The sequence below is a fragment of the Actinospica sp. genome (genome assembly GCF_035552695.1).
Taxonomy (GTDB): domain Bacteria; phylum Actinomycetota; class Actinomycetes; order Streptomycetales; family Catenulisporaceae; genus Actinospica.
In genome coordinates this window covers 1-88,005 of the sequence record NZ_DASZKT010000032.1, presented here as the reverse complement: position 1 = coordinate 88,005, position 88,005 = coordinate 1, and the positions used below count along the sequence as shown (strand labels likewise).

The window sequence follows — 88,005 nt, the reverse complement described above, 5'->3', positions numbered from 1 at the left end:
GGATGTCCAACCTCGGTAGGGCGGGTGGGACTCGAACCCACGACCCAAGGATTATGAGTCCTCTGCTCTAACCGGCTGAGCTACCGCCCCTGGCGCTCCGGCGGAGGGGTTGTGCCCGGTTCTGTCCGGTATCAACCAATTCGCCCGCCGGATGCAAAACGTCTCCGGGGCGCGGGGCCACGGAGACGTTCTCGCGCTCCTGCAATAGGACTCGAACCTATAACCTGCCGGTTAACAGCCGGCTGCTCTGCCAATTGAGCTATGCAGGATTGGTGCACTTCAGCTTGGCCGATTGGCTTGCCACTCGACCTCGCGGGGACAACCTTAGCGCATTCAGGGGGGCGCGGGCCAACCGGGTTATCGGGGTGCGGCGAGGGGGTTTCTGGGAGGTGGCGGGGGCGACGGGGAGGGCGGCCGGTTTGAGGGGCGGCGGGCGGGGTATCCGGGGCGATGGTTCCTAACAGGATAAATCGTACTTTTGTGCTCTGATCTGAGGAGGCGCAGGTGAGCGCGAAGTTGGGGTTCGCGGCGGGGCTGGCCGCGGGGTTGTTGGCGGGTAGTCGTGCCGGACGGGGGCTTTACGACCGGTCCGCCGCGGCGGCATCCGCGGTGGTGCATGACACGCGGGTACGCCGCGGGGCCTCGACCGCGCTGCAGAAGGTCGGGAACGCGGGGTCTTCGGTGGCGGGGGCCGCGGCGCGGAAGGTGAAGAACCGCGGGAAGTCGGACGGCGAGGGCGAGTCGGCGGAGGGCAAGGACGGGGAGCCGGCGGCTCTGCGGCGTAGGACGAAGCGGCTGATGGGGGGAGTGCGCAAGCACGGCGTGCGGGTGAACGGGCACAGTGTGCGGATCGGGCGGCCGAACCTGCACGTCCATCGGTCGAACCACGCGAATCACTCGAACAACTCGCAGCACGAGGCGTACCACGGGGGGATGTCGGCGCCGTACGTGCAGCCGAAGCCGAAGAACGAGGGGGAGGGTGAGGCGACGACGAAGGAGTAGGGGGAGGGGAGAAACGAAGGAGCAGGGCTGGGGAAAGACGAAGGAGCAGGGCAGGGGAGGGACGAAAGAGTGGGAGAGGGGAGGCGGCGGAGGCTGGAAGGGGTGGGGCGGGAGCGCCCGCACTGGGGCGTCGTCGGCCGCGGTGCGGTGGATTCGCCGTCAGTTTGACGAGGTCGTCTGGTTGGCGCGGAGCGCCGTGGTCAGTGTCGCGGAGCGTGTTGCGGCCGTGGGGGTGGGTGAACGCGGGCGGGGCGGACGGGGCGGGGACGAGGAAGAGACGTCGTGGGTGCGCCGGGTGGGGGAGCTGGCGTAAGCCAGGTGGTGGGGATATGGGGATATCAGGTGGTGGGGGAGCACGCGTAAAAGGTGGTGGGGAGCACACGTAAACGGTGGCGGGGATATCAGGTGGTGGGGGAGCACGCGTAAACAGGTGGTGGGGTGTCGGGTAGTGGGATATCAGGCGTAAGCAGGTCGTGGGGAATCCAGGTCGTGGGGATATCAAGATCAAGCCGTGGGGGATGTACGGCCAAGGCCGGCGGCGCGGGTGGGGGCGCCGCCGGGGTTAGCGGAGGTAGTCCTTCAGCTGGTCGGCGTAACAGTGGCCGCGGAGCTTGGCGAGGGTCTTGGCCTCGATCTGGCGGATGCGCTCGCGGGTGACGCCGAAGGTGCGGCCGATCTCTTCGAGGGTGTGCGGCTCGCCGTCGGTTAGGCCGTAGCGCAGCTGTACTACGCGCTTCTCGCGCTCGCCGAGGGTGGAGAGCAGGGTGTCCAGGTGTTCCCTGAGCATCATTACGGCGACGGAGTCGGCGGGGGACTCGGCGTCGGCGTCCTCTATGAGGTCGCCTAGGGCCACGTCGTCCTCTTCGCCGACGGGGGCGTGGAGTGAGACCGGTTCCTGGGCGAGGCGGAGGACCTCGATGACGCGCTCGGTGGGGACGCCTAGGACTTCGGCGATCTGCTCCGGCGTGGGCTCGATGGAGTTGGCCTGGAGCAGGGCACGCTGCAGCCGCACGACGCGGTTCATCAGCTCGACGACGTGCACCGGTACGCGGATCGTGCGGGCCTGGTCGGCCAGTGCGCGGCTCATCGCCTGCCGGATCCACCACGTGGCGTACGTCGAGAACTTGTAGCCGCGCGCGTAGTCGAACTTCTCCACCGCGCGGATCAGGCCCAGGTTGCCCTCCTGGACGAGGTCCAGGATCGACATTCCGCGGCCGATGTAGCGCTTGGCGATGGAGACGACGAGGCGCAGGTTGGCCTCGATCAGCTTGCGCTTGGCGCTTTGGCCTTGGAGCACGAGCACGTGCAGGTCGCGGCGGTCCTCGGCGTGCAGGTCGAAGGTCGTCAGCAGCCTCTCGTCGGCGAACAGGCCGGCCTCGACGGCGCGGGCGAGCTCGACCTCCTGCACGGCGGTGAGCAGCGGGATGCGGCCGATCTCGCGCAGATACTGCCGGAACAGGTCGCCCGCGGGTCCCGCCGAGTCGGCCCACGCGGTCACGTGCGCCTCGGCGGCGGCCTCCTCCTTCTCGGTGGGCTGGGTCTCCTGCTCCTCCTGCTCCATCTCGGAGGGGTCGGGCTCACGCAGGCTCCGCGACTGCGCCTCGGTCCTCGCCAGCGGCAGTTGCACGACCTCCGCGAGCAGACCGCCGTTGAGGTCGGCCTGCTCGGCGTCGGGCGCCGCCTGCGCCTCGCCTGCCTGCTGCGCTACCTGTCCCTGTGCCATCAGCGGCTCCGGCTGAGTCTGCTCCGGAGGGTCGGCCGGCGGCTCCACGAGTCTGAGGATGCGCCCGTTCCGCGCCCCGGCTGGTGTGGCCCCCGGGGCGGGGGTGGTTGTATCAGGATCCGTCAACACTCGGGCGAGCGCGCCGTCCATCCGAACTCCGTTCGCATCAACGGCCAGCAGGCAGCGTGCGCGGGTGCTGCACCCGCTTGGGCCGCCGCACGCTCTGCCCCACTGGCGATCCTTGGCTCGCGCCGCCGGGCAGCTAGCTGGGACCGACGGCACTGTGGGTTCCTTGCGATAACACCCCTACCCCGGCGCGCGGAGGTTTGCGCCTCCGAAGCCGAGGAACTTTGCGTTATTTACCGGTGCAGGTGCGCGGATTCCGGGTCAATCCGGGTCACCGGGCGCGCCGGTTGTGCACCAGTGCGCGGTGATTGATCCCTTGCGGAGGCCCGGGTTCTACAGTCCGTAGCGGGATTTGAGTTGCGCGGCGTACTGTTGGTACTGCTGGAGCTGTCCGAACAGGGCCGCCTGCGCGTCCGGGTCCCCGGCGGCCCCGGCACGCAGCATCTGCGCGCGCAGCAAGGAGATCCGCCGCTCCACCGCGCTCAGCCGCACCGAGCTCATGCAGGTCTCGACGTATTGCTGTTCGACCTGGTCACGGTTCTTTGCCGAGCGCCGTACCTGCAGGGGTTCCACGAGCAGCTCGTTGATCATGCCGCGTACGCGGTCGTCCGGCGCGGACGTCATCACCTTTTCCCGGAACTCGTCCGCGGATCGGGCCGCCGCGCAGCCTCCGGCGGCCGCGATCGCCTGCGAGACGAGGGCGTGGCCGGGCAGGGTGAACTCCGCCAACTCGAGGTCGTCGAACAGCGCCCCGGCCGCGATCGGGTACTGCAGCGCGATCTTCAGCGCCTCGCGCTGCCGGTGCCGGTCCCGCGCGGGGACCTCGACGACGGGCGACGCCGCGGGCCCCGGGGCCGCGGCACGTTGCTGCGGTCCCGAAGAAACCGCGGCGCGGTCCCGGCGGGGCGCCGCGCGGCGGATCTCGGCGCGGACCACCTGTTCGTCGAGCCCGAGCCAGCCGGACAGCCGGAGCGCGTAGCCCTGTCGCAGCGCGTCGTCCCGAATGCCGGCGACGACCGGGGACGCGGCGCGCAGCGCCTGCACCTGGCCCTCGGGGGTGTTGAGGTCGTGCGCGGCGAGCTGGGTCTTGATCACGAACTCGAAGAGCTGCACGGGCGATTCGACGAGCGCGCGCACCGCCGCGTCGCCCTGGGCCATCCGCAGATCGCACGGGTCGAGGCCCTCCGGCTGCACGGCCACGTACGTCTGCGTCACAAACCTCTGGTCCTCGGTGAAGACGCGCAGCGCCGCCTTCTGCCCGGCCGAGTCGCCGTCGAAGGTGAACACGATCTTGGCGCTGAGGAACTGGTTCCGGTCCCCGGTCAGCCTTCGCAGTATCTTGATGTGCTCCTCGCCGAAGGAGGTGCCGCAGGTGGCGATCGCGGTGCCCTCGCCGGCCAGATGGCACGCCATCACGTCGGTGTAGCCCTCGACGACGACGGCCTTCTGCTGGCTGACGATGTCCCGCCGCGCGAGGTCCAGGCCGTAGAGCACGGATGACTTCTTGTAGAGCGGCGTCTCGGGCGTGTTCAGGTACTTGGGGCTGTTCTTGTCCTCGGACAGCCGACGACCGCCGAAGCCGATGATCTCCCCGCCGACGTCCGCGATGGGCCACATCAGCCGATTCCGGAAGCGGTCGATCAGGCCGCGCTGTCCCTGCGAGGCCAGGCCCCCCGTCGTCAGCTCCCGCTCGGTGAAGCCGCGCGTGAGCAGGTGCCGGATCAGGTTGTCCCAGCCGTCCGGCGCGTAGCCGATGCGGAACTTCTCCGCCGCGGACTGGTCGAAGCCGCGGCCGGCCAACAGTTCCCGGCCCACGCGCGCACCCGGCGCGGCCAACTGCTCACGGTAATACTGTGCGGCGACCTGGTTCGCCTCCAGCAGCCGCGCGCGTTCGCTGCTCACCGCACGCTTCGTATAGCCGCCCTCGGCATAGCGCAGCTCGATCCGGGCCCGCTTCGCCAGGCGTTCGACCGCCTCGTTGAAGGCGAGGCCCTCCACCTTCGTGATGAAGGTGATGACGTCGCCGCCCTCGCCGCATCCGAAGCAGTAATACATGCCGCGGGAGGGGGTCACGTTGAACGACGGCGACTTCTCGTCGTGGAAGGGGCACAGGCCCTTCAGGTTGCCGCCGCCCGCCGAACGCAGCTGCAGGTACTCGCCGATGACGTCAGCGATCGCCGACGCGTCGCGCACTGCGCGCACGTCCTCGTCCCTGATCCGCCCGGCCATGGGTCAGAAGCTTACTTCCCAGTACTGACAAGAAGCGTCCGGTACGTCGCGTATGCTCTCGCGTCCGTGTAGGTGGACACCTGGTCGATGAACACGCGCAGCCGTGCGCCGTCGTCCGGTGCGCTCGCGTACGTCTCGGCGAACGGCGGGTCGAGCAGGTCGGGGCGATTGCTCAGCCGGGCCACGAGGTCCTTGATCAGATCGCTCTGCGTCCGGCGCAGCGTCAGAGCCCGATCCGTCTCCATCACGTACCGCGCCGCGACCGCTTTGAGTAGCTCGCACTCCAAGCGCACCTGGCGGGGCACGATCAGCCGCGCCGCGTAGCGCTGGTGCGGGCCGGGGCCATGTTCATCCTTCGTCGCCTGCACCACCGGTCGGCAGAAGCGGCCGATCAGCTCGCTCGATGTGCGCTTGAGGCGGGCCTGCGCGGTGAATGAGCCGTCGAAATCGGTCGGCCACCACTCCACGGACTGCAGGCGGTCGAGGGTTTCGGCGAGTTCCTCGGTGGAGGCGTCGGGGGCGTAGCCGAGAGTCCGCTGGAACAGTCCGTCGCGCTCCGCGTCCGCCTTCAGGACCCGAAGATCCAACTGCCCGGACACGATCGCGTCCTCGAGATCGTGCACCGAGTACGCCACGTCGTCCGACCAGTCCATGATCTGCGCCTCGAAGCACTTGGCCTCGGCGTATTCCGTCGGCGTCGCGGCGCGCACCCAGCGGAAGACGGGCAGGTCGTCGCGGTACGTGCCGAACTTGCGCAGGCCCTCGCGGCGCCGCCACGGGTACTTCGTCGTCGCGTCGAGCAGCGCGCGGGTCGCGTTGATGCCGACGGACCGGCCGTCCGGCGTGATGATCTTCGCCTCGAGGCGGCTCATGATCCGCAGGTTCTGCGCGTTGCCCTCGAAGCCGCCGATGTGGCCGCACACGTCGTCGAGCGCGGCCTCGCCGGTGTGTCCGAACGGCGGGTGGCCCAAGTCGTGCGCCAGGCAGGCCGCCTCGGCGAGGTCCGGGTCGGCGCCGAGCGCCCCGGCGATCTCCCGGCCGATCTGCGCGACTTCGAGGGAGTGGGTCAGCCGGGTGCGCGGGAAGTCGGACTCGCCGGGGGCGACCACCTGGGTCTTCCCGGCGAGCCTGCGCAGCGCGGCGCTGTGCAGGATCCGCGCGCGGTCCCGCTGGAACGGGGTGCGGTCGGTCGCGCCCCGCTTCTCGCCGCTGACCGGTTCGACGGCGTACCGCTCGATGTCCGAGGGCTCATAGTTCACGGTCTAAAGCTATCGCCCCTGGCTAGACCTGCCGCCGAACGCGACGAGGACGAGCGCCAGCGCCGCGCCGACGAGCAGGGTCACGGCCGCGCCGCGCAGATTGGTCGTGCCGACCGCGCTGACGACGGCCACGCCGAGCGCCGAGCCGGCCTGCCGGGCGGCGTACAGCGCGCCCTGGCCGGTCGCCGCGTAGCGTTCGGGCGCCGCGATCGAGATCTCGGAGGTGACGGCGGGCACGACCTGGACCGCGGCGAGCGAGAACAGCAGCGCGCCGACGACGTACACCCACAGCGGCGCACTCGAACCTACGGCCACGAACACGGCCGCGGCCAGGGCGTACAGCGCGAATCCGGTGACCTGCACCCGCCTTGCTCCAAAGCGGGCCACGGCGCGCGCGGTGAACGGCGGCACCATCGAGCAGGGCAGCGCGGCCGGGACGAAGAAGAGGCCTGTCTCGAGCGGGCTGAGGTGGCGGACGGTCTGCAGCCAGATCGCGAGTAGGAACCAGAGCCCGTACCACAGGAAGTTCGTCACCAGCGCGGAGCCGAGCGCGGTGCGCACCCGGGCGAGCGCGAACAGCACCGGCGGCAGCGCGGGCGCCGCGGCACGCCGTTCCACCAACGCCAGGGCGACGAATGCGAGCACTGATACTGAGAGCGCGGCGAGCACGGCCGGGTTCGTCCAGCCCGCGGAGCCCGACTCGATCAGGCCGAAGGTCGCGGCGCCGAGGCCCACGATGGAGAGTGTCAAACCCGCCGCGTCCACGGCCTGCCGCGGGCCGCGCTCCGGCTCGCCGATACCGCGGATGAGCCGGAAGCCGAGCAGCGCGAACGGCGGGTTCACCAGGAAGATCAGCCGCCAGGCGTCCGGCGAGTCGAGGCCGAGCAGCAGGCCGCCGAAGCCGGGTCCGGCGGACAGCCCCAGCGTGGTCACGGCCGCCCAGCTGCCGACCGCGCGAACCCGGCGGGCGGGATCCGGGTAGAGCACGCGCAGCAATGCCAGGCTCGCGGGCATCAGCCCGGCCGCGCTCACGCCCAGCAGCGCGCGTCCGGCGATCAGCGTCCCGGCGTTCGGAGCCACCGCGCAGAGCACTGAGAACACGGCGAAGGTGAGCAGCGCGCCGCGGAACACGCGGCGTGACCCGAGCCGGTCGGCGAGGGCGCCGGCCGCGAGCAGCAGACCGCTGACGACGACCGTGTACGCGTCGGCGGTCCAGGGCAGCGCGGCGGGCGAGGAGTGCAGGTCGGCACCGATCCGGGGGAGGGCGACGTTGAGGACGGTGGCGTCGAAGTTGACCAGCAGCAGGCCGATGGTGATTCCGAAGAACCGGCGTCGGGCCTTCGGATCCGTGGTTTCCGCCGTGGCAGCGTGCGGCAGCGAGATCGTCGTCATGCTTCGAGGATCGGGATCTCGGCAGCGCGCCGACAGGCCGGGATTCCGATGGGGCTATCGGAGGTTCCGATGGCCGTGTGATAATGCCCCGTATGCAGGCTCGGCACTTACGCGCATTCCTGGCGGTGCTCGATTGCGGCGGGATCGCCGCGGCCGCCCAACGGCTCGGATTCGCCCAGTCCAGCGTCAGCGATCAGCTTCGCGGCCTGGAGCAGGAGCTCGGCGTGGCCGTGCTGCACCGTACCAGCACCGGCACCGCGCCGACGCCCGCCGGGGAACTGCTCGCACCGCTGGCCCGCGCGTGGCTGGACCTCGACGAGCGGCTGCGCCGGGAGGTCGCCGGGGCCAGGCCGCGGCTGCGCATCGGCGTCGTCGAGTCGCTGTCCACGGAGTGGCTGCCCGACCTGCTGACAGCCCTCGAACTCGGTGCCGCCGGTCCCGGGTTCAGCGTCGAGTCGGTGCTGACCGTAGGCATGCGCCACCAGATCGCGGACGACCTCGCGGCCGGGCGCATCGACGTCGGGTTCATCTTCGACAACGGCAACCCGACCGCGCTGCCGCACACCACGATCGGCCAGGACCAGGTCGTGCTCGTCGCTGCCCCCGATCATCCCCTTGCCCGCACCGGGAGTCCGCTGACCCGGGACGTGCTGATGGATGCCGAGTTCATGGTCGCGGACCACGGCTGCACCTCGCAGTACCTGCTGGACCAGTACGGCCGCGACGTCGGCCCGTTCACCCGGGTCGGGATGCTCACCGGCTCGACCGCGACGCTGCGCCGGATCGTGGCCAACGGCCGGGGAATCACCATGGTGCCGCGCTTGGTCGTGGCCCGCGAACTCGCCGACGGCGACCTGGTGGAGCTCGAACTCGCCCCGGAGTGCTCGCTGCGGTTGGCCCGGGTCGGCATCGAGGCGCGCTGGCAGGCGCGTCTCGGCTCGCTCTCCGAGCCCCTGCATGCCCTCGTGCGCCTGGCCCGCCGGCACACGCCGTTCCCCGCGCCGGAAGCGTCGGCCGCCGTCGAACCGTCCGTTGCAGCAGCTTGAAAAGGCACAGCAATCAGCACGGCAATTTGAGCGGCATCAAGGTTTAATCATGTGACGTCAGTGATCTGACGTCTGCTTGCTGTGCAATTCCAGGTTAGTTTGCCCGATTCCATCACGTTATAGACGCGCTTGACCGTGCCTTGACTCGATCATGAGCCCGACAGGCGCAATTGTGACTCCGGGGTGGCGCGGGGTAGCTCAGTGGGAGCACTTCTTCACCCTGCGAGATGAAAACATGTTTTGATTTTACCGATTCTTCACAGCTCGAGGATAGACTCCTGACTCGTTTGACGAGCACACCCGAATTTGATCACACACTCGCGTCGCATGGTGGTGCCGACGCGGGCGATGAGCTGTCTCAAGAGCCCTGTGGGGGGCTTCAGGCTGCGCGAAAGGGTGGGGAAGCAGGCATATGACCGTTCTCGAAGACAGGCCGCGTCCGAAACCGTTGCTGGCCGGGCATCAGGACGCGGACACCGGCATGCTGCCGATCATCGCGCCGGACGACCCGATCGCCGCGCCGGCGACGGAGGTGGCGCAGTGGGCGCTCTGGTTCAGCCGCATCGGGCTGTTCGCGGTCGCCGTGGTCATCGCGGTCGAACGCCCGGGGCCCTGGCTGCCCGCGGCGGCGTTCGCCTTCGCGCTCGGCCTCGCGTGGGTGGCGGGTTGGCGCGGCCGGCAGCTGCGCAACATCGCCTTCGCGCTGGCCGTGTTCACCAGCGGCGTGAACTATCTGTCGTGGCGGTTCACCGTGATAGCGATCGGCGGGCATCCGCTGCCCGGCTGGATCATCGGCATCCCGCTGTACCTCGCGGAGATGCACGCCGCGATCCACACCATGGGCCTGCACATCGGCCTGTGGCCGCGTAATCCGCCCGCCGAGCCCGAGGCGTACTACGGGCGCCGGTTCGTGCCGGAGGAACTCCGCGTCGACCCGTTCCGCTACCCGGTCTACGTCTTCGTGCCGACCGTGGACGAGGGCGAGGAGGTGCTGCGCCCCACCCTCACCGGGATCCGGGCCGCGCGGGACGCCTACCTGGCTCAGCACCCGTACACCGATATCGTCGTCGTGGTCTGCGACGACGGCTACGTGGCCAAGAGGGACACCGTCCCCGAGATCTCCGCGCTGTGCGAGGAATTCGGCGTGCTGCACGTGGTGCGCACGATCGGCGGCGGCGCGAAGGCGGGCAACATCAACAACGCCCGCACAGCGGTCGGCGCGGAGGGCGACGTGCTGCTGTGCATCTTCGACTGCGACCAGATCCCGCGCGAGGACTTCTTCCTCAAGCTGATCCCGGGCTTCGACGACCCGGACGTCGGCTGGGTGCAGTCCGGCCAGTTCTACGGCAACCGGAAGAACCCCGTCGCGCGCTGGGCGGACGACCAGCAGTCGCTGTTCTACCGGCTGCTGTGTCCCGGCAAGGCGGCGCACAACGCGGCGTTCATCTGCGGCACCAACTTCCTGATGCGCGCCACGGCGATCGACTCCATCGGCGGCATCCCGACGGGTTCGATCACCGAGGACTTCGCCGCGTCGATCCGGATGGCCGCGAACTGGCGGTCGGTCTACTTCACCGGCATCCTCGCCGTAGGCCTGGGACCGCTGGACCTCGCCTCGTTCTTCAAGCAGCAGGACCGCTGGGCGCGCGGCACGCTCAACATCTTGTGGGACCACTGGCGCGATCTGCTGCTGCCCGCGCCGAAGGGCAAGAAGGGCCTGACGGCCCAGCAGCGCGCGCACTACCTGCTGGCGACCACGCACTACTGGTGCGGAGTCCGGGACCTGATCTTCTGCATCGCGCCGATCCTATTCGTGCTCACCGGGATCAGCGGCGTACGCGGCGCCACGGCCACCGACTTCCTGCTGTACTTCGTGCCCTACTTCGCGCTGTCCATCGCGGGCTTCTGGCATGCCGCCTGGGACATCACGAGCTGGCGCTGCATCATCATCAACTACGGCTCGTTCCCGGTGCTGCTGCAGGCCGCGTTCCGGGTCGTGATCGGCCGCAAGGGCGACTTCACGCTCACCCCGAAGAAGCGCGGCACCATGTCGCCCTGGCGCACCGCGCAGCTGCACCTGATCGTCGTCGCGGGCTGCCTCGTCGCGATGGTGAAGCTGGCGCTGCGGCCGGGCGGATCGGCGTACTGGCTGGCCGGATTCTGGCTGCTGTACCTGTGCGTGATGTCCGGGATGCACATGATCCTCGTGGTCCTGGACACGCGCCAGGCCCGCCAGGAGCGCCGTGAGGCGGAGTTGCACGGCGGCGAGGTGCCGCTGGAGGCGCTGATCCCGCGGCCGGACCAGCACCAGCGTCGGCACCGCACTCCGCGCCCCGCGCGTCGGCTGCCGAAGCCGCGGACGGCCTTCGCGGGGGTCGTGGTCGGCGGCGCGATGCTGTTCGTGCTCGACACCAGCGCCGTCAGCGCCTCCTCGGCGCCGCTGCACCTCACGGCCGCCGCGCTGCCCGCGCACCCGTATATCGGTGTCGGCGCGCTGGCCACGCCGTACGGCGGCACCGGGGTCGAGGCGATCGAGAAGCAGTTGGGCGTCACGTTCGAAACCACCGCCCGGACACAGGAGATAGGTGACTCCTTCGACTACGGCTGGGCGGACTCGATCGCGGCGAACGGCGGAGTGCCGTGGCTCACGATCGTGTTCTCGAACAACGGAAAGGCGAGCCTGACCTCGGCGCTGACCGCGATCGCGAACGGCAGCGACGACAACCAGATCAACACGTGGGCGCGGGAGATCGCGGCCTACGGCAGGCCGCTGTATCTCACGGTGCTGCCGCAGACCGACCGCAACTACTCGGCCAGTTCGGGTGTCGCCAACGGCGGCATCCCGCAGGACGTGCCGCGTGCCTGGGCACGTATCAGAAACCTGTTCACGCAGGCCGGAGCGACGAACGTCTCGTGGGTCTGGACGCCCGCCGACCCCGGCGACGACCAGCTGTACACCCCGCCCGCGAGCCAGGTCGACGCGGTCGCGCTGACCCTGGCCGAGTTCCCGAAGACGACCTGGGTCGACCCGGCGAAGGAGCTGGCCGCGGCGGCTGCGCGGCACCCCGGCAAGCAGTTGATGCTCCAGGTCTCGCTGGACGGAACCCCTGCCCAGCGCGTCGCCTGGCTGAAGAAGCTGCAGGTGGCGGTGGCCGCGCGGGACGACGTGGCCGCGGTGGTGTACCAGGAGGCCGGTCCGGTGAGCGACCTGACCGGCAAGGACGCCAAACCCTGGGCGCTGACCGCGGACAAGCAGACTGTGGCCCAGTTCCAGAACCTGGCCGCGGCGATGACGAAGGTGGGCAACCGATGACCGTCACGCCGACTGAGGGCGTGGCTCGTGTCGCCACGCCCGTCCCCACCGTCATCCACACCGTCGACCCCGCGTCCTACGTCGGCCCGAGCCCGTGGCAGCGCTTCACCGCGAATCGCTTCGGGCACTGGCTGATCGGGCGACTGCCGCTGATCGCGGTACTCGCGCTGCAGGTCGCGCTGGCGACCCGGCTGCACAACACGGCGTTCGAGGACGAAGCGCTGTACCTCTACGCCGGTCACCACGAGATCGCGTGGCTGCTGCACCATCAGACCACGTACGACAACTACTCGACGTACTTCTCGGGCGCGCCGTTCCTGTACCCGGTCCTCGGCGCGGCGGCGGACGGCTTGTTCGGGCTCGAAGGTGCCCGCGCGCTGAGCCTGATCTTCATGCTCGGCGCGACGTGCTGCGTGTGGGGCGTGACGAGGCGGCTGTACGGACGGCCGGCGGCTGCGTGCGCGGCGGCACTGTTCGCGGTCGCCGCGCCGACGCTGTTCCTGAGCAGGCTCGCCACGTACGACCCGATGTCCTTGTTCCTACTCGCGTTCGCGTTGTGGATCGTCGTCGCGACCGCACGCGGCATGGCCCCGCTCGTGCTGCTCGCCGTTCCGCCGGCCGTGCTCGCGGTCGGCACGAAGTACGCGGGCCTGATGTTCGTCCCGACCATCGCCCTCGTCGCGGTGTTCGCGGGCAGGTACGGCGGCCGCGTGAAGGTCACCGGCGAGGCGCGGCGGCGGGGCTGGATCGCGTCGATCGGCAGAGGCCTGCTGTTCACGCTGTCCTTCGCGGGCCTCGTGTACGGCTGGCTCAAGATGCTCGGCCCCTCGTACGTCGCGGGCATCACCTCGACGACCACGAACCGGGCCAGCGGCGGCGACTCGATCGGCTACATACTGAAGATGGCCGCGGAACTGGGCGCGGGTGTCACGATCCTCGCATTCGCCGGCGTCTGGGTCGACGCGCGGCTGGCGCGAAGAAACGGCGAGACCCGCGCCGCCATCCTCGTCCGCGTGCTGCTGAGCCTGGCGCTGGCGTTCACGGCGCTGCTCGCGCCCGTGTACCAGGTGCACCTGCACACGGCCACCTCCCTGCAGAAGCACGTCGGCTTCGGCCTGCTCTTCGCCTCCCCCGTGGCCGGCGTCGCGCTCGCCGGCCTGCTCCGCATCGGCGCCCGCGATCCGCGCCGCCTCTTCGCGGGCATCATGGTCTGCCTGGCCCTGACCTGGGCCGCCATCGTCCAGTCCACGCAGCTGTACGGCGGCTGGCCCGACTCCAGCCAGATGGTCTCCGACCTCAAGACGCAGGTCCGCCCGGTGACCGACCGCATCCTCGCCGAGGAGGACGAGGTCCCGAGGTACTATCTCAGCGACCTGACGCAGCCGTACCAGTGGTACAGCACCTTCTCGTTCACGTACACCACCAAGAAGGGCCAGGTCCTCAGCGGCATCCCCGCGTACCAGCAGGCCATCGCCGACCAGTACTTCGGCCTCGTAGTCCTCCGCTTCGGCCCGACGGCCGGCCTCGACAACACGATCGACGGCCCGCTCATGGCACAGAAGGGCTACACGCTGATCGCGAAGGTCAAGGACAGCGACCAGTACGGGACGGGGTACTACTGGATCTGGCGGTCGGACACTTCGTGAGCTCTTTGGTTTCGTGCGCCCTCTGATTCAGTGTGCTCATTCGAACCTCGCGTTGTCGGATCGGGTGAGCCGGCTGAGGAACGGCAGGGTGCCGCTGATCAGGACGAGCGCGGCGAGCAGGCCGAGGGCCATGGTCAGGTAGTAGGAGCTGCCGGGGCCGGGGATCGGCGTGCCCGCCGGGGCCACCTTCGTGGCGGCGACGACGGCGAGGCCGTAGCCGGCGGCGATGGCGAGGACGGTGGCCGCGGCGAGCGGGAGCAGCGCCTCGAGCAGCACGACCTTGTACAGCGTGCGGACCGGGGTTCCGGTCAGCCGGAGCAGGGTGAAGGGGCGCTTGCGCTCGACGAGGCTGCCGCCCGCCGCGACGGCGAGGCTGCATCCCGCGACCAGCAGGGTGAGCACGACGGCGATGTTCATCATGCGCTGCACGATGTTGCTGACCTGCGCCCGAGCCTGCACGGACTCGCCGAACGTGCGCGGGGCCATGCCGGACTGGGAGAGCGGCGTGTGCGTCACCAGGAACGTACGCACGAGCTCCAGCGTGGTCGGGTCGTCCACCCTGACGAGCACGCCGCGCAGATACAGGGTGCTGAGATCTTGGGTGGCCGCGGGAAGTGCGGGTACTGCGATCGGCTGTGCGCTGTCCTTCGGGTTGTCACTGGTCAGGTTGCTGGTATCGGCCTCGATCGTCGTCCGGCCGGGCGCGCACGTGCCGAATGCGGGCAGTTGGGCGAGGGCCGCGCAGCTGAGGGCGGAGTCGTATGAGTCCTGCGGGGGCGGCACGCTGGCACCGGGCTTCAAGGCCGAGCCCCCGGAATGCGGCGGGCCGACCGGAATCTGCGCGTCGCTCGGCAGCGAGTAGTAGGGCACGACCGCGACGCCGTGGAAGGCCTGCAGTTGCTGGACGATCGCGGCTCCGGTGGCCGGTGTCAGACCGAGCAGACCGGAAGGGGTGTTCGCGTTCTTGTTCGGCGAGCCGCCGGTGCAGTTGACGTCGTTGCCGCACACGGGGGAGTAGTAGAAGGTGTCGAGCAGCACGTTCGAGAGCGCGGTGGCGGTCGGGGTGGCCGTCGTCTCGTTGACCGTCGGCATCAGACCGGCGAGCATCGAGCCCAGGAACACCGCGAGGATCAGACCGCTGACGGCACGGAACGCGGCCTTCGGAGTGTCCGCGAGCCGTCGGGCCGCGAGCAACGAGGGCGCCGAGCCGGTCCGTCGCGCCAGCAGCCGGGCCGCCGTCGCGGTCAGCCATGGCCCGGCGACGACGAGCCCGATCAGTGTGAGCAGCAGCCCCGGGTACACGCCGACGCCAAGCTGTTGCCGGGTCGTCGCGGCCACGCCGTAGACGAACAGCGCGACTCCGAGCAGGAGCGGGATCACGCGCACGACGCTGGGCCGCGGAGGCGTCTGCCTGCGCGTGACACCGAGCGGGGAGATCCGTACCCGTCGCAGCGAGATCAGCGAGGCGACCGCCGAGGCGAGCGGCACACACACCAGCAGCGCGAGATATCCGAGCGCGGTCGGCGTGACGGCGTACGAGAAGTACTTCGTGCCGAACAACACCATGTCGGCCAGCAGCGGTCGCAGCAGGACGAAGAGCAGCATTCCGAGCAGCGTCCCTGCCAGAGCGCTGACACTCGCGTCGACCGACGAGATGACGGCGATCTGCCGGTTGGTCGCGCCGACCAGACGCAGCGCCGCGTAGCGCTCCTCGCGTCGCGTGGCCGCGAGCCGCGTCGCCATGCCGATCAGAATGAGGATCGGGAGCACGAACGCGACCGCGCCGACCGCGAAGGCGTAGCGGAAGTAGTTCGTCCACACGCTGGTCTGCGCGCCGCTCGAGATCGTCGAGACCTGAATCGTCGCGGGCCGCACGGCCAGCTGCGAGGGGCTGTAACCGACGTAGACGACCAGGGCGTCCGGGCCGGTCAGAGCCTTGTCGCCGATGGTGCCCTCTCGAACCCCGGGGAACCGGTCGCCCAGCTGGTCACCCGGAGTGGAGGCGATGAGCGCGGCCAGCGCGGGCGACGCGTAGTACTGTCCGGCGCCTGGCAGGGAGCTGATGCCCGGCGGCAGCGGTGCGTTCGGCCCGAGGGCGGCGACGTCGAGTTGATCGATCGTCTGCCCCCGGAAAATCGTCTCGCTGTAGTTCCACAGCTCGCTCCGCGCCTCGGGGCCGGTGGTCTTGTACGTGTACGAAGATCCGGTGGTGACGGCGGCGCCCAGCGTGCTCTGCCAGCGCGGCTGGTTGTTCGTGTACTGAAACGCATGGAAGTCGGCCAGCACGGCCAACAGGATGGTGACGCCGGCCGCGACGGCCGCCATGGTCACCAGGAGGCGGGTGAGCGCCTCCTTGCCGCTGCGCAGCGTCAGGCGTAGACCGAGCCGGTACATCAGTGTGCCACCTCGAACTCGGTCAGCGCGGAGACCTTGCCGTCGCGCACCATGACGGTCCGCTCGGCGCACGCGGCCACCCGGGCGTCGTGCGTGACCAGCAGCACGGTCGTGCCCTCGGCGCGGGCCGTGGCCACCAGCAGATCCATCACGGTCTCGCTGGTCAGCGAGTCGAGCGAGCCGGTGGGTTCGTCCGCGAACAGCACCTTGGGGCGCGGCGCGAGCGCCCGGGCTATGGCCACCCGCTGCGCCTGGCCGCCGGACAGTTCTCCGGTGCGCCGCGTGCCGAGACCGCCGAGGCCCAGCCGCTCGAGCCAGGAATCAGCCCGCTGGTACGCCTCCTTGCGTCGGACCTTTCCGAGGAGCAGCGGCATGGCGATGTTGTCGGCGACCGTCAGTTCCGGGATCAGCTGCCCGAACTGGAAGACGAAGCCGAACGCGGTGCGCCGCAGTTCGGTGCGCCGCCCGTCGCTGAGTGTGTCGATGCGCTGCCCGTCGAAGCGCACCTCGCCCTGGTCGGGCGTGTAGATGCCGGCGAGGCAGTGCAGCAGGGTCGACTTGCCCGAGCCGCTCGGGCCCATCACCGCCAGGATCTCGCCGGTGCCCACGGCGAGGTCGGCGCCGCGCAGCGCCGGGGTCTGGCCGAAGGCGCGGTGCAGGTCGTGCGCTTCGAGGATGGCGCGGCGCGTGGCGCTCGGGCCGCCCGCGGGATCCGCCGCGGTCAGGTCTGTGCTCATGGCTTGCGTACCATTTCTCTCAGAGCGCCGAGCCGCGCCTCGGTGGCGTCGATCCAGCGCAGATCCGCTTCGAGGTGGAACAGGCCGTAGTCGGCGAGCAGTACGTCCATCGTCGCGCCGCCACGCCGCATTTCGGTCAATTCGCGCATGCGCCGCAGATGCGCGCCGCGTTGCGCGTCGAGATATCGGGCCGCGTCCCGGCCGAGCATGAGGGCGAGCACGACCTTCGCGAAGAACACCGACTGCAGGTGCGGTTCCGGCGCGGCCGGCTCGGCGAGCCAGGTCGCCACCTCGGCCCGTCCCGCTTCGGTGATGGTGTACCGCTTCCGGTCCGGGCCGTCGCCCGGCTCGCTCGCCCCGACGGTGACCTTCCCGTCCCGGGCCAGTCGGCCGAGCGTCGAGTACACCTGCCCGAACGGCAGCGGCTTGTCCTTGCCGAAGAACTCGTCGTAGTCCCGCTTCAGGTCGTACCCGTGGCTGGGCTCGCGGTCGAGCAGCCCGAGCAGGGTCAGAGGAACGCTCACGTGGCCAGTATGCACTCGGTGTATACGCCGGGTCAATAGAGTTCTGACCTGGGGATATGCCAGGAAGGGCAGGTCTGGCTAGGTGATCTTCGGAAACTACGCGACGGCGGTCGTCCGGGCCCGGCGGTGCTGGATGAGGAGCTCTCCGAGGGCGGTGCACTGATGCAGGACGGTGCGGCCGGTGCGGGTGGAGGCGATGAGCCCGGCGGCGCGAAGGGAGGTGGCGTGGGCGGAGGCGGTGGCGTTGCTGATCTTGAGGCTGCGCGCGAGATCGCCGGTCGTGTGGGCCTCGGTGAGCAACAGCAGGGCGCGGTGGCGGGTGTGGCCGATGACGTCGGCGAGGGCTTGGTCGGTCTGCTGCGCGGCCTCGCCGAGCAGTGCGGCGCCCGGGCCCGCGGGGTACGCGATGACCAGCGGGCGTTCGGCGGCCCGGGTGACGTACGTGTGCGCGGCGCCGTGGAAGTGCGGCAGCAGCACGATGTCGCGGTCACGGACGCGGTCTTGGTCGCGGGCCTTGTGCTCGTGTCGCCGTTCGTCGGCCCGGAAGCAGTCGATCTCCAGGGTGTCGCCGTCGAGGTGCGCGTGCGGGAGGGCGGCGAGAGCGTGGGCGATACCGTACTCGGCGACCGCGAGCGCGTGCCGGGTGAATTCGCCGCGATGCAGGTCCTCGACGACCTGCCAGCGCGGGGCGAGTACGGCGTCGAAGGCCCGGCGTTGTGCCACGCTCGGCCGGTCCCACGCCTCGGCACCGCCTCGCCGCACCTCCTCGATCAGGTCACGCAGCGGCAGGGCGGACGGCAGCGCGTGCAGCAGTGCGTGCGACTGGAGACGGCGCCAGCGGACGGTGAGCGGATCGCCGTCGACGCGTGCGAGATTCAGTAGTGCGAGATTGAGTTCGAAGAGCGGCGCGGGCCGCGTCGCGAAACGGATGTGGCCGAAATCCTGCGTGCTGAAGCGGATGCGCATTGGAGCATTCCCCGTGATTCACGGCGCCCGGATCCCCATCCGGGCGCCCCCCGTGCTTTCACCAGGAGCGTAGCCAAGATCCGGTGCGTTGTCACGGGTGCTGCCACGAGGGCTACCGCAGCGACAGCAGGAAATTCGAATTCCCGTCGACGCGCTTGCGGAATTCCTGCGCGCCCACGGGATGGTCCTTGAGCGTGTAGTCCTTGCCGTTCGTATCGAAATCGAAGTAAACCAGGGCCTTGACCGTCTTCGGGTTCGCGGCGGCGAAGTCGAAGACGAGGTCCATGGCGGCCGCGGTGTCCGGCTGGGGCAGGGCGGGGGCCCACTCGGCGACCATCAGTGGCTTGTCGTGCTGCACGGCGAACTTCGCGGTGTCGGTGAGCCCGCCGGGGCCGCTCATGATGAACGAGGTGACCGCGCTCTGCGGGTACGCGTCGATGCCGAGCCAGTCGACGTACGCGTCGCCGGGGTACCACGCGTCCGGGCTGCGGCCGCCGGGGCCGTTCCACAGCGTGGGGCACCAGACGAAGGCGGCGTTCGTCGCACCCTCCGACTGGAAGACCTGGTACACGTGCCGCCACCCGGCTATGAACTGGGCCGTGGTCACCGCGGGCAGATTCCAGTCCGGGTACCAGCTCGCGTTCATCTCCCAGTCGAGGCGTACGAACACCGCGCCGCCGAAGTTCTTCACCGCGAGCGCCTGGGCCTTGAGGTACGCGTCCTTGCTGCCGTCGGTGATCTGGCCGCCGGTCATCGGCAGGTTCCAGGAGATCATCGGCGCCATGTCCGAGCGCGACTTGGCGTTGGTGAGGATCGGCTGGACGGCGCCGTCGGGGGTCGTCCACTGGTCGTAGATCGCCGGATGCGCACCGCCGGTCAGGCCCGCCGCCGTGTCGAACGCGTCGAGTCGGCCGATGTCGGTGGAAACGCCGAGGTACACGCTCCCGTCGGCCGGCTCGTACTTCGCCCCGGCGTCTCCGCTGTTACGCGGCCCCCACGCCGACCAGGCGCCGACGCCAAGACATGCGACCACCGCGATTGTGATCAGGATCCTTAGGCGTCGGCTCACCCGGTCATTGTGCCGCAAACTCAGCCGCGCGGGTTACGCACAGCCGCCCTGGCCGCCTCGAGCCGCGCCACCGGCACGCGGAACGGCGAGCACGACACGTAGTCCAGGCCGACATCGTGGAAGAAGTGGACGGATTCGGGGTCGCCGCCGTGCTCCCCGCACACGCCGAGCTTGAGCGCCGGACGGGTCTTGCGGCCCTCCTCCGAGGCGAGCTGCACGAGGCGGCCGACGCCGTCGCGGTCCAGCGTCTCGAACGGGCTGACGCCGAAGATGCCCCGGTCCAGGTACGCGGAGAAGAACGCCGCCTCGACGTCGTCCCGGGAGAAGCCCCACGTCGTCTGCGTCAGGTCGTTGGTGCCGAAGGAGAAGAACTCGGCGGCCTCGGCGATCTGACCGGCGGTCAGCGCGGCGCGCGGCAGTTCGATCATCGTGCCGATCAGGGCACGGATGTCGGCGCCGGTGGTCTCGGTGACCTCGTCGAGCACGGCGTGCGCCTCGTCGCGGATGATCTCGAGCTCCTGCACGGCGCCGACGAGCGGCACCATGATCTCCACGCGGGCCACGCCGCCGGCCTTGGCGACCTGCGCCGCCGCCTCGGCGATCGCGCGGACCTGCATGATGAACAGCCCAGGGACCACGAGGCCGAGCCGCACGCCGCGCAGGCCGAGCATCGGGTTCTGCTCGTGCAGCTTGTGCACGGCCTGCAGCAGACGCAGGTCCGCCTCGTTGTCCTCGCCGCGCGCCTCGGCCACGGCGACGCGCACGGACAGCTCGGTGAGGTCCGGCAGGAACTCGTGCAGCGGCGGGTCGAGCAGCCGGACGGTGACCGGAAGGCCGCCCATCGCCGTCAGAATCCCGACGAAGTCCTCCCGCTGCATCGGCAGCAGTTCGGCGAGGACCTTCTGCCGCTCGGAGTCGTCCTCCGCGAGGATCAGCCGCTCGACCAGAGCGCGCCGTTCGCCGAGGAACATGTGCTCGGTGCGGCACAGGCCGATGCCCTGCGCGCCGAAGCGCCGGGCGCGCGCGGCGTCGTCCGGGTTGTCGGCGTTCGCACGGACGTACAGTGCGCGCTTCTCGTCGGCCCAGGTCATGATCCGGTGCACGGCCTTGACCAGCTCACCGGCGCGCGCCGAATCGGCGCCGAGCCGTCCTTCGAAGTACTCGACGACGGGGGAGGGGGCGACCGGGACCTCGCCGAGGTAGATCGCGCCGGTCGACCCGTCGATGGACACGACGTCGCCCTCTTCGACCACGACCCCGTTGGGCGCGGTGAACCGGCGCGCCTTCGTGTCGACGTCGAGCTCCTCGGCGCCGCATACGCAGGTCTTGCCCATGCCGCGTGCCACGACCGCCGCGTGCGAGGTCTTGCCGCCGCGCGAGGTGAGGATTCCCTGCGCCGCGATCATGCCGCCGAGGTCGTCCGGGTTCGTCTCCCGGCGGATCAGGATCACCCGCTCGCCGGAGCGCGACCACTTCACCGCCGTGTACGAGTCGAACACCGCCTTGCCGACGGCCGCGCCGGGCGAGGCGTTCATGCCCGTGGCGATGCGCTTGGGCGAGCTCGTGAGGTTGAACTGGGGGAACATCAGCTGCGCCAGCTGAGCCCCCGTCACCCGGTCAAGCGCCTCGTCGGCCGTGATGACCTGCTCGTCGACGAGGTTGTTCGCGATCAGGAACGCCGCCGCGGCCGTTCGCTTGCCGACGCGGGTCTGCAGCATCCACAGCTTGCCGCGCTCGATGGTGAACTCGATGTCGCACAGGTCCCGGTACTGGCCCTCGAGCACCTTCATGATGCGCATCAGCTCGTCGTACGAGGCCTTGTCCAGGTCCTCGAGCTCCTGGAGCGACAGGGTGTTGCGGATGCCCGCGACCACGTCCTCGCCCTGGGCGTTCGCCAGGTAGTCGCCGTACACGCCGGAGTGCCCGGTCGCCGGGTCACGGGTGAACGCCACGCCGGTGCCCGAGTCGGGACCGAGGTTGCCGAAGACCATCGAGCAGATGTTGACGGCGGTCCCGAGGTCGTGCGGGATCCGCTCCTGACGCCGGTAGAGCTTCGCGCGCTCGGTGTTCCACGAGCCGAAGACCGCGTTGATCGCCAGGTCCATCTGCTCGCGCGGGTCCTGCGGGAAATCCCGGCCGGCCTGCTCGTGCACGATCGCCTTGTACGCGTCGACCAGCAGCGCCAGGTCGGCCGCGTCCAGGTCGATGTCGCTGGTGACGTTCTTGGCGCGCTTCGCGGTGTCCAGCGCCTCCTCGAAGTGCTCCCCGTCGATGTCGAGCACGGTCTTGCCGAACATCTGGATCAGCCGCCGGTAGGAGTCCCAGGCGAACCGCTCGTCGCCCGCCACCCGCGCCAGGCCCGAGACCGAGAGGTCGGACAGGCCGATGTTCAGCACCGTCTCCATCATGCCCGGCATCGAGAACTTCGCGCCGGACCGCACCGAAACCAGCAGCGGATCGGACGGATCGCCCAGCTTGCGGCCCATCTGGGCCTCGAGCGCGGTCAGGTAGACCGAGACCTGCTCGTCCAGCCCCTGCGGCGCGGCCCCGGCCGCCAGATACGCACGGCAGGCGTCCGTACTGATCGTGAATCCGGGCGGCACCGGCAGACCGAGGTTCGTCATCTCGGCGAGGTTCGCACCCTTCCCGCCGAGCAGATCCTTCATGTCCTTGTGGCCCTCGGTGAAATCAAACACGTATTTCGGTGCCTGAGGGGACGGCTGATCGAGCGTCGGCACGTGGGGCTCCCTGAAGTCCTCGCGTACGGAAAAAGGTTGCTGACCCGCACGACCAGCAACCCTGTTGACGTCTATAGACACTACTCGCGGGTAGAAAGACTGTCGACGTGAGAGGCCACACGTCGAGCCGTGAGACCCTGGAAGAGTGACGTCCTCTCTCAGCTTCGGCCGCTATGCCGTCGACCCGCCGGTGGTCCTAGCGCCCATGGCCGGGATCACCAACGTCGCCTTCCGGCAGCTGTGCCGCGAACAGGGCGCGGGCATCTACGTCTGCGAGATGATCACGACGCAGGCGCTGGTCGCCCGCAACCCGAAGACGTACCGCATGATCGAGTTCGGCGAGCAGGAGAAGCCCCGCTCGCTCCAGCTCTACGGCGTCGACCCGGCCACCGTGCGCAAGGCCGCCGAGATGGTCGTCGCGGAGAACCTCGCAGACCACATCGACGCCAACTTCGGCTGCTCCGTCAAGAAGGTCACCCGACGCGGCGGCGGCTCGGCGCTGCCCTGGAAGCGGCAGCTGTTCCGGCAGATCGTCCGGGCGATGGTCGAACCCGCCCGCGACGCCGGCATCCCCGTCACCATCAAGATGCGCAAGGGCATCGACGACGACCACCTCACGTTCGTCGAGGCCGGCCAGATCGCCCAGGAGGAGGGCGTCACCGCCGTCGCGCTGCACGCCCGCACCGGCGAACAGCGCTATTCGGGCGAAGCCGACTGGGAGTCGATCGCCCGGCTCAAGGAGGCCGTCGACATCCCGGTCCTCGGCAACGGCGACATCTGGGAGGCCGACGACGCCCTGCGCATGATGCGCGAAACCGGCTGCGACGGCGTCGTCATCGGCCGCGGCTGCCTCGGCCGTCCCTGGCTCTTCCGCGACCTCGCCAACGCCTTCGCCGGCCGGCCCGAACGGACCATGCCCGCGCTCGGCGAGGTCGCGAAAATCATGCGACGCCACGCGGAGCTCCTCGTACAGTGGCTTGAGGACGAACGCGAAGGCGTCACAGGGTTTCGGAAGCACGTGGCGTGGTACTTGAAGGGCTTCCCGGTCGGCACTGATCTGCGCCGGGGTATGGCCATGGCCTCGAGCCTGATGGAACTCGACGACCTGCTCGGCAAGCTCGACCAGGACGCCCCGTTCCCGACCGAGGTCCTGGGCAAGCCCCGCGGCCGGACCAACTCGCCGGCGCGCGTCGTCCTGCCCTACGGCTGGCTCGACAACCGCGACGACGACACGGTCCCGGACGGCGCCGAGCTCGACGACTCGGGTGGCTGAGCAGGCGTGACCTGGGGTGACGGGCGCGGGGAGAGCGCACGTCACACTTTTGGTGACAGCTGGTGCACACTTGTGCGCACAGCGTTACCTTAGGGAGGTGCGTGTGACGAGGACGGGCCGCAGATACGCGGGCGTGTTCGCGGCGGGGGCGGTGGCGGCGCTGTCGGCTGCGTGTGCGCAGGCCCCGGCCGATCCGCCGCTGATCCAGCCGACCACCGCGACGGCCTCGCACCAGGACCAGCGGATCACTCTCCCGGTGACGGTCGCCGTGGCCTTCCACCACCCCGTGCTGGCCGACCGCACCGAGTACGCCGTGCTGTTCACGGTCCAGCAGGCGATGCGCTCGATGGTCCAGGCGGAGTACACCGGCTCCGGCAAGTCCACCGAACTCGCCGATTACTGGACCGGTCCCGGGCTGACCGAGGTGAGTACGCAGATAAAGCAGTGGACCGGGCACCAGCAGCAGCCGGTCGGCACGATCGTGCTCGAGACCACGCAGTACACCCCGGCCAAGGGCGGACGCTCGGCGAAGGTCGACTTCTGCGCCGACTGGTCGCACGTGGTCCGCGGCGAGTCGCGCACCCACGTGGTCGGCGCGGCGGTCCAGGCGAAGAGCGTTCGTTCGACCTACGAGCAGCTGGGCGTGGCCCGCCAGTCCGACCGGCGCTGGAAGGTCGATTCGCTCACCCTCACGCCGAACGCGCCGCAGTGCCCGAAGGGCTGATGCAGCGCCCGAAGGGTTGATCCGGCGTCAGGTTCAGGGGTTGGTTCAGGCGTCGGGTGACGATCTCCGCTAGCCGCGCCGTCCGGGGTCCGCGCGGCGCTCCGGGACGGCGGTGATCAACATGTGCGGCGAGGTGGGCATCGTCGGGCCAGTGGGCGGGAACTTGAAGCGCTCGGCGGACTTCACGGCGAGCCCGGCGGGGGCGATGGCCTTCGTGAGGTCGCGCGAGCAGTGGCAGCCCGCGCCGATCCACGGCCAGACCGTCGCGTCCAGGGCCCGCTGCACGCCGGCGAGCTTCCGACCGTCGGCGCGCACGTGCTCGAGCAGCCGCACCTCGCCGACCTCGCTGCCCTCCTGCCGGCGCAGCACCGAACGCAGCTGGGCGAGCGCCGCGCACTGATCAGGGACCGAACACAGCACGAGCGAGCACACCGCGGCGTCGAACTGGCCGGCGAAGGACGACAGATCCTCCGCGACGCCGTCCACCACCTCGACCGGCACCGAGGCCTCAGCCGCCGCCTGCCGGGCCAGCTCGCGCATCCGCGCCTCCGGCTCGACCGCGACCACCCGCTCGACCTCCGGCGGGTAGTGCGTGAAATTGAGCCCGCTGCCCGCGCCGATCTCCAGCACCTGGCCGGACAGCCCCGCCAGGAAACGGTCCCGGTACGCCGCGAACCCGCCCCGGTCCATCGCCGCCGCGCGCCCCGGGTACCAACTCGCGAACACCCGGTGCCGCTTGCGGTCGCTGCGCGGCGCGTCCTCGCTCGTCGGATCCTGCTGCCTGCCCATGCCGCCGAGAGTATTACTTCCGGGCCCAGAAGTAGTAGTAGGCGGCGCCGTAACTCGTCATCGAAGGGATGGTCGCGACCAGCCGGTAGTTCGCCGCGCGGTACATGGCCTGGGCGATCGCCTGGTCCACTCCCGGGTTGTCGATGCCGTTGTAGACCACCTCCTGGAAGTAGCCCGCCGCGATCGCGGCCTGGTACGCGGCGGTGCCGCTCAGCGCCTGCCCCTTCGCCGTCGTGTACGTGAAGTAGAACGTGTCGGTGAACTGCGTCGGCTCGGCGTCCGGGTCGCCGCGCAGCCCGTAGATCGCCACCGAGTCGGCCTCGACGAGGTAGTGGCCGCCCGGCTTCTGGTACTTGATCAGCTCGGTGACCATGGTGTTCGAGTTGGGCCAGCCGTGGAACAGCTCGAGGGACTGGCCCATGCCCAGCGCGAAGGCCAGCACCATGACGCCGATGCCGAGCTGCGCCCGGTGGAAATGCGAGCCGACCAGCCGGACCAGGCCGTACCCGGCGAGGGGCGCGGCGAAGAACAGGCCGAAGGCCACGTGCTTCTGCAACGACGTGATCGTGTGCAGGTACGTCTGGTAGGCGACGGGCAGCGCCGCGGTGCCGGCGAGCAGCAGCGCCATCAACACGCGTTGCCAGCGGGCGTCGGGCAACGAGCGGTGGCCGTGCGACGGCGGCAGCATAATGAGATACACGCCGCCGAGCACGGCCGCGGCGAACACCGCGCCGCCCCATTGGCCGCCGTTCTGCAGCACGTACAGCATCGAGTTCGTGCCCTGCGCCCGCGCGGTCGTCGTCTGCTCGACGCCCTGCAGCGCGGTCGATCCGGCGATCCGCGCCATCGCCCAGAGCACGAAGGCGACCCCGACGCCGAGCGAGACCGGGCGCAGCAGCGCCAGCCTGCCGCTGTACGGTGCGGCGGCGAACAGCGCCAACAGCACGATCACCGGGACGAACATGAGCGCGGCGTACTTCGTGCCGACCGCCATCCCCGCCGGGAACACGGCGAGCAGGTAGAGCGGCCACGTGGCCTTGGCGAAGCGCACCACGAGCCAAGCGGCGAGCGCGAGCAGGAACAGCGCGCAGGCGTCATACGTGGCCAGCCCGCCGACGAACACGGCCGCCTCGGAGAAGGAGAACAGCGCCGTGCCGCACAGGGCCGCGCGGGTGCCGAAGATCCGGCGCGTGAGCAGGTAGAGCAGGCCGGCGGTGCCGAGCATGAGAGCGAGGCTCAGCAGCCGTGCGGCGAACAGCCCGCCGACCTGGTCGGCCACCGATCCGAGCACCGGGTAGAGCGTCGGTGCGCCGGAGAAGTAGGACCAGAAGTTCGTGGACAGCGCGGTGCCGTACAGCAGGTGGCCCAGCTCGAGGTGGCCCGCGTAGAGGTAGAGCGCCTCGTCTTCGAACGCCGAGTTGTTGTTGCGCAGCGTCAGCACGGCCTGCAGCAACAGGATCGCGGTCAGCAGTCCGCGCCGCGGCCAGTCTCCGGTCCAGAATCCCGGGCGCTGCGCCTTGGCGGCCTCCGAGCCGTCATCGACCGCGTCCAGCTTGATGGCCTTGATCAGCTCGGTCTCGGCCTGCATCGCGTGTTGACGCAGCATCTCGGGGCGCAGCAGCACGCCGGTCTCGTCGAAGGGGACGCTCTCCTGCCACGACGGCGGACCGGAGAAGCCGCCGTCGTCCGCCTTGGCGGGCTTCTCCGGGGCGGCGGGTGCGGCGGGGGCCGCGGCAGGCGCCGCGGCCGGAGCTTCGGCAGCGGCCTCGGCACGCATCTCGGACGACGCGGCGGCGCGCGGCACGATCGCCGGGAGCAGCTGCGTCTCCGCGGCGGCGTCCTCCTCGTACTGACTCTGGCTCACTTGACACCGCTCAGGGTGAAGCCGAACTCGCCGGTGGTGAGTTCCTGCTGGAACTCGGACTGCAGCGCGGGGCGGTTCTCGATCCGCCAGTCGCCGCCCTTGTTGTAGTCGTACCAGACGAAGCCGAGGATGTCAGAATGCTGATCCACTGCGTTGAACAGGTCCTTGAGCGACTGGTCCTCGTCCGTACCCGCCTCGACGGAGGTCTCCGCGATGATGAACGGCTTCTCGGTGAACTCGCGGATCTCGTCGAGGGTCGGCAGGTAGAGCGAGCTGTAGGTGTGCGGGCCGTCCGCCGTCCAGTAGCCGGTCACGCCGGCCCAGTCCACGTACGTGTCGCCGGGGTAGTACTGCTTGAGCTGGACGTTCGAGACGGGGTAGATGTCGTTCGGGTCCCAGATCCAGATCACGTTCGTCGCACCCGCGGCCGCGAACAGGTCGTGTACGTGCTTCCACGCGGCGACGAAGTCGGCGGCCGTGCTCTTGCTGGTGCCCCAGGGGTACCAGTTTCCGTTGAACTCGTGGCCGAAGCTGAGCGCGATCGGCACGTTGAGCGTGCGCACGGCCGTGGCGAAGGACGTGATGTAGGTGTCGCTGTCCCCGGCGGCGATGTTCGCCAACGAGGTGTTCCACGGCTCCCAGACCACGAAGTCCATCGCACCGTAGGACCAGGCGTTGGACGCGGCCTGGGTGTCGAAGGACGTGCCCCAGGCGAGGTATTGGCCGAGCAGGTTGGGCTTCTGGCCGACCCAGCCGGCGAACTTCTCGGCGGGCGAGATCGAATCGGGCGAGCCGTCGATCTCCAGGCCGAGGTATTTGCGGCTCGGGTTCAGCAGCGGGGTGATGTCGTACGCCGGTGCGAGCGGGACGCTCTGCCCCGCCGCCGCGGAGTGGGTGGCGGCTCCGGTGGGTGCGGGGGCCGCGCCCTTCGCGCCGGAGCCGGCCACCGGACGCCGCGGGTCGTTCCAGGTGCCGGCGGCCCGGACCACCGAGCAGCCGCTCAGCGCGCAGCCGACGAGCAGCACGGCCGCCAGGACCACGGATATCCGGCCGTGCCGGACGCGGGGCCGGCGCATCAGGCCTCCGCCTTCCGTGGCTGGGCGAAGACCCGCGCCGCGGTCGCCGCGTAGAACAGGCCGGAGGCCAGGAAGAGGGCGAAGTCGATGGGATCGCCGTCCTTCATCCGCCACAGCGCGACCCCGACCCAGGCCAGCGCGGTCGCCGAGGTCCAGCCGATCATGCCGATCCAGAAGCGCTGGTTGCGGCCCTGCTTCTTGGACGCGGACCCGGTCGGCTGCCAGCCCATCCGCTGCTTGCGCAGCACGTCCCAGATCGTGAAGACATGCGCCCAGCCGTAGATCATCCGGCACGCGTACGCCTCGAGCCGGTAGGGGACGCGGTGCCAGAGCGGGAAGATGAGGCCCGCGTAGAGCAGCCCGGGCAGCACCCACACCAGGTCCTGCACGCGCATTTCGTGCGGCCAGAACAGCATCAGCGCGGTCGGCACCAGCGGAACGACGAACGTGCCCAGAGCCGTGTGCACGTAGTAGAAGAACCCGGACAAGTAGCTCAGCCGCACCCGCCAGGGCAGCTTGGCGCCCCAGAACTTCTTGCTGCCCAGCATGCTCATGTTGCCGGAGCACCAGCGGTACTGCTGATTGACGTACGCGGCGATGTTGTCCGGGCACACCCCCGTGGACAGCGCCAGCGGCAGATAGCGCAGCACCCAGCCCTTGAGGTAGAGGTCGAATCCGGTGTGCACGTCCTCGGAGTGCTCGATCAGCGTCATGCCTCCGTTGGCCTCGAGGGCGGCGCGCCGGTAGACGGCGCAGGTGCCGACGCAGATCGCGCCGTCGTAGTTGGACAGCGAGGTCTGGATGTTGCGGTAGAACAGCTCCTGCACCGCGCCCGCCCCCCGCTCGACCCAGCTCTGCTGGTCGAGGACCCGGAAGAACTGCGGGGTCTGCACGATCCCGATCTTCGGATCGGCCTCCATCTGCGGGAGCACCTCGTCGAGGAAGTCGTCCCGCGGCGCGAAGTCGGCGTCCAGCAGCAGGATGTAGGGCGCGTGCGATATTCGGTAGCCGTAGAGCATGTTGCCGGCCTTCTTGTACCAGCCGCGATTGGCCCGGCCGGCGTAGACGAAGCCGAACTCACCGGCCATCTTCTGCAGCTTCGGGCTGGACGAGTCGTCGAGCACGTACGCGGTGACCTTGCCCTGGTACCGATCCCGCAGCGCGGCCACGTGCTGCCAGGTGTTGCGCAGCACCTCGGTCGGCTCGCCGCAGACCGGCAGCAGCACGTCCACCGCCGGGTACGACTCCGGCTGCCAGGCCGAGACAACCTTGCGGTGCGCCGGAAGATCGAAATCGGGAGTCAGTGCCGTGACGAACTGCGAAATGATGAAGTAGACGATGGTGAATCCCAGGAAGGGGACATAAGACCATATCCACGGAGAAAGCCGGGTCATCAGGATCTGGCTATACACGAGTGCGACGAAGCTCAGTGTCGCGAAAACAACCAGCAGCCTCGAGCCGCGCTTCGTGTACGAATACTTCTCGCGGTCGTCCGGGGGCACCGGAAGTAGCCCGCCGAGATCCTGTGTGGTGCGCGCCGGATCGGTCGCGACCCTGGTCACGGAGGGGAAGCCGGGTTTCCTGGGGCGGGCGCGCCGCCTGCCGAGGACTTCGGACATGAAGACTTCGAGCCCCCTCATGAACTGTTCTGAGCCGTACTCACGAGCTGCTGGTTGGAGATGCTACCGTGTGCGCCGGGCGTGCTGATCCCGCAACGGGAATTTACCTGACGCGCCGGGTGAACACCGAGATCCTGTGCTAGCTTCGTAATTCTTCGGTGCCGCAGTGTAGCGGCTGTGGTGTGCGGCCGTCGCCCGGCTAAGGCCGCTGCGGGCGCGGACCTGCGTTGGGGAGGACACTGTGAGAAGCATCAATGATCTGCTGTGCGACCTCCGAGCGGCGGCACCTCCCCGCGCCGCGGAGTTGACAGCGGACCAGCTCGAACGGCTGCGATGTCTTACCCGCGAGCTGCTCGAGCTCAAGCCGCAGTCGCTCGCGGAGTACCGGCGGTTCGAGAGCGTGCGCTCGCGGGGGATCGAGCTGCCGCGGCAGGAACTCGCGGCGCGGCTCGAGGGGGCCACGATCCTCGTCACCGGCGGCACGGGTTGTATCGGTCGGATCCTGCTGAAGCAACTGCTTCCGCATCGCCCGGCGCGGCTGGTGAGCATGAGCCGCGGCCGGACCGCGCTGCCCCGGATCGACGGGGTCGAGTTCGTGTACGGAGACGTGCGCTACCGCTCCAGCCTCGACGAGGTCTTCGCGGAGATCCGGCCGGACGTCGTCTTCCACGTCGCGGCGCAGCGCAACCCGGGTCTGGCCGAGGTCGAGGTGCTGCGCACCGTGGCCACCAACGTGTTCGGCACCAGGAACGTGCTGCAGGCCGCCGCGCGCAGCGGCACCGGGACGGTCGTGTGCGCGTCCACCGGCAAGGCGCTGCGCCCCTACTCCCCGGACGTCTACGCGGCCTCCAAGCGGATCGGCGAGTGGATCCTGGCCCGGACCGCCGCGTCCTCGGAGATCCGCCTCGCCGCCTCCCGGTTCACGCACGTCGTGGACAACTCGATCATCGGCGACCGGCTGCGCGCCTGGTGCGCCAAGGACGAGCCGGTCCGGCTGCACAGCGCGGACATCGGCTTCTATATCCAGTCGGCGCAGGAGTCCGCGCAGCTGCTGCTCTGCGGCCTGCTCGACGCCCAGCCCGGCAACCTGCGTCTCAATGCCCTGCGAGACCTGGACTGGCCGGCCAGTCTGCTCGAGGTGGCACTCGGCGCGATCGCGCACAGCGGCTCCTCGGCGCCCGTGTACATAGCGGGATACGACAGCGGCTACGAGGAGCAGGCGTTCCCCGGCCTGTACGACCCGATGACCGCGGGCGATGTGAGTCCGCTGATCAACGTGTTCGAGGCGATCGGTGCCAAGGCCGCGGCCTCCGAGCAGGTCGACATGTTCATCCCCGACGTCCTCGGCGACGACGAGGGGGCGCTGCGCGCGCTGGCCGCACTCGAGTCCGTCTGCGTCCCCGCGCTCACCGGCGAGCCCGACCCCGCCGTCGTCCGCCAGAAGCTCGACGACCTGTCCTGGGCCCTGCTCGACGCGACCGTCGTCCAGATCCCCGCCCAGTCCCGCGCCCGCGCCGTCCGCCTCGCCGAGCGCTCCGTCGCCACCCTCCCCGAACAGCACCCGCACCACAGGTTGCTCAGCACCCTGCGTCCGTGATCGAAGTCGGGCTGTGGTCTGCGGCTGACGTGACGTGACGTCGGCGGCGTGCGTCGCAAGCGGACAATCGACGGCCACCCGACACGCGCCGTCCTCCTGCCGCATCAGCTCGCGCCGAACCAGAACACCGTTTCGGACCAGCCGGTGTCAGGTACTCCGGCATCGAGCGCGTCGCTGAGCGTCCGCTCCTCATAGCCGAAGTGGGACTCCATGATCGCCGCCAGGCCGTCGAGCTCGCGCCCGATGGACTCCGCAGCCAGGTCGCGCGAATCTGCAGCCCTGTCCGCGAGTTCACGCACCCGAGACAGAATCGAGGCGATCATCCCATGATCCTCGACGAGCTTCGCAACGGTCACGGCGAGATCCGGCCGCTCGCGGAGCAAAGCGGAGAACATCCCCGCGTCCTCACCCTGGTGATGTGACGTCAACGCCTCGCAGAAGGCGAGGCAATGGGTCACCAGCGCGTCATCGCTCAACCGGCGGCGCCCAAGACCCGACTTGATCTCGCTGATATAGCGGCGCAATTCCTGATGTGCCTGTGCGAGCTGCGCACTCAAGGCGACGATACGGTCGCCCTCGCGGGAAGCCATGGATGGCGGTCCCTTCGGTCCCACACCTCCATGCCTGACGCAGTCCGCCACCGGCACGCGATGCCGCCTCATCCGATCACAGGCCTGATCGTCAGCGCTAGAAGGTGACGGTCCCGGGGCCGGAGATGACGATGGCCTGGCTGAGGAACGCGGCGGCGCCGGCGAGGAGCGTTGTGGACGACGTTCTCCTGGACATTGCGAACCCCAAGCAGACGTTGTCTGGACGAGCGGAAGTGCTACCGCGCTGTGGGTGAGCACGTGTTCCACTGTGCCGACGGCAGAGTGCCGCGGGTATCGGGGAAAGCCCTCGATCTACCCGGATCTGAACCCTGAGATCAACCCCGAGTCCAGCAGCCCCGCGCGCAGCAGGCAGTCCGCGCCGGGCTGGTCGGGTCGGTGATCCACGCCAGCGCCTCGCTCAGGTTGTGCTCGGCGATGTCCCGCATGAAGTCCTTGCGGGGGAAATCGCTTTCGAGCAGCCGCAGCGGGCCCGCCGTGAGGGAGAGGCGCTGGATGAGCATGTAGAGGGCGAGGCGGTCCTCGTCGAGACCGTCGACGGCTACGCGCGGGTAGTCGCCGTGCAGGCGGATCCGGAAGAAGACGTGCTCCCATTCGACGTCGAAGTACATCAGGTCTTCGATGTCGATGATGACCGGCCGGCCCTTCCGGTCCACCATGACGTGGTCGAGGCCGAGTTCACCGTGGACGACGGAGTACTCGGCTCGCGGGCGCACCGACGCCGCGAGCATGTGCAGGCGCTCCTCGAGCTGGTCGCGGGCGCTCTCGGCACGCGGGTCCCGGGCCGCCGCGTCGACGAGGCATCGCAGGCCGAACTCCAGAGCCACCGCCTCGCACGACGTCCCGCGCGACCTGCCTCCGCCGTCGACCAGGGCCACGCTGCCATACGCCGGTGCACGGTAGCTCCGCATCGCCTCCAGCCCGTCGGCCAGGCGGGCCATCGTCGGCTCGGCGGCCCGCGGATCGCGAGCGAGAAAGTCCATGAGGTCTTCGCCGGGGAAGTCTTCGAGGATTGCGATGTCGGCCGGGTAGTGGGTGCGGTCGCGGTCGACGAGGTAGAGCTCTGGGACGCGGAGGCCGAGCGCGTCCAGCCGCGTCCGCGCGGCTTCGAAGAGATCGAGTCCGTATCCGGGCGTGAACGGGTCGGCATCGTCCTCGCCCCACTGGGTCTCCGGCCAGTAGTTCTCCGAGGCCTCCCAGAGATAGGCGATCGCCGTGGTCGCGTCGTCCATCGTCAGGCGGTACACGCCCTTTCGGGTGCCGCCCGCGAGTCGATCGAGCTCCTTCAGCCGACGGCCGCCGCCCAGCGCGGCCCGCGCCGCCCCGGCCAGCTGATCCCGCGTCACAGTCCTGGGTGCCATGGCACTTCCCTCCGGTCGTCCGGGCAACCGGAGGAGCCTACGGGAACGGCGACGGGCCGTCCCGTGAATTAGATCCACGGAACGACCCGGTCGATCGAAATATCTCCGTCAGCAGCCCGGAAGGCGCGTCGCCAGGTAGGACTCGACCTGGTCCAGCGAGACGCGTTCCTGGTGCATCGTGTCGCGCTCCCGGACGGTCACCGCGTTGTCCTCGAGGGTGTCGAAGTCGACCGTGACGCAGAACGGGGTGCCGATCTCGTCGTGCCGACGGTAGCGGCGGCCGATGCCCTGCGCGTCGTCGAAGTCGACGTTCCAGCTGCGCCGCAGGTTGTCGGCCAGCTCCTTGGCCTTCGGGGACAGGTCCGCGTTGCGGGAGAGCGGGAGCACCGCGACCTTGAACGGAGCGAGGCGCCGGTCCAGCTTGAGCACCGCGCGCTTCTCCATCTTGCCCGCCGCGCTCAGCGCCTCCTCCTCGACGTAGGCGTCCAGCAGGAACGCGAGCATGGCCCGGTTCAGGCCCGCCGCCGGCTCGATCACGTACGGGGTGAACCGCTCGTTGTTCGGCTGGTCGAAGTAGGACAGGTCCTGGCCGGAGGCCTTCGAGTGCGTGGACAGGTCGAAGTCGGTCCGGTTCGCGACGCCCTCGAGTTCGCCGAACTCGCTACCGCCGAAGTTGAAGCGGTACTCGATGTCGACGGTGCGCTTCGAGTAGTGCGACAGCTTCTCCTTCGGGTGCTCGTACAGCCGCAGGTTGTCCGGCGAGATACCGAGGCCGGTGTACCAGTCGAAGCGCTCCTGGATCCAGTAGTCGTGCCACTTCTCGTCCTCGCCCGGCCGGACGAAGAACTCCATCTCCATCTGCTCGAACTCGCGGGTGCGGAAGATGAAGTTGCCCGGGGTGATCTCGTTGCGGAAGGACTTGCCGATCTGGCCGATGCCGAACGGGATCTTGCGCCGACTCGTCTCCAGCACGTTCTTGTACGACACGAAGATGCCCTGCGCGGTCTCCGGGCGCAGGTAGTGCAGGCCGGAGCCGTCGGCCACCGCGCCGAGGTGCGTGGTGAGCATGCCGTTGAACTGCTTGGTTTCGGTGAACTGGCCCTTCACGCCGCAGTTCGGGCAGTTGACGTCGGCCAGGCCGTGCTCGGGCGCGTGCTTGTGCTTGGCCTCGTACGCCTCTTCGAGGTGGTCGGCGCGGTACCGCTTGTGGCAGGACAGGCACTCGGTGAGCGGATCGGTGAACTCCTTGACGTGGCCGGAGGCCTCCCAGACCTCGCGCGCCAGGATCACCGAGGAGTCGAGGCCGACGACGTCCTCCCGGCCGCGCACCATCGACTGCCACCACTGGCGCTTGATGTTGTCCTTCAGCTCCACACCGAGCGGTCCGTAGTCGTACGCGGCACGGGAGCCACCGTAGATCTCGCTGGAGGGGAAGACGATGCCCCTGGCCTTGGCCAGTCGGACGATGGTGTCGATCTTGTCGGCGGCCACGATGATTCGTTCCTCTTTTTTCTGCCATCACGCCCGGCTGGCGTGCGGTCTTGCGGCATCGTACCGGTCGTGTCGGAGGTGTTTCCAACGCATTCGCCCGGCGGTCGCGCCCCCCGCGCCGCCCGGCCGGTCGAACGCGTCCGCGTCCGGTCAGTGGCACAATGAGGGATTGCGCCATACGGACGTGAAGCGAGGAGCATCGGTTATGCCGCAGCCGCAAGATTCCATCGGGGCGCGGACCACCGCCGTCCCCGCCCCCGGCCGCTCCACCCGGCAGCGGGCCGCGGTGACGGCCCTGCTCGAGGAGACCGAGGACTTCCTCTCCGCGCAGCAGCTGCACGACCGGCTGCGCCACCGCGGCGACTCGGTCGGGCTGACCACGGTGTACCGCACGCTGCAGTCGCTCGCCGAGACCGGCCAGGTGGACGTGGTGCGCACCGACGAGGGCGAGTCCGTCTACCGGCGCTGCTCGAGCGGCAGCCACCACCATCACCTCGTGTGCCGCAACTGCGGCACGGCGGTCGAGGTGGAGGGGCCCGCGGTCGAGGCCTGGGCCGGGAAGGTCGCGGCCGAGAACGGCTTCATCCAGGTGGAGCACACGGTGGAGATCTTCGGCACCTGCGCGAACTGCGCGGCGAAGGCGGCGGGCTGAGCAGTACGCAACGAGTCATACCGATGGGGCAGGCACACGGGACGTACGACGCACCCGCGACCTACGGGGTCATCCACACCATTCCGCGGCCGGTCTCGCCCGGCGACTTCGGCTCCAGGCCCTCCACGATCTTCTCGAGCCGGTAGCCGAGCCGCTTCGGAACTGCCGCGCTGGGCGCGTTGGCCGCGTCGCAGTGGATTTCCATCCGGCTGATCTTCGGCAGGGCGAGACCGATCTCGGTGAGCCGTCCGGCGGCACGCGTGACGATCCCCTTGCCGGTCAGGTCGCTGCGCAGCCAGTAGCCGATCTCCAGTCCGCCCGGGCCGACGCGGTCCATCAGCGAGATCGAGCCGAGGATCGCTCCGGCGCCGTCGGATATCCGGTAGTCGAAGGCCCGGCCGGTGGCCCACGCGAGGAAGCCGCGCTCGATGAAGTCCCGCTGGTCCTCGATTTTGATCGGCTCGACGCACCAGGGCATCCACGGGTGGAGCGCGGCGTAGCTCGCCTTGATCGCCTCGTGCAGCGCCTGCGCGTCGTCCTGGGTGTAGCGCCGCAGGTGGAACTCGTCGATCTCGATCCGCTCGGGCGCGAAGACGCCGGGCGGGAGCGCCTTGGGCCGCAACTCGGCCGCGGGTGTGTTCGTCATACAGCCCGATCTTGCCCAAGCCGCGGCTGAACGGCAACAGCTTTCGCCCCGGGGGTACCTTCCGAACACGACCTACGCCCGGTCAAGCTGCACCGCCGACCTCAGGTGTTCCGGGGTGCGGTCCGGCACCGTCTTGCGCACGAACGCCGTGCGGAGCGCGTGGTACGGCGCGCCGGGGTCGTCGAAGATCGCCCGCATCCGGGACAGCTCCGCCTGCCGGTAGCGCGCCAGCGGTCGCACCGCCTCGTCCGCGACCAGCCGCTTCGCCTTGTCCGCTATTCGATTGCTGAGATCCGGTGCCGCGGCCAGTTCGAACGCGTCGGCCCAGACGGCCTCGGTGAAGTCCTCCGGATCCACGTCCACCAGCCGGTCCGCCAGGCCGCCGCGCAGCGCCGCCGCCGCGCTGACCGGCAGCGCGTCCTGCATCAGCCGGTCCGTCTCCGCCTGGCCGACCCGCCGCGGCAGCAGGTACGTCCAGTATTCGGATCCGGACAGTCCCATCAGCCGGTAGTGCGGATTGAGCACGACGCCGCGGCGCAGCCAGACCTCGTCCGCGGCGAAGCCCAGCACGGCCCCGCCGGCCGCCGCGTTGCCGCCCATCGCGGCCACGACCATGCGGCCCGTCATCCGCAGCACCGCCTCGACCACGTCGTCGATCGCGTTGATATTGGCCCAGGACTCGGCCGCGGGATCGGCCGCCGCCTCGATCACGCCGAGGTGGATGCCGTTGCCGAAGAAGTCGCGCCGACCGCCGAGAACCAGGACCCTGGTACGCCTCGTGTCCGCGTGCCGGAGCGCCTTCAGCAGCCTGCGACAGTGCTCGGTGCTCAGCGCGCCGCCGGGGAAGCCGAAGCTAAGCATGCCGACCTCGCCGCGCTCCCGGTACGCGATCTCCGGCGAGCCCGGGCACTCCGGCAGGTGCCCGACCTGGCCGGACAGCGCCAGCGCGGCGGGCAGCTTCACCCCGCGCGGACCGCCGGGCAGCCGCTTCGGCTTCGCGTGGCTGATCCACACCGCGCCGTCCGCCGTCGCCCGGCACACCGCCCCGGTCCGGGTGGCCAGCAGGGTCCCCGGACGGCCGCGCAGCGCGTACTCCGGTTCGCCGCCGTAGAGGTAGAACTCCCGGTTGTCCAACCGGTCGAGCACGCCTGGGCTGGAATCCGCCGCGCGAAGCAGGGCGCTGACACGCTCGGTCGAATCGGCCGTCCAGTCGATCCGGCGCAGCTGCTGCGGGTACCCGCCGCGGGTCACCGACTCGCGCTGCGGCCGCGGGCTCAGCCCCGCCTCGAACCGGCGCACCGCCTCGTGCACCGCGGCGCTCGCCGCGTCGGCCAACTCGCCGCGATACAGGTCGCTCTTGCTCACGCCGGGCGGAATCCGGAACTCGGCCGACGCCCACACCGGCCCGGCGTCCATCGCGGCCACGGCCTGCAGCACGGTCACGCCCCAGGTCTCCGCGCCCAGGTGCAGCGCCCAGTCCAGCGACGAAGGACCGCGGTCCCCGGGCGGGCCCGGGTGCACGATCAGGCAGGGCAGCGCGCGCCAGACGTCCTCGGGTATCGCAGTGGTCAGCATCGGGGCGACGCAGAGTTCGAAATCCGGCGGTGTCCTCGGATCGCCGCCCGGGCCGAACACCGCCTCGCGCACCTCGTCCACCCCGCAGGCCGCGATCACCACCTCGAGTTCGTGCCCCGCGTCGGCCAGTTCGGCGTACACGCGCTGGGCGAGACTGTTGAAGGCGGTCGCGATCAGCAGGATCCGCACGAAGGGTCCTCTCCTCGGGGACGACGACAATGAGCACGGTACGAACGGGCGTTCCGCGCAGACTAGGGCACGGTGCCGGTCGCTCGGAGCAAATGCGGGTCAATAGGCTGCCAAGAATGCGCCGTGGCGCGCCGGTGGCGAAGCGGGTCGATACGCTGCGCCGTGCCGAGGTCGCGGCCGTGGCGCGCCAGCGGCGAAGTAGGTCAACAGGCTGTGCTGTACCGCGGCCGGCAGCCGTGGCGCGCTGGTGGCGAAGCGGTCGATACGTTGCGCCGTGTCAAGGCGCGGCCGTGGCGCGTCGGTGGCGCGAGAGCCGCGCGAGGGTCTTCGAACCTCGCCGGACCGTCCCGCTTGACAATCCCGAGACGCGATATATCGTGGTTCTCGGGCAACGCGATACATCGCGTTTCCAGTCGAGGGTACCGGACGGACACAGGACCACGCAGGGAAGGAATCGGGGAGGGCCATGGCCGAGAAGTGGAAGATCGAGCAGCCCGAGCAGTTGGCGATCGGCGACGGCGTGCATCGGCTGCGCCTGTCGGCGGTCGGCGGGCGCATCAACGTGCTGGGGGTGGACGGGCCCGCGGCGCTCGAGGTCAACCGGATCAGCGGGCCGCCGCTGAACGTGGACTTCGAGGACGGACAGCTGACCGTCAAGCACGGCGAGGACCTCAGGGCCGGCCTGTGGAGCTGGCTGACCCGCGGCGCCAAGCAGGAGGTGGAGCTGTCCCTCTCGGTGCCGCCGGACGCGCTGGTCGAGATCACCGTCGTCTCCGGACCGGTGGTGATCTCCAACTTCCACGAGCGCGTCAACGTCAAGGGCGTCTCCGGGGAGCTCACCCTGGCCGGCGTGTACGGGCCGACCAGCGTGAGCACCGTCTCCGGCGCGGTGACGGTCGAGCAGGCCACCGACGACCTCAAGGTCAGGGCCGTCTCCGGCGCGATCACCGTGCTCGCCGGGGCGGGCGGCGAGATCGAGCTCAACACCGTGGCCGGCTCGATCACCGTCGACCTCGAGGACCCGATGCCCGGCCGGGTGCACGCGACGTGCGTATCCGGCGCGCTCACCGTGCGCCTGCCGCACGACCCCGACGTCGAGGTGAACATCACCTCCACCAGCGGCCGGGCCACCACCGCGTTCCCCGAGATCACCCGCAGCAGGCAGCCGGGCAGCTCGCGGCTGAGCGGCGTGATCGGCAGCGGCGCCGCGCAGCTCAAGGGACACACCGTGTCGGGATCGATCACGCTGCTGCGCCGCGATCCGGATGAGGACGCGGACATCCAGGACACTCAGGATGCGAAGCCGGACAGCACCGGCGACGAAGGAATCGAGGACGCACGATGACTCCGGTCTTCGGACACGGCCGGCTCCGGCTGTACCTGCTCAAGCTGCTCGACGAGAGCCCCAGGCACGGCTACGAGATCATCCAGCAGCTGCGCGAGCGCTTCGCCGGCCTCTACTCGCCGAGCGCGGGCACCGTCTACCCGCGTCTCGCCCGCCTCGAGACCGAGGGCCTGATCAGGCACGAGACCGACGGCGGCCGCAAGGTCTACCAGATCACCGACGCAGGCCGGGCTGAGCTCGCCGCTCGCGCGGGCGAGCTCGAGGAACTGGAGACCGAGATCCGTGCCTCGGCCCGCGACCTGGCCGAGGGCATCCGGCAGGAGGTGCGCGAGTCGGCCAAGGCGGTGCAGCAGGAGCTCGCCGAACAGGCCCGCCTCGCCCAGCAGGAGGAGTCGGCCGGCCGCAGGGGCCCGACCGGCGGCTGGGCCGGGATCCCGCCGTGGGCCCCGCAGCCGCCGACCCCGCCCGAGTTCGAGGACGCCGTGCCGCCGATGCCCCCGACGCCGCCGGGAGGTGGTGCCGGTTTCCCCGGTTTCCCTCCTGGGTTCCCCTTCGTGCAGCCGCCGGGATCCGCTAACTGGAGTCGTGAGCAGTGGCGGGAGTGGAAGCAGCAGATGAAGGAGCAGGCCCAGGAGTGGAAGCAGCACCAGGACGAGTGGAAGCAGCAGCACAAGGACTGGCGTGAGCAGCAGAAGGACCACCGGCGCGAATGGCGTCAGCAGCAGCGTGACTGGCAGCGCGACTGGAAGGAGCAGTGGGCGCGCCAGTGGAAGGAGCAGTGGCAGCAGCAGGGTGATGACTGGGAGGGCGGCATGCAGAACTGGCGCGCGTGGTTCGGCGGTCTGGCGGGGGAGACCGACTTCAGCCAGCTCGGCGAGATGCTGAGCTACCTGCGGCGGGAGGGCGGCCCGGTGGCGGACGCGTTCCGTCGGCACGGGACGCTCACCGAGCAGGAGCAGGCCGAGGTCAAGGAGATCCTGGACCGGACGCTGCAGCAGCTCAAGGACCTGCTCGACGGCCCGCGGGACGCGCCGCCGGTCGAGTCCCCGGGCGAGGAGCGGGGCGAGTAGCCGGACGCGTGGCGGGGGGCGCGAGCCGGGAGCCAGGCAGCGGGGGAGGCCTCGGGGAAACGGGGTCGGGGGAAACGGGGTCGGGGGACGGGAGGAGGGGAGCGCCGTGGGGCGCCGGACGGTCAGGGTCCGGCGCTCCACGGCGCTCCGCTGAGCCGTTTCGGGTGTTGCGTCCCCTATCCGGGGGAATGACCGCCGTCCGGTCGGTACCCGGCCGCTTCCGCTTCGACCATGGTCTTGACGGGGCGCTGAACATACCGTGGCGGATGCCGGACACGCGCCGGGCGCGCGCCCCCTAGACTCCCGGTGTGACTGAGGGCTGGATAGTGATCGCACCGGACAAGTTCAAGGGCTCGCTGAGTGCCGCCGAGGTGGCCGACGCCGTGGCCGAGGGACTGGCGAGGGCCGACGCGTCGGTCGAGGTGCGCACGATCCCGATCGCCGACGGCGGGGACGGCACGGTGGACGCGGCGGTGTCGGCCGGGTTCGAGCGGCGCACCGTCACCGTGCGCGGGCCGCTCGGCGCGCCGGTCGAGGCCGCCTTCGGCGTGTCCAACCACACCGCCGTCGTCGAATTATCCGAGGCCAGCGGCCTGCGCAGGCTGCCGCCCGGCGTGTTCGACTCGCTGCACTCCTCGACGTACGGCACCGGCGAAGTCGTCCGCGCGGCCCTCGATGCCGGAGCGCGCACCCTCGTCCTCGGCGTGGGCGGCAGCGCCAGCACCGACGGCGGCGCCGGAATGCTCGCCGCGCTCGGCGCCCGGTTCCTCGACGCGGCGGGCCACGAGCTCGAAGGCTGCGGCGCCGCGCTGACCGAGCTGGCGAGCGTGGACCTGTCGGGGCTCGACGAGCGGATCGCGCAGACCGAGGTCATCCTGGCGACCGACGTGGACAACCCGCTGCTCGGCACGTTCGGCGCCGCCGCGGTCTACGGCCCGCAGAAAGGCGCCGCCCCGGACGACGTCCTCGCTCTCGAGACCGGTCTCGGCCGCCTCGTCGACGTGCTGACGAAGCAGTTGGGCGAGCACGCCGTCGCCGCGGCCGCCCAGCCCGGAGCCGGTGCGGCCGGAGGCGTCGGCTACGGCGCGATCGTCGGTCTCGGCGCGACCGTGCGCCCGGGCATCGAGCTGATGCTGGAGCTGCTGGGAGTCGAGCAGGCGGTGCGCGGCGCCAGGCTCGTCATCACCGGCGAGGGCTCCCTCGACGAGCAGAGCCTGCGTGGAAAGGCCCCCGTCGGCATCGCCCGCCTCGCCGCCCTGCACGGCGTCCCGGTGGTCGCGGTCTGCGGCCAACTCCGCCTGACCGAGGATCAGCTCCACCAGGCCGGCATCCAGCAGGCCTTCGCCCTCGCCGACCTCGAGCCGGATCCGGCGCGCTGCATGGCCGAAGCGGGCAGGCTGCTGAGGGAAATCGCGCCGAGGCTGATCGGCGCCCTCGGCCTGAGCTGAAGGCCGAAGTCGAAGGCCGAAGTCGAAGCCCGAAGCCGAAGGCCAGCCGGTCGGAACTGGCTATTGGTCGGCGCCGGACCGCGATGCTTTGCTCGGATCATGGCTGATGCGATGCCCGATGCAGTGCCCGACGATGTATCCGTACCGGTGCCCGTGCCCGCCGGCTACGAGATCTCCATCGATCCCGCCCGGCTGGATTCCGCGCTTGTGCACGCCTGGTTGTCCACCGACGCGTACTGGGCCATCGGCCGCTCCCGCGCGAAGCAGGACCGCGCGATCGCCGGCTCACTCAACTTCGGCGTGTACGAAGTGCCCGGCGCCGCCCAGGTCGGCTACGCCCGCGTGGTGACGGACAAGGCCGACTTCGCATGGCTCTGCGACGTCTACATCGTCCCCGGCGCCCGCGGCAAGGGCCTCGGGACCGCGCTGGTCGCAGCCGTCCGCGACCACCTCGCCCCCTACCGCCTCCGCCGCATCATCCTCGCGACCGCCGACGCGCACGACGTCTACGCGAAGGTCGGCTTCGAGCCACTCGCCAAGCCCGAGTCCTGGATGGTGCTCGGAGCGCGGTAGTCCGCACCTTGCGGTTGACGGCGCGGTCGACGGCCGTTGCCCCTACAGCGGCGCCGGGTTCCTCGAGGCGTCGTCGGCGGTGGGGTTCGGCCTGGCGCCGCCGAAGCGGCGGTCGCGCTCGGCGTAGATCTGGATGGCGCGCCACAGTTCGGTGCGGTCGAAGTCGGGCCAGAGGGTGTCGAGGAAGACCATCTCGGCGTAGGCGGAGCGCCACAGCATGAAGTTGGACGTGCGCTGCTCGCCCGAGGACCGGAGGAACAGGTCCACGTCGGGCATGTCGGGCTCGTCGAGATACTTGGCGAACAGCTTCTCGTCGATGCGGTTCGGGTTCACCTTGCCGGCCGCGACATCCCTGGACAGGGCGGCGGCGGCGTCGGCGATCTCGGCGCGGCCGCCGTAGTTCACGCACATGTTCAGCGTGAAGCGATCGTTGTACTTCGTCCGCTCCTCGGCCATCTCGAGCTCGTCGATGACCGACTTCCACAGCCGCGGGCGACGGCCGGACCAGCGGATCCGGACGCCGAGGTCGTCCATCTCGTCGATACGGCGGCGGATCGTGAGCCGGTTGAAGCCCATCAGCCAGCGCACCTCGTCCGGCGAGCGGCGCCAGTTCTCGGTGGAGAAGGCGTACGCGGAGATGTGCGTGACGCCGATCTGCACCGCGCCCTCGACCACGTCGAACAGCGACTTCTCGCCGACCTCGTGGCCCTCGGTGCGGGACAGGCCGCGCTCCTTGGCCCAGCGGCCGTTGCCGTCCATCACGATCGCCACGTGCCTGGGCACGAGCTCGGCCGGGATCTTCGGCGGCAGCGCGCCGTCCTTGTGCGGCTTCGGGTCCCGGTACGTCCGCGGGCCGGTCGGCCGGGCCGTCGTCTCGACCGGGCTCGACTTCCTGAGCAGTGCCATCCGTCGTCTTCCGTTCTCAGATCCCTAGTACCAGGCCGCCGGTCACCGTTCGACCAGCCGCAGTGAGCGCAGGCCGCGCTCCAGGTGCCACTGCAGGTATGCGGCGACCAGTCCGCTGGCCTCGCGCCGGTGCCGCGGCTCGCTCGCGTCGGCGATCGCCCACTCCCCGGCCAGCAGCGCGCCGAGCAGGTCCACGGTCGCCTGCTGCGGCACCGCGGCGCCGCCCGGCTTGCAGGTCGGGCACACCACGCCGCCCGCCGGCAGCGAGAAGAAGCGCCACGGCACCCCCGCCGCCGGCTCGTTCCCGCAGCCCGCGCAGTCGCGGAAGGACGGGGCGTACCCGGCGATCGCCAGCGAGCGCAGTATGAACGCGTCGAGCACCAGGCCCGGCGCGTGCTCCCCGCCGATGAGCGCGCGCAGCGCGCCGAGCAGCAGCAGGTACTGCTGCAGCGCGGGCTCGCCCTCCTCGGTCAGCCGCTCCGCCGTCTCCAGCATCGCGGTCCCGGCCGTGTACCGCGCGTAGTCCGCGACGATCGTCCCGCCGTACGGCACGATCGTCTCGGCCTGGGTGATCATGCCGAGCGCGCGATTCTCCCTCTCGAAGGTCTGGAAGTCCACGTGCGCGAACGGCTCGAGCCGCGCGCCGAACTTCGAGGTCGTCCGGCGCACGCCCTTGGCGACCAGCCGCAGCCTGCCGCGGTCCCGGGTGAGCATCGTGATGATGCGATCCGCCTCGCCCAGCTTCTGGGCGCGCAGCACGATCCCGTCGTCACGTTGGAGGCTCACCTGCTCATTCTCGCAGACGCGCGACCGTGCGCGGAGTCGTGCGGCCGCACCTGCACAGCACCTTCACGACCCTCGTCTCGGTCGGCGGCGGTCATCGGCGGTCATCGGTAGTCAGCAGGTCAGCGCCGCGGCGCTGACTGCTCGACCATCGCGATCAGACCCTGGGCGTGCGCCGGGGTCATGCCGAGCTCGGCGGCGGTGCTGGTGAGCACGCGGCGCTCCAGGTCGGTCAGCGGACCGTCGGCCAGCGCCGTGCGCGCGCCCGCCCGCAGCAGGTTCTCCTTGCCCTGGTCGGCCAGCTGGCCGCCGAGCGCCCCCATCAGGCCACTGAGGTCGCCGGGCACCACGTCGAGGTCCGCGGCGAGGGATTGGTCCGTGAAGCCGGGCAGGCCGGCGCCCCGCACCTCGTGCACGGCGGTCGCCCGGGCCTCCGGCACCAGCATCGAGCCGGCCCGCAGCACGTGCACGATCAGCCCGCGCACGCCGTCGAGCAACTGGCCGGACAGCTGCGCGCTGGTCGGCCGGGCCAGCACCCCCATCGTGAACATTCCCTGACACGTGTCGCAGCGCACGTGCTCGTTGACCCTGCCGCTGACCGGGAACAGCGGAATGAAGTAGAGCGTGAACCACCTGCGGCCCACCCGGTGCTTGTAGGCGCGGTCCGCGCCGCACTGCGGGCACAGGAACGTGCCGCTGTCGAGCACGCGGTACAGAACTTTGATCTGCCAGAACAAGAAGAACACGAACGACCCCTCCGGTCGCGGCGATGCGGCCGTCGAATGGTAGTACAAAGGGGCCGTTCGTGTTCTTGGCTTCACGCCTGAATCAGCGCAGCGCGCGGTTCACCGCCGAGACGACGGCCTTGAGCGAGGCGGTGACGATGTTCGCGTCGACGCCCACGCCCCACAGGACGGTGCCGTTCACCGCGCACTCGACGTAGGCCGCGGCACTCGCGTCCCCGCCCGCGGCGAGCGCGTGCTCGGCGTAGTCCAGGAAGCGCAGGTCCACCTCGAGCTGCTGCGTCAGGGCGTTGACGAACGCGTCGATCGGTCCGTTGCCCGCGGAGACCACGGTCGTCGGGGTGCCGTCGATGACGACGTCCACGCTGAGTGCGTCCTTGCCGTCCAGCGTCGAGTCCGAGCGGTATCCGGCGAGCTGGAAGCGGCCCCAGGGCTCGTCCGGCGTCGGCAGGTACTCGTTGGCGAACGCCGACCAGATCTGCTCCGGCGAGACCTCGCCGCCCTCGGCGTCCGTCTTCGCCTGGATGATCCCGGAGAACTCGATCTGCAGCCGGCGCGGCAGCTCCAGCTGGTGGTCGTGCTTGAGCACGTAGGCCACGCCGCCCTTGCCGGACTGCGAGTTGACCCGGATGACCGCCTCGTAGGTGCGGCCGACGTCCTTCGGGTCGATCGGCAGGTACGGCACCGCCCACGGGATCTCGTCCACCGTCGCGCCCGCCGCGGCGGCGTCCTTCTCCAGGTGCTCGAAGCCCTTCTTGATCGCGTCCTGGTGCGAGCCGGAGAACGCGGTGTACACCAGGTCGCCGCCGTACGGGTGGCGCGGGTGCACCGGCAGCTGGTTGCAGTACTCGACGGTGCGCCGGACCTCGTCGATGTCGGAGAAGTCGATCCGCGGGTCGATGCCCTGGGAGAACAGGTTCAGGCCCAGCGTGACCAGGCAGACGTTGCCGGTGCGCTCGCCGTTGCCGAACAGGCAGCCCTCGATCCGGTCCGCGCCCGCCAGGTAGCCCAGCTCGGCGGCGGCCACGGCGGTGCCGCGGTCGTTGTGCGGGTGCAGCGAGAGCACGATGCCCTCGCGGTACTTCAGGTTCCGGCTCATCCACTCGATCGAGTCGGCGTACACGTTCGGGGTGGCCATCTCGACCGTCGCCGGCAGGTTGATGATCACCTTGCGTTCGGGGGTCGGCCGCCACACGTCGTTGACCGCGTCGCAGACCTCGACGGCGAACTCCAGCTCGGTGCCGGTGTACGACTCGGGGGAGTACTCGAAGTAGATCTCGGTCTCCGGGTACTGATCGGCGAACTTCCGGCACAGCTGCGCACCGTTCACCGCGATCTGCTTGATCCCGGCCCGGTCCTGCTCGAACACGACCCGGCGCTGCAGCGCGGAGGTCGAGTTGTACAGGTGTACGATCGCCTGCTTCGCCCCGGCGACCGCCTCGAAGGTGCGCTCGATCAGGTGCTCGCGGGCCTGTGTCAGCACCTGGATGACGACGCCGTCCGGGATCCGGTTCTCCTCGATGATCTGCCGGACGAAGTCGAAGTCGGTCTGCGAGGCGGACGGGAAGCCGACCTCGATCTCCTTGTAGCCCATGGCCACCAGCAGCTCGAACATCTTCAGCTTGCGGGCCGGGCTCATCGGGTCGATCAGCGCCTGGTTGCCGTCGCGCAGGTCCACCGCGCACCAGCGCGGCGCGCGGTCGATGACCCGGCTCGGCCAGCCGCGGTCCGGCAGGTCGATCGGCGTGAAAGCGGTGTACTTGTGGATCGGCATCGAACTCGGCCGCTGTGCGGCGACCACGTCGTACTGGCCGGCGTTCGCTACGGCGGGGTTCTGCACGGTCATGGGTCTCGGTTCTCCATCCGGGGCGGTGCGGGAAGGAGACCGGCGGATTGCGAGTGCTTTCGAGGCTTCAGAAGCGCAGCACCGACTCCGCGACGAGGGTGCCGGTCTGGATGGTTACAGACCCTCGCCGCGGCAGATAAGAAGCCGCCGTCCGTGCATAGTGGGATTCACTCTAGCAGACGGACTTGGCCGCGAGATCGGGTGGATTTCCGCGAGTCTGCCGCCGTACGGCGCCGGAACGCGGTGTGATTGTCCCCGTGCGCACCCTGTTCGCCCCCGCGACCGGCTCGCTGCCGCGGTCCTGGCGGCTGACCCGGGTGCAGACCGCGTCCTGCGGCATGGGCGGCGGCGAGGAGATCGCGGCCGAACTGCTGGCGCAGATCCAGGTCTGCCAGAACGCCGCCGATCTCGCCGACCGGCCCGGGGATCCGCCGGCCGGCCGCGCCGAGCTGCGCTCGGTGCTGGCCCCGCCGTACCGCGGGCGGCGCTTCGTGCATCTGGCGCACGACCATTACGGCAGGCTGCTCGGCTACGCGCGGCTCGGCGTCTACAGCGCGTTCCACCACGAACTCGCGCACGGCGCGCTCACCGTGCACCCGGCCGCGCGTCGGCACGGCGTCGGCTCCGCGCTGCTCGGCGCGCTCGCCGCCTCCGCGAAGGCCAACGGCCGGGGACGGCTCGTGCTCGACGGCCCGCGCAACGCCGCGACCGACGGCTTCGCGCGCAGCTGGGGTCTGCACGTCGGCGGCTGCGACCTGCGCTCCCGCCTTGATCTGAACTCTGCCGCGCTGCACGCCAAACTCGCCACCGTGCTGCCCGAGCAGCGGCAGGGCCGGGCGGGCAACCTGCTGCCGATGCGCTGGGCCGGCGCGTGCCCGGAGTACCTGCTCGACGCGCTGATCGACACCCTCGACTCGCTGCACGCCGACCCCGACGACCCCGGCGTCACGCCGTTCACCGAGGCCGAGGTGCGGCACCGCGAGCGCGCCGCGTGGTCGGCGGGCCTGCGCGAGTACACCGCCTGCCTGCTGGATCCGGCGACCGGGCGGATGGCCGCGCTCTCCACCGCGCACACGGCCGACGGCATGCGCGGCGAGCAGAACGAGACCGTCGTCGTGCCGGAGTATCGCGGCCGCGGCCTGGCGATCCGGGTCAAGGCGTACCTGGTCAGCGAACTGCTCACCGCCGAGCCGAATCTGCGCGTGCTCGACACGTACAACGCGGTCAGCAACACGCGGATACTGGCCGTGAACCGGAGCCTCGGATTCGAACCCGTAGACACGCACGCCGCGTGGACACTTGCGATCTGACTACTTACTCCACCGTTCCTACTCCACGGTCACGCTCTTCGCCAGATTCCGCGGCCTGTCGATGTCCCGGCCGAGCGCGAGCGCGGCGTGGTACGCGAAGATCTGCATCGGGATGCCGAGCAGGATCGGATCCAGCTCGGGCTCGCTGCGCGGCACCAGGATCACGTCCTGCGCGAGCTTCGGGTCCGGCGCGGTGTGCCCGATCATCAGCACCCTGCCCTGGCGCGCGCGGATCTCGCCGAGCGTGCTGAGGTTCTTCTCCAGCAGTTCGTCGTCCGGCACCACGGCCACGGTCGGCAGCTCCGGACCGATCAGGGCGAGCGGACCGTGCTTGAGCTCACTGGCGGGGTACGCCTCGGCATGGATGTACGACAGCTCCTTGAGCTTCTGCGCACCCTCGCGGGCCGCGGGGTATCCGCGCACCCGGCCGACGAACATCAGGCTCTCGTGCTTGGCGTACTCGTGCGCGAGCGCGGCGATGTGCTCCTCGTCCTCAAGGATGCGCTCGATCTTGTCGGGCAGCGCGCGCAACGCGGAGGTGACGCGGCGTCCGTCGGCCGGGGAGAGGTCGTGCACGCGGCCGAAGTGCAGCGCGATCAGCGCGAAGGCCACGGTCGTGCAGGTGAAGCTCTTGGTGGAGGTGACCGAGACCTCCGGTCCCGCGTGCAGGTAGACGCCGCCCGAGCAGGCGCGGGCGATCGTGCTGCCGACGGTGTTGACCACCCCGAGCGTCGTGCCGCCCTTGCGGTTGATCTCGTGCACTGCCGCGAGCGTGTCGTACGTCTCGCCGGACTGGCTGACCGCGATGTAGAGCGTGTCCGACTCGATCACCGGATTGCGGTAGCGGAACTCGGAGGCGGGCTCCGCGTGCGCCGGGATCCGGGCCAGCTCCTCGATCAGCTGCGCGCCGATCTCGCCCGCGTAGTACGCGGAGCCGCAGCCGAGGACCTTCACCCGCTTGAAGTCGCGCGCCTCACGCGCCGTCAGGTTCAGGCCGCCGAGATGCGCGGTCGAGAAGCGCTCGTCCAGCCGGCCGGAGAGGGTGCGCAGGATGGCCGAGGGCTGCTCGTGGATCTCCTTGCTCAGGAAGTGGGCGTGCCCGGCCGTGTCGTAGTCGGCCGCGGCGGTCTCCGCCGTCGAGGGCTGCTTGGTGACGGCCCGCGCGTCGAGGGTGAAGGTGGAGAATCCGCCGGCGCGCACGACGGCCAGCTCGCCGTCGTCGAGGTACACGATCTGTCGCGTGTACCGGACCACGGCCGCGACGTCCGACGCCGCGAACATCTCCTTCTCGCCGATGCCGAGGATGACCGGGCTGCCGTTGCGCGCCACGACGACCACGCCGGGCTGCTCGGCGTCCACGACCGCGATGCCGTACGTGCCGACGACCTGGTTCAGCGCGCCGCGCACCGCGTCCTCGAGGCTCAGGCCGGCGGCGGACTGCACGGCGATCAGGTGCACGAGCACTTCGGAGTCGGTCTCGGAGGTGAAGGTCACGCCGTCCGCGGCGAGTTTGGCGCGCAGGTCGTTGGCGTTCTCGATGATGCCGTTGTGCACGACCGCGAACCGGCCGGCCTCGCTGACGTGCGGGTGCGCGTTCGCGTCGTTCGGCTCGCCGTGCGTCGCCCAACGTGTGTGGCCGATGCCGGTCGTGCCGCGGAACCGGGCGGGCACGGCCGCCGCCAGATCGGCGATGCGGCCCTTCTTCTTGCACACGCGCAGGTTGGACTTGCCGACGACCGCGAGCCCGGCCGAGTCATAGCCGCGGTACTCCAGCCGGGCCAGTCCGTCCAGCAGGATCGGGGCCGCGTCCTGTGCACCCACATAAGCGACGATGCCGCACATATTCACTCTTCCGTTCGGGGCTCAGTGACTCATCCGTAGACCATTCGGCGCAGCTGGCGGGCCGTCAGCTCGGGCGAGGCCACCGGCCGGTCCCGCAGTTCGGCCCGGATCCGCTCGAAGATCGGATCGTTCGTCAGCCCGCTCGCCTGCAACTCCCGGTGCCGCCGCCGGGTGTAGTCCTCGACGTTCTCGTCGAAGTACGCCTTCACGTCCGCGATCACCCGTGCCGCGCTGCCCGCCGGAAGCCCGGTCGTGCGCATGACATGCTGGAGAAGATCATCGTGGGAGGGCGTGGTGGAGGACGGCACGCCTAGGACGTTAGCCCGCGGCGGCGCGCGAAGCCCAGATTCCTGCCCGGAATCGGGCAGGATTTCCTTCAGTTGGCCCCGTCGAACGATTCGGTCTCGGGAGGTTTTGCGCTCCGCAAGATCGGGGTACCGAACCCCGTCGGCAGCGCGCGCACACTTGGAGGGGTCATGGGTCGCACCATCGTGGTCACCGGAGGCAGCAGCGGGATCGGGCGGGCCATCGCGGCCGTATTCGCCGCCGCCGGGGACCGGGTGTTCATCACCGGCCGGACCGAGCGGACCATCGTCGCCGCCGCCAAGGAACTCGACGCCAGCCACTCCGGCGAGGTCATCGCCGTCGTCTGCGACTCGACCAGGCCGCGCGACCTCGCCAAGCTCGTCGACGAGGTGGACGAGCACGTGGACGTGCTGGTGAACGCCTCGGGCGGCCTGGTCGCCGGCAAGCCGTGCGACGACCCGCTGGAGGAGCTGAGCGAGACGTGGAGCGCGTACATCGCGCAGAACGTGCTCGGCGCGGTGCTCACCACGGCGGCGCTGCGGGAGCTGCTCGGCCCGCGCAGCACCATCATCAGCATCGGCTCGATCGGCGCCGAGCGGCGCGGCGGTGCGTACGGCGCGGCCAAGGCGGCGCTCGCCGCGTGGAGCGCGGGGCTGTCCGCCGAACTCGGGCCCCAGGGCGTGACCGCGAACGTCGTGTCCCCGGGCTACATCACGGGGACGGACTTCTTCCAGGGCGGGATGACGGACGCGCGGCACGAACTGCTCGTCGGCGAGACGCACGACAAGCGCCCGGGCACCCCGGAGGACGTCGCCGAGCTGGTGTTCTTCCTCGCCTCACCCGGCGCCCGGCACATCACCGGGCAGACGATCCACGTGAACGGCGGCGCGTTCACAACCAGGTAACCAGGGGTCAGACAGGTGACCGGGGGTCAGAACCCGAGGCGCTGCAGCTGCTTCGGATCGCGCTGCCAGTCCTTGGCGACCTTCACGTGCAGGTCGAGGAACACCGGCGTGCCGAGCAGCGCCTCGATCTGCTGACGGGCCCGCGTGCCGACCTCGCGCAGCCGCGAACCGCCGGTGCCGATCACGATCGACTTCTGGCTCGACCGCTCCACGTACAGCGTGGCGTGCACGTCGAGCAGCGGCTTGTCCTTCGGCCGGTCCTTGCGCGGCAGCATCTCCTCGACCGTCACGGCCAGCGAGTGCGGCAGCTCGTCGCGCACGCCCTCCAGCGCGGCCTCGCGGATCAGTTCGCCGACCATGACCTGCTCCGGCTCGTCCGTCAGCTCACCGCCCGGGTAGAGCGGCGGCGACTGCGGCAGCTGCGTGACCAGCAGGTCCGCGAGCAGGCCGACCTGCGAATCGGCGACCGCGCTCACCGGCACGATCTCCGCCCACTCGATCCCGATCTCCTTGCCGAGTTCGAGGACCGCGAGCAGCTGCTCGCCGACGGACTGCTTGCCCATCGTGTCCGTCTTGGTGACGATCGCGACCTTGGGCGTGCGCTGTACCTGGGCCAGCTGCTGCGCGATATACCGGTCGCCGGGCCCGATCTCCTGGTTGGCCGGGATGCAGAAGCCGATGACGTCCACCTCGGCCCAGGTCGCGCGCACCTGCTCGTTCAGCCGCTCGCCGAGCAGCGTGCGCGGCCGGTGCAGTCCGGGGGTGTCCACGAGTACGAGCTGCGCGTCCGGCCGGTGCACGATCCCGCGCACCGTGTGCCGGGTCGTCTGCGGCTTCCCCGAGGTGATCGCGATCTTCGCGCCGACCAGCGCGTTCGTCAGCGTCGACTTGCCCGCGTTCGGCCGCCCCACGAAGCAGGCGAAGCCCGCGCGGTAGCCGTCCGGGATGTCCAGGTACGACGGCGTCGCCGCCCCCGCCCCCTCGGGAGCCCGCCCCACCGCCGTCGGCGCCGGCTCCGACGCGCGCACCTGCTCCGACGTCGTCCGCCGCTCCGCCTTCGCGATCGACTGCCGCTTGCGCCGCTCCGCGTTCTCCAGCTCCTCCGCCTTACGCCCGCGGTTGTTGCGCACCGCGTTCCGCCCCGCCTGGGACGAAGCGGGCTTCCGTGGCTCGGAGGAGGAGGACGTGCGGCGCGGCTCGGTCATTGAGCCATTGTCTCAGACCGATTCAGCCGCGCCGCACGCCGAGCGATTCCGGGGTCAGCGCCCCCGGAGATCCCGGTACTTGCCCACCAGGGCGTCGGTGGAGGAGTCGTGGGCCTCGGGCAGCGGGGTGCCGTCGGCGGTCAGCTCCGGCTCGATCTTCTTGGCGAGGACCTTGCCGAGCTCGACGCCCCACTGGTCGAAGGAGTTGATGTTCCAGACGGCGCCCTGGGTGAAGACCTTGTGCTCGTAGAGGGCGACGAGCTGGCCGAGCACCGACGGGGTCAGGCGGGGGGCGAGGATCGACGTCGTGGGGTGGTTGCCCTTGAAGACGCGGTGCGGCACGATCGGCGCCGCGGTGCCCTCGGCCTCGACCTGCGCCTTCGTCTTGCCGAAGGCGAGCGCCTCGGTCTGCGCGAGGAAGTTCGCCGTCAGCATGTCGTGGTGCGCGGCGCGCGGGTCGGCGGCCGGCGTGACGGGCTCGGCGAAGCCGATGAAGTCGGCCGGGATGATCTTCGTGCCCTGATGGATCAGCTGGTAGTAGGCGTGCTGGCCGTTGGTGCCGGGGGTGCCCCAGACGATCGGGCCGGTCTGCCAGGCCACCGGCTCGCCGTCGCGCTGCACGGACTTGCCGTTGGACTCCATGTCGAGTTGCTGCAGGTAGGCGGAGAACTTCGACAGGTAGTGCGAGTACGGCAGCACCGCGTGCGTCTGCGCGTCGAAGAAGGAGCCGTACCAGACGCCGAGCAGGCCGAGCAGCGCCGGGACGTTCTGCTTGAGCGGCGTGTTCTTGAAGTGCTCGTCGACGGTGTGGAAGCCGGCCAGCATCTCGCCGAAGCGCTCCGGGCCGATCGCGAGCATCAGCGAGAGGCCGATCGCGGAGTCGTAGGAGTACCGGCCGCCGACCCAGTCCCAGAACCCGAACATGTTCTCGGTGTCGATGCCGAACTTCGAGACCTCCGCGGCGTTCGTCGACACGGCCACGAAGTGCTTGGCCACCGCCGACTCGTCGCCGCCGAGCGCGTCAAGCACCCACTCCTTGGCCGACGTGGCGTTGGTGATCGTCTCGACCGTCGTGAACGTCTTCGAGGAGATGACGAAGAGGGTCTCGGCCGCGGCCAGGTCGCGGGTCGCCTCGTACAGGTCCGCGCCGTCCACGTTGGACACGAAACGGAACGTCAGGTCGCGCCGCGAGTACTCCTTGAGGGCCTCGTACGCCATCGCCGGGCCCAGGTCCGAGCCGCCGATGCCGATGTTGACGACGTTTCTGATGCGCTCCCCGGTCGCGCCCTTCCACTCGCCCGAGCGCACCTTCTCGGCGAACAGGCCCATCCGGTCCAGCACCTCGTGCACGCCGGGGACCACGTTCTCGCCGTCCACCTCGATGGACTCGCCGCGCGGCGCGCGCAGGGCCACGTGCAGCACTGCCCGGTCCTCGGTCACGTTGATCTTCTCGCCCGCGAACATCGCGTCGCGCAGCGGCTCGACCCCGCGTGCCGCCGCGAGCTCCAGCAGCAGGCTGAGGGTCTCGTCGGTGATCAGCTGCTTGGAGAAGTCCACGCTCAGGTCGCCGACCGACAGGGTGTAGCGCCCGGCGCGCTCCGGGTCGGTCGCGAACAGCTCGCGCAGGTGGGTGTCCCCGAAGGCTTCACGGTGCTTGGACAGGGCCTGCCACTGCGTCGTCTCGGTCAACTGCTGCGTCATTTCGACGGCTCCTCGGCCTATGCCATCAGTATCGATTCCGGCTTCGGGAAAAACCTAACACTGGCCCGGGCACCAGGCGTTCCAAGACGTCACGCGTACGCTTCTGACCATGAGCCAGCCACCGCCCGAGCCGCCGCGCCGCAAGATCCTCGTGGTAGAGGACGAGCCCACGCTGGCGGACGCCGTGCTCGCCCGGTTGAACGCCGCGGGCTTCGACACCGCGTACGCCGCGACCGGGCCCGCCGCGATCGCGGCCGCGCGCGAGGAGCGGCCGGATGCGCTGGTGCTGGACGTGATGCTGCCCGGCTTCGACGGCCTCGAGGTCTGCCGCCGGATCCAGGCGGAGCAGCCCGTGCCGGTGCTGATGCTCACCGCCAGGGACGCCGAGTCCGACCTGCTCGCCGGCCTCGGCGCGGGCGCCGACGACTACCTGACCAAGCCCTTTTCCATGCGGGAGCTGATCGCCCGTATCACGGCCCTGCTACGCCGGGTGGACCTGGTGCGCGCGCAGGCCCTGAAGAGCAACGGCGTGGACGCGGACGGCGCCGACCCGAGCGCGCCGCTGGAGCTCGGCTCGCCCGGCCACCCGCTCACCGTGGACCGGGCCCGCCGGCGGGTGCGCGCGAGCGGCGCCGAGGTGCACCTGACGCCGATCGAGTTCGACCTGCTGCTCAGCCTCGCCCGCCGCCCCGGCCAGGTCGTCTCCCGGCAGTCGCTGCTCGCCGAGGTCTGGGACTGGGCGGACGCCTCCGGCACCCGCACCGTCGACTCTCATATCAAGGCCTTGCGCAAGAAGATCGGCGCGGAGCGGATCCGCACCGTGCACGGGGTCGGCTACGCGCTGGAGACCGGAGCCGAGGCGGGATCCCCGTGAACCACGACAGCGCCGACCGCGCCGACCGGCGGGTCGACCACGCCGACCGCTCCGACAGCGCCGACCGTGGCGACCGTGGCGACCGGCGGACCGTCCTCGCCGACCGTTCCGACAGCGCCGAGCGCGCCCGCACCGATCGCGTCCCGCGGCTCCGCGAGCTGCGCGAACTCCAGCCGCTCGACCGGCTCTCCTCCCTCCGGATCAAGCTCGGCGTGCTGGTGGCCGCGTCCGTGACGGTGTCGGCCGGTTTCTCCGCGGTCGGGGTCACCCTCGGCATCGAGGCGCGCTACGTGGTCACGGTCGCCGTGCTCGCCTCGCTGGTCGTCGTGCAGATCCTGGCGCACGGCATGATCGCGCCGCTGCGTTCGATGGCCGCGGCCGCCTCGTCCATGGCGCACGGCGACTACTCCAGACGAGTGCGTGCCACCTCCCGCGACGAGGTAGGCCGTTTGGCTGTCGTGTTCAACCAGATGGCCGCGGATCTCGAGGCCGCCGACCGGGCCCGCCGCGAGCTGATCGCCAACGTCTCGCACGAGCTGCGCACCCCGATCTCGGCGCTGCGCGCGGTGCTGGAGAACGTCGTGGACGGGGTGACCGAACCGGACGGCGCCGCGGTCAAGGCCGCGCTCGCGCAGACCGAACGGCTCGGGCTGCTGGTCGAGGAGCTGCTCGACCTGTCCCGGCTGGAGGCGGGCGCCGTGCCGCTGGACGTCTCCGAGTTCGCCGTCGAGCCCTTCCTCGCCGAGGTGGTGCGGCAGGCGCAGACCGCGGGCCGCCCGGTGCGCTACCGGCTGGACGTGCGCCCGCCGAACCTCGTCGCCCGCGCCGACGCCGGACGGCTGCACCAGGTCGTCGCCAATCTCGTGGACAACGCCGCGAAGCACTCGCCCGCGGACGGCCTGGTCCAGGTCTCGGCGCTGCGCACGCAGGAGGACATGCTGCGCATCGAGGTCGCCGACGAGGGTCCCGGCATCCCGGAGCCGGAGCGCACCAGGGTCTTCGAACGCTTCACCCGCGGCGCGGCCGGCCAGACCGAGCCGGGTGGCGGAACCGGCCTCGGCCTGGCGATCGCGCGCTGGGCGGTGCAGCTGCACGGCGGAACGATCGAGGTGATGCCCTCGACCCGAGGGGCACTCATCAGGCTCGAACTGCCCGCCGAGCCCGAAACGGCAGCTGTACGGCGGAACGATCGAGGTGATGCACTGTAATTCCCTAATTCCCTGGACCCGCGGGGCACTCATCAGGCTCGAACTGCCCGCCGAGCCGGCCGCCGCCGCATCCACGCCGGAATAGTCATCTTGGGCTACAGCATTATGCTCAGTAAGGGTGGTTCAGGTCCCGAGTTTGTGTGACTCTCGTCGCGTTGGCCGGTGCGAACTGCGATTCGCGGCGAAAGGAGCGTAGCCTGGGCTACCGCTGCCCGCTGTGAGGAGGAACCGCTCGGGCCCGCGATGCGGATCCCTCGGCTCCCGCCTTCTCCGGGCGGTTGAGCAGTCCCCACGCGGATCTACGAAGCGGAAGAGGGCGGAAACCGCCGTGTCGCCACAGTCCACACCGACGACGTCTCAGTCAACCCCGGCCCCGGCAGGCGGCGAGACGCCTCCGGGTGAGTTGGCCCAGTTCGGACCCAACGAATGGCTGGTCGACGAGATCTACCAGCAGTACCTGCACGACCCCGAGTCGGTCGACAAGGCCTGGTGGGATTTCTTCAACGACTACCAGCCGGCATCGTCGAACGGCGCGACTCCAGCGGCCGTACCCGCGCAGGCACCCACCACGACCGCGCCCGCCAGCGAGCCGCTCGCCAAGCCCGTCGCGGTGCCCGGCAGCCAGGCCCCCGTCGCCCAGGTCTCCGCGGGCGTCGCGCCGGCCGTGGCCGCCCGCGAGACCGAGATCGAGGCGCACGCCGCGCTCGCGCCCAAGCCCACCCCGCGGGCCGTCGCGCCGGTGGTCGGCGTGCCCAGGGACGCGGCGATCACCGCCCCGCCCACCGCCTCCACCCCGACCGGCGGCGGCGCCGCGACCACCGTGCTCAGGGGCCCGGCCGCGCGGCTGATCAGCAACATGAACGCCTCGCTCGAGGTGCCGACCGCCACCTCGGTGCGCGCGGTCCCGGCGAAGCTGCTCATCGACAACCGCGTGGTCATCAACAACCACCTGAAGCGCGCCCGCGGCGGCAAGGTCTCCTTCACGCACCTCATCGGCTACGCCATGGTGCAGGCGACCAAGGCCATCCCGGAGATGAACGGCTCGTTCGCCGAGGCGGACGGCAAGCCGGCGCTGGTCACCCCCGAGCACATCAACTTCGGCCTGGCGATCGACCTGCAGAAGCCGGACGGCTCGCGCACCCTCGTGGTGCCCTCCATCAAGGCCGCCGAGCTGATGGACTTCCGCGAGTTCTGGCAGGCCTACGAGGACCTGGTCCGCAAGGCCCGCAACAACAAGCTGACCGCCGACGACTTCGCCGGCACCACGATCTCGCTGACCAACCCCGGCGGCATCGGCACCGTGCACTCCGTGCCGCGGCTGATGAAGGGCCAGGGCACGATCATCGGCGTCGGCGCGATGGAGTACCCGGCCGAGTACCAGGGCGCCAGCGAGGAGACGCTCAACCGGCTGGCCGTCAGCAAGATCATGACGCTGACGTCCACCTACGACCACCGGATCATCCAGGGCGCGCAGTCCGGCGAGTACCTCAAGACGATCCACCAGCTGCTGCTCGGCGCGGACGACTTCTTCGACCGGGTCTTCGAGTCGCTGCGGATCCCCTACGAGCCGGTGCGCTGGGTCCAGGACATCGCGGCCTCGCACGAGAACGACGTCAGCAAGGCCGCGCGCGTGCAGGAGCTGATCGACTCCTACCGCACCCGCGGCCACCTGATGGCCGACACCGACCCGCTGGAGTACAAGCAGCGCCGGCACCCGGACCTCGACGTGGTCGAGCACGGCCTGACGCTGTGGGACCTCGAGCGCGAATTCGCCACCGGCGGGTTCGGCGGCAAGCCGATGATGAAGCTGCGGGACGTCCTCGGCGTGCTGCGCGACTCGTACTGCCGCACCACCGGCATCGAGTACATGCACATCCAGGACCCGGCGCAGCGCAAGTGGATCCAGGCCAAGGTGGAGAACGGCAACGTCAAGCCGTCCCGCGAGGAGCAGCTGCGGATCCTCAACCGGCTCAACGCCGCCGAGGCCTTCGAGACCTTCCTGCAGGTCAAGTATGTTGGCCAGAAGCGGTTCTCGCTGGAGGGCGGCGAGTCCGCGATCGCGGTGCTCGACCAGATCATCGGCGCCGCCGCGGAGAACGGCCTGGACGAGGCCTGCATCGGCATGCCGCACCGCGGTCGTCTCAATGTGCTGACGAACATCGTGGGCAAGCCGTACGCCAAGGTGTTCAGCGAGTTCGAGGGCAACCTCGACCCGAAGTCGATGCACGGCTCCGGCGACGTGAAGTACCACCTGGGCACCGACGGCACGTTCACCGCGCTCAGCGGCAGTCAGATCAAGGTCTCGCTGACGGCCAACCCCTCGCACCTCGAGGCGGTCGACCCGGTGCTCGAGGGCTTCGTGCGGGCCAAGCAGGACATCATCAACAAGGCCGGCTCCGCGTTCACGGTGCTGCCGATCCTGATGCACGGCGACGCCGCGTTCGCCGGCCAGGGCGTGGTCGCCGAGACGCTGAACATGTCGCAGCTGCGCGGCTTCCGCACCGGCGGCACCATCCACCTGGTGATCAACAACCAGGTCGGGTTCACCACCTCGCCCGCCGCCTCGCGCTCCTCGGTGTACGCCACCGACGTCGCGCGGATGGTCGAGGCGCCGATCTTCCACGTGAACGGCGACGACCCCGAGGCCTGCGTCCGGGTGGCGCAGCTGGCGTTCGAATTCCGCCAGGAGTTCAGCAAGGACGTCGTCATCGACATGGTCTGCTACCGGCGCCGCGGCCACAACGAGGGCGACGACCCGTCGATGACGCAGCCGCTGATGTACAAGCTGATCGAGGCCAAGCGCTCGGTCCGCAAGCTGTACACCGAGGCGCTGATCGGCCGGGGCGACATCACCATCGAAGAGGCCGAGGGCGCGCTGAAGGACTACCAGGCGAAGCTGGAGCAGGCCTTCGCGGAGACCAAGGACACCGGCAAGGCGCCGGCCAGCCAGGCGGGCGAGGGCAGCGAGGAGCCGTTCCCGGTGCCGGTGCAGACCGGCATCTCCGACGACGTGGTCAAGCGCATCGTCGAGGTGCACGTCAACCTGCCCGAGGGCTTCGAGCCGCACCAGCGCGTGCTGCCGCAGCTGCAGAAGCGCGCGCAGATGGTCAGCGACGGCACGATCGACTGGGCGATGGGCGAGACCCTCGCGATCGGCTCGCTGCTGACCGAGGGCGTCCCGGTCCGGCTCACCGGCCAGGACTCGCGCCGCGGCACCTTCGTGCAGCGGCACCACGTGGTCGTCGACCGGGCCAGTGCGCGCGAGTACACGCCGCTGTCCTACCTGGCCGAGAACCAGGCCACGTACACGGTCTACGACTCGATGCTCTCCGAGTTCGCGGCGATGGGCTTCGAGTACGGCTACTCCGTCGGCCGACCGAACGCACTGGTGCTGTGGGAGGCCCAGTTCGGCGACTTCGGCAACGGCGCGCAGACGATCGTCGACGAGTTCGTCTCGTCCGGCGAGCAGAAGTGGGCCCAGCGCTCCGGCGTGGTGCTGCTGCTGCCGCACGGCTACGAGGGCCAGGGCCCGGACCACTCGTCCGCCCGGATCGAGCGGTACCTGCAGATGTGCGCGCAGAACAACATGACCGTCGCGATGCCCTCGCTGCCGTCCTCGTACTTCCACGTGCTCAGGTGGCAGGCCCTCAACCCGGCGCACAAGCCGCTGGTCGTCTTCACCCCGAAGTCGATGCTCCGGCTCAAGGCGGCGGGCTCGCGGATCGAGGAGTTCACCGGTGCCACGAGCTTCCGCCCGATCATCGGCGACACGACGGTCGCGGCCGACGGCGTGAAGCGGGTGCTGGTCTGCTCCGGCAAGGTCTACTGGGACCTGGTGGCCTACCGCGCCAAGCACGGCATCACCGACACCGCGGTGGTCCGCGCCGAGCGCCTCTACCCGGTGCCCGCGGCCGAGCTGGTGCAGGAGCTGGCCCAGTACCCGGCCGGCGCCGAGCTCCGCTGGGTCCAGGAGGAGCCCGCCAACCAGGGTGCCTGGCCGTTCATGGCCCTGCACCTGCCCGGCGAGCTCGGCGGCCGCGCCCTGACCTGCATCTCCCGCCCCGCCTCGTCCTCCCCGGCGGTGGGTTCGGCCAAGCGCCACGAGGTCGAGCAGCACCGCGTGGTCGAGGAGGCCTTCGCGGAGTGAGGCCTCGGCGGATCGAGGTCTCGGGGTCGGGGCCCTAGCGGCCTGAGCCGTCCGGCGTCCCCCGCCGCTCCTGACGAGCGGCGGGGGACGCCGTTTTCTGCTGGCAGGGAGATTCCGCCGACTTTAGGCAAAATGCTGCCATCGATTCGCGTCGCCCCGAAATCTGAGACTCAGTTCATCGCAAGAATCTTTCAAACCATGCCCTGATACCCGATGCTTCCCTTGACTTGAGACTAGAGTCGGCCGAATATGTGTGCTGCACCACAGGGAAGGCGCGCGCTCACCCACCTCCCACCGCGAAGCGCCGTCCCGACTGTTCCGACGAATCCGACAACTCCCGACGATGACGACGGAGGTTCTCGTGCACGCCATATCCACACTCCGACGGCGCACGCGGCTGCTGGTCGCGTTTCTGCTCGCGTTGGCGATCGCCGTGCCGGTCATCGGCATGGCCACGACCCAGGCTTCCGCCGCGGCGGCGCCGAAGCCCTGCGACGTCTACGCGTCCGGCGGAACGCCGTGCGAGGCGGCGTACAGCAGCACCCGCGCGATGTTCGCGTCCTACAACGGTCCGCTCTACCAAATCCAGCGCGCCTCGGACAACAGCACCCTGAACATCGGCCTCGAATCGACCGGCGGGGTGGTCGACTCCGCGCCGCAGGTCTCCTTCTGCTCCGGCACGACCTGCACCATCACCCAGCTCTACGACCAGACGTCCAACGCCAACAACCTGCCCGTCTCCCCGGGCAAGTCCTGCTCGGGCTGCTCGAACGGACTCAGCGGACCCGGCCCGAACGGCTCGGACATCGCCGCGAACGCGATGGCGCTGCCCGTGACGATCGGCGGCCAGCCGGCGTACGGAGTGCTGGTCAACAACATCGGCACCGGGTATCGCAACAACGCCGTCAAGAACGTGCCCACCGGCTCGCAACCGGAGGGTGAGTACATGATGACGTCGTCCATGCTCACCACGGGTGCCTGCTGCTTCGACTTCGGCTCGGCGGAGACCAACGACTCCGACGACGGCAACGCGACCATGAACGCGATCTACTACGGAACCGCGTGCTGGACCGGCGGATGCACCGGCTCCGGTCCCTGGGTCGGCGGCGATCTCGAGAACGGCATGTACTTCAGCAACAACGGCCCCAACCCGTCGAACATCACGAGTGAGACCGGCTCGTTCGTCTCCGCGTGGGAGAAGAACAACGGCACCACCAACTTCACCCTCAAGTTCGGCAACGGCCAGTCCGGCGGGCTGACGACCTCGTACTCCGGCGCCCTGCCCAACGGCTACAACCCGATGAAGGTGCAGCCCTCCATCGAGCTGGGCACCGGCGGCGACAACAGCACGATGGGCAAGGGAGAGTTCTTCGAAGGCGCCGTCACGGCCGGCTTCCCCTCCGACGCCACTGAGAACGCGGTGCAGTCCAACCTCACCGCGGCCGGCTACGCCAACAACAACACCACGTTCAAGACGAGCACGTCCGTGATCAGTCTGCACGCCCACGCCAACGGCAAGTACGTCGACGCGGCGAACAGCAGCACGTCGCTGATCGCTGACGCCACCTCGGTCGGCACGGCGGAGACCTTCGACATGTTCACCAACACCGACGGAACCGTGAACCTGCGGGCGCACTCGGACAACGAGTGGGTCACCGCGGAGAACAACGGAGCCGCCCCGCTGATCGCCAACCGAGGCTCGGCCGGCCCGTGGGAGACGTTCTATCTGATTCACAACTCCGACGGCAGCGTGAGCTTCCGCGCCTACAACAACGAACAAATCGTGACCGCCGAGAACGCCGGCGCGTCCTCCCTGATCGCCAACCGCACCGCGATCGGCCCGTGGGAGGAATTCGACCTGACCACCCACTGACCGAAAACGCGCCGAGAGCGGACAGCCGGTCTCCTGGGCCCCGGGCCTTCAGGAGACCGGCTCCACTTTTCTCGTTTCCGCAGTGAGCCCTCCGGTACCTAGACTGAATGTCGATGCCAGTACTTCAGCAGCTTCGTCTCGACCATGCGCCTGCCGTGCTTGAGTTCGAGCGGGAGAATCGCGCGTACTTCGCCGCGTCGGTGCCGGACCGGGGTGATGAGTTCTTCGCCGAGTTCGATGCTCGGTACGCGCAGCTGCTCAAGTGGCAGGCTGCCGGGACGGATTACCCCCACGTGCTGGTGGCCGAAAGCGGCGAGGTTGTGGGACGGGTGAACCTGATCGGAGTGGCGGACGGATCGGCTGAACTCGGGTACCGGATCGCGCAGAAGTGCGCCGGACAGGGACTGGCCACCGCGGCGGTGCGTGAGGTGCGCAAGCTCGCTGCCGCGCACTACGGACTCACCAGCTTGCGCGCGCGGGCCACGCTGGACAACCCGGCCTCGCACAGGGTGCTGGAACGCAACGGGTTCGTCGCCGTCGGCGAGCTGACGCTCAACGACAAGCCGGCCACGTCCTACATCTGCGAGCTCCGCTGACCAGCCGCGCGGCCAGATAGTTAGACAAGCTATATAGTTTGGGCTATGCTTTCTACATGAGCGTGGAGCGAGACCAGCGGGTGGCGGCGGAGGCCGTGTATTGGCTGTCGGCGGCGGTGATTCGGTATACGTCGCAGCCGCGGCAGCTGAGTCTGACGGGGTTGGCGACGCTGGCCACGTTGGAGCGGCGGGGGGCTCAGCGGGTCTCGGAGCTGGCGGGGGTGCAGGGGGTGGCGCAGCCGTCGATGACCGTGCTGGTCGGGTCGCTGGAGCAGGCGGGACTCGTCTCGCGGCGGCCGGATCCGAGTGACGGGCGGGCGGTGCTGGTCTCGCTGACGGCGCAGGGGGAGCAGTTCCTCGCCACGCGGCGTCGGGCGGCGGCGGAGCGGCTGTCCGAGCTGGTCGGCAAGCTGCCGGTGGCCGACGCGGAGGCACTCGCCGCCGCGGTCCCTGCGCTCCTTCGGCTGCGCGAACTGCAGGAGGAGGCCATGGAGGCCGCCACGACCTCGAATCGAAGCAAGTAGCAGCACGCAGAAGTCGAGAACCACCAGTCGAAAACCACCAGTCGAGAACATCGATCCCACAAGGACAATCTCGTATCGAAAGCGAAGCGACGCGAATGAGCAGCAGCAATACGGACGTTCAGACTCAACCGCACACCCCCGACCCCGGCCACGGCGACAATCACAGCCACGGCCACGCGGCGACCGGGAGCCCCTTCCGTCAGCCGAGGGCCGTTTGGGCGGTCGCGTTCGCTTGCGTGGTGTCCTTCATGGGCATCGGGCTCGTCGATCCGATCCTGCCCGCGCTCTCCTCGCAGCTGCACGCCAGCACGAGCAACGTCGAGCTGCTGTTCACCAGCTACCTGGTGGTCACGGCCGTCGCGATGCTGGTGACCGGCTGGGTCTCCAGCCGCATCGGCGGCAAGCGGACGCTGATCGCGGGGCTCGTACTCATCGTGCTGTTCAGCGCGCTGGCGGGGTCTTCGCACACGATCGCCCAGATCATCGACTTCCGGGCGGGCTGGGGGCTCGGGAACGCGCTGTTCATCGCCACCTCGCTCGCGGTCATCGTCGGCGCGGCGTCCGGCGGGTTCAACGGGGCGATCATTCTGTACGAGACGGCGCTGGGGGTCGGCATCGCGCTCGGTCCGCTGGTCGGCGGGCTGCTCGGCGGGATCAGCTGGCGCGGGCCGTTCTTCGGTGTCACGGTGCTGATGGCGATTTCGCTGACCGCGACCCTCGTCTTCCTGGATCAGACTCCGAAGCCCACTCGGAAGATCGGGCTCACCGAGCCGCTGCGCGCGCTGCGGCACCGGGGGTTGGCGACGGTGAGCATCGTGGCGCTGTTCTACAACTGGGCGTTCTTCACGGTGCTCGCGTACAGCCCGTTCCCGATGAACCTGGGCATTCACGAGCTGGGGTTCGTGTTCACCGGCTGGGGACTGTTCGTCGCGATCTTCGCGGTGCTGGTGGCGCCGCGGCTGCAGGCCAGGTTCGGCACGGCGCGCACGCAGTACGCCAACTTCTCCCTGATGGCGCTCGACCTGCTGGTGATCGCGCTGTGGACGGACCACAAGGCGGTGCTGATCGTCGCGGTCATCGTGTCAGGAGCCTTCATCGGTGTCAGCAATACCCTGATGACGCAGGCGGTCATGCAGGTCTCGCCGGTCGACCGGTCGGTGGCCTCGGCCGCGTACGGCTTCGTGCGGTTCATCGGCGGCGGGCTCGCGCCCTACTTCGCCGGGAAGCTGGCCGCGCACTACAACGTGCACGTGCCGTTCTACGTCGGCGCCGCGATGCTGATCGTGGCGATCGGCGTGCTGGCTACCGGGCATCAGCTGATCGCGGCCGCGGACGGCGGCGAGACCGCGGACGCGGCGGGCGAGCCGGGCGACGAGGAGACCGCCGAGGAGACCGGGGAGATGATCTCGGTCGGGCTGGCCGACTGAGTACTCGAACAACCAGGTCAGGGGCCGCATCGGGAAACCTGTGCGGCCCCTTTCCGTTGCGCCGCTTGCGTTTCGGGCTACATACTCGGTATACATACTGCGTATGCAACAGCTGGAGGGGAGGTGCGCACCATGTCCGTCAAGCACGGGATTCTCGCGTTGCTGCGGGAGCGGCCGGGCTACGGATACCAGCTGCGCGCCGCATTCGAGGAGACGACCGGCTCGACCTGGCCGGTGAACATCGGCCAGGTCTACACCACGCTCGGTCGGCTGGAGCGGGACGGCCTCGTCGCCAAGACCGGCGAGGACGCGGAGGGGCACGTCGTCTACGAGATCACGTCGTCCGGCGTGACGGAACTCGACGACTGGTTCGCGCGGCCGATCACGCAGAGCGATCGGCCGCGCGACGAGCTCGCGATGAAACTGGCGCTGGCCGTGACCGTGCCGGGGGTGGACGTCGCCGCGCTGGTGCAGCTTCAACGCAACCACGCGCAGACCACCCTGCACTCACTGACCCAGCGCAAGCTGCGGGCCACCGAGCCGCACCTGGCCTGGTCGCTCGTCCTCGAGGCGCAGATCTTCCAGGCCGAGGCGGAGATCCGCTGGCTGGACCACGTGGAGGAACAGGTATGCCGCAGGAATGGGTAGGGCCCGTCGTCAGCCTCAGGGATCTGACACGCGTGCACGGCAGCGGGGAGGCCTGCGGGTCGGCGGCACGGTGACCATCCCCGCCTCGTCCACACGCGATGGCCAGGCCGCGTCGTTCACCGTCGTCGGCCTCATGCAGCAGCCGACGGCCATGACCGGGGACGCGATCTACGCACTGCCGGGTGCCCCGGCGGTGATCGGCGAAAGCCACGTCGGCTGGTTCGTGCTGAACCACGGCGGCGTGACGTGGAGCCGGGTCGAACAGCTGAACCAGGGCGGCTACCGCGTCGTCTCGCGTGACGTCGTGCTGGATCCGCCCGCAGCGTCGAAGACCCCTTATTACCTTCGGGCATACGGCGCGCCGGGAAGCGCGAGCGCGGCGAAACTCGCGGTCGTGACCATTACGGTCGGCATCGCGCTGCTCGAGGTCGTACTGCTCGCCGGACCGGCCTTCGCGGTCTCCGCGCGCCGCCGCGAGCGCGAGTACGCGATGCTGGGTGCGGTCGGCGCTGACGGCACCCACCTGCGCAGAATCGTGCTCGCTGACGGTCTGGTGCTCGGCACGATCGCGGGCGTACTGGGGGCCGGGCTCGGCTTCGGGGCAGGCGCGGTGACGCTCGCCTTCATGGCGCGGTATTCCGGCCGACTTCCCGGAGCCGTGCACGTGGACGTCGCCCGCGTGCTGATCGTGGCGCTCCTCGCCATCGTGCTCGGCCTGTGCTCGGCGCTCGCGCCCGCGCTGTCCGTGGCGAAGCGGGATATTCTCAGTGCCCTCAACGGTCGCCGCACGGTGGCCGGCCGCCGGGTGCGCGTCGGCCGCCTGGCGCTCGGCCTGGTGCTGATCGCCCTCGGCATGGTCGCGGAGTACTACTTCGGCGGTCACAGCTTCAGCAGCGGAGGCCTGGACGTCGTCCTGGGCATCGCGCTCATCGAGGTCGGCTGCATCCTGTGCACCCCGGCGATCATCCGGCTGCTCGCCAGGTTCGGCAGGGTCCTGCCACTCGGCCCCCGGCTGGCGCTGCGGGACGGGGCGCGCAACTCGGCGCGCACGACGCCGGCGGTCGCGGCGATGTTCGCCGCCGTCGCCGGTGCCGTGGCCGCCGGTGCGTGGATCCAGAGCGGCGTGGTCCTGGAGCAGGCCGGCTACCAGCCCGCACTGCTGCCCAACCAGGTCGCCGTGGTGGGCGTCGCCAACGGGCAGCAGGCCTCCGCGATCACCGCCAAGCTGCGCGGCGTCCTGCCGATAACGGACAGCATGCTGACACAGTCGGCGGGACGGGCCGACGCCCCGGACACCTGGCAGGTCTCCTTCATGTATCCCGGCCAGAGCCCGTGCCCCAGCGACGAATCCACCGCGAACAGCGACATAACCTCACTCTGCGGCGCGGGCTCGTACGGCGGCGCCACCCCGCAGAGCATGGTCGGCGGCCCGCAGGTGTTCCGCGAGGTGACAGGGTTCGACAACGCACAGGCAGACGCAGTGCTCGATCAAGGCGGCGTAGTCCTGTTCACGCCAGGGATCGTGCGGAACGGCAAGGTGATGCTGGACGCCCCGGCAGGAGGCAAGGGGAATCCGAAGGCGAGGTACGTGACCATCCCGGCCGTCTACGTCCCCGTGCACGGATATCCGAACCCCGGCTTCATCCTCGCGCCGAAGACCGCTCAGGCGGCCGGCATCGCGGGTGGCACGCAGACGCTGCTGCTCGACCTGAGCAGTCACGCCGATGCCACGCAGCAGTTCGCCGCGAACCAGATCCTCGACGGCTTCAGCGTCAGCGGCGGGCTGATGGTTGAGGACGGCCTGCACAGCAACTACGGGCTCGCGAACGAGGTGGTGCTGCTCGCCGCGATGTTCGTCGCGATCGGCGCCGCGGCCATCGCAACGGGCCTGGCGCTCGCGGACGGCCGCGCGGACCAGGAGACGCTCGTCGCGGTCGGCGGCAGCCCGTGGACGCGGCGTTGGCCGGCCGGCAGCACCGCGCTCGTGGTGACCGGACTCGGCGTGCTGATCGGTGTCCCGATCGGCTTCCTCATCGCGGCGGGCCTGGTCAAAGTCAGCGATCTGGCGCAGATCGGGCCCGAGATGTCCGGTGCGTCGCGCCCGTTCGCCGTCCCGTGGCTGGATCTCGGCGGCCTCGCGCTCGCCGTTCCGCTGCTGACGGCGCTCGGCGCTATGCTGCTGAGCCGTTCGAAGGCGCCCGGATCCGGCCGAGCCCTGGGCTGAACCGTTTCCCGATCTAGGAGAGTGAGTAAAATAGCTGAGGTGATCCGACGTGGCCTCGAATACTCCGCGGTCCCCGGCTTCGAGCCGACTCTGTTGGACCTCTATACGCCGGACGGCGTGACCCGGCCCCCGCTCGTCATCTGGATCCACGGCGGCGGGTTCCACAGCGGGGACCGGGTCGGGCTGCCGGGCACGCTCTCGCCCGGCTCGATCTTCGGCGCGCTGACCGCCGCCGGGCTGGCCTGCGCCTCGATCGACTACCGGCTCGCGCCCGCCGCGCGTCCCGCGGACCAGGCGGCCGACGTGCGTGCCGCGGTGCGGTTCCTGGTCCAGCGGGCGCCGCGCTACGGCTACGACCCGGATCGGCTCGGGGTCTGGGGCGAGTCGGCGGGCGGCCTGCACGCGCTGCTGGCCGGGTTGACGATTCCGCAGGTGAAGGCCGTGGTCGCGTGGTATCCGGTGACGGACCTCGCGGAGTTCCTACCCACGGATCCCGCGGACCTGGAGCGGCAGTCGGCGCTCTACGGCGTGCTGATGAAGGACGCGCGCGAGCTCGCGGGCGCCGCCAGCCCGATGACGCACGTGCGCGAGGGGGCCCCGCCCGTCCTCCTCGTGCACGGCGACGCGGACGAGGAGGTGCCGATCTCGCAGAGCCTGCGGCTGCACGGGCGGCTGCTCGATGTCGGCGCGGACTCGACGCTGCACGTCGTACCCGGCGCCGGCCACTGCTTCGAGGGTTACCCGGACGTCCCCGGCCTGCTCAAGGAGTCGGTCGACTACCTCGGCTCGCGGCTGATGCGCTGACCGTCGTCGCGTCCGCCTTCGCCGCGTTGATTTCGCAGGCTACCGCTGCGGGACCGCGCAGCCGTCCGGGCCGCAGATCTCGCCGCTGGTGCCGATGTCGTCCGGACCGAGCCCCGGCACGGTCGGCAGCTTCAGCGGCTGCGGACGCGTGCGCCACGCCTCCTCCAGCGCCTGCCTGAACAGGTCGGCGGGCTGCCCGCCGGACACGCCGAAGCGCCGGTCGAGCACGAAGAAGGGCACGCCTGTCGCGCCGAGTTCCTCGGCCTCCCGCTCGTCCTGCCGCACATCGGCCGCGTACGCCTGCGGGTCGTCGTAGACCGCGGCCGCCTCGTCCTTGTCCAGGCCCGCCTCGACGGCCAGTTCCAGCACGCGACCGCGGCCGAACACGGAGCGCTCGTCCGCGAAGTTCGCCTTGAAGGTGAGGTCGATCAGCTCGTTCTGCGCGCCCTTGGTCTTGGCGAAGTGCAGCAGCCGGTGGATGGCGAAGGTGCTGCCGCTGTCGCGACCCTCCGCGATGTAGTCGAGGCCCTCGGACCGCGCATTGTCCGCGACCCGCTGCTCCGCCTGCCGCGCCTGGCTCTCGGACATGCCGTACTTCTGCGCGAGCATCGGGATGACCTGCGCAGTCTCGCCCTCGGGCCGCTGCGGGTCGAGCTCGAAGGAGCGGAAGACGACCTCCACCTCGTCCTTGTGCTCGAACTCGGCGAGCCCCTGCTCGAAGCGGGCCTTCCCGATGTAGCACCACGGACAGGCCACATCGCTCCAGATCTCGACTTGCATATTCCGGCTCCCACCGACCTCTAGAAGTTCATTCACTGAGGTCAGCGGTGCGCGGCCGGGGATTATTCCGGGCCGCCCGCGCGCTCGACGAGGGCGATCGCCTCGTCGATGGACGCGGCGGCGAACTCCGGCCGCGGGTCCGCAGGGCCGCGGACGACGTCGTACGGCAGCCAGATCGTGCGCAGACCCGCGGCGATCCCGCCCTCGACGTCCTTGGAGAGCATGTCGCCGACCATCCAGCCGTCCGGCCCCAGTTCGACGCCGAGCTTGCCCGCCGCGAGCTCGAAGATCCGCCGATCCGGTTTGCGGTACCCGGCCGACTGGGAGTCGATCACCGCGTCCACGTAGTCGCGCAGGCAGACGTGGTCGATCTTGCCGTGCTGCACGCGCGTCATGCCGTTGGTGACGATGCCGAGCAGCCAGCCCGCGTCGCGCAGCCGCGTCAGCCCGGCGGCCACGGTCGGAGAGAGGGTGAACTTCCGTGCGTACGACTCGGCGAACTCGTCGAAGAGCTCTGCTACCGGGGTGGCGATCCCGTACCACTCGCGGGCCTTCTCGGCGAACTCCAGCCAGGTGTCGACCTCGCGCGCCCGGCGGGTCACGACGTGGGCCGCGGCCAGCTCGTCGTTCCCGTCACCGATTCCGTACTCGGCGACGAAGTCGAGTGCCCACGCGTGCAGCGCGGTTCGGGTGTCCACCAGAGTGTCGTCGAGGTCGAAGAAGGCGAAACTCATGCGCTCATCCTACGGACGCCTCGCGCATGAAGATGGTCATCCGGTGCCGCACGGTGAATCCCGCGCGCTGGTAGACGCCGAGCGCGCCGCTCGGATTGTCCCCGTAGACGCCCAGCGACGCGGAATCGAAGCCCCTGGCGGCCGCGCCCTCGGCGGCCAGGTTGATCAGGGTGCTGGCAATGCCGCGTCCGCGGTGTTCGCGGCGGGTGCCGATGTAGTTGATGTACAGGTCGCGGCGGCCGGTCGCGGCGGTATTCGCCTCGTAGCAGCGGCAGAAGATGTAGCCGGCGAGGGTGCCGGATTCCGCGTCGCGCAGCCCGAAGGTCAGCTCTCCCTGGAAGCTCGCGGTCCCGGTTCCCATGACGTGCGGCCAGGATTCGACGGTCTGGATGGTAGAGCCCGGATGGTCGGGAACGAAGGCGATGTTGTGCGTATCGCGGAACTCCTCGGCCAGCGCGTCCTCGTAGTTGATGAGCGTGAAGCCGTCCGGGACCTGCGTCTTTCCGGACTCTCGGCCGGCAAGGTCCAGCTCCATCAGGAACTCGTAGCGCTTCGCCGTGAACCCGCACGCCTTGAACAGCGCGACGCCGCCCGTCAGCGTGTCGTGCACGCCCGCATGCAGTTCGCACCGAGCACCCGGGAAGCGTCGCTCGGTGATCCGTGCCGCCGCGCCCAACGCCCATTCGACGACCGCCGTGCCGAGTCCGCGTCGGCGCAGTTCGGGGAGCACCTTGCCCCAGAAGAACATCCTATGTACCGGATCGGCCGCCGTGCGCGCGTAGACGATCCCGGCGGCGACGAGGCGTCCGTCGATGAAGGCGCCGTAGGCGCCGTCCTGCGCGTCCACCGCGGGGCTGTCGAACTCCTCTGCGAAGTCCTCGGCTCCGTAGGCCTCGTCCAACTGGTCCACGGCGTCCGCCGCCGCGTTGAGCTCGGCGAGCGCGGGCGCGTCGTCCCTGGTCAGTGTGCGCCAGACAGGATCCATGCCGGGCATGCTACGTGCGGGAGCCGCGACGTGCATCCGATTTTGCCTTCAGGGGGTTTACGCGTGCGGCCGATTGGGCGAGGTTGTTCCTCATGCCCACCACCACGTTGATATCGCGCAAGAGATCCTTGCGCGGCACAGCCCTCGCCGCCGCACTCGTGGCCGGATTCGCGCTGACCGCCGGGCCCGCCGCCGCGTCGTCCGCGGCGTCGTCCAGCACAGCGTCGTCCTCTGCGTCGTCGTCCAGCACCTCGCACGGAGGGGCCGCCCGGCACGCCGCCACCATCACTGCGCGGAGCGGCTCCGGTACCTCCGCCGACTTTGTCGAGAACGGGTATCAGAACCCGGTCACCGCGTTCGAACCGGTCTCCCGCCCGGACACCCGAAGCTGCACGGTCACCGCGATGCAGTACGACTTCGCGAACTCCTACTCGACCGGCGACTACATCGGCACGCTCACCCCGCCGAGCGACTGCTCCGGGCCGTGGAACAAGGTCGTGCTCGACTGGTCCGGCAGCGTCGCGGGCGTGCAGTACGACCGCCTCGCCGGGGTCTGGATCGGCGGCGCCGAGGTCTTCCGCACCAGCACGCCGGAGCCGGACGCCGCGGGCATCTCCTGGCACGTCGACGAGGACCTCAGCAAGTACATCCCGCTGCTGGAGAAGACGCAGCCGATCGACGTCAGCCTAGGCAATGTAGTCAACAGTACATACACTGGCGTGTATCACATCACGCTGAAGATCACGTACTACGTGGCCGACCGCACGCACCCGGCCGCGCACACGGCGAACGAGGTGCTGCCGCTCAGCAACACCGACAGCAACGGCGCCTCGGACTGGTGGGACCTGACGAAGGGCCAGAGCGCGAGCCTCACCGAGACGTTCCCGACGAACCTGACCAGCGCCAGCGTCGAGGTCTACGCGCGCGGCAACGGCTGCGAGGAGTTCTGGTACAGCAACGTCCCGGACAACGACGCGGCCGACATCGCCAACGGCTACTGCAGCGGCGGCACGTACCGCGAGGTGGGCGTGGAGGTCGACGGCAAGCTCGCCGGGATCGCGCAGGTGTATCCCGTGATCTACAGCGGCGGGATCAATCCTCTGATGTGGCGGCCGATCATGAGCGTCGACTCGCTGCGCACCGAGCCGTACACGATGAACCTGACCCCCTTCGCCGGGCTGCTCTCGGACGGAAAGCAGCACACGGTCACGATCGTTCCGCCCGCCGACATCAGTGACGTGTGGATGGTCGACGCGACGATGTTCCTCACCACCGACGCGCACACGGCCCACACCGGCGGCGCCGTCACCGCGGACACCATCGCCGCCGCTCCGTCGCTCACGACGAGCATCACCAGCCCGGCCGCCGGCACGAACCTGATCACCGCCGACGCGAGCCGCGATTGGCGCGTGTCAGGCTACGTCGACACCAGCCGCGGCCGGGTCACGACGACCGTCAGCCAGCACGCGACGTACCAGAACGCTGACAAGATCTGGCAGAGCGGCGAGAACCAGACGGTCACGCAGAAGGACCAGGGCTACGGCATCGTGACCACCAACGGGCTGTCGACCAAGGCGACGTGGAGCTACCCGATCACCATGAACGCGAGCTACGTGCCCGACGGGACAGGCTCCGGCTTCCTGCTCACCGCCCAGGTCAGCCAGGCCCGCTTCAGCACCACGGCCGTCGGCGTCGCCGAAGGAAACGGCGGCGGCGCGTGGCTGACCACCGGCTCCATCGCCGACCAGGTCAAGGCGAGCGGCGTCCTCCAGCGCGACGACTCCGGCGCCAGCATCCAGGCCGACGGCCAGGATTCGGAGGACTACGAGAGTCAGGGCATCACGGAACCGTGCTACCACCACGTCATCGAGGCCGACCACGGCCAGGTGACCTCGGACACCCGGCCGGGGTGCTGGGGATAGCGCGGCGGGAGCGCGTGAAAGGTCGACGCGTCGGTAAAGCTCGATGCGTCGGGAAAGATTGACGCGTCGGGAAAGATTGACGCGTCGGGAATCTCCGACGTATCTTGAAGTCATGTCGACCGACGTGTTCGGCGCGCTGGCCAATCCGGTGCGCCGCCGACTGCTCGAGGGCCTGCGTGCGGGCCCGCGCTCCACGGGCGACCTGGCCGGGATGTTCGAACTCGGCCGGCCGGCCGTCTCCGAGCACCTCGCGGTGCTGCGGAGCGCGGGCCTGGTACGCGAGGAGCCGCGCGGACGGCACCGGTTCTACCACCTGGAAGCGGCGCCGCTCGCCGAGGTGGACGACTGGCTGCACCCCTTCGAGCGGTACTGGAACCAGCGCCTGCGTGCGCTGTCCGAACTGCTGGACGAGGAGACCCCATGACCGCCGAGAATCCCGGGAAGGCCGAGAATCCCGAGAAGGCCGTGGACGCCGGGAAGCCGGCCGTCATCCGCTGCGACCGCTTCCTGCCGCACCCGCCCGCCAAGGTGTGGGCCGCGCTGACCGAGCCGGAGCGCCTCGCCCGCTGGTTCACGAAGAGCGACATCAAGCCGCTCGTCGGCCACCGCTTCACCCTCGACATGCGGGAATGGGGCCTCCAGCCCTGCGAGGTGACCACCGTCGAGCCGGAGCGGCTGCTCGCCTACCGCTTCGCCGAGGGCACGCTCGACACCGTCATCACGTGGCGGCTCGAACCCGAGGGCAAGGGCACCCGCCTCTTCCTGGAGCACGCCGGCTTCGACCTCGACTCCCCGCTCGCCAAGCACGCGTACCACGGCATGGGCGAGGGCTGGCCGCTCCTCCTGGCACGGCTCGAGACCGTCCTAACCGAAGAAGGCTGATTCGGCCTGGGATGTACGAATCCGAAGACGCCTGGCGCGACGTCGACGTCTACTTCGCCGACGCGCTCTTCAGCGAGGACCAGGCGCTCACCGCCGCCCGCGAATCCGGCCACCGGACCACGATGCCGAGAGCGGAGGTGGCCCCGAACCAGGGCAAGCTGCCGGCGATGCCGTGCCAGATCGCCGGTGCGGGCGGAAGCGTGATCGTGATTGATAACGTCGTGCGCAATGGTGATCGTCCGCCGGACCTGCTGAACTTCAACACAGCCCGTCTGCGACGCGAACTACTCGTCCGGGTCCTCGTCCTCGTCGTCTAGGCGGGCGAGCCAGGTTGCCAGGCGCTCGACGGGGGTTTCGAAGTCGGGGTTCAGGTCGACGAAGGTGCGCAGCTGCTCGGCGAGCCATTCGAGCGTGACCTGTTCCTCGCCGCGTCGCTGAGCGAGTTCCTCGATGCCCCGGTCGGTGAAGTACATGCGCGGATCTTATCTCGCGTGCATCGGGCGGCGGATCACGGACTACGGCGGCCGGCTGCAGCGGCTGACTACAGCAGTTTGGGCACCGTCACGACGACTAGCTCGGATGCGTCCTCGGAGAGCGACAGCGTGCACTGCAGGGCGTCCAGCTCGCCCAGGCGGCTCACGTGGGTGCCGCCGCAGAAGATGGAGGCGGTGCCCTCGGGGAGCTCACAGACCCATTCACGGCGGGCGGTGAGGCGGGCGGTCTTCTCGCCGCCGAAGATCTCGATGCGGACGCGGGCGTCGGCGGCGATCCACTCGGCGAGGCGGGTGTTGACGCGGTCGGCCAGTTCGGGCAGCTGCTCGGCGAGGCCGTCGGGGTCGAAGCCCTTCTTGCGCAGGGATTTGCCGATCCGGTACCGGTCCGTGCTGGCGTGCTCGTCCATCCGCGACGACTCCATCGCGATGGCGTCGAAGTCGGGGCGGCCGAAGGAGTCCTCGCGGCCGGGGGGCTTGCGCCAGCGCTCGGCCAGCGCCTCGTTGAGGGCCAGCGCCATGACGTGGCAGCCGGTGTGCGCGGCCGACAGGGCCCGCCTGCGGTCGGCGTCCACGCGGAGCTGGGCGTTGGCGCCGAGCAGCGCCTCCGGCTGCGGGACGGCCTCAAGCAGGTGCACGACCTGCCAGGTCCACGCCTCGTCGCCGCGCTTGACCGGGATCTCCTCGCCGAGCGCGAACTGGCCGTCCGGGCCGATGGCACCGGTCACGGCGTCGACGACGGGGTAGACCACGCCGTCCACCAGCACGGTTCCACTGTCGCCTGGCTGGTCGGGCCAGGTGTGGTCGACCGGGTGGAAGGGCGTGGTGTCCACGATCAGCCCGAGGACGCCGACGGCGTCGCGCGCCCCGAGCGGCACGAGCGCTCGTACCGCCGACGCGCCCTCGGTCGCACCGCTCGGGAACGTCACCAGGGTCGTGTCGTGCTGCAACATGCCCTCAGTCTCGCACGCCGGGGATGAGATCGGGGGCGGGTCCCCGGGATTCGCCGGAGACCCGCGCGAGAAGTCGGCGTCTCAGCCCACTGCGACATCGAAGATCGGCACCACGAACGCCCGGGCCAGCGAGTGGAAGAACAGGTTGAAGCCGAGCACCTCCGGCCGGGTCGACGCGTCGAGGCCGAGGCTCTCCACGTCCACCGCGTGCACCACGAAGAAGTAGCGGTGCGGACCGTGGCCCGCGGGCGGGGCGCTGCCGACGAAGCCGGCGAAGCCCGCGCTGTTCGCCAGGGTGAGCGCGCCCTTGGGCAGCGACTCGGCGCCCGGGGTGCCCGCGCCGGTCGGCAGTTCGGTCACGTTCACCGGCACGTCGGCGACGGCCCAGTGCCAGAAGCCGGAGCCGGTCGGCGCGTCCGGGTCGTAGCAGGTGACCGCGAAGGACTTGGTCTCGGCGGGGAACCCGGACCAGGACAGCTGCGGGGACAGGTCCTCGCCGCCGGGCACGCCGAAGGCCTTCGAGCTGACCGGCGGCGGCACGGTCACGCCGTCCGAGACGTCGGTGCTCGTCACCGTGAACGTCGGCAGCTCGGGCAGGTTGTCATAGGGGTTGAACGGAAACGGAGCTCTACGCGATTCGCTCATGCCAGTAGTTAATCAGCACGAACGAGTTTTCACGCAGAGCCCCGCGCCTGACGCTACGCCACTTGGTAGGCGCCGCGGTCCGCGACGACCGTGAACAGCTCGGCCTGCGGCAGCGCCTCGGAGACCGTCTCCGCGACCCGCTCGAGCCGCTCCGTGGACACCAGGGCGATCGCGCAGCCGCCGAAGCCGCCGCCGGTCATCCGGGCGCCGTGCGCGCCGCCGCGCAGCGCCGCGTCCACCACGATGTCGAGCTCCGCGCAGGAGACCTCGAAGTCGTCGCGCAGCGAGATGTGCGAGGCGGTCAGCAGTTCGCCCGCCGAGTTCAGCCGCGGGCCCTCCAGCGGGCCGAGCTGCAGCAGGCTGACGAAGCGGTTGACCCGGTCGTTCTCGGTCACCACGTGCCGGACCCGGCGCAGGTCCGCCTCGTCCAGCACCGTCGCGGCACGTTCGAGGTCTGCGAAGCTCAGGTCGCGCAGCGCCGGAACGCCCATCAGCCGGGCCGCGCGCTCGCAGGCCGCGCGACGGTCCGCGTAGCCGCTCTCGCCGTGCTGGTGCTGCACCTTCGTGTTCATCACCAGCAGTGCGAGGCCGGCCTCGCCGAGCGCGAAGGGGTGTATCGCGATGTCGAACGTGCGCGTGTCGATGTGCAGCACCGCGTCCGCCGCGCCGAACGCCGAGGAGAGCTGGTCCAGCGGGCCGCAGGGCACGTGCGCGTACGCGTTCTCCGCGTACTGCGAAAGCCGGGCGAGTTCGGCGGGCGAGATCGGCTTGCCGGAGAGCGCCGCCAGGGCGAGGCCGGTGGAGCATTCGAGGGCCGCCGACGAGGAGAGACCGGAGCCGACCGGGACGCGCGAGGAGAACGCCAGGTCGGCGCCCTTGAAGTCGGCCGGGAGCGCGCCCGCGCCGATCATCGCCCAGGCCACGCCCGCCGGATAGTCCGCCCAGCCGGTGCGCTCACCGGGGATCAGCGACGCGACGGGAATCTCGAGGACGCCGGTCTCGCCCTGCCCGGAGACCATCCGCAGCAGGCCGTCGAGCCGCGGTGCGGCGGCCACCGCGGTGTACCGGTCGATGGCCATCGGGAGCACGAAGCCCTCGTTGTAGTCGGTGTGCTCGCCGATCACGTTCACCCGGCCCGGAGCCGCGAAAATCCCGGTCGGCACCGCGCCGTAGACGGCCTCGAACATCTTCCTGGCAGCCTCTGCGGCCTCCTGTGCGGCGATCGACATACTGTCGGTTGCTCCTTCTTCCGCTCCGCCTTGCGTAGCCACGGTCAACGCGCGCCTACTTGGCACAGTATTCACCGTCCCGCGCTACGGAGTGCAAGCGCCGCTTGTTCGGGGGTGGTGTCGCTCGCGAAGGCGCCCATCCCGGATTCCGCTCCAGCCAGGTACTTCAGCTTCCCGGGCGCCCGGCGGACCGTGAAAATCTCGGCGTGCAGCGCGGCTTCCGTCGTCGCGCCCGGAGCCCGCTTCGGCGCCTGGTGCCAGGCCGAGATGTACGGGGTGCGGTTGGCCGGCCGGCCCTCCGGCGCCGGGAACAGGCCGTCGAATCGTCGCAGTAGGCTGAGGTAGATCGGGGGGAACGCGGCGCGCTGCGCGTCGTCCAGCGCGGTGAAGTCCGAAGTGCGCCGTTTCGGGTACAGGTGCGCCTCATACGGCCAGCGCGCGGCGTACGGGGTGAAGGCGATCCAGTGCTCGTTCTCCTCGATCACCCGCTCGCCGGCGGATTCGCGTTCGACGATGTCCTCGAACAGGTTGCGGCCGGTGCGCTCGCGGTACGCGGCCGCCTGCGTGATCGCGCGGTCCATCTTGGGCGCGACGTAGGGGAACGCGTAGATCTGGCCGTGCGGATGCGCGAGGGTGACGCCGATCTCCTCGCCGCGGTTCTCGAAGACGTAGACCTGGCGCACGTCCGGCCGGCCCAGCAGGTCCGCGGTCCGGTCGGTCCACGCCTCGAGCACCAGCGCCGCCCGCGCCTCGCTCAGGCCGGCGAAGGACTTGTCGTGTTCGGACGTGAAACACACGACCTCGCAGCGCCCGCCGTCCGGTCCGCCGAGCGAGGGGAAGCGGTTCTCGAAGACGGCCACCTCGTAGCTCGGCGCCGGGATCTCGGTCAGCCGGTCGCCCACGGTCGGGCACAGCGGGCACTGGTCGGCCGGCGGCTTGTAGGTCCGGTTCTGCCGCTGCGCGGCGATGGCGATCCATTCGCCCTGTGCCTCGTCGTGGCGGGTCTCCGCGGCGCGGTGCATGGGCTCGAGCGGCCGCCGGTCGGCGTACTGCCCGCGCGCCTCGCCGTCGCCGGAGTCGTAATAGAACAGCTCCCGGCCGTCGGCCAGGGTGATCACGGTCTTCTTCACTACCGCGCCTCTTCACTTCTTGCAGCCGGACACCGTCTACGCCTCGTATTTAAACATAGTCAAACGTAAACGCACAAGGGATAGCATGGTGGTGTGACGCAGACTGACAGCAGCGAACGCGGCCTACTGGCCGGGCAACGCCGGGCCGCCATCGTGCGCGAGGTGCGCGAGCGCGGCGGGGTGCGGGTGACGGAACTGGTCGACCGGTTCCGGGTCTCGGACATGACGATCCGGCGCGACCTGGACGCGCTGGCCAGGGCCGGGCAGCTGGAGAAGGTGCACGGCGGGGCGGTGGCCGTCGGCGAGTCGAGCGCCTACGAGCCCGGCTTCGAGGCGAAGCAGGACCGGGACACCGCCCTCAAGGAGGCGATCGCCCAGGCCGCCGCGGTGCTGGTCGTCCCGGGCAGCGCGATCGCGCTGTCGGCGGGCACCACGACGTACGCGCTGGCCGGCCGGCTCACCGCGGTGCCCGGGCTGACGGTGGTCACCAACAGCATCCGGATCGCCGAGCGCTTCTACGCGGCGGCCAACCCGAACGGCGGCCCCGGCCCCACGGTCGTGCTCACCGGCGGCGTGCGCACCCCCTCGGACGCGCTGGTCGGCCCGGTGGCGGACGCGGCGATCCGCAGCCTGCACTTCGACGCCGTGTTCCTCGGCAGCCACGGGATCTCCCCGGAGGCCGGCCTGTCCACGCCGAACCTCGCCGAGGCCGAGACGAACCGCGCGCTGGTGGCCTCGGCCCGCCGGGTGATCGCGGTGGCCGACCACACGAAGTGGGGGCTGACCGGCCTGGCCGGCTTCGCCCGGCTGTCCGACGTGGACCTGTGGATCACCGACCCGGGACTGTCCGAGGACGCCAGGGAGACCGCCGCCGAGCTGGTCGGCGACCTGATGCTGGCAGAGGTCTGACCCGCGGATCAGACCTCCGCGCACGCGCTCCGCGGTCAGCCCTTGTTCGCGCCGAGCGTGAGCCCGGAGACGAACTGCTTCTGCAGGGCGAAGAAGACCACCAGCGTCGGCACGGCCACGATCATCGAGGCCGCCGAGATCAGGTTGTTGTCGGTGAAGAACTGACCGGTGAGGTTGTTCAGCGCCGCCGTGATCGGGCGGTTGGATCCGGTCTGCATGAGCACCGTCGCCCAGAAGAAGTCGTTGTAGATCCAGGTGAACTCGAGCGTGGCCAGCGCGGCGAGGGCCGGGCGGCACAGCGGCAGCACGACCTGCCAGTACTGCCGCCACTCCGAGGCGCCGTCCACGCGGGCCGCCTCGGTGATCTCGTTCGGAACCGTGCGCATGAAGTTGGAGAGCACGAACACGCAGAAGCCGGTCTGGAACGCGACGTGGATCAGGATCAGGCCGAAGAACGAGTCGTCGAGGTGGCCGGAGTCCGACAGGAACGACGGCAGCGGAATGGTGATGTAGAGCTTGTACAGCGGCGTGATGATCGCCTGCTGCGGCAGCAGGTTGCCCGCGGTGAAGATCATCAGCATCAGCAGGTTGAACTTGAAGCTGTGCCGCGCGAGGACGAACGCCGCCATGCTCGCCAGCCAGAGCGTGATCAGGAGCGCCGGGATCGTGATGATCGCGGAGTTCTTGAAGTAGAGCGGCAGGTCCGCCTCGCTCCAGGCGTTCGAGAAGTTGGTGAAGTTGTAGTGGCCGCCGATGGAGACGTAGCCGTGTTTGGCGGTGTCCGCGTACGGGCGTAGCGAGGTGTAGAGCGCGTAGAGCACGGGCGCGATGAACACGATGCACGTGGCGATCAGGAAGGTGTGCAGGATCGCCCGCGCGAGGCTGAAGCGGCGCCGCCGGTTGCGGCGTGCCGCCGGCGTCTCGGCCGTGGTCTCGTTTCCGGTGAACGTCGCGGCGGTCATGACCGGGTGTCCTTCCGGAAGGTGATGTACACGTACGGCAGCACGAAGGCGAGCGAGATCACCAGCAGGATCGTGGCGAGCGCGGAGCCGAAGCCGATCCGGCTGGTCTCGCCGATGATGTTCGCGGTGATCAGCGTGGAGAGCAGTTCGAGACCGTTCGTGCCCTGATTGATGATGTAGACGATGTCGAAGGCGCGCAGCGACTCGATGACGGTGACGACGACCACGACGATGTTGATCGCGCGCAGTGCGGGCCAGACCACGTGCCGGAACGTCTGCCATTCGTTCGCGCCGTCCAGCGACGCGGCCTCCTGGAGGGAGGGGTCGACGGACTTGAGCCCGGCGAGGAAGAGGATCATGACGTAGCCGGTCTGCCGCCAGCAGGCCATGATCAGCACGGCCCAGATGTTGAGGCTCGGGTCGCCGAGCCAGTCGATCAGGTTGTTCTGCCCGGCGTGCCCGGTCAGGTTGTTCACCAGGCCCTGCGTCGGGGAGAAGACGAGCTCGGTCATGAACCCGACGAGCGCGAGGGAGAGCACGACCGGCAGGAACAGGATCGACTGGTAGATCCGGGAGCCGCGCAGCTTCTTGTTGAGCTGGTGGGCGAGGAACAGGCCGAAGGGCGCCGGGAGCACGAAGAACACGGCGAGCCAGAGCAGGTTGTGCTCGATGGCCGGCGGGAACTCCGGATAGATCGTGAAGATGATCCGGTAGTTGTTGACCCCGGCCGGCTTCATGTCGGAGAAGCCGCCGATGCCGGTCCAGTTGAAGAAGGACAGGGCGACGGTGGCGAGCGCCGGGAGCCAGACGAAGGCGAGGGACAGCAGCAGCGGCACGCCGCCCATCAGGGACAGCGCGGCCCGGTCGCGCAGCGTGTAGCGCCTCAGGCGCCTGCGGCGGGTGGGGGAGGAGAGCGTGGTCGAAGCCAAGGGGGAATCAGTCCTCTACTTCTCTTGGTGCAGGGCGAACGGCCGGTGCCCCCGCGGGGAGCACCGGCCGCGGATCGCGGCTGACTCAGCCGTTGGTCGCCCAGATGGTCTTGGCCTGCGCGTCGATGTTCGCGAGGATCGAGGCGGCGTCGCCAGGGTTGGACAGGAACTTCTGGATCGCCGGGAGCATCACCGGGTCGGCGAAGCTCGGCAGCGTGTCCCGGTCCATGAACTGCGACAGGTGCTTGGCGCTGTTGATCAGCGAGATCGCCGAGGTCTGCGGCTTGGTGTACTTGCTGGTGTCCACGCCGGAGGCGGTGGCGATGTCCGCCGGGTTGGAGCCGAGCCAGACCTGCTGCGCGGTCGCGGTGCCGAGGTACTCGAGCAGCTTCGTGGCCCCGGCGGAGTTCTTCGGCGACTTGGCGACCATGAACCCGTCGATCGGCGCCTCCACCGAGTCCTGCCCGTAGGTGGAGTTGATCTCAGGGAAGGCGAAGAAGCCGAGGTCGTCCGCGTTGGCGCCGGTGAAGATGGTGCCGATCTGGTCCAGGCCGAGGACCATCATCCCGGCCTGCTTGTTCAGGATCTGGTTCGCGCCCTCCTGCCAGGTCAGGCCGAGGAAGCCGGGGGAGTAGTACGGGATCAGCTGCTTCCACTGGTCGAACACGGCGGCGACCTGCGAGGAGTTCCAGCCCTGACCGGTGCGCATCAGGTTGATGTGGAAGTCGTAGCCGTTGATGCGCATGTTGAGATAGTCGAAGGTGCCCATGGCGGGCCAGCCGTCCTTGTCGGTGAAGGAGATCGGGATCAGCCCGTCCGTCTTCATCTTCTTGGCCAGGGCTATGTACTCGTCCCAGGTGGTCGGCTCGGTGTAGCCCTTCGAGGCCCACAGGCTCTTGCTGTAGAACACGGCCCAGGGGTAGTAGTCGAAGGGCACGAAGTAGTAGTTGCCGTCCGCGCCCTTGGACTGCGCCTTCATCGCGTCGGTGTACGAGCCGCCGATCTTGGTCCAGACGTCGTTGACGTTGCTGGCCAGGCCCTGCGAGGCGAAGTACTGCATGCGCTCGCCGGCGAACCAGTTGAACACGTCCTGCGGGTTGCCCTGCAGGTAGGTGGTGATGTTCTGCTGGAAGGTGTTGTGGTCGACCCAGTTGACGTCGATCGTCAGCCCGGTGGCCTTCTTCGCCGCGGTGAACAGCGTCTGGTAGGCACCCTTCGGTTCCGGCACGGCCGCGTTCGAACCGAAGGAGACGACGCCGCTCGCCTCGCCTCCGCCCGACTTCGAGGAGGAAGAGCATGCCGACAGGGTGGGTAGCGCGGCCACGCCTGCTGCCGCGAGTGCGCCCTTGAGCAGAGAGCGGCGGCCGAACGCGTGCGCGGACGACGAAGCTGAGTGGTACGAGGTCACGAACTGCCTCCAAGGTGCGTCTTTGCGGATGGAGTCCCGGAGCCCGTGCGTGGTGGTGGTCGGTGGTGGAACGTGCCCCGGGGGCCCCGGACCTGTGTGGAATCCTCGACAAGTCCGAACGATTGCAGTGATTTTCAAACGTGAACAAACAGCGATCTCTGGCAGCCAACCGTGCGATGACAGCCTTGTCAAGCGCTCTTATTCAAACTGCAACCTGAAACAGTGCTGTACCTTGACGGGTCGGCGCCGCTGTTTCAGGATCCGCTCCGGCGACGGGATCCAACATAATCTGACGGTCCATGAGCCAGCGCGCTGTTGGGAACTGATCGGACGGCGTGCGGATCGCACAAGGCCGCACAGGCCGCGGCGCGGCGCTCCCGGCGGCGCCGAACGGCGGTCCGGGCCGGGCGCGCGGCGCTCGCGGTACTCGCAACCGCGGCGCAGGGCTCGCGGGGCCGCCGAGCCCTGGTGGGAAACAAAAGGTTCCGGTCGACGTTGACCGGAACCGTCGTACAGAGTTCACCCGGACGCAACGGGGCGTCAAGGGCCGTCCAGCGATTCGGGACCGATGTTTCCGGATCGTGTCCAATCCCGCTGTTCGCTACAGCCTGTAAGCTCTTCGGCCTGTCCACACCGCGGAACGTAGCTGACCTTTGTCCGCGGGCGTGGCTAGACTCGGCCTCATGCATCGCACCGGCCCGCGGCAGTTGCCGCCGCCCCGCGCCTGACCGGGCGCGAGGAATCCACGGCTTTTCCCACACCTGAGCGGCACGGCGAGTACGCCGTCCGCCGGTGATGCGACGCTTCGCGCCCAGAAGTCAGTCCCCGTCTCCAGACACTCACTGACCTTCGAAGGTGCGGTTCCTTTCCATGACTGCTGAAGTCGAGCTGTCCCGTCCTGCCCTGCCCGCCCATCAGGCCGAACTCGTGCGCGGCATCCTCCCGATCCTCGTCTGCTCCGTGCTGTGGGGCTGCGTCGGTCTGGTCTCCACGTACATCCCCGCGGCCGCGTCGCCGGAGTCCGTCGGCGCGTGCGGCATGATCGTCGCCGGCGTGTCGATGCTGATCGCCCGGCCCGGTGCCAGGGTCATGATCCTGCGTGCGCGCGGCCGAGACCGCGTGCTGCAGGTCATCGGCTCGCTCGGGCTGCTGGCGTACCCGCTCGCGTTCTTCCCCGCGGTGCACCGCCTCGGCGTCGCCCTCGCCACCGCGATCACGCTCGGCAGCGCGCCGCTGTTCACCGGCCTGATCTCGCGCTTCGTCGAGAAGCGGCAACTCACGCGGCGCTGGCTGCAATGCGCGCCGATCGCCGTCGCGGGAACCGTGCTGATGGTGACCGGCGACGCCGGTGCGCACGCCGTGAGCGTCGTCGGCGTGATCTTCGCGCTGATTCCGGGCCTGTCCTACTCGATCGCCTCCTCGGTCGCGGCACGCCTGATCGGCCAGGGCAACGCGTCGGGTGACGTGTACGGCGCCATGTTCGGCACGTGCGCGGTGTGGTGCGTCCCGGTGCTCGTGCTGAGTGACGGAGTTCACGGTCTCATCGGCGTGCGCGGCGCGGCCGTCGTCCTCTTCTACGGCTGCGTCACCAACTACCTCTGCTACACGCTTTTCGGCAGTGCCCTGAGATACACCACCGCGGCGACGGCGACGACAGTGACGCTCGCGGAGGGCGCGGTCGGCACGCTGCTCGGGGTCTTCGCGCACGACGAACGGCTGGCGCCCGCGGCGTGGGCCGGACTCGGCCTGCTCGCCGCGGCGCTGGTCCTGCTGAGCCTGCCAGGCCGTCGCCTCCACCAAGGTGTCCGCCGCTCCGGCTAAATTGGTGCCGTGACCGCCAAGAACAGTGCCGAAGCCGGGGACGAGCAGTTCGCCCCCGGCTTCGGGCTCGCCGTGCTCGAAGCCGTCCTGGAGCGGATCACGTTCGCGAACGAGGACAACGGCTACACGATCGCGCGGGTGGATACCGGGCGCGGCGGCGAACTGCTGACGGTCGTCGGCGCGCTGTTCGGCGCGCAGCCCGGCGAGTCACTGCGGATGCGCGGGCGCTGGGGTTCGCACCCGCAGTACGGCCGCCAGTTCCAGGTCGAGAACTACACGACCGTCCTCCCGGCGACCATCCAGGGCATCCAGCGCTACCTCGGCTCCGGCCTGATCAAGGGCATCGGGCCGAAGACCGCGGAGAAGATCGTCGGCCATTTCGGTACTGAGACCTTGAACGTGATCGAGGACGACCCCAACCGGCTGATCGAGGTGCCCTCGCTCGGGCCCAAGCGCTCCAAGCTGATCGCCGTCGCGTGGGTGGAGCAGAAGGCCATCAAGGAGGTCATGGTCTTCCTGCAGTCGGTCGGCGTCACCACGTCGATCGCCGTACGCATCTACAAGGAGTACGGGGACAACTCGATCGAGATAGTGAAGACGGAACCGTACAAGCTGGCGAGCGACGTCTGGGGCATCGGCTTCAAGACCGCCGACGCGATCGCCGTGGCCGTCGGGATTCCGCACGACTCGCCGGAGCGGGTGAAGGCGGGATTGCAGTACGCGCTGTCCCAGGCCACTGATGCGGGCAACTGCTTCCTGCCCAAGGAGAAGCTGCTCACCGAGGCGGTGAAGATCCTCCAGGTCGGCGAGGAGCTGTGCGCGAAGTGCCTGGAGGAACTCGTCGAGGCCGAGGGCGCTGTCCGGGAGATCTTGCCGGGGGAGTTCGCGCACACGGAGGCGCTCTACCTCGTCCCGTTCCATCGCGCGGAGACGGCGCTCAGTCGGCAGCTGCTCGAACTCCTCAATACGCGCGAGGACAATCTCGCCGCGTTCCAGAACGTCGACTGGTCCAAGGCGCTCGGCTGGCTGCGCGAGCGCACGGGCAGCGAGCTGGCGCCCGCGCAGGAGCAGGCGGTCAAGCTCGCGCTGACGGAGAAGGTCGCCGTGCTCACCGGCGGACCGGGCTGCGGCAAGTCCTTCACCGTGCGCTCGGTCGTGGAACTCGCGCGGGCCAGGGGCGCGAAGGTCGTGCTCGCCGCGCCCACCGGCCGGGCCGCAAAGCGGCTCGCCGAGCTGACCGGCGCCGAGGCCGCGACCGTGCACCGGCTGCTCGAGCTCAAGCCCGGCGGCGACGCGGCGTACGACAAGGACCGTCCGCTGCCCGCCGACCTCGTGGTCGTCGACGAGGCCTCGATGCTCGACGTGCTGCTCGCGAACAAGCTGGCCAAGGCCGTCGGCCAGGGCACCCACCTGCTGCTCGTCGGCGACGTGGACCAGCTCCCGAGCGTCGGCGCGGGCGAGGTGCTGCGCGACCTGCTGGACTCCGAACCGGTGCCGCGCGTCCGGCTGACGCAGGTCTTCCGCCAGGCTCGGGAATCAGGCGTCGTCGTCAACGCGCACCGCATCAACTCCGGCAAGCCGCCGCGGCTGCGCGAATTCGAGGACTTCCACCTCTTCCTGCAGGACGAGGCCGAGCCGGCGGCCCAGCTGGTCGTGGACCTCGCCGTGCACCGGATCCCGAAGAGGTTCGGCTTCGACCCGCGCCGCGATATCCAGGTCCTGACCCCGATGCACCGCGGCCCCGCCGGCGCCGGCAATCTCAACCTGCTGCTCCAGCAGGAGCTCACCCCGCACCGCGAGGGCGTACCCGAGCGACGCTTCGGCGGCCGCACCTACCGCGTCGGCGACAAGGTGACGCAGATCAGGAACAACTACGACAAGGGCAGGAACGGCATCTTCAACGGCACCGGCGGCATCGTCACGGCCATCGACCCCGAGGAGCAGAAGCTCACCCTCCGCACAGACGAGGACGAGCTGATCCCGTACGACTTCGCCGAACTCGACGAGCTCCAGCACGCCTACGCCGTCACCGTCCACCGCTCGCAGGGCTCCGAGTACCCCGTCGTGGTCATCCCGGTGACCACCAGCGCCTGGATGATGCTGCAACGCAACCTGATCTACACCGGCATCACCCGCGCCAAGAAGCTCGTCGTCCTCGTCGGCTCCGAGAAGGCCCTGGCCCAGGCCGTGCGCACCCCCGGCTCCGGCAAGCGGCACACGGCGCTGGACCTGCGGCTGTCGGGGAAGCTTTAGCCTTTGCCGCGCGCGGGAATCCGTACTCCATGGTGAGCACTCTGATAACCAGGGACACGCGGGTGCTCGCCTATGAGCAGTTCGGGGATCCGTGCGGCAAGCCGGTGGACTTCCTGCACGGCACGCCCGGCAGCCGCCGCGGTCCGTGGCCGCGGCAGGCCCGGCTCTACCCGCAGGGCATCCGGCTAATCGCCTACGACCGTCCCGGCTACACATCGAGCCCAGGTCGAGCGCGCGGTCCAGCGCTCCGGTCGCGGCATACGCGCTCGCCAGGTTGATACCCGCGCCCTGGGCGAAGGGATTCTCCTTGCCGACGCCCGTCAGCAGCCTGCGATCCGCGTTGTCCAGCTCGGCGAGCGCCGCCTCGCGCTCGCCGCGCCGCAGCAGATAGCAGCCGTGGTTGTTGCGCGCCGCGCAGGGATCGTCGCCCTAGAGCGCGGACGGCTCGATCTCGCCCGAGGGCGGTTCGAGTCGAGTCTCGAGCACTTGCATTTCGGCGTCGGCGTCGCGAACACGGCGGCCGATCGAATCCTCGAGGCGCAGGGCTACGAAGGAACCGGTGAAGCCTACCGCCGGCTGGAACTGCCCGAGGAGGCGGCGAACTTCCATCGCGCGCAGCCGCGCTTTTCGGTCAGAACGCGGATGCGTGGCAGCAGGCGGCCGCGCTCGAACATCCGGCCCTCGTGCTGGAGGATCAAGGCGACGACCAGGGGGCGCGCAGCCAGCGACTGGAGAGCCTTGCCCTGATCTCGCGCTTCGACGATGGTCCCGCGATGGCGCTCAGGACGCGTCTCGAAGCGGCCGTACATGTGGACTGACGCGGCTTCCCGCTCCCATCCGCGCGGCCGTTTTCGGGCCTGGCACCACCCCTTGATACGATGGATCTTTGCCCGGCACCCGGCCCCGACCAGCAGTGGAGTGATCAATGGCGATCAGCGTGTTCGACCTGTTCTCGATCGGCATAGGGCCGTCGAGCAGCCACACGGTCGGGCCGATGCGGGCGGCGCGGATGTTCGCGGGGCGGCTGAAGTCGGAGGGGCTGCTGGCCCAGACGGTACGGGTGCGGGCGGAGCTGTTCGGCTCGCTGGGGGCGACGGGGCACGGGCACGGGACGCCGAAGGCGGTGATCCTCGGGCTGTGCGGGGAGGCGCCCGCGACGGTGGACGTGGAACGCGCCGACGCGGCGGTCGCCGAGGTGCGCGAGACGGGACGGCTGCGGCTGCTCGGGCGGGACCTCGGGGACGCGCACCCGATCGACTTCCACGAGCCCGACGACCTGATCCTGCACCGTCGCAGAGCACTGCCGTACCACGCGAACGGCATGACGCTGTGCGGCTACGACGCCGAGGGGCGGCCGCTGCTGGAGAAGACCTACTATTCGGTCGGCGGCGGCTTCGTGGTGGACGAGGACGCGATCGGCGCGGACCGGGTCGTGCCGGACGACACCCGGTTGCGCTACCCGTTCCGCACCGGCGAGGAGCTGCTGCGGCTGACCGGGGAGACCGGGCTGTCGATCAGTGCCCTGATGCTGGAGAACGAGAAGGCCTGGCGCACCGAGGACGAGGTGCGGGCCGGGCTGCTGGAGATCTGGCGCGTGATGCGCGCGTGCGTGGAGCGGGGACTCACCCGCGAGGGCATCCTGCCCGGCGGCCTGAAGGTGCGGCGGCGGTCGGCGATGGCGGCGCGGGCGCTGCGCGCGGAGGGCGTGAACCCGGCGAACGCGATGGAGTGGGTCACCCTCTACGCGATGGCCGTGAACGAGGAGAACGCGGCGGGCGGCCGGGTGGTGACCGCGCCGACGAACGGCGCCGCGGGCATCATCCCGGCCGTCGCGCACTACTACATGACCTTCATCCCCGGCGCGGACGAGGACGGCGTCGTCCGCTTCCTGCTCGCCGCGGGCGCGATCGGCATGCTCTACAAGGAGAACGCCAGCATCTCCGGCGCCGAGGTCGGCTGCCAGGGCGAGGTCGGCTCCGCCTGCTCGATGGCCGCCGGCGCGCTCGCCGAGGTGCTCGGCGCCAGCCCGGAGCAGG

The 88,005-nt window shown here is 69.8% G+C and carries 72 protein-coding genes and 2 tRNA genes; 33 read left to right on the top strand and 41 right to left on the bottom strand.

What is annotated here, in order from left to right; all coding sequences use genetic code 11:
* Positions 1-16: 16 nt before the first annotated feature.
* Together VG296_RS05735 and VG296_RS05730 are read right to left on the bottom strand one after the other, a co-directional pair.
* Positions 17-90, bottom strand: a tRNA-Ile gene (locus tag VG296_RS05735).
* 106 nt (positions 91-196) lie between these two features.
* Positions 197-269, bottom strand: a tRNA-Asn gene (locus VG296_RS05730).
* A 235-nt stretch (positions 270-504) separates the two neighbouring features.
* On the opposite strand from VG296_RS05730, the gene VG296_RS05725 reads away from it, so the two are divergent.
* Entirely contained in the window at positions 505-1,002 is a 498-nt protein-coding gene (locus VG296_RS05725) for a hypothetical protein (protein ID WP_325563823.1), read from the top strand.
* 562 nt (positions 1,003-1,564) lie between these two features.
* On the opposite strand, the gene VG296_RS05720 is transcribed toward VG296_RS05725, so the two are convergent.
* From VG296_RS05720 to VG296_RS05705, 4 genes are all read right to left on the bottom strand, one after another.
* Entirely contained in the window at positions 1,565-2,725 is a 1,161-nt protein-coding gene (locus VG296_RS05720; RefSeq protein WP_325563821.1) for an RNA polymerase sigma factor, read from the bottom strand.
* Positions 2,726-3,184: 459 nt separating this feature from the next.
* A complete protein-coding gene (gene dnaG / locus VG296_RS05715; RefSeq protein WP_325563820.1) occupies positions 3,185-5,080 on the bottom strand; it encodes a DNA primase in 1,896 nt (631 codons plus the stop codon).
* An 11-nt stretch (positions 5,081-5,091) separates the two neighbouring features.
* Positions 5,092-6,339, bottom strand: coding sequence for a deoxyguanosinetriphosphate triphosphohydrolase (locus VG296_RS05710; protein ID WP_325563819.1), 1,248 nt, complete (start codon positions 6,337-6,339; stop codon positions 5,092-5,094).
* Positions 6,340-6,348: 9 nt separating this feature from the next.
* On the bottom strand, positions 6,349-7,731 hold the full coding sequence (locus tag VG296_RS05705; protein WP_325563818.1) for an MFS transporter: 1,383 nt from the start codon (positions 7,729-7,731) through the stop codon (positions 6,349-6,351).
* A gap of 92 nt (positions 7,732-7,823) precedes the next feature.
* Between VG296_RS05705 and VG296_RS05700 the strand changes: the two genes are divergently transcribed.
* The 3 genes from VG296_RS05700 to VG296_RS05690 all read left to right on the top strand — a co-directional run bounded on the left by VG296_RS05700 (position 7,824) and on the right by VG296_RS05690 (position 13,736).
* A complete protein-coding gene (locus VG296_RS05700; RefSeq protein WP_325563816.1) occupies positions 7,824-8,777 on the top strand; it encodes a LysR family transcriptional regulator in 954 nt (317 codons plus the stop codon).
* A 412-nt stretch (positions 8,778-9,189) separates the two neighbouring features.
* Positions 9,190-12,090, top strand: coding sequence for a glycosyltransferase family 2 protein (locus tag VG296_RS05695; RefSeq protein ID WP_325563814.1), 2,901 nt, complete (start codon positions 9,190-9,192; stop codon positions 12,088-12,090).
* The gene (locus VG296_RS05690) at positions 12,087-13,736 is read left to right on the top strand and encodes an ArnT family glycosyltransferase (RefSeq protein WP_325563812.1); all 1,650 of its coding nucleotides are present in this window, start codon (positions 12,087-12,089) and stop codon (positions 13,734-13,736) included. Before VG296_RS05695 ends, VG296_RS05690 begins: the two co-directional genes overlap by 4 nt.
* A gap of 36 nt (positions 13,737-13,772) precedes the next feature.
* Here VG296_RS05690 and VG296_RS05685 read toward each other — a convergent pair whose 3' ends face one another.
* From VG296_RS05685 to ppdK, 6 genes are all read right to left on the bottom strand, one after another.
* Positions 13,773-16,130: an FtsX-like permease family protein gene (locus VG296_RS05685; RefSeq protein WP_325563810.1), complete on the bottom strand. Its 2,358-nt coding sequence runs from the start codon at positions 16,128-16,130 to the stop codon at positions 13,773-13,775.
* A complete protein-coding gene (locus VG296_RS05680; protein ID WP_325563808.1) occupies positions 16,130-16,867 on the bottom strand; it encodes an ABC transporter ATP-binding protein in 738 nt (245 codons plus the stop codon). Before VG296_RS05680 ends, VG296_RS05685 begins: the two co-directional genes overlap by 1 nt.
* Positions 16,864-17,391 carry a PadR family transcriptional regulator gene (locus VG296_RS05675; protein ID WP_325563806.1) on the bottom strand — a complete coding sequence of 176 codons (528 nt, stop codon included), beginning with the start codon at positions 17,389-17,391 and terminating at the stop codon, positions 16,864-16,866. Before VG296_RS05675 ends, VG296_RS05680 begins: the two co-directional genes overlap by 4 nt.
* A gap of 96 nt (positions 17,392-17,487) precedes the next feature.
* The gene (locus VG296_RS05670; RefSeq protein ID WP_325563804.1) at positions 17,488-18,357 is read right to left on the bottom strand and encodes a winged helix-turn-helix domain-containing protein; all 870 of its coding nucleotides are present in this window, start codon (positions 18,355-18,357) and stop codon (positions 17,488-17,490) included.
* Between the two features lie 112 nt (positions 18,358-18,469).
* Positions 18,470-19,426 (bottom strand): glycoside hydrolase family 26 protein, encoded by a 957-nt coding sequence (locus tag VG296_RS05665; RefSeq protein ID WP_325563802.1) that lies wholly within the window; start codon positions 19,424-19,426, stop codon positions 18,470-18,472.
* A gap of 20 nt (positions 19,427-19,446) precedes the next feature.
* Positions 19,447-22,164: a pyruvate, phosphate dikinase gene (gene ppdK, locus VG296_RS05660; protein WP_325563800.1), complete on the bottom strand. Its 2,718-nt coding sequence runs from the start codon at positions 22,162-22,164 to the stop codon at positions 19,447-19,449.
* 145 nt (positions 22,165-22,309) lie between these two features.
* Here ppdK and dusB point away from each other — a divergent pair, with 145 nt between their 5' ends.
* Positions 22,310-23,437: a tRNA dihydrouridine synthase DusB gene (gene dusB / locus VG296_RS05655; protein WP_325563797.1), complete on the top strand. Its 1,128-nt coding sequence runs from the start codon at positions 22,310-22,312 to the stop codon at positions 23,435-23,437.
* Positions 23,438-23,540: 103 nt separating this feature from the next.
* On the top strand, positions 23,541-24,161 hold the full coding sequence (locus VG296_RS05650) for a hypothetical protein (protein ID WP_325563795.1): 621 nt from the start codon (positions 23,541-23,543) through the stop codon (positions 24,159-24,161).
* Between the two features lie 69 nt (positions 24,162-24,230).
* Here VG296_RS05650 and VG296_RS05645 read toward each other — a convergent pair whose 3' ends face one another.
* From VG296_RS05645 to VG296_RS05630, 4 genes are read right to left on the bottom strand one after another with little or no spacing between them, the layout of a single operon-like run.
* Positions 24,231-24,950 (bottom strand): class I SAM-dependent methyltransferase, encoded by a 720-nt coding sequence (locus VG296_RS05645; RefSeq protein ID WP_325563793.1) that lies wholly within the window; start codon positions 24,948-24,950, stop codon positions 24,231-24,233.
* Between the two features lie 13 nt (positions 24,951-24,963).
* Positions 24,964-26,814 (bottom strand): ArnT family glycosyltransferase, encoded by a 1,851-nt coding sequence (locus VG296_RS05640; RefSeq protein WP_325563791.1) that lies wholly within the window; start codon positions 26,812-26,814, stop codon positions 24,964-24,966.
* Entirely contained in the window at positions 26,811-27,890 is a 1,080-nt protein-coding gene (locus tag VG296_RS05635) for a glycoside hydrolase family 26 protein (protein ID WP_325563789.1), read from the bottom strand. The genes VG296_RS05640 and VG296_RS05635 overlap by 4 nt, the downstream gene beginning before the upstream one ends.
* Positions 27,890-29,509, bottom strand: coding sequence for a glycosyltransferase family 2 protein (locus VG296_RS05630; RefSeq protein ID WP_325563787.1), 1,620 nt, complete (start codon positions 29,507-29,509; stop codon positions 27,890-27,892). Before VG296_RS05630 ends, VG296_RS05635 begins: the two co-directional genes overlap by 1 nt.
* Positions 29,510-29,750: 241 nt before the next feature.
* Between VG296_RS05630 and VG296_RS05625 the strand changes: the two genes are divergently transcribed.
* Positions 29,751-31,106 carry a polysaccharide biosynthesis protein gene (locus VG296_RS05625; protein ID WP_325563785.1) on the top strand — a complete coding sequence of 452 codons (1,356 nt, stop codon included), beginning with the start codon at positions 29,751-29,753 and terminating at the stop codon, positions 31,104-31,106.
* Between the two features lie 104 nt (positions 31,107-31,210).
* On the opposite strand, the gene VG296_RS05620 is transcribed toward VG296_RS05625, so the two are convergent.
* The 3 genes from VG296_RS05620 to VG296_RS05610 form a co-directional block, all read right to left on the bottom strand.
* A complete protein-coding gene (locus VG296_RS05620) occupies positions 31,211-31,696 on the bottom strand; it encodes a hemerythrin domain-containing protein (RefSeq protein WP_325563783.1) in 486 nt (161 codons plus the stop codon).
* A gap of 335 nt (positions 31,697-32,031) precedes the next feature.
* On the bottom strand, positions 32,032-33,075 hold the full coding sequence (locus tag VG296_RS05615) for a phosphotransferase family protein (RefSeq protein WP_325563781.1): 1,044 nt from the start codon (positions 33,073-33,075) through the stop codon (positions 32,032-32,034).
* 108 nt (positions 33,076-33,183) lie between these two features.
* Positions 33,184-34,566, bottom strand: a complete 1,383-nt coding sequence (locus VG296_RS05610; protein ID WP_325563779.1) for a glycine--tRNA ligase — start codon at positions 34,564-34,566, stop codon at positions 33,184-33,186.
* Between the two features lie 205 nt (positions 34,567-34,771).
* Here VG296_RS05610 and VG296_RS05605 point away from each other — a divergent pair, with 205 nt between their 5' ends.
* Complete coding sequence (locus VG296_RS05605) at positions 34,772-35,218, top strand: Fur family transcriptional regulator (RefSeq protein ID WP_325563777.1); 447 nt, start codon at positions 34,772-34,774, stop codon at positions 35,216-35,218.
* A gap of 61 nt (positions 35,219-35,279) precedes the next feature.
* Here the strand turns inward: VG296_RS05605 and VG296_RS05600 are convergent, their stop codons facing one another.
* On the bottom strand, positions 35,280-35,864 hold the full coding sequence (locus VG296_RS05600; RefSeq protein WP_325563775.1) for a GNAT family N-acetyltransferase: 585 nt from the start codon (positions 35,862-35,864) through the stop codon (positions 35,280-35,282).
* A gap of 72 nt (positions 35,865-35,936) precedes the next feature.
* Positions 35,937-37,628, bottom strand: a complete 1,692-nt coding sequence (locus tag VG296_RS05595; RefSeq protein ID WP_325563773.1) for an enoyl-CoA hydratase-related protein — start codon at positions 37,626-37,628, stop codon at positions 35,937-35,939.
* A 466-nt stretch (positions 37,629-38,094) separates the two neighbouring features.
* On the opposite strand from VG296_RS05595, the gene VG296_RS05590 reads away from it, so the two are divergent.
* From VG296_RS05590 to VG296_RS05575, 4 genes are all read left to right on the top strand, one after another.
* The gene (locus VG296_RS05590) at positions 38,095-38,973 is read left to right on the top strand and encodes a DUF4097 family beta strand repeat-containing protein (protein WP_325563771.1); all 879 of its coding nucleotides are present in this window, start codon (positions 38,095-38,097) and stop codon (positions 38,971-38,973) included.
* Complete coding sequence (locus tag VG296_RS05585) at positions 38,970-40,043, top strand: PadR family transcriptional regulator (protein WP_325563769.1); 1,074 nt, start codon at positions 38,970-38,972, stop codon at positions 40,041-40,043. The genes VG296_RS05590 and VG296_RS05585 overlap by 4 nt, the downstream gene beginning before the upstream one ends.
* 308 nt (positions 40,044-40,351) lie before the next feature.
* A complete protein-coding gene (locus VG296_RS05580; protein WP_325563767.1) occupies positions 40,352-41,491 on the top strand; it encodes a glycerate kinase in 1,140 nt (379 codons plus the stop codon).
* 111 nt (positions 41,492-41,602) lie between these two features.
* A complete protein-coding gene (locus tag VG296_RS05575; protein WP_414641057.1) occupies positions 41,603-42,064 on the top strand; it encodes a GNAT family N-acetyltransferase in 462 nt (153 codons plus the stop codon).
* A 42-nt stretch (positions 42,065-42,106) separates the two neighbouring features.
* Here the strand turns inward: VG296_RS05575 and VG296_RS05570 are convergent, their stop codons facing one another.
* The 4 genes from VG296_RS05570 to leuA all read right to left on the bottom strand — a co-directional run bounded on the left by VG296_RS05570 (position 42,107) and on the right by leuA (position 46,342).
* The gene (locus VG296_RS05570; RefSeq protein WP_325563763.1) at positions 42,107-42,970 is read right to left on the bottom strand and encodes an isoprenyl transferase; all 864 of its coding nucleotides are present in this window, start codon (positions 42,968-42,970) and stop codon (positions 42,107-42,109) included.
* A gap of 42 nt (positions 42,971-43,012) precedes the next feature.
* Positions 43,013-43,756 (bottom strand): DNA repair protein RecO, encoded by a 744-nt coding sequence (recO, locus tag VG296_RS05565; RefSeq protein ID WP_325563761.1) that lies wholly within the window; start codon positions 43,754-43,756, stop codon positions 43,013-43,015.
* A 119-nt stretch (positions 43,757-43,875) separates the two neighbouring features.
* The gene (locus VG296_RS05560; protein ID WP_325563759.1) at positions 43,876-44,499 is read right to left on the bottom strand and encodes a TerB family tellurite resistance protein; all 624 of its coding nucleotides are present in this window, start codon (positions 44,497-44,499) and stop codon (positions 43,876-43,878) included.
* Positions 44,500-44,581: 82 nt separating this feature from the next.
* On the bottom strand, positions 44,582-46,342 hold the full coding sequence (gene leuA / locus VG296_RS05555; RefSeq protein ID WP_325563758.1) for a 2-isopropylmalate synthase: 1,761 nt from the start codon (positions 46,340-46,342) through the stop codon (positions 44,582-44,584).
* 257 nt (positions 46,343-46,599) lie between these two features.
* Between leuA and VG296_RS05550 the strand changes: the two genes are divergently transcribed.
* A complete protein-coding gene (locus VG296_RS05550; RefSeq protein WP_325563756.1) occupies positions 46,600-47,652 on the top strand; it encodes a GNAT family N-acetyltransferase in 1,053 nt (350 codons plus the stop codon).
* An 18-nt stretch (positions 47,653-47,670) separates the two neighbouring features.
* Here the strand turns inward: VG296_RS05550 and glmS are convergent, their stop codons facing one another.
* Together glmS and VG296_RS05540 are read right to left on the bottom strand one after the other, a co-directional pair.
* Positions 47,671-49,494, bottom strand: a complete 1,824-nt coding sequence (gene glmS / locus VG296_RS05545) for a glutamine--fructose-6-phosphate transaminase (isomerizing) (RefSeq protein WP_325563754.1) — start codon at positions 49,492-49,494, stop codon at positions 47,671-47,673.
* A 29-nt stretch (positions 49,495-49,523) separates the two neighbouring features.
* Entirely contained in the window at positions 49,524-49,754 is a 231-nt protein-coding gene (locus VG296_RS05540; protein WP_349259467.1) for a hypothetical protein, read from the bottom strand.
* A 216-nt stretch (positions 49,755-49,970) separates the two neighbouring features.
* Between VG296_RS05540 and VG296_RS05535 the strand changes: the two genes are divergently transcribed.
* On the top strand, positions 49,971-50,705 hold the full coding sequence (locus VG296_RS05535) for an SDR family oxidoreductase (protein ID WP_325563750.1): 735 nt from the start codon (positions 49,971-49,973) through the stop codon (positions 50,703-50,705).
* Positions 50,706-50,731: 26 nt separating this feature from the next.
* On the opposite strand, the gene era is transcribed toward VG296_RS05535, so the two are convergent.
* Together era and pgi are read right to left on the bottom strand one after the other, a co-directional pair.
* Complete coding sequence (gene era, locus VG296_RS05530) at positions 50,732-51,910, bottom strand: GTPase Era (protein WP_325563748.1); 1,179 nt, start codon at positions 51,908-51,910, stop codon at positions 50,732-50,734.
* A 54-nt stretch (positions 51,911-51,964) separates the two neighbouring features.
* Complete coding sequence (gene pgi, locus VG296_RS05525; RefSeq protein ID WP_325563746.1) at positions 51,965-53,611, bottom strand: glucose-6-phosphate isomerase; 1,647 nt, start codon at positions 53,609-53,611, stop codon at positions 51,965-51,967.
* Between the two features lie 109 nt (positions 53,612-53,720).
* Between pgi and VG296_RS05520 the strand changes: the two genes are divergently transcribed.
* From VG296_RS05520 to VG296_RS05475, 10 genes are all read left to right on the top strand, one after another.
* Positions 53,721-54,485: a response regulator transcription factor gene (locus VG296_RS05520; RefSeq protein WP_325563745.1), complete on the top strand. Its 765-nt coding sequence runs from the start codon at positions 53,721-53,723 to the stop codon at positions 54,483-54,485.
* 158 nt (positions 54,486-54,643) lie between these two features.
* Entirely contained in the window at positions 54,644-55,693 is a 1,050-nt protein-coding gene (locus tag VG296_RS05515; protein WP_414641056.1) for a HAMP domain-containing sensor histidine kinase, read from the top strand.
* 328 nt (positions 55,694-56,021) lie between these two features.
* Positions 56,022-59,840: a multifunctional oxoglutarate decarboxylase/oxoglutarate dehydrogenase thiamine pyrophosphate-binding subunit/dihydrolipoyllysine-residue succinyltransferase subunit gene (locus VG296_RS05510; RefSeq protein WP_414641055.1), complete on the top strand. Its 3,819-nt coding sequence runs from the start codon at positions 56,022-56,024 to the stop codon at positions 59,838-59,840.
* Between the two features lie 343 nt (positions 59,841-60,183).
* Positions 60,184-61,713: an arabinofuranosidase catalytic domain-containing protein gene (locus tag VG296_RS05505; protein WP_325563741.1), complete on the top strand. Its 1,530-nt coding sequence runs from the start codon at positions 60,184-60,186 to the stop codon at positions 61,711-61,713.
* 113 nt (positions 61,714-61,826) lie between these two features.
* On the top strand, positions 61,827-62,309 hold the full coding sequence (locus VG296_RS05500) for a GNAT family N-acetyltransferase (RefSeq protein WP_325563740.1): 483 nt from the start codon (positions 61,827-61,829) through the stop codon (positions 62,307-62,309).
* Positions 62,310-62,365: 56 nt separating this feature from the next.
* Entirely contained in the window at positions 62,366-62,833 is a 468-nt protein-coding gene (locus tag VG296_RS05495; RefSeq protein ID WP_325563738.1) for a MarR family winged helix-turn-helix transcriptional regulator, read from the top strand.
* 95 nt (positions 62,834-62,928) lie between these two features.
* The gene (locus VG296_RS05490; protein WP_325563736.1) at positions 62,929-64,260 is read left to right on the top strand and encodes an MFS transporter; all 1,332 of its coding nucleotides are present in this window, start codon (positions 62,929-62,931) and stop codon (positions 64,258-64,260) included.
* A 132-nt stretch (positions 64,261-64,392) separates the two neighbouring features.
* Positions 64,393-64,908 carry a PadR family transcriptional regulator gene (locus tag VG296_RS05485; RefSeq protein WP_325563734.1) on the top strand — a complete coding sequence of 172 codons (516 nt, stop codon included), beginning with the start codon at positions 64,393-64,395 and terminating at the stop codon, positions 64,906-64,908.
* Positions 64,909-64,978: 70 nt separating this feature from the next.
* Entirely contained in the window at positions 64,979-67,132 is a 2,154-nt protein-coding gene (locus tag VG296_RS05480) for an FtsX-like permease family protein (protein ID WP_325563732.1), read from the top strand.
* Positions 67,133-67,171: 39 nt separating this feature from the next.
* On the top strand, positions 67,172-67,936 hold the full coding sequence (locus VG296_RS05475) for an alpha/beta hydrolase (protein ID WP_325563730.1): 765 nt from the start codon (positions 67,172-67,174) through the stop codon (positions 67,934-67,936).
* Positions 67,937-67,975: 39 nt separating this feature from the next.
* Here VG296_RS05475 and VG296_RS05470 read toward each other — a convergent pair whose 3' ends face one another.
* The 3 genes from VG296_RS05470 to VG296_RS05460 all read right to left on the bottom strand — a co-directional run bounded on the left by VG296_RS05470 (position 67,976) and on the right by VG296_RS05460 (position 70,435).
* Positions 67,976-68,716: a DsbA family oxidoreductase gene (locus VG296_RS05470; protein WP_325563728.1), complete on the bottom strand. Its 741-nt coding sequence runs from the start codon at positions 68,714-68,716 to the stop codon at positions 67,976-67,978.
* Positions 68,717-68,778: 62 nt separating this feature from the next.
* Positions 68,779-69,450 (bottom strand): HAD family hydrolase, encoded by a 672-nt coding sequence (locus VG296_RS05465; RefSeq protein ID WP_325563726.1) that lies wholly within the window; start codon positions 69,448-69,450, stop codon positions 68,779-68,781.
* A gap of 4 nt (positions 69,451-69,454) precedes the next feature.
* Complete coding sequence (locus VG296_RS05460) at positions 69,455-70,435, bottom strand: GNAT family N-acetyltransferase (protein WP_325563724.1); 981 nt, start codon at positions 70,433-70,435, stop codon at positions 69,455-69,457.
* A gap of 92 nt (positions 70,436-70,527) precedes the next feature.
* On the opposite strand from VG296_RS05460, the gene VG296_RS05455 reads away from it, so the two are divergent.
* The 4 genes from VG296_RS05455 (at position 70,528) to VG296_RS05440 (ending at position 73,556) form a co-directional block, all read left to right on the top strand.
* On the top strand, positions 70,528-72,357 hold the full coding sequence (locus VG296_RS05455; protein WP_325563722.1) for a peptide-N4-asparagine amidase: 1,830 nt from the start codon (positions 70,528-70,530) through the stop codon (positions 72,355-72,357).
* 112 nt (positions 72,358-72,469) lie between these two features.
* Positions 72,470-72,781, top strand: coding sequence for a metalloregulator ArsR/SmtB family transcription factor (locus tag VG296_RS05450; RefSeq protein WP_325563720.1), 312 nt, complete (start codon positions 72,470-72,472; stop codon positions 72,779-72,781).
* A complete protein-coding gene (locus tag VG296_RS05445) occupies positions 72,778-73,239 on the top strand; it encodes an SRPBCC domain-containing protein (protein ID WP_325563718.1) in 462 nt (153 codons plus the stop codon). The genes VG296_RS05450 and VG296_RS05445 overlap by 4 nt, the downstream gene beginning before the upstream one ends.
* Positions 73,240-73,250: 11 nt before the next feature.
* The gene (locus VG296_RS05440) at positions 73,251-73,556 is read left to right on the top strand and encodes a hypothetical protein (protein WP_325563716.1); all 306 of its coding nucleotides are present in this window, start codon (positions 73,251-73,253) and stop codon (positions 73,554-73,556) included.
* Here the strand turns inward: VG296_RS05440 and VG296_RS05435 are convergent.
* From VG296_RS05435 to galT, 5 genes are all read right to left on the bottom strand, one after another.
* On the bottom strand, positions 73,524-73,712 hold the full coding sequence (locus tag VG296_RS05435) for a DUF6104 family protein (protein WP_325563714.1): 189 nt from the start codon (positions 73,710-73,712) through the stop codon (positions 73,524-73,526). The two genes, VG296_RS05440 and VG296_RS05435, sit on opposite strands and share 33 nt — an antisense overlap.
* Before the next feature lie 68 nt (positions 73,713-73,780).
* Positions 73,781-74,683, bottom strand: coding sequence for a metal-dependent hydrolase (locus VG296_RS05430; protein ID WP_325563712.1), 903 nt, complete (start codon positions 74,681-74,683; stop codon positions 73,781-73,783).
* 81 nt (positions 74,684-74,764) lie between these two features.
* Entirely contained in the window at positions 74,765-75,328 is a 564-nt protein-coding gene (locus VG296_RS05425) for a YbhB/YbcL family Raf kinase inhibitor-like protein (protein ID WP_325563710.1), read from the bottom strand.
* A 53-nt stretch (positions 75,329-75,381) separates the two neighbouring features.
* Positions 75,382-76,557, bottom strand: a complete 1,176-nt coding sequence (gene galK, locus VG296_RS05420) for a galactokinase (protein WP_325563708.1) — start codon at positions 76,555-76,557, stop codon at positions 75,382-75,384.
* Positions 76,558-76,628: 71 nt separating this feature from the next.
* Positions 76,629-77,687: a galactose-1-phosphate uridylyltransferase gene (galT, locus tag VG296_RS05415; RefSeq protein ID WP_325563706.1), complete on the bottom strand. Its 1,059-nt coding sequence runs from the start codon at positions 77,685-77,687 to the stop codon at positions 76,629-76,631.
* A 93-nt stretch (positions 77,688-77,780) separates the two neighbouring features.
* On the opposite strand from galT, the gene VG296_RS05410 reads away from it, so the two are divergent.
* A complete protein-coding gene (locus VG296_RS05410; protein WP_325563704.1) occupies positions 77,781-78,596 on the top strand; it encodes a DeoR/GlpR family DNA-binding transcription regulator in 816 nt (271 codons plus the stop codon).
* Between the two features lie 35 nt (positions 78,597-78,631).
* On the opposite strand, the gene VG296_RS05405 is transcribed toward VG296_RS05410, so the two are convergent.
* The 3 genes from VG296_RS05405 to VG296_RS05395 form a co-directional block, all read right to left on the bottom strand.
* Positions 78,632-79,558, bottom strand: a complete 927-nt coding sequence (locus VG296_RS05405) for a carbohydrate ABC transporter permease (protein WP_325563702.1) — start codon at positions 79,556-79,558, stop codon at positions 78,632-78,634.
* Positions 79,555-80,487 carry a sugar ABC transporter permease gene (locus tag VG296_RS05400; RefSeq protein ID WP_325563700.1) on the bottom strand — a complete coding sequence of 311 codons (933 nt, stop codon included), beginning with the start codon at positions 80,485-80,487 and terminating at the stop codon, positions 79,555-79,557. The genes VG296_RS05405 and VG296_RS05400 overlap by 4 nt, the downstream gene beginning before the upstream one ends.
* 85 nt (positions 80,488-80,572) lie before the next feature.
* The gene (locus VG296_RS05395) at positions 80,573-81,895 is read right to left on the bottom strand and encodes a carbohydrate ABC transporter substrate-binding protein (RefSeq protein WP_325563698.1); all 1,323 of its coding nucleotides are present in this window, start codon (positions 81,893-81,895) and stop codon (positions 80,573-80,575) included.
* Between the two features lie 870 nt (positions 81,896-82,765).
* Between VG296_RS05395 and VG296_RS05390 the strand changes: the two genes are divergently transcribed.
* Genes VG296_RS05390 through VG296_RS05380 form a run of 3 tightly spaced genes read left to right on the top strand, consistent with a single transcriptional unit; the run spans position 82,766 to position 86,247 of the window.
* Positions 82,766-83,716 (top strand): DMT family transporter, encoded by a 951-nt coding sequence (locus VG296_RS05390; protein WP_325563696.1) that lies wholly within the window; start codon positions 82,766-82,768, stop codon positions 83,714-83,716.
* A gap of 9 nt (positions 83,717-83,725) precedes the next feature.
* Positions 83,726-85,969: an ATP-dependent RecD-like DNA helicase gene (locus VG296_RS05385; protein ID WP_325563694.1), complete on the top strand. Its 2,244-nt coding sequence runs from the start codon at positions 83,726-83,728 to the stop codon at positions 85,967-85,969.
* 29 nt (positions 85,970-85,998) lie between these two features.
* A complete protein-coding gene (locus VG296_RS05380; protein WP_325563692.1) occupies positions 85,999-86,247 on the top strand; it encodes an alpha/beta hydrolase in 249 nt (82 codons plus the stop codon).
* Positions 86,248-86,535: 288 nt separating this feature from the next.
* Here VG296_RS05380 and VG296_RS05375 read toward each other — a convergent pair whose 3' ends face one another.
* Positions 86,536-86,778, bottom strand: coding sequence for a hypothetical protein (locus VG296_RS05375; protein ID WP_325563690.1), 243 nt, complete (start codon positions 86,776-86,778; stop codon positions 86,536-86,538).
* A gap of 116 nt (positions 86,779-86,894) precedes the next feature.
* Here VG296_RS05375 and VG296_RS05370 point away from each other — a divergent pair.
* On the top strand, positions 86,895-88,005 hold a 1,111-nt coding region (locus VG296_RS05370), incomplete at its 3' end, for an L-serine ammonia-lyase (RefSeq protein WP_325563688.1).

Excerpts from the sequence above, each read along its gene's own strand:
- VG296_RS05720 (WP_325563821.1), bottom strand. The coding sequence starts at position 2,725 with ATGGCACAGGGACAGGTAGCGCAGCAGGCAGGCGAGGCGCAGGCGGCG.
- dnaG (WP_325563820.1), bottom strand. The coding sequence starts at position 5,080 with ATGGCCGGGCGGATCAGGGACGAGGACGTGCGCGCAGTGCGCGACGCG.
- VG296_RS05705 (WP_325563818.1), bottom strand. The coding sequence starts at position 7,731 with ATGACGACGATCTCGCTGCCGCACGCTGCCACGGCGGAAACCACGGAT.
- VG296_RS05700 (WP_325563816.1), top strand. The coding sequence starts at position 7,824 with ATGCAGGCTCGGCACTTACGCGCATTCCTGGCGGTGCTCGATTGCGGC.
- VG296_RS05695 (WP_325563814.1), top strand. The coding sequence starts at position 9,190 with ATGACCGTTCTCGAAGACAGGCCGCGTCCGAAACCGTTGCTGGCCGGG.
- VG296_RS05690 (WP_325563812.1), top strand. The coding sequence starts at position 12,087 with ATGACCGTCACGCCGACTGAGGGCGTGGCTCGTGTCGCCACGCCCGTC.
- VG296_RS05685 (WP_325563810.1), bottom strand. The coding sequence starts at position 16,130 with ATGTACCGGCTCGGTCTACGCCTGACGCTGCGCAGCGGCAAGGAGGCG.
- VG296_RS05680 (WP_325563808.1), bottom strand. The coding sequence starts at position 16,867 with ATGAGCACAGACCTGACCGCGGCGGATCCCGCGGGCGGCCCGAGCGCC.
- VG296_RS05670 (WP_325563804.1), bottom strand. The coding sequence starts at position 18,357 with ATGCGCATCCGCTTCAGCACGCAGGATTTCGGCCACATCCGTTTCGCG.
- VG296_RS05645 (WP_325563793.1), bottom strand. The coding sequence starts at position 24,950 with ATGGGCAGGCAGCAGGATCCGACGAGCGAGGACGCGCCGCGCAGCGAC.
- VG296_RS05635 (WP_325563789.1), bottom strand. The coding sequence starts at position 27,890 with ATGCGCCGGCCCCGCGTCCGGCACGGCCGGATATCCGTGGTCCTGGCG.
- VG296_RS05630 (WP_325563787.1), bottom strand. The coding sequence starts at position 29,509 with ATGTCCGAAGTCCTCGGCAGGCGGCGCGCCCGCCCCAGGAAACCCGGC.
- VG296_RS05620 (WP_325563783.1), bottom strand. The coding sequence starts at position 31,696 with ATGGCTTCCCGCGAGGGCGACCGTATCGTCGCCTTGAGTGCGCAGCTC.
- VG296_RS05615 (WP_325563781.1), bottom strand. The coding sequence starts at position 33,075 with ATGGCACCCAGGACTGTGACGCGGGATCAGCTGGCCGGGGCGGCGCGG.
- VG296_RS05605 (WP_325563777.1), top strand. The coding sequence starts at position 34,772 with ATGCCGCAGCCGCAAGATTCCATCGGGGCGCGGACCACCGCCGTCCCC.
- VG296_RS05600 (WP_325563775.1), bottom strand. The coding sequence starts at position 35,864 with ATGACGAACACACCCGCGGCCGAGTTGCGGCCCAAGGCGCTCCCGCCC.
- VG296_RS05590 (WP_325563771.1), top strand. The coding sequence starts at position 38,095 with ATGGCCGAGAAGTGGAAGATCGAGCAGCCCGAGCAGTTGGCGATCGGC.
- VG296_RS05585 (WP_325563769.1), top strand. The coding sequence starts at position 38,970 with ATGACTCCGGTCTTCGGACACGGCCGGCTCCGGCTGTACCTGCTCAAG.
- VG296_RS05575 (WP_414641057.1), top strand. The coding sequence starts at position 41,603 with ATGCCCGATGCAGTGCCCGACGATGTATCCGTACCGGTGCCCGTGCCC.
- VG296_RS05570 (WP_325563763.1), bottom strand. The coding sequence starts at position 42,970 with ATGGCACTGCTCAGGAAGTCGAGCCCGGTCGAGACGACGGCCCGGCCG.
- leuA (WP_325563758.1), bottom strand. The coding sequence starts at position 46,342 with ATGACCGTGCAGAACCCCGCCGTAGCGAACGCCGGCCAGTACGACGTG.
- glmS (WP_325563754.1), bottom strand. The coding sequence starts at position 49,494 with ATGTGCGGCATCGTCGCTTATGTGGGTGCACAGGACGCGGCCCCGATC.
- VG296_RS05540 (WP_349259467.1), bottom strand. The coding sequence starts at position 49,754 with ATGCGCACGACCGGGCTTCCGGCGGGCAGCGCGGCACGGGTGATCGCG.
- VG296_RS05535 (WP_325563750.1), top strand. The coding sequence starts at position 49,971 with ATGGGTCGCACCATCGTGGTCACCGGAGGCAGCAGCGGGATCGGGCGG.
- era (WP_325563748.1), bottom strand. The coding sequence starts at position 51,910 with ATGACCGAGCCGCGCCGCACGTCCTCCTCCTCCGAGCCACGGAAGCCC.
- pgi (WP_325563746.1), bottom strand. The coding sequence starts at position 53,611 with ATGACGCAGCAGTTGACCGAGACGACGCAGTGGCAGGCCCTGTCCAAG.
- VG296_RS05520 (WP_325563745.1), top strand. The coding sequence starts at position 53,721 with ATGAGCCAGCCACCGCCCGAGCCGCCGCGCCGCAAGATCCTCGTGGTA.
- VG296_RS05505 (WP_325563741.1), top strand. The coding sequence starts at position 60,184 with ATGACGACGGAGGTTCTCGTGCACGCCATATCCACACTCCGACGGCGC.
- VG296_RS05500 (WP_325563740.1), top strand. The coding sequence starts at position 61,827 with ATGCCAGTACTTCAGCAGCTTCGTCTCGACCATGCGCCTGCCGTGCTT.
- VG296_RS05495 (WP_325563738.1), top strand. The coding sequence starts at position 62,366 with ATGAGCGTGGAGCGAGACCAGCGGGTGGCGGCGGAGGCCGTGTATTGG.
- VG296_RS05490 (WP_325563736.1), top strand. The coding sequence starts at position 62,929 with ATGAGCAGCAGCAATACGGACGTTCAGACTCAACCGCACACCCCCGAC.
- VG296_RS05485 (WP_325563734.1), top strand. The coding sequence starts at position 64,393 with ATGTCCGTCAAGCACGGGATTCTCGCGTTGCTGCGGGAGCGGCCGGGC.
- VG296_RS05470 (WP_325563728.1), bottom strand. The coding sequence starts at position 68,716 with ATGCAAGTCGAGATCTGGAGCGATGTGGCCTGTCCGTGGTGCTACATC.
- VG296_RS05465 (WP_325563726.1), bottom strand. The coding sequence starts at position 69,450 with ATGAGTTTCGCCTTCTTCGACCTCGACGACACTCTGGTGGACACCCGA.
- VG296_RS05460 (WP_325563724.1), bottom strand. The coding sequence starts at position 70,435 with ATGGATCCTGTCTGGCGCACACTGACCAGGGACGACGCGCCCGCGCTC.
- VG296_RS05455 (WP_325563722.1), top strand. The coding sequence starts at position 70,528 with ATGCCCACCACCACGTTGATATCGCGCAAGAGATCCTTGCGCGGCACA.
- VG296_RS05450 (WP_325563720.1), top strand. The coding sequence starts at position 72,470 with ATGTCGACCGACGTGTTCGGCGCGCTGGCCAATCCGGTGCGCCGCCGA.
- VG296_RS05445 (WP_325563718.1), top strand. The coding sequence starts at position 72,778 with ATGACCGCCGAGAATCCCGGGAAGGCCGAGAATCCCGAGAAGGCCGTG.
- VG296_RS05440 (WP_325563716.1), top strand. The coding sequence starts at position 73,251 with ATGTACGAATCCGAAGACGCCTGGCGCGACGTCGACGTCTACTTCGCC.
- VG296_RS05435 (WP_325563714.1), bottom strand. The coding sequence starts at position 73,712 with ATGTACTTCACCGACCGGGGCATCGAGGAACTCGCTCAGCGACGCGGC.
- VG296_RS05430 (WP_325563712.1), bottom strand. The coding sequence starts at position 74,683 with ATGTTGCAGCACGACACGACCCTGGTGACGTTCCCGAGCGGTGCGACC.
- VG296_RS05425 (WP_325563710.1), bottom strand. The coding sequence starts at position 75,328 with ATGAGCGAATCGCGTAGAGCTCCGTTTCCGTTCAACCCCTATGACAAC.
- galK (WP_325563708.1), bottom strand. The coding sequence starts at position 76,557 with ATGTCGATCGCCGCACAGGAGGCCGCAGAGGCTGCCAGGAAGATGTTC.
- VG296_RS05405 (WP_325563702.1), bottom strand. The coding sequence starts at position 79,558 with ATGACCGCCGCGACGTTCACCGGAAACGAGACCACGGCCGAGACGCCG.
- VG296_RS05390 (WP_325563696.1), top strand. The coding sequence starts at position 82,766 with ATGACTGCTGAAGTCGAGCTGTCCCGTCCTGCCCTGCCCGCCCATCAG.
- VG296_RS05380 (WP_325563692.1), top strand. The coding sequence starts at position 85,999 with ATGGTGAGCACTCTGATAACCAGGGACACGCGGGTGCTCGCCTATGAG.
- VG296_RS05375 (WP_325563690.1), bottom strand. The coding sequence starts at position 86,778 with ATGTACGGCCGCTTCGAGACGCGTCCTGAGCGCCATCGCGGGACCATC.